At 62.2% G+C, this 111,885-nt stretch carries 114 protein-coding genes (2 of these 114 only partly in view); 51 read left to right on the top strand and 63 right to left on the bottom strand.

Features of this window, described 5'->3' with window-relative positions; genetic code table 11:
- On the top strand, positions 1-87 hold the final stretch of the coding sequence (locus AB8B20_RS09330) for a L,D-transpeptidase (RefSeq protein WP_439072354.1). Its footprint begins 1,458 nt before the window's first position; the window shows 87 of its 1,545 coding nt (coding positions 1,459-1,545); its start codon lies off the left edge, out of view; its stop codon occupies positions 85-87.
- Positions 88-231: 144 nt separating this feature from the next.
- Positions 232-2,283: a DUF1217 domain-containing protein gene (locus AB8B20_RS09325; RefSeq protein ID WP_439072353.1), complete on the top strand. Its 2,052-nt coding sequence runs from the start codon at positions 232-234 to the stop codon at positions 2,281-2,283.
- Positions 2,284-2,359: 76 nt separating this feature from the next.
- Here AB8B20_RS09325 and AB8B20_RS09320 read toward each other — a convergent pair whose 3' ends face one another.
- The gene (locus AB8B20_RS09320; RefSeq protein ID WP_439072352.1) at positions 2,360-3,256 is read right to left on the bottom strand and encodes a LysR substrate-binding domain-containing protein; all 897 of its coding nucleotides are present in this window, start codon (positions 3,254-3,256) and stop codon (positions 2,360-2,362) included.
- A 145-nt stretch (positions 3,257-3,401) separates the two neighbouring features.
- Between AB8B20_RS09320 and AB8B20_RS09315 the strand changes: the two genes are divergently transcribed.
- From AB8B20_RS09315 to catC, 4 genes are all read left to right on the top strand, one after another.
- On the top strand, positions 3,402-4,400 hold the full coding sequence (locus AB8B20_RS09315) for a Bug family tripartite tricarboxylate transporter substrate binding protein (RefSeq protein WP_184518396.1): 999 nt from the start codon (positions 3,402-3,404) through the stop codon (positions 4,398-4,400).
- Between the two features lie 93 nt (positions 4,401-4,493).
- On the top strand, positions 4,494-5,699 hold the full coding sequence (locus AB8B20_RS09310) for an ABC transporter substrate-binding protein (RefSeq protein WP_439072351.1): 1,206 nt from the start codon (positions 4,494-4,496) through the stop codon (positions 5,697-5,699).
- A gap of 92 nt (positions 5,700-5,791) precedes the next feature.
- Positions 5,792-6,967, top strand: a complete 1,176-nt coding sequence (locus AB8B20_RS09305) for a muconate/chloromuconate family cycloisomerase (RefSeq protein WP_439072350.1) — start codon at positions 5,792-5,794, stop codon at positions 6,965-6,967.
- A 3-nt stretch (positions 6,968-6,970) separates the two neighbouring features.
- Positions 6,971-7,261, top strand: a complete 291-nt coding sequence (catC, locus tag AB8B20_RS09300) for a muconolactone Delta-isomerase (protein WP_093756482.1) — start codon at positions 6,971-6,973, stop codon at positions 7,259-7,261.
- A 69-nt stretch (positions 7,262-7,330) separates the two neighbouring features.
- Here the strand turns inward: catC and AB8B20_RS09295 are convergent, their stop codons facing one another.
- The 4 genes from AB8B20_RS09295 to AB8B20_RS09280 form a co-directional block, all read right to left on the bottom strand.
- The gene (locus AB8B20_RS09295; protein WP_439072349.1) at positions 7,331-8,527 is read right to left on the bottom strand and encodes a serine hydrolase domain-containing protein; all 1,197 of its coding nucleotides are present in this window, start codon (positions 8,525-8,527) and stop codon (positions 7,331-7,333) included.
- Entirely contained in the window at positions 8,524-9,432 is a 909-nt protein-coding gene (locus AB8B20_RS09290; RefSeq protein ID WP_439072348.1) for a PhzF family phenazine biosynthesis protein, read from the bottom strand. Before AB8B20_RS09290 ends, AB8B20_RS09295 begins: the two co-directional genes overlap by 4 nt.
- A gap of 114 nt (positions 9,433-9,546) precedes the next feature.
- The gene (locus AB8B20_RS09285) at positions 9,547-10,422 is read right to left on the bottom strand and encodes a helix-turn-helix domain-containing protein (protein ID WP_439072347.1); all 876 of its coding nucleotides are present in this window, start codon (positions 10,420-10,422) and stop codon (positions 9,547-9,549) included.
- 68 nt (positions 10,423-10,490) lie between these two features.
- Positions 10,491-10,970, bottom strand: a complete 480-nt coding sequence (locus tag AB8B20_RS09280; RefSeq protein WP_371419948.1) for a PaaI family thioesterase — start codon at positions 10,968-10,970, stop codon at positions 10,491-10,493.
- Positions 10,971-11,192: 222 nt separating this feature from the next.
- On the opposite strand from AB8B20_RS09280, the gene purL reads away from it, so the two are divergent.
- The gene (gene purL / locus AB8B20_RS09275) at positions 11,193-13,400 is read left to right on the top strand and encodes a phosphoribosylformylglycinamidine synthase subunit PurL (RefSeq protein WP_439064376.1); all 2,208 of its coding nucleotides are present in this window, start codon (positions 11,193-11,195) and stop codon (positions 13,398-13,400) included.
- A 175-nt stretch (positions 13,401-13,575) separates the two neighbouring features.
- Here purL and AB8B20_RS09270 read toward each other — a convergent pair whose 3' ends face one another.
- The 3 genes from AB8B20_RS09270 to AB8B20_RS09260 form a co-directional block, all read right to left on the bottom strand.
- On the bottom strand, positions 13,576-14,535 hold the full coding sequence (locus tag AB8B20_RS09270; RefSeq protein WP_439072346.1) for a 2-hydroxyacid dehydrogenase: 960 nt from the start codon (positions 14,533-14,535) through the stop codon (positions 13,576-13,578).
- Positions 14,536-14,595: 60 nt separating this feature from the next.
- On the bottom strand, positions 14,596-15,768 hold the full coding sequence (locus AB8B20_RS09265) for an acyltransferase family protein (protein ID WP_439072345.1): 1,173 nt from the start codon (positions 15,766-15,768) through the stop codon (positions 14,596-14,598).
- 109 nt (positions 15,769-15,877) lie between these two features.
- Positions 15,878-16,240: a DUF427 domain-containing protein gene (locus tag AB8B20_RS09260; RefSeq protein WP_093756475.1), complete on the bottom strand. Its 363-nt coding sequence runs from the start codon at positions 16,238-16,240 to the stop codon at positions 15,878-15,880.
- Between the two features lie 181 nt (positions 16,241-16,421).
- Here AB8B20_RS09260 and AB8B20_RS09255 point away from each other — a divergent pair, with 181 nt between their 5' ends.
- On the top strand, positions 16,422-16,658 hold the full coding sequence (locus AB8B20_RS09255; RefSeq protein ID WP_068735968.1) for a BolA family protein: 237 nt from the start codon (positions 16,422-16,424) through the stop codon (positions 16,656-16,658).
- A 64-nt stretch (positions 16,659-16,722) separates the two neighbouring features.
- Positions 16,723-17,082 carry an endonuclease domain-containing protein gene (locus AB8B20_RS09250; RefSeq protein ID WP_439072344.1) on the top strand — a complete coding sequence of 120 codons (360 nt, stop codon included), beginning with the start codon at positions 16,723-16,725 and terminating at the stop codon, positions 17,080-17,082.
- A 113-nt stretch (positions 17,083-17,195) separates the two neighbouring features.
- Here AB8B20_RS09250 and egtD read toward each other — a convergent pair whose 3' ends face one another.
- Together egtD and egtB are read right to left on the bottom strand one after the other, a co-directional pair.
- On the bottom strand, positions 17,196-18,161 hold the full coding sequence (egtD, locus tag AB8B20_RS09245) for an L-histidine N(alpha)-methyltransferase (protein ID WP_089265017.1): 966 nt from the start codon (positions 18,159-18,161) through the stop codon (positions 17,196-17,198).
- Between the two features lie 43 nt (positions 18,162-18,204).
- Positions 18,205-19,440 carry an ergothioneine biosynthesis protein EgtB gene (gene egtB, locus AB8B20_RS09240; RefSeq protein ID WP_439073053.1) on the bottom strand — a complete coding sequence of 412 codons (1,236 nt, stop codon included), beginning with the start codon at positions 19,438-19,440 and terminating at the stop codon, positions 18,205-18,207.
- Between the two features lie 359 nt (positions 19,441-19,799).
- Between egtB and grxD the strand changes: the two genes are divergently transcribed.
- The 4 genes from grxD to AB8B20_RS09220 are packed head-to-tail and all read left to right on the top strand — an operon-like array spanning position 19,800 to position 23,283.
- Positions 19,800-20,135: a Grx4 family monothiol glutaredoxin gene (grxD, locus tag AB8B20_RS09235; protein ID WP_068736311.1), complete on the top strand. Its 336-nt coding sequence runs from the start codon at positions 19,800-19,802 to the stop codon at positions 20,133-20,135.
- A complete protein-coding gene (locus tag AB8B20_RS09230) occupies positions 20,135-20,677 on the top strand; it encodes an O-acetyl-ADP-ribose deacetylase (RefSeq protein ID WP_439073052.1) in 543 nt (180 codons plus the stop codon). Before grxD ends, AB8B20_RS09230 begins: the two co-directional genes overlap by 1 nt.
- Before the next feature lie 46 nt (positions 20,678-20,723).
- Entirely contained in the window at positions 20,724-22,022 is a 1,299-nt protein-coding gene (locus tag AB8B20_RS09225) for a serine hydrolase domain-containing protein (protein WP_439072343.1), read from the top strand.
- A complete protein-coding gene (locus AB8B20_RS09220) occupies positions 22,003-23,283 on the top strand; it encodes a serine hydrolase domain-containing protein (protein ID WP_439072342.1) in 1,281 nt (426 codons plus the stop codon). The genes AB8B20_RS09225 and AB8B20_RS09220 overlap by 20 nt, the downstream gene beginning before the upstream one ends.
- 158 nt (positions 23,284-23,441) lie before the next feature.
- Here AB8B20_RS09220 and AB8B20_RS09215 read toward each other — a convergent pair whose 3' ends face one another.
- The 5 genes from AB8B20_RS09215 to murI all read right to left on the bottom strand — a co-directional run bounded on the left by AB8B20_RS09215 (position 23,442) and on the right by murI (position 27,725).
- Positions 23,442-24,509, bottom strand: a complete 1,068-nt coding sequence (locus AB8B20_RS09215; RefSeq protein ID WP_439072341.1) for a threonine aldolase family protein — start codon at positions 24,507-24,509, stop codon at positions 23,442-23,444.
- A 247-nt stretch (positions 24,510-24,756) separates the two neighbouring features.
- Positions 24,757-25,374: a 30S ribosomal protein S4 gene (rpsD, locus tag AB8B20_RS09210; protein ID WP_089265666.1), complete on the bottom strand. Its 618-nt coding sequence runs from the start codon at positions 25,372-25,374 to the stop codon at positions 24,757-24,759.
- 284 nt (positions 25,375-25,658) lie between these two features.
- Positions 25,659-26,429 carry an HpcH/HpaI aldolase family protein gene (locus AB8B20_RS09205; RefSeq protein ID WP_439073051.1) on the bottom strand — a complete coding sequence of 257 codons (771 nt, stop codon included), beginning with the start codon at positions 26,427-26,429 and terminating at the stop codon, positions 25,659-25,661.
- A 17-nt stretch (positions 26,430-26,446) separates the two neighbouring features.
- Positions 26,447-26,854 carry a cupin domain-containing protein gene (locus AB8B20_RS09200; protein ID WP_093756467.1) on the bottom strand — a complete coding sequence of 136 codons (408 nt, stop codon included), beginning with the start codon at positions 26,852-26,854 and terminating at the stop codon, positions 26,447-26,449.
- Between the two features lie 79 nt (positions 26,855-26,933).
- Complete coding sequence (gene murI, locus AB8B20_RS09195) at positions 26,934-27,725, bottom strand: glutamate racemase (RefSeq protein ID WP_092147210.1); 792 nt, start codon at positions 27,723-27,725, stop codon at positions 26,934-26,936.
- Between the two features lie 205 nt (positions 27,726-27,930).
- On the opposite strand from murI, the gene AB8B20_RS09190 reads away from it, so the two are divergent.
- Complete coding sequence (locus AB8B20_RS09190) at positions 27,931-29,103, top strand: IS481 family transposase (RefSeq protein WP_439072339.1); 1,173 nt, start codon at positions 27,931-27,933, stop codon at positions 29,101-29,103.
- Positions 29,104-29,316: 213 nt separating this feature from the next.
- Here the strand turns inward: AB8B20_RS09190 and AB8B20_RS09185 are convergent, their stop codons facing one another.
- On the bottom strand, positions 29,317-29,871 hold the full coding sequence (locus AB8B20_RS09185) for an MOSC domain-containing protein (protein WP_439072338.1): 555 nt from the start codon (positions 29,869-29,871) through the stop codon (positions 29,317-29,319).
- 82 nt (positions 29,872-29,953) lie between these two features.
- Positions 29,954-31,264 (bottom strand): adenylosuccinate lyase, encoded by a 1,311-nt coding sequence (gene purB, locus AB8B20_RS09180; RefSeq protein WP_439072337.1) that lies wholly within the window; start codon positions 31,262-31,264, stop codon positions 29,954-29,956.
- 202 nt (positions 31,265-31,466) lie between these two features.
- Between purB and AB8B20_RS09175 the strand changes: the two genes are divergently transcribed.
- A complete protein-coding gene (locus tag AB8B20_RS09175) occupies positions 31,467-32,342 on the top strand; it encodes a hypothetical protein (protein ID WP_439072336.1) in 876 nt (291 codons plus the stop codon).
- 7 nt (positions 32,343-32,349) lie between these two features.
- Positions 32,350-32,859, top strand: a complete 510-nt coding sequence (locus AB8B20_RS09170; protein ID WP_120292740.1) for a hypothetical protein — start codon at positions 32,350-32,352, stop codon at positions 32,857-32,859.
- Between the two features lie 269 nt (positions 32,860-33,128).
- Here the strand turns inward: AB8B20_RS09170 and AB8B20_RS09165 are convergent, their stop codons facing one another.
- Together AB8B20_RS09165 and rpe are read right to left on the bottom strand one after the other, a co-directional pair.
- Positions 33,129-33,917, bottom strand: a complete 789-nt coding sequence (locus AB8B20_RS09165; protein WP_439072335.1) for a DUF2259 domain-containing protein — start codon at positions 33,915-33,917, stop codon at positions 33,129-33,131.
- A 540-nt stretch (positions 33,918-34,457) separates the two neighbouring features.
- Positions 34,458-35,159: a ribulose-phosphate 3-epimerase gene (rpe, locus tag AB8B20_RS09160; RefSeq protein ID WP_439072334.1), complete on the bottom strand. Its 702-nt coding sequence runs from the start codon at positions 35,157-35,159 to the stop codon at positions 34,458-34,460.
- Positions 35,160-35,413: 254 nt separating this feature from the next.
- On the opposite strand from rpe, the gene AB8B20_RS09155 reads away from it, so the two are divergent.
- A complete protein-coding gene (locus AB8B20_RS09155; protein ID WP_439072333.1) occupies positions 35,414-36,151 on the top strand; it encodes an EF-hand domain-containing protein in 738 nt (245 codons plus the stop codon).
- Here AB8B20_RS09155 and AB8B20_RS09150 read toward each other — a convergent pair.
- A complete protein-coding gene (locus AB8B20_RS09150; protein ID WP_439072332.1) occupies positions 36,116-36,367 on the bottom strand; it encodes a KTSC domain-containing protein in 252 nt (83 codons plus the stop codon). The two genes, AB8B20_RS09155 and AB8B20_RS09150, sit on opposite strands and share 36 nt — an antisense overlap.
- Before the next feature lie 397 nt (positions 36,368-36,764).
- On the opposite strand from AB8B20_RS09150, the gene AB8B20_RS09145 reads away from it, so the two are divergent.
- Positions 36,765-39,158 (top strand): membrane-bound PQQ-dependent dehydrogenase, glucose/quinate/shikimate family, encoded by a 2,394-nt coding sequence (locus AB8B20_RS09145; RefSeq protein ID WP_439072331.1) that lies wholly within the window; start codon positions 36,765-36,767, stop codon positions 39,156-39,158.
- A gap of 135 nt (positions 39,159-39,293) precedes the next feature.
- Here the strand turns inward: AB8B20_RS09145 and AB8B20_RS09140 are convergent, their stop codons facing one another.
- Entirely contained in the window at positions 39,294-40,298 is a 1,005-nt protein-coding gene (locus AB8B20_RS09140) for a P1 family peptidase (protein WP_439072330.1), read from the bottom strand.
- Positions 40,299-40,436: 138 nt separating this feature from the next.
- Between AB8B20_RS09140 and AB8B20_RS09135 the strand changes: the two genes are divergently transcribed.
- Complete coding sequence (locus AB8B20_RS09135) at positions 40,437-41,171, top strand: cytochrome c biogenesis CcdA family protein (protein WP_439072329.1); 735 nt, start codon at positions 40,437-40,439, stop codon at positions 41,169-41,171.
- 264 nt (positions 41,172-41,435) lie between these two features.
- Here AB8B20_RS09135 and AB8B20_RS09130 read toward each other — a convergent pair whose 3' ends face one another.
- The 6 genes from AB8B20_RS09130 to AB8B20_RS09105 all read right to left on the bottom strand — a co-directional run bounded on the left by AB8B20_RS09130 (position 41,436) and on the right by AB8B20_RS09105 (position 47,823).
- Positions 41,436-42,551 (bottom strand): branched-chain amino acid ABC transporter substrate-binding protein, encoded by a 1,116-nt coding sequence (locus tag AB8B20_RS09130; protein WP_439072328.1) that lies wholly within the window; start codon positions 42,549-42,551, stop codon positions 41,436-41,438.
- Positions 42,552-42,762: 211 nt separating this feature from the next.
- On the bottom strand, positions 42,763-43,872 hold the full coding sequence (locus AB8B20_RS09125; protein ID WP_439072327.1) for a branched-chain amino acid ABC transporter substrate-binding protein: 1,110 nt from the start codon (positions 43,870-43,872) through the stop codon (positions 42,763-42,765).
- A 139-nt stretch (positions 43,873-44,011) separates the two neighbouring features.
- Positions 44,012-44,734, bottom strand: a complete 723-nt coding sequence (locus tag AB8B20_RS09120; RefSeq protein ID WP_439073050.1) for an ABC transporter ATP-binding protein — start codon at positions 44,732-44,734, stop codon at positions 44,012-44,014.
- A gap of 11 nt (positions 44,735-44,745) precedes the next feature.
- The gene (locus AB8B20_RS09115) at positions 44,746-45,576 is read right to left on the bottom strand and encodes an ABC transporter ATP-binding protein (protein WP_089264997.1); all 831 of its coding nucleotides are present in this window, start codon (positions 45,574-45,576) and stop codon (positions 44,746-44,748) included.
- The gene (gene livM, locus AB8B20_RS09110; protein WP_439072326.1) at positions 45,573-46,895 is read right to left on the bottom strand and encodes a high-affinity branched-chain amino acid ABC transporter permease LivM; all 1,323 of its coding nucleotides are present in this window, start codon (positions 46,893-46,895) and stop codon (positions 45,573-45,575) included. The genes AB8B20_RS09115 and livM overlap by 4 nt, the downstream gene beginning before the upstream one ends.
- Before the next feature lie 10 nt (positions 46,896-46,905).
- On the bottom strand, positions 46,906-47,823 hold the full coding sequence (locus tag AB8B20_RS09105) for an ABC transporter permease subunit (RefSeq protein WP_089264995.1): 918 nt from the start codon (positions 47,821-47,823) through the stop codon (positions 46,906-46,908).
- Between the two features lie 318 nt (positions 47,824-48,141).
- Between AB8B20_RS09105 and AB8B20_RS09100 the strand changes: the two genes are divergently transcribed.
- Entirely contained in the window at positions 48,142-48,294 is a 153-nt protein-coding gene (locus AB8B20_RS09100) for a hypothetical protein (protein WP_170849538.1), read from the top strand.
- Positions 48,295-48,531: 237 nt separating this feature from the next.
- Complete coding sequence (locus AB8B20_RS09095) at positions 48,532-49,143, top strand: hypothetical protein (protein ID WP_439072325.1); 612 nt, start codon at positions 48,532-48,534, stop codon at positions 49,141-49,143.
- A 12-nt stretch (positions 49,144-49,155) separates the two neighbouring features.
- Here the strand turns inward: AB8B20_RS09095 and AB8B20_RS09090 are convergent, their stop codons facing one another.
- The 3 genes from AB8B20_RS09090 to AB8B20_RS09080 are packed head-to-tail and all read right to left on the bottom strand — an operon-like array spanning position 49,156 to position 51,710.
- A complete protein-coding gene (locus AB8B20_RS09090; RefSeq protein WP_439072324.1) occupies positions 49,156-49,545 on the bottom strand; it encodes a carboxymuconolactone decarboxylase family protein in 390 nt (129 codons plus the stop codon).
- Positions 49,546-49,558: 13 nt separating this feature from the next.
- Positions 49,559-50,338, bottom strand: a complete 780-nt coding sequence (pcaD, locus tag AB8B20_RS09085) for a 3-oxoadipate enol-lactonase (protein ID WP_231080065.1) — start codon at positions 50,336-50,338, stop codon at positions 49,559-49,561.
- A gap of 22 nt (positions 50,339-50,360) precedes the next feature.
- Positions 50,361-51,710 carry a 3-carboxy-cis,cis-muconate cycloisomerase gene (locus tag AB8B20_RS09080; RefSeq protein WP_439072323.1) on the bottom strand — a complete coding sequence of 450 codons (1,350 nt, stop codon included), beginning with the start codon at positions 51,708-51,710 and terminating at the stop codon, positions 50,361-50,363.
- A gap of 209 nt (positions 51,711-51,919) precedes the next feature.
- Here AB8B20_RS09080 and AB8B20_RS09075 point away from each other — a divergent pair, with 209 nt between their 5' ends.
- The 10 genes from AB8B20_RS09075 to AB8B20_RS09030 all read left to right on the top strand — a co-directional run bounded on the left by AB8B20_RS09075 (position 51,920) and on the right by AB8B20_RS09030 (position 60,693).
- Positions 51,920-52,366, top strand: coding sequence for an SRPBCC family protein (locus AB8B20_RS09075; protein WP_089264991.1), 447 nt, complete (start codon positions 51,920-51,922; stop codon positions 52,364-52,366).
- Positions 52,367-52,537: 171 nt separating this feature from the next.
- Positions 52,538-53,023 (top strand): (2Fe-2S)-binding protein, encoded by a 486-nt coding sequence (locus tag AB8B20_RS09070; RefSeq protein ID WP_089264990.1) that lies wholly within the window; start codon positions 52,538-52,540, stop codon positions 53,021-53,023.
- 46 nt (positions 53,024-53,069) lie between these two features.
- Positions 53,070-53,876 (top strand): FAD binding domain-containing protein, encoded by an 807-nt coding sequence (locus AB8B20_RS09065; RefSeq protein WP_089264989.1) that lies wholly within the window; start codon positions 53,070-53,072, stop codon positions 53,874-53,876.
- Positions 53,877-53,914: 38 nt separating this feature from the next.
- Positions 53,915-54,823 (top strand): AAA family ATPase, encoded by a 909-nt coding sequence (locus AB8B20_RS09060; protein WP_320444863.1) that lies wholly within the window; start codon positions 53,915-53,917, stop codon positions 54,821-54,823.
- Positions 54,824-55,013: 190 nt separating this feature from the next.
- The gene (locus tag AB8B20_RS09055; protein WP_439073049.1) at positions 55,014-56,180 is read left to right on the top strand and encodes a vWA domain-containing protein; all 1,167 of its coding nucleotides are present in this window, start codon (positions 55,014-55,016) and stop codon (positions 56,178-56,180) included.
- A gap of 11 nt (positions 56,181-56,191) precedes the next feature.
- Positions 56,192-56,521, top strand: a complete 330-nt coding sequence (locus AB8B20_RS09050) for an XdhC family protein (RefSeq protein WP_068736040.1) — start codon at positions 56,192-56,194, stop codon at positions 56,519-56,521.
- Complete coding sequence (locus AB8B20_RS09045; RefSeq protein WP_439072321.1) at positions 56,518-57,234, top strand: XdhC family protein; 717 nt, start codon at positions 56,518-56,520, stop codon at positions 57,232-57,234. Before AB8B20_RS09050 ends, AB8B20_RS09045 begins: the two co-directional genes overlap by 4 nt.
- A complete protein-coding gene (locus AB8B20_RS09040) occupies positions 57,231-58,835 on the top strand; it encodes an NTP transferase domain-containing protein (RefSeq protein WP_439072320.1) in 1,605 nt (534 codons plus the stop codon). The genes AB8B20_RS09045 and AB8B20_RS09040 overlap by 4 nt, the downstream gene beginning before the upstream one ends.
- Before the next feature lie 101 nt (positions 58,836-58,936).
- Positions 58,937-59,317, top strand: a complete 381-nt coding sequence (locus AB8B20_RS09035; protein WP_439072319.1) for a DUF4189 domain-containing protein — start codon at positions 58,937-58,939, stop codon at positions 59,315-59,317.
- A 53-nt stretch (positions 59,318-59,370) separates the two neighbouring features.
- Positions 59,371-60,693 carry an adenylate/guanylate cyclase domain-containing protein gene (locus tag AB8B20_RS09030; protein WP_439072318.1) on the top strand — a complete coding sequence of 441 codons (1,323 nt, stop codon included), beginning with the start codon at positions 59,371-59,373 and terminating at the stop codon, positions 60,691-60,693.
- Between the two features lie 8 nt (positions 60,694-60,701).
- Here the strand turns inward: AB8B20_RS09030 and bcsS are convergent, their stop codons facing one another.
- Both bcsS and AB8B20_RS09020 read right to left on the bottom strand, forming a co-directional pair.
- Positions 60,702-61,484, bottom strand: a complete 783-nt coding sequence (bcsS, locus tag AB8B20_RS09025) for a cellulose biosynthesis protein BcsS (protein ID WP_439072317.1) — start codon at positions 61,482-61,484, stop codon at positions 60,702-60,704.
- Positions 61,485-61,676: 192 nt separating this feature from the next.
- Positions 61,677-62,141: a DUF488 domain-containing protein gene (locus AB8B20_RS09020; RefSeq protein ID WP_439064349.1), complete on the bottom strand. Its 465-nt coding sequence runs from the start codon at positions 62,139-62,141 to the stop codon at positions 61,677-61,679.
- Between the two features lie 144 nt (positions 62,142-62,285).
- Here AB8B20_RS09020 and AB8B20_RS09015 point away from each other — a divergent pair, with 144 nt between their 5' ends.
- Positions 62,286-63,248 carry a Bug family tripartite tricarboxylate transporter substrate binding protein gene (locus AB8B20_RS09015; RefSeq protein ID WP_439072316.1) on the top strand — a complete coding sequence of 321 codons (963 nt, stop codon included), beginning with the start codon at positions 62,286-62,288 and terminating at the stop codon, positions 63,246-63,248.
- A 16-nt stretch (positions 63,249-63,264) separates the two neighbouring features.
- Here the strand turns inward: AB8B20_RS09015 and AB8B20_RS09010 are convergent, their stop codons facing one another.
- Positions 63,265-64,068 carry a DUF72 domain-containing protein gene (locus AB8B20_RS09010; RefSeq protein WP_439072315.1) on the bottom strand — a complete coding sequence of 268 codons (804 nt, stop codon included), beginning with the start codon at positions 64,066-64,068 and terminating at the stop codon, positions 63,265-63,267.
- A 35-nt stretch (positions 64,069-64,103) separates the two neighbouring features.
- Positions 64,104-65,411 (bottom strand): M20/M25/M40 family metallo-hydrolase, encoded by a 1,308-nt coding sequence (locus AB8B20_RS09005; RefSeq protein WP_439072314.1) that lies wholly within the window; start codon positions 65,409-65,411, stop codon positions 64,104-64,106.
- 457 nt (positions 65,412-65,868) lie between these two features.
- Here AB8B20_RS09005 and AB8B20_RS09000 point away from each other — a divergent pair, with 457 nt between their 5' ends.
- Positions 65,869-67,002, top strand: a complete 1,134-nt coding sequence (locus tag AB8B20_RS09000; protein ID WP_439072313.1) for a glycosyltransferase — start codon at positions 65,869-65,871, stop codon at positions 67,000-67,002.
- A gap of 7 nt (positions 67,003-67,009) precedes the next feature.
- Entirely contained in the window at positions 67,010-68,518 is a 1,509-nt protein-coding gene (locus AB8B20_RS08995) for a glycosyltransferase family 39 protein (protein WP_439072312.1), read from the top strand.
- Between the two features lie 51 nt (positions 68,519-68,569).
- Here AB8B20_RS08995 and AB8B20_RS08990 read toward each other — a convergent pair whose 3' ends face one another.
- The gene (locus AB8B20_RS08990) at positions 68,570-69,946 is read right to left on the bottom strand and encodes an outer membrane protein (RefSeq protein WP_439072311.1); all 1,377 of its coding nucleotides are present in this window, start codon (positions 69,944-69,946) and stop codon (positions 68,570-68,572) included.
- 370 nt (positions 69,947-70,316) lie between these two features.
- On the opposite strand from AB8B20_RS08990, the gene AB8B20_RS08985 reads away from it, so the two are divergent.
- Positions 70,317-70,766 (top strand): helix-turn-helix transcriptional regulator, encoded by a 450-nt coding sequence (locus AB8B20_RS08985; protein ID WP_068736063.1) that lies wholly within the window; start codon positions 70,317-70,319, stop codon positions 70,764-70,766.
- Here AB8B20_RS08985 and phhA read toward each other — a convergent pair.
- Entirely contained in the window at positions 70,752-71,639 is an 888-nt protein-coding gene (phhA, locus tag AB8B20_RS08980) for a phenylalanine 4-monooxygenase (RefSeq protein WP_439072309.1), read from the bottom strand. The two genes, AB8B20_RS08985 and phhA, sit on opposite strands and share 15 nt — an antisense overlap.
- 294 nt (positions 71,640-71,933) lie before the next feature.
- Between phhA and AB8B20_RS08975 the strand changes: the two genes are divergently transcribed.
- Positions 71,934-72,908: a Bug family tripartite tricarboxylate transporter substrate binding protein gene (locus AB8B20_RS08975; RefSeq protein WP_439072308.1), complete on the top strand. Its 975-nt coding sequence runs from the start codon at positions 71,934-71,936 to the stop codon at positions 72,906-72,908.
- Positions 72,909-73,035: 127 nt separating this feature from the next.
- On the opposite strand, the gene AB8B20_RS08970 is transcribed toward AB8B20_RS08975, so the two are convergent.
- Together AB8B20_RS08970 and AB8B20_RS08965 are read right to left on the bottom strand one after the other, a co-directional pair.
- Positions 73,036-73,500, bottom strand: a complete 465-nt coding sequence (locus tag AB8B20_RS08970; protein ID WP_149531031.1) for a carboxymuconolactone decarboxylase family protein — start codon at positions 73,498-73,500, stop codon at positions 73,036-73,038.
- A 31-nt stretch (positions 73,501-73,531) separates the two neighbouring features.
- On the bottom strand, positions 73,532-74,035 hold the full coding sequence (locus tag AB8B20_RS08965) for an RrF2 family transcriptional regulator (protein ID WP_089264972.1): 504 nt from the start codon (positions 74,033-74,035) through the stop codon (positions 73,532-73,534).
- 181 nt (positions 74,036-74,216) lie between these two features.
- Here AB8B20_RS08965 and AB8B20_RS08960 point away from each other — a divergent pair, with 181 nt between their 5' ends.
- Positions 74,217-76,766, top strand: a complete 2,550-nt coding sequence (locus AB8B20_RS08960) for a diguanylate cyclase (RefSeq protein WP_439072307.1) — start codon at positions 74,217-74,219, stop codon at positions 76,764-76,766.
- A gap of 167 nt (positions 76,767-76,933) precedes the next feature.
- On the opposite strand, the gene AB8B20_RS08955 is transcribed toward AB8B20_RS08960, so the two are convergent.
- Positions 76,934-77,455: a DUF6886 family protein gene (locus AB8B20_RS08955; protein ID WP_231081097.1), complete on the bottom strand. Its 522-nt coding sequence runs from the start codon at positions 77,453-77,455 to the stop codon at positions 76,934-76,936.
- Between the two features lie 166 nt (positions 77,456-77,621).
- Between AB8B20_RS08955 and AB8B20_RS08950 the strand changes: the two genes are divergently transcribed.
- On the top strand, positions 77,622-78,323 hold the full coding sequence (locus tag AB8B20_RS08950) for a DUF899 family protein (RefSeq protein ID WP_439072306.1): 702 nt from the start codon (positions 77,622-77,624) through the stop codon (positions 78,321-78,323).
- A 478-nt stretch (positions 78,324-78,801) separates the two neighbouring features.
- On the top strand, positions 78,802-79,938 hold the full coding sequence (locus tag AB8B20_RS08945) for a tlde1 domain-containing protein (RefSeq protein WP_439072305.1): 1,137 nt from the start codon (positions 78,802-78,804) through the stop codon (positions 79,936-79,938).
- Between the two features lie 47 nt (positions 79,939-79,985).
- Here the strand turns inward: AB8B20_RS08945 and AB8B20_RS08940 are convergent, their stop codons facing one another.
- The 4 genes from AB8B20_RS08940 to AB8B20_RS08925 form a co-directional block, all read right to left on the bottom strand.
- Entirely contained in the window at positions 79,986-80,900 is a 915-nt protein-coding gene (locus tag AB8B20_RS08940) for a tetratricopeptide repeat protein (RefSeq protein ID WP_439072304.1), read from the bottom strand.
- A gap of 69 nt (positions 80,901-80,969) precedes the next feature.
- Entirely contained in the window at positions 80,970-81,245 is a 276-nt protein-coding gene (locus AB8B20_RS08935; protein WP_089264967.1) for a DUF1488 domain-containing protein, read from the bottom strand.
- Positions 81,246-81,502: 257 nt separating this feature from the next.
- A complete protein-coding gene (locus AB8B20_RS08930) occupies positions 81,503-81,799 on the bottom strand; it encodes a hypothetical protein (RefSeq protein WP_068736086.1) in 297 nt (98 codons plus the stop codon).
- Complete coding sequence (locus AB8B20_RS08925) at positions 81,796-82,059, bottom strand: hypothetical protein (protein ID WP_439072303.1); 264 nt, start codon at positions 82,057-82,059, stop codon at positions 81,796-81,798. The genes AB8B20_RS08930 and AB8B20_RS08925 overlap by 4 nt, the downstream gene beginning before the upstream one ends.
- A gap of 277 nt (positions 82,060-82,336) precedes the next feature.
- Here AB8B20_RS08925 and AB8B20_RS08920 point away from each other — a divergent pair, with 277 nt between their 5' ends.
- Both AB8B20_RS08920 and AB8B20_RS08915 read left to right on the top strand, forming a co-directional pair.
- A complete protein-coding gene (locus AB8B20_RS08920; RefSeq protein WP_120292670.1) occupies positions 82,337-83,164 on the top strand; it encodes a transglutaminase domain-containing protein in 828 nt (275 codons plus the stop codon).
- A gap of 127 nt (positions 83,165-83,291) precedes the next feature.
- The gene (locus AB8B20_RS08915) at positions 83,292-83,642 is read left to right on the top strand and encodes a hypothetical protein (protein ID WP_093756425.1); all 351 of its coding nucleotides are present in this window, start codon (positions 83,292-83,294) and stop codon (positions 83,640-83,642) included.
- A gap of 96 nt (positions 83,643-83,738) precedes the next feature.
- Here AB8B20_RS08915 and AB8B20_RS08910 read toward each other — a convergent pair whose 3' ends face one another.
- Entirely contained in the window at positions 83,739-84,491 is a 753-nt protein-coding gene (locus AB8B20_RS08910; protein WP_439072302.1) for an SDR family NAD(P)-dependent oxidoreductase, read from the bottom strand.
- A gap of 83 nt (positions 84,492-84,574) precedes the next feature.
- On the opposite strand from AB8B20_RS08910, the gene AB8B20_RS08905 reads away from it, so the two are divergent.
- Positions 84,575-84,910, top strand: a complete 336-nt coding sequence (locus AB8B20_RS08905) for an ArsR/SmtB family transcription factor (protein WP_089264963.1) — start codon at positions 84,575-84,577, stop codon at positions 84,908-84,910.
- A 291-nt stretch (positions 84,911-85,201) separates the two neighbouring features.
- On the opposite strand, the gene AB8B20_RS08900 is transcribed toward AB8B20_RS08905, so the two are convergent.
- The 3 genes from AB8B20_RS08900 to AB8B20_RS08890 form a co-directional block, all read right to left on the bottom strand.
- Complete coding sequence (locus tag AB8B20_RS08900) at positions 85,202-85,693, bottom strand: hypothetical protein (RefSeq protein WP_439064334.1); 492 nt, start codon at positions 85,691-85,693, stop codon at positions 85,202-85,204.
- A gap of 152 nt (positions 85,694-85,845) precedes the next feature.
- Positions 85,846-87,489, bottom strand: a complete 1,644-nt coding sequence (gene groL / locus AB8B20_RS08895) for a chaperonin GroEL (protein WP_093756421.1) — start codon at positions 87,487-87,489, stop codon at positions 85,846-85,848.
- A 40-nt stretch (positions 87,490-87,529) separates the two neighbouring features.
- Positions 87,530-87,847 carry a co-chaperone GroES gene (locus AB8B20_RS08890; RefSeq protein ID WP_089264960.1) on the bottom strand — a complete coding sequence of 106 codons (318 nt, stop codon included), beginning with the start codon at positions 87,845-87,847 and terminating at the stop codon, positions 87,530-87,532.
- 419 nt (positions 87,848-88,266) lie between these two features.
- Here AB8B20_RS08890 and AB8B20_RS08885 point away from each other — a divergent pair, with 419 nt between their 5' ends.
- The 3 genes from AB8B20_RS08885 (at position 88,267) to AB8B20_RS08875 (ending at position 90,370) form a co-directional block, all read left to right on the top strand.
- Positions 88,267-88,551 carry an usg protein gene (locus tag AB8B20_RS08885; protein ID WP_089265658.1) on the top strand — a complete coding sequence of 95 codons (285 nt, stop codon included), beginning with the start codon at positions 88,267-88,269 and terminating at the stop codon, positions 88,549-88,551.
- A 107-nt stretch (positions 88,552-88,658) separates the two neighbouring features.
- The gene (locus AB8B20_RS08880) at positions 88,659-89,207 is read left to right on the top strand and encodes a cupin domain-containing protein (protein WP_231080088.1); all 549 of its coding nucleotides are present in this window, start codon (positions 88,659-88,661) and stop codon (positions 89,205-89,207) included.
- Positions 89,208-89,308: 101 nt separating this feature from the next.
- Positions 89,309-90,370: a dipeptidase gene (locus AB8B20_RS08875; protein ID WP_439072301.1), complete on the top strand. Its 1,062-nt coding sequence runs from the start codon at positions 89,309-89,311 to the stop codon at positions 90,368-90,370.
- 19 nt (positions 90,371-90,389) lie between these two features.
- On the opposite strand, the gene AB8B20_RS08870 is transcribed toward AB8B20_RS08875, so the two are convergent.
- From AB8B20_RS08870 to AB8B20_RS08840, 7 genes are all read right to left on the bottom strand, one after another.
- On the bottom strand, positions 90,390-91,640 hold the full coding sequence (locus tag AB8B20_RS08870; protein WP_439072300.1) for a NupC/NupG family nucleoside CNT transporter: 1,251 nt from the start codon (positions 91,638-91,640) through the stop codon (positions 90,390-90,392).
- Positions 91,641-91,720: 80 nt separating this feature from the next.
- The gene (locus AB8B20_RS08865) at positions 91,721-92,479 is read right to left on the bottom strand and encodes an SDR family oxidoreductase (protein WP_092146865.1); all 759 of its coding nucleotides are present in this window, start codon (positions 92,477-92,479) and stop codon (positions 91,721-91,723) included.
- A gap of 22 nt (positions 92,480-92,501) precedes the next feature.
- The gene (locus AB8B20_RS08860; RefSeq protein ID WP_439072299.1) at positions 92,502-93,035 is read right to left on the bottom strand and encodes a GNAT family N-acetyltransferase; all 534 of its coding nucleotides are present in this window, start codon (positions 93,033-93,035) and stop codon (positions 92,502-92,504) included.
- Complete coding sequence (locus AB8B20_RS08855) at positions 93,032-93,778, bottom strand: proteasome-type protease (RefSeq protein WP_093756417.1); 747 nt, start codon at positions 93,776-93,778, stop codon at positions 93,032-93,034. The genes AB8B20_RS08860 and AB8B20_RS08855 overlap by 4 nt, the downstream gene beginning before the upstream one ends.
- A 78-nt stretch (positions 93,779-93,856) precedes the next feature.
- Complete coding sequence (locus tag AB8B20_RS08850; RefSeq protein ID WP_093756416.1) at positions 93,857-94,699, bottom strand: transglutaminase family protein; 843 nt, start codon at positions 94,697-94,699, stop codon at positions 93,857-93,859.
- Positions 94,700-94,739: 40 nt separating this feature from the next.
- The gene (locus tag AB8B20_RS08845) at positions 94,740-95,684 is read right to left on the bottom strand and encodes an alpha-E domain-containing protein (RefSeq protein ID WP_068736110.1); all 945 of its coding nucleotides are present in this window, start codon (positions 95,682-95,684) and stop codon (positions 94,740-94,742) included.
- Between the two features lie 62 nt (positions 95,685-95,746).
- Positions 95,747-97,165 carry a circularly permuted type 2 ATP-grasp protein gene (locus tag AB8B20_RS08840; protein WP_093756415.1) on the bottom strand — a complete coding sequence of 473 codons (1,419 nt, stop codon included), beginning with the start codon at positions 97,163-97,165 and terminating at the stop codon, positions 95,747-95,749.
- Positions 97,166-97,386: 221 nt separating this feature from the next.
- Between AB8B20_RS08840 and AB8B20_RS08835 the strand changes: the two genes are divergently transcribed.
- The 3 genes from AB8B20_RS08835 to AB8B20_RS08825 all read left to right on the top strand — a co-directional run bounded on the left by AB8B20_RS08835 (position 97,387) and on the right by AB8B20_RS08825 (position 99,360).
- On the top strand, positions 97,387-98,121 hold the full coding sequence (locus AB8B20_RS08835) for a competence/damage-inducible protein A (protein ID WP_439072298.1): 735 nt from the start codon (positions 97,387-97,389) through the stop codon (positions 98,119-98,121).
- 73 nt (positions 98,122-98,194) lie between these two features.
- Positions 98,195-98,719 carry a xanthine phosphoribosyltransferase gene (gene gpt, locus AB8B20_RS08830; RefSeq protein ID WP_068736116.1) on the top strand — a complete coding sequence of 175 codons (525 nt, stop codon included), beginning with the start codon at positions 98,195-98,197 and terminating at the stop codon, positions 98,717-98,719.
- 23 nt (positions 98,720-98,742) lie between these two features.
- Entirely contained in the window at positions 98,743-99,360 is a 618-nt protein-coding gene (locus tag AB8B20_RS08825; protein WP_439072297.1) for a hypothetical protein, read from the top strand.
- A gap of 150 nt (positions 99,361-99,510) precedes the next feature.
- On the opposite strand, the gene AB8B20_RS08820 is transcribed toward AB8B20_RS08825, so the two are convergent.
- Positions 99,511-100,533, bottom strand: a complete 1,023-nt coding sequence (locus tag AB8B20_RS08820) for a methionine synthase (RefSeq protein WP_439072296.1) — start codon at positions 100,531-100,533, stop codon at positions 99,511-99,513.
- A 124-nt stretch (positions 100,534-100,657) separates the two neighbouring features.
- Between AB8B20_RS08820 and AB8B20_RS08815 the strand changes: the two genes are divergently transcribed.
- The 3 genes from AB8B20_RS08815 to AB8B20_RS08805 all read left to right on the top strand — a co-directional run bounded on the left by AB8B20_RS08815 (position 100,658) and on the right by AB8B20_RS08805 (position 103,108).
- Positions 100,658-101,365, top strand: a complete 708-nt coding sequence (locus AB8B20_RS08815; protein WP_439072295.1) for a glutathione S-transferase N-terminal domain-containing protein — start codon at positions 100,658-100,660, stop codon at positions 101,363-101,365.
- A gap of 136 nt (positions 101,366-101,501) precedes the next feature.
- On the top strand, positions 101,502-102,131 hold the full coding sequence (locus AB8B20_RS08810; protein WP_439072294.1) for a 2-hydroxychromene-2-carboxylate isomerase: 630 nt from the start codon (positions 101,502-101,504) through the stop codon (positions 102,129-102,131).
- Positions 102,131-103,108 carry an NADPH:quinone oxidoreductase family protein gene (locus AB8B20_RS08805; protein ID WP_439072292.1) on the top strand — a complete coding sequence of 326 codons (978 nt, stop codon included), beginning with the start codon at positions 102,131-102,133 and terminating at the stop codon, positions 103,106-103,108. The genes AB8B20_RS08810 and AB8B20_RS08805 overlap by 1 nt, the downstream gene beginning before the upstream one ends.
- Before the next feature lie 4 nt (positions 103,109-103,112).
- Here the strand turns inward: AB8B20_RS08805 and AB8B20_RS08800 are convergent, their stop codons facing one another.
- The 8 genes from AB8B20_RS08800 to AB8B20_RS08765 all read right to left on the bottom strand — a co-directional run.
- Positions 103,113-103,784: an alpha/beta fold hydrolase gene (locus AB8B20_RS08800; RefSeq protein ID WP_093756408.1), complete on the bottom strand. Its 672-nt coding sequence runs from the start codon at positions 103,782-103,784 to the stop codon at positions 103,113-103,115.
- 8 nt (positions 103,785-103,792) lie between these two features.
- Positions 103,793-104,683 carry a crotonase/enoyl-CoA hydratase family protein gene (locus AB8B20_RS08795; protein ID WP_439073048.1) on the bottom strand — a complete coding sequence of 297 codons (891 nt, stop codon included), beginning with the start codon at positions 104,681-104,683 and terminating at the stop codon, positions 103,793-103,795.
- Positions 104,684-104,952: 269 nt separating this feature from the next.
- Positions 104,953-106,113 carry a M20 aminoacylase family protein gene (locus tag AB8B20_RS08790; RefSeq protein WP_439072290.1) on the bottom strand — a complete coding sequence of 387 codons (1,161 nt, stop codon included), beginning with the start codon at positions 106,111-106,113 and terminating at the stop codon, positions 104,953-104,955.
- Positions 106,114-106,125: 12 nt separating this feature from the next.
- Complete coding sequence (locus AB8B20_RS08785) at positions 106,126-107,649, bottom strand: M81 family metallopeptidase (protein ID WP_439072289.1); 1,524 nt, start codon at positions 107,647-107,649, stop codon at positions 106,126-106,128.
- A gap of 30 nt (positions 107,650-107,679) precedes the next feature.
- Entirely contained in the window at positions 107,680-109,365 is a 1,686-nt protein-coding gene (locus tag AB8B20_RS08780; protein WP_374725734.1) for an ABC transporter ATP-binding protein, read from the bottom strand.
- Complete coding sequence (locus AB8B20_RS08775) at positions 109,362-110,246, bottom strand: ABC transporter permease (protein ID WP_093756404.1); 885 nt, start codon at positions 110,244-110,246, stop codon at positions 109,362-109,364. The genes AB8B20_RS08780 and AB8B20_RS08775 overlap by 4 nt, the downstream gene beginning before the upstream one ends.
- 13 nt (positions 110,247-110,259) lie before the next feature.
- The gene (locus tag AB8B20_RS08770) at positions 110,260-111,201 is read right to left on the bottom strand and encodes an ABC transporter permease (RefSeq protein WP_093756403.1); all 942 of its coding nucleotides are present in this window, start codon (positions 111,199-111,201) and stop codon (positions 110,260-110,262) included.
- Positions 111,202-111,447: 246 nt separating this feature from the next.
- Positions 111,448-111,885, bottom strand: the 3' end of a protein-coding gene (locus tag AB8B20_RS08765) for a M20/M25/M40 family metallo-hydrolase (RefSeq protein ID WP_439072288.1). 696 nt of this gene lie beyond the right edge of the window; the window shows 438 of its 1,134 coding nt (coding positions 697-1,134); the start codon falls outside the window, past its right edge; it ends in the stop codon at positions 111,448-111,450.

The following is a 111,885-nucleotide window of genomic DNA, read 5'->3' as shown; positions in this document are numbered from 1 at the left end:
CAGCGCTGGAATGCGGACCCCGCGCCCGTGCAGGCTCGCCGCAGGGTCGCGCCGTATCAGCGCCAGCCGCAAACCGGCTGGTGGTAGGTCGCGCCAGGGCACGGACCTCCTTGCGCTGACAGTCAGTCCGCGAGCGTTTGCGTCCGGTCCGGCTACCAACGAGGGCGAAGCCGGCCAGCTTCAGACAACCCAGGGGCGGTATCGTGGTGTAAACCAGCGATAGGTGTTTCCATGGTGTCGACATATCTCGGCTACACGTCCGTCCAGCGCAATGTCAGGCAGTCCCTGACCATGATCTCCCAGCAGGCGGGCGTGACGCGCGAAGCCGCTTATTACCGGGATAATATCGGCAAGGTGAAGACCGTCGACGATCTGATGAAAGACTATCGTCTCTATCAGTATGCGACGAAGGCCTATGGGCTGGAAGATATGGCCTATGCCAAGGCCTTCATGCGCAAGGTGCTCGAGAGCAATCTGTCCGATGCCAACAGCTTCGCCAACCGGCTGAACGACAAGCGCTACCGCGAATTTGCCGCGGCGTTTTCCTTCAATGGCACCGGGACCTATGTTGCACAATCGGCCAGTCAGACCGACGAGATGGTCGGCCTGTATTCGGCCGCGGTGAAAAAACAGGTCGACGCGATCGACGACCAGACCGGCTATTACAACAGCAAGATCGGCAGCATTCGCAGCGCCGACGAATTGCTGAATGACGACCGCCTGCGCACTTATGTGTTTTCGGCCTTCGGGATCAGTGACTCGCAATGGTCGCGTGACACGATCCGGCAAGTCCTGAGCAGTGACGTGGCGGACCCGAACAGCTATGTGAACACTGTCTGGGTGCCGCAGGTCACTGTCCTCAATGACAAGGTCACCAAGGCCAATACCGAGATCGCCGACGCCAATCTGAAGATCGCCGACTACATGACGCAACTGGCGCAGCCCGGTGCCAATCTCAACGATCTCCGGTCAAAGATCGTGATGGAACAGCGCAGGGTTCTGAAAAATAGTGGCGATATCATCAGCGCCAATGACGGCCTCACCATGATCGGGCGTTATCTCGATATCGCGCGGGCCTTCGAGTTCTCGCCTGACGGGACGCTGCCGGCCGGTGTCGACGCGCAGACCACGGCCGATCGTGACAGTACGAACGCGTTTTTCGTCAACAGTCAGGGCGCAGCCTATCTTGCGGCGGATGATGAGAATTCGGCTCTGATGGCCAGGCTGTTCCGCGCGAATGTTGCGAATGTGCGGTCGGTCGACGTGTTCGTGAAAACGCCGAACTTGTATAACTATGCGCTGAAGGCAGTCGGGCTCGACCCCGACAAAGTCTCGCAAGCCACCATCAAGGCGGTTCTCAAGAGCGATCCGACCGATCCCAAGAGTTACGCCAATATGACCAAGGACGATCGCTATATCGCGCTCGCGCGCGCGTTCAATTTCGACAGCAAGGGCAATCTGACGACGTCGCTGGTGGCCCAGGACACCACCAATGTGAGGCAGATCGCGAAGGACTACATCATCGCGCAAACGCGATTTGCTGGTGAGACCGAACTGGCCGGGCTCCGCGCCAAGGCCGAGAAGGATGCGGTCTATTACCAGAACACGATCCCGGACATCGAGAGCGTGTCCGATCTGCTCGCCAATCGGAAGATGATCGATATCGTCCTGACCTCAAAAGGCCTGCAACCCGAGAAGGTCAGCACCGATTTTCTCAAGCAGATCTTCAATTCCGACCTGTCGGATCCACGCAGTTTCGCCAGCAAGCAAAGCGATCCCCGCTTTGCGGAAATCGCGGCGTCGTTCAATTTCGACAAGAACGGCAACATCGCACGCCTGGCTCCGGTCGGCCCGCAGACACGCGGTCAGCTCCTGAAGACGCAGAACAATTATCTGCAGCAGAACCTGGAAACCCAACAAGGCGAGGTCAATCCGGGTGTGCGTCTGGCGCTCTATTTCCAGCGCAAGGCGCCGAGCATCACGTCAGTCTACGACCTCCTGGCCGACAAGGCGCTGGGTGAAGTGTTCCGGACCACGTTCAACCTGCCGGACTCGGTGGGCGCCATGGATGTCGACCAGCAGGCCAAGGTGGTGGAGAAGTATCTCAAACTGAGCGATCTCAAGGATCCGGCCAAGCTGACAAAGCTGCTCGGCCGCTTCTCTGCGATGTATGACCTGAAGAACGGCACCACGGAGACGTCACCAGCGCTTTCTCTGCTGCAGGGCTCCGGCGTTGGGATCGGTGAATCCACGTTCCAGGCTATTGCTCGCCTGGGACGCTGAGCGGCCTGATCGCATCGACGCGCGCGGTGCCATCAGCCAGCGCTCCTCGCGCCATGCCGATGTCCACGATTGTTCGCTATGACGCGCGAATGGTCTGTGCGCTTTTGGTCGTCTTGCGGGCGATCGCCATGAAAGCGCGCGCGGCCGCTGTCTGGTAGCGATGGGCATCCCACAGCAAGGCTCCGGAACGGCGTATCCACGGAGGCCCGATCGGAATGATCGCGAGGTCCTTTCGGGCGTTCAGGCTTCGGTCGGCAAGAACCGTCGGCAGCCCTCCCGATTTCGCGAGTTCGATCAAGGCCTCGACCGAGTTCATCTCGACGCGCACGTCGAGCTGTATATCGGGCGGCAGTGACTGGTCGAGAATGCGGCGGGTCGCAAAGGCGGGGGTCAAAAGTGCCAACGGGCGGCGGGCGAGTTCAGGCAGCGTGATCGACTGTTGCCGTGATTGACTTTGTGACTTCGCAAGCACCAGGACGAGCCGTTCCTCGAACAACAGGTCGACGCCCAATTCCGCGTGCTGCGGCGGCGCGAAAGCAATCGCGAGATCGAGATCTCCGGACAGGATGCGTCGCTCGACATCGTTTGCGGAGCCGACCTCTACGCTGAGCCGAACCTCAGGATATTTCTCGCCGAAGCTGCCGATGATCTTCGGCAGGAATGTCGTGCTGTAGGTGTAGATGACGCCGACACGCAGCGTGCCGGCCATGCCGCCCTCCAGCTCGGCTATCGCCGTGCGCGCCGCTTCGGTCTGAACCATCAGACGTTGTGCATGCTCGCGCAGTGCATGCCCTGTCTCGGTCAGTTGCATGCCCTGGGGCGTCCGGTTGAACAGAACGGTGCCGAGATCCTGTTCGAGGGCACGTATCTGCTGCGACAGCGTTGGCTGGGCGACGCCGAGGGCTTCCGCAGCCTTCGCCATGCGCTTGTGGGTCGCGATTGCCAGAAAATAGCCGAGACGTCTGGGATCCATAGCCGATTACAATCTTCTATCGCATCTATAGTTTTGACTGTGTTGGCCTATCACGCGTCCCGTGCCAGTGTTTGTCAATATCGGACCTGGCCGGCACGCTTTTGTGCGGCCGTCGAAACATAAGAACCGACTGGGAGGCTCTTTCATGCTGTCACGACGCACCTTACTTGCCCGGGCGACCCACGCCGCGGTGGCGGCTTGCTGTATCGCCCTGGGCGCAAACCGTGCGACGGCGCAGGACTATCCAACCAAGCCGGTCCAGTTGATCGTTCCCTTCGCCGCCGGCGGTGCCGCCGACATCATCGGCCGCACGATTGCGGAAAAGTTGAGCCAGACCTGGGGCCAGCAAGTCGTCGTCGAAAACAGGGGCGGGGCCGGATCGAATATCGGCATCAATGCGGCCGCCAAGAGTGCCCCCGATGGCTACACGCTGGTGCTCGCGTCGATCGCCGTGGCCGTTAATCCGTGGCTTTTCAAGTCGATGCCTTACGATCCCGTGAAGGATCTGACACCGCTGACGCTGGCGCTCGAGACGCCGAACGTGGTGCTTGTGCCGCCCTCATCGCCGATCAAGAACATCAAGGATCTGATCGCCTTTGCGAAAGAAAAGGCGACATCGGGCGGCGCCACCTATGGCTCTGCCGGCGTGGGTTCTTCCCTGCATCTGGCGGCGGAAGTGTTCCGGCAGCAGGCCAAGGTCGAGATGACCCACGTTCCCTATCGCGGCTCGTCGCCGGCCCTGACGGATCTGATGGCCGGCCGGATCGACCTGATGTTCGACAACGCCTCGACGGCGCTTCCGCAGGTGCAGGGTGGCAGCCTTCGCGCCATTGCCGTCACCACCAAGGAGCGCATCGCCGCACTGCCTGACGTGCCGACGATCAGCGAATCCGGTCTGCCGGGCTTCGAACTTGCCAACTGGTGGGCCATTTTTGGTCCGGGCCAGATGCCGCCGGCGCTGGCGGAGCGCATCAGCGGCGATATCCGCAAGGTCCTGGCAGATCCCGACGTGCAGAAGCGTTTCGCCGATGTCAGCGGGCGCGTCATCGCGTCGTCGCCCCAGGAACTTGCTGCGCATCTGGCGCAGGAGAGCGCCAAATGGAAGCAGATCGTCGAGACCGCAGGCATTCGCGGCAGCCAGTGACGACAGACGTCCGACGCCCATAGGGCGAGCGACTACCAACGAATATCAAGCGATAGACGAGCGCTCGGGGTGAGAGCGCTCATGGAGAATGATGTGAAGAAGCTACTTTCAGGCCTGACGGCATCGGTCATGCTCGTCACCACTTCGGCTGCCATGGCACAGAGCAACGGGCCGCTGAAACTGGGGGCCGTCCTCGATATGTCCGGCCTGTTTGCCGACATTACCGGGCCAGGCAGCGAGACTGCAGCCAAGATGGCCGTTGAGGATTTCGGCGGCGAGGTTCTCGGGCGCAAGGTCCAGATCGTGGTCGCCGACCATCTCAACAAGTCCGATCTGGCCGCGAATTTCACCCGCGAGATGATCGACAACCAGAATGTCGAGGCGATCGTCGATGTGGCTGGCTCTGCCACGGCGCTGGCTGCGGCGGAAATGGCCAGAACGCGCGGCAAGATTATCATGTTCAATGGTCCCGGCGCGGTCAGGCTGACCAATGAGGCGTGCGGTCCCTACATCGTTCACTACACCTATGACACCTACGCACTGGCCAGCGTCACCGGCCTTGCCACGGTGAAGCGCGGCCTCAATAGCTGGTTCTTCCTCACGGCCGACTACGCATTCGGCCAGGAACTGGAGCGCGACACCTCGAACATCGTCACCAAGGCGGGCGGCAAGGTGGTCGGCAGCGTGAAGCACCCGATCAACACCTCGGATTTTTCGTCGTTCCTGCTCCAGGCGCAGAGCACCAAGGCAAGCGTGATCGGTCTGGCCAATGCAGGTGGCGACACCATCAACGCGATCAAGCAGGCCGCCGAGTTCGGCCTGACCCAGTCCGGACAGAAGCTGTCGCCCTTGCTGGCCTTCATTTCCGACATCGACAGCGTCGGACTTGAGACCGCGCAGGGCCTGTTGCTGGCGGAGGCGTTCTATTGGGATCTCAACGATGAAACGCGCGCATTCGCGAAGCGTTTCATGGAGCGGACCAAGCGCGCGCCGACGTCGGCGCAGGCGGGTGTCTATTCCTCCGTCACGACCTATCTGAACGCGGTGAAGAAGGCGGGCACCACCGATTCAGCGGCCGTGATGAAGGTCATGAAGGACACGCCGATCAACGACATGTTTGCGAAGAACGGCCGGATCCGCGAGGACGGCCGCATGGTGCACGACATGTACCTGTTCGAAGTGAAGAAGCCGTCGGAATCGAAGGCGCGCTGGGACGACTACAAGCTGCTGGCGACTGTCTCCGGCGACGACGCGTTCCAGCCGCTATCGGCTTCGCGCTGCCCGCTGATCAAGAAGTAGCGCGCACAGAAGACGGCAAAGCGACGGGTCGCCGGGAAGCTGACGGCGATCCGTTCAAGGCCCCATCCATGGACAACAGGAAGATGCCCCTCATGAGCTCCAGCGTGGCAGTCCGCGTCGACGAGGTCGAGACCATCCTGGTCGATGTGCCGACGATCCGCCCCCATCGATTGTCGATGCATACGATGAACAGCCAGACCCTGGTTCTGGTCCTCATCCGCTGCTCCGACGGAACGGTCGGAATCGGCGAGGGGACGACCATTGGCGGCCTTAGCTACGGCGAGGAGAGCCCCGAGGGCATCAAGCTGACGGTCGACACCTACATCGCTCCGGCCATCATCGGCATGGATGCGTCACGCGTTGCCGCGCTCATGGCCGACGTGAAGCGACGGGTCAAAGGCAACCGCTTCGCCAAATGCGCGGTGGAGACGGCGCTGCTGGACGCACTCGGCAAGCGCCTGGGCCTGCCAGTGTCGGAGCTGCTGGGCGGGCGCCAGCACGACACGTTGCCGGTGGCCTGGACACTGGCCAGCGGCGATACCAGCCGCGACATCGAGGAAGCCGAGCGGATGCTCGACGCGCGCCGCCACAATATCTTCAAGCTCAAGATCGGCCTCCGCTCGGTAGACGACGACGTAGCGCATGTGGCGGCCATCAAGCGCGCCCTCGGAGATCGCGCCAGCGTGCGGGTCGACGTCAACCAGGCCTGGAGCGAGCCCGAGGCACGGCGCGGCATTCCCGCCTTGGAGGCGGCCGGCGTGGATCTCATCGAGCAGCCTTTGTCGCGCGACAATCGCGGGGCGCAGGCCCGTATCAGCGGTCGCTATGCCGTACCCATCATGGCGGATGAGGCGCTGCATGGCACGACGGATGCCTTCGACATCGCGGCGCGCGGTGCCGCGGACGTGTTCGCCCTGAAGATCAATCAGGCTGGCGGCCTGTACGATGCCGTGAAGATGGCTGCGATCGGCGATGCCGCGGGTCTCGGCCTGTATGGCGGCACGATGCTGGAAGGCGGTGTCGGCACCGCGGCGTCGGCCCAGGTTTTTTCCGTGCTGCCGAAACTCGCATGGGGCACCGAACTGTTCGGCCCGCTGCTTCTGACCGAGGAAATTCTCGCGACGCCGCTGCGTTATGGCGACTTCGTGTTGCAGGTGCCGACGGCGCCCGGCATCGGCGTCGAACTGGATATGGACCGCGTCGCATTCTTCCGCCGCGATGGTTACGCGCCGCGCATTCAGCCGGCCGGCGCAACAACAGGAGTTTGATCGATGCTTTTTCAGGTGGAGATGGACGTTCAGATCCCGCCCGGTCTCGCCCCCGAGGTGGTTGAGCAACTGAAAAAGACCGAGCGTGAACGCGCGCAGGAGCTGCAAAAGACGGGCGAGTGGCGCCATCTCTGGCGGGTCGCCGGACGTTACGCCAATGTCAGTATTTTCGATGTGGCGAGCAATGAGGCGCTGCACGACATTCTGTCGACATTGCCGCTCTTCCCCTTCATGCGCGTCAGCGTGACACCCTTGTGCCGGCATCCGTCGTCCGTTCGCTCGGACGACAGCTAGGCGCGGATCCGACTCCGCCAACGACAAATCGCAACATTGCGGCGACGGACGGCTCACGCGGCAGCTTCATCAGCACAATCTCGCGAGCGCATCGAACAGCGCGAGGTTGAGGCGCTTTAGATCGTTGTTCACCGGCTCCGGTTGGGATGAGAATTTCGCGACGACCATTTCGGCGCGCGGATTCACGTAGAGATATTGCCCGTGAATGCCGAGCGCGAAGAACGCGCCGCTCGCATCGCCCGTCTGGTACCATTTGTTGCGATAGCGGCCTTCCGGCAGCCAGTCGACGAACTTGCCCGCGCGCCAGGCTTCGGCGGAGCCGTTCGTGATCGTATCCGACACCCAGTCCTGTGCGACGATCCGGCGGCCGTTGGCGATGCCGCCCAGTCGCATCATCTCGCCGATGCGCGCGAGGTCGCGCGGGGTCATGCAGAAGCCACCGCCGGTCCGGGCGCTGCCGATCGCATCGACCGTAATATAGGCATCCTGCCCCGCGCCGAGCGGCTCCCACAAACGCGCAGCGGCAAAGTCGGCGAAACGCTGGCCCGAGGTGCGTTCGATCACCAGACCCAGCACGTCCGAATTCGGCGAGCAGTAGTGAAAGGGACCTCCGTGATCGCCGGTGCCCTTTTGCAGCGTAGCGAGGAAGGCGATCAGTGAGTCCGGAGTATCTCCCGGCACCGACGGCTCGAGCAGGCCGGCGCGGCGGTACCGCGCGAAATCGCCGCGGGGATCCTGATAGGTTTCCTCGAAATCCAGGCTCACCCGCATGTCAAGGACATCGCGTATCTGCGCATCTGCAAAAGCGGAGGATTTGAGTTCGGGAACGTAGTGCGCGACGGTCTCGTCGAAATCGATCAGGCCGTCGCTGTATAAAATTCCCGCGACGATTGATGTCACCGACTTGCTCGCGGAGAACAGAATGTGCCGCGATTGCGCCGTGAAATTCGGCGCATGGTAATCTGCAACGACACGGCCGGATTTCATCACGATGAGGGCATCGGTCGAAGTGCTGCGCAGAACGTCTTCGATCGTCGCGGTTTCTCCATCGGTGGAAAAAGCCTGCTTGATGAGATCTCCGGCGTCGACGGACGGATCCTCGATCAGTCCCGGCGTCGCTGCGATGCGTGCCGTCGGAATGAGTTCGGACACGTGACGGAATGCCCAGACATTCCAGGGCGCCTGCCGCCAGTTATCGAGACGAACGTCGCTTCGCGCAAAGCCATAGTCGGCTTCGAACGCCGAGGGCTGTCCTTTGCCCGTCATGACGCAATCTTCTCGCATTCGGTCGGCTGAACGGCGCCGCCGAGCCAGCAGCCGTTGAGATCGCCGTCATCGAAGCTGAAGCGCACCTTGATGGCGGAGGGGCGATTCATGGCGCGTCCCTGGCGAATGGTGATCTGGCGTTCCGACGCGTCCACGATCCGGTTCGCGAGGAGACCGAATGACAAAGCGGAGGCTGCGATGCCCGTCGCGGCGTCTTCCGGATATCCCGACGAGCTCGGGAATTGGCGGGCGTCGACGATCTGGTTGTCCTGATCGGACACGGCATAGGGATAGAGACCAGTGGAGTCGATGCCATTGCACAGGCGCTCCATCCGCGAGAAGTCAGGCTTCAGGCCATCGAGGATGGATACACTCTTCAAAGGAATGAGGGTCTTGATCCGGCTGGTGCGTGCATTCTGGATCGGGAACGGCGCGAGGCAGTCGGCACCGATCCCGAGGACGTCGAGAATGTCATCGACGCTTCGGGGCGTATCGGGAAGCGGCTCGATGACACCCGCAGGCTGTGAGACCTCGACCGAAATATTCTGTTCGTCTGATTGGCCGATCCGCGCATGGACGCGGCCGCTCTTTGTCAGGATCGTAATCCGATCGCGCTGCAGCCGGCCGAGCCGTTGAAGCAGCCATGTCGCGCCGACGGTGGCGTGGCCGCACATGGACATCTCATGATTGGGCACCCAGAAGCGAAATTCGAAATCGCAGTCGGAGCCTGGCGGAGGCGGCAATACAAATCCGCTCTCGTGACCGTAGGTACGCGCGACCTGCTGCATCTCTGCATCACTCATCCCTGCAGCATCGACGACGATAGGTGCGGGATTGCCGCCCTGCGGGCCTGCCGCAAAGACACTGACAAATCGAACCTGCGGTTCGGGAGATGTCGTCATCATGTTTGCACCCTCTAGCAGCCTCGCGCGTTCGCACTGCACGTCAGCCAGCGCTGCACGGAATTCACCGGTGCCAAGCTACGGGGGATATTCCTGCGGCGCGCGTTCCAGCGGGCCCTAGATTTTGATCGGCCGGGCCATGCGCTTGCGGATTTCGCTTGGCGATTGGCCGTCTGCCCGGCGCATCGCATGGGCCAGCGCCGCACCGCTGTCGAAGCCGACGCGGAGCGCGATCTCGCCGATCGGGAGATCGGTTGCCTTCAACAGCTCGCTTGCATTGTCGAGGCGGACACGTTGCTGGAATTCGCCGATCGACGCGCCGGTCCCCGCGCGGAACAGTCGGGTGATGTGACGCCGCGAAACGCCGAACCGTTCTTCCAGGGCGTCGAGCGGAACATCCCGGTCGGCATGAAGGGTGAGATAGTCCCTCAGCTCCGCGACCAATGTCATGCCGTGTTCGCGATGTGAGGCACTGGATACGGCATCGCCGGTCAAAGCCTCGGCGATGCACTGAACGAGCAGGGCGGAGGACAGTTCGTGTCGGACATGGGCATTGCCATAGGCATGCCTGCCATCCCCGACCAGCAGCGCCTGCAGGGCGCGCAGTCTGTCTGACCGGCGAAACAGCCGGGTCGTTGATGTCCTGCGGCGGAATTCGCTCAGCGAGCCGTTCTCTCTTTCGAGGCGCTTCAGGACCGAGCCGGTTGCGTAGATCGCGACATGGCTATGCGCGCCGATACCCGCGCGCGTCTCATGCGCCTGGTTCGGCGGAACGATCGCGAACCGGTCCTGCGACAGCCAGCTACCTTCGCGCCCGGCTTCGTGCTTGAGCTCGATCGTTCCGCGGCTCGGCAGGATGAACATCAGGCAGTCATGCCAGTGCCACGGCATGGCGTAATCGCCGCGGCCGGCGACAGCCGCATGCTCGTCGTCCGCGGCGATCAGGAGATCTGCGTTTGCCGGATGACGTAGCCGTTCGAATGAACTCAGCATGTTCGGGCCCACATGTGTTGTCGACGAACCTAGCAGGGTGCGCCAATGCCCGCCAATCGACGCCCGGCTTACTCCGCCGCGATGGCCGCGGGCTTCGGGCGCTTCTTCACGCGCTTGATGGTGCCCGAGAAGGTCAGCAGCGAACGCTCACCGGCTTTCAGGATTCCGCGCAGGAAGATCAATGAGCCGCCGATCCGGGTCATTTCGCCGTGGCATTCGACCAGCTCGCCTTCGCGGGCCGCATCGAGGAATTCGCAGCCGAACGAGACGGTGATGCCGGGGCCCTGCAGCTCGCGGGAGGCCAGCGCGAACAGGCAATAATCGGCGAAGGTCATGAAGCAGCCGCCATGGACGTTTTTCATGCCGTTGAGGTGCTTTTTCTCGACCCGGAAGGCGCAGCGGACGGAGCCGTCGGCCTCGACCTTGTGCCAGAACGGGCCGGAGACCGATTCGAAAGAATCCCGCTTCCAGGTGGTCCAGCCCGCAAATTCCCCCTCCGTCGCGGTATAGGCGTCGGCATGGAACGGGATGGTGGCATCGGCGGGCACATTCACGGTCTGAACTCCTTGGATTGGCTGCGAAAAGTGTTAAATCCGATCCATCCGGCGGGCGCAATCCGGCGCCGGCGCAGGGCCTTATGCAGGCTGTTTTTCGAGCAGTTCGGGCGTTGCCCGGGCAAAGCTTGGGACATGCGGGGAACGGGCCGGAATAGGCCTTTTCCGCATGCTCCGATCTCCCTATGAAGAAGCCTTACAGAGCCAAGAGACCCCATGACCGAGCCAAAGATCACTCCCGAACTCGTCGCTTCCCACGGCCTCAAGCCCGACGAGTATGAGCGCATTCTCAAGCTGATCGGGCGGGAGCCGACTTTCACCGAGCTCGGCATCTTCTCGGCGATGTGGAACGAGCATTGCTCGTACAAATCCTCGCGTATCCATTTGAAGGGGCTGCCGACCAAGGCGCCGTGGGTGCTGCAGGGGCCGGGCGAGAATGCCGGCGTGATCGATATCGGTGACAATCAGGCCATCGTGTTCAAGATGGAGAGCCACAACCACCCGAGCTATATCGAGCCCTATCAGGGCGCGACCACAGGTGTCGGCGGCATCCTGCGCGACGTCTTCACCATGGGCGCGCGTCCGATCGCCTGTTTGAACGCGCTGTCGTTCGGTGCGCCGGAACATCCGAAGACCCGCCATCTCGTGTCGGGCGTCGTCGCCGGTGTCGGCGGCTACGGCAATTCGTTCGGCGTGCCCACCGTCGGTGGGCAGACGCGTTTCCACACCCGCTATGACGGCAACAACCTCGTCAACGCGATGGCCGTCGGTCTCGCCGATGCCGACAAGATCTTCCTCGCTGCGGCATCCGGCGTGAACATGCCGATCGTCTATCTCGGCTCCAAAACGGGCCGCGACGGCATTCACGGCGCGTCGATGGCCTCTGCCGAGTTCGACGAGGATTCCGAGGAGAAGCGCCCGACTGTGCAGGTCGGCGATCCCTTCGCCGAGAAGCTGCTGCTGGAAGCCTGTCTCGAAATCATGGCCGCCGATTGCGTCATCGCGATCCAGGACATGGGCGCTGCAGGTCTGACGTGCTCTGCCGTCGAGATGGGCGCCAAGGGCGACCTCGGCGTTGAGCTCAATCTCGACGCGGTGCCGACGCGCGAAGAGGGTATGACCGCTTACGAGATGATGCTCTCGGAGAGCCAGGAGCGCATGCTCATGGTGCTGAAGCCCGAGAAGGAAAAGCAGGCCGAGGATATCTTCCGGAAGTGGGGACTCGACTTCGCCATCGTCGGCTACACCACGCCAACGCTGCGCTTCGTCGTGAAGCATGGCGGCAAGGTGATGGCTGATCTGCCGATCAAGGAACTCGGCGACGAAGCGCCGCTCTACGATCGTCCGCATGTGCCGTCGCCGGCACTGCCGGTGGTCCATGCGCGCGACATCGCCGCGCCGTCGTCGATCCCGGATGCACTGGAGAAGCTGATCGGTACGCCCGAACTATGCTCGAAGCGCTGGGTGTGGGAGCAGTATGACCACGTCATTCTCGGCAACACCGTGCAGCGCCCCGGTGGCGACGCCGCGGTGGTGCGCATCGAGGACGGCCCCAAGGGTCTGGCGATGTCCGTCGATGTCACGCCGCGCTATTGCGAGGCCGATCCGGTCGAGGGCGGCAAGCAGGCCGTCGCCGAAGCCTGGCGCAACATCACGGCTGTGGGCGGCAAGCCGCTGGCAGTCACCGACAACCTCAACTTCGGCAATCCGGAGCGGCCGGAAATCATGGGCCAGCTCGTCGGCTGCCTGAAGGGCATCGCCGAAGCCTGCATCACGCTGGATTTCCCGATCGTCTCCGGCAATGTCTCGCTTTACAACGAGACCAACGGCCGCGGCATCCTGCCGACCCCGTCGATCGGCGGCGTCGGCGTGCTCGACGATTTCACCAAGTCCGCGACGCTGGCGTTCAAGGCGCCGGGCGAAGCGATCCTGCTGATCGGCGAAACCAAGGGCTGGCTCGGCCAGTCGGTCTATCTGCGCGACATCTGCGGCAAGGAAGAGGGCGCTCCGCCGCCGGTCGATCTTGCCACCGAAAAGCGCAACGGCGACGTGGTCCGCGGCATGATTCATGCGGGCACCGCCACCGCCGTGCATGACATCGCCGATGGCGGTCTCTTGGTGGCACTCACCGAAATGGCGATGGCTTCCGGTATCGGCGCCAAGCTCGATGCCGCGCCGTCATCGACGGTGCCGCATGCCTGGTGGTTCGGTGAGGATCAGGCGCGCTACATCGTGACTGTCGCGGAAGATCAGTTGCTGACCGTGCTGTCGAAACTGAAGAATGTCGGCGTGCCCTGCGTACAGATCGGCAAGACCGGCGGCCATGCGGTGGCCATTGCCGGTGAACGCGCCGTCGATATCAAGGCGCTTGTGCATGCGCATGAAAGCTGGCTGCCGAACTATATGAGCGGCAAGGCGTCGTAACAGGCGCGCTGATCTTTTCCCTCCCCCTTGCGGGGAGGGTGGCCGGCCGAAGGCCGGACGGGTGGGGGTGCCACAAGCGACGGCGTTTGCGGAGACCCCACCCCGGCCTATCGGCCGACCCTCCCCACTGCGCTTCGCTTGGGGGAGGGAGGCCATGAGCGTTCGTGCAATCGTCTCAGTAGCTCAGCGTCCGGTCGACCAAATTCATCAGTGGTGTGCCGCTTTCCGCGCGCGCGATATTGTCGGCGATGTTTTCGGCGGCCGAGGCAACACGTGTTGCCGCTGCGATGTGGGGCGAGATCGTCACCCCCGGATGCGACCAGAACCGATGGCCTGATGGTACGGGCTCGGTGCGGAAGACATCCAGCGTGGCCTGGGCCACCTGTCCGCTGTCGAGCGCTGCGATGAGGGCGTCATCGTCGATCAGCGTGCCGCGTCCGGCATTCAGGATGAAACTTCCCTTGGGCAGAAGCGCGAGCCGTTCGGCATTCAGGAGGTCGATGGTCTCCGGCGTCTGGGGCAGAAGCCCCACGAGGATTTCCGCCGCGGCCAGCGCTTGCGGCAGCTTCTCCATCCCTGCGAGGCAGCGGACACCCGGCACCTCGCGCAGGCTCCGACTCCAGCCGGTGACGCGAAAGCCGAGTTGCACAAGTGCTGTTGCTGCAGCCGATCCCAATTCGCCGAGACCCAGCACTGTCACCGATCGGTCCGTGGCAAGCGGCGGAACATGCTGCGACCATGTCAGAGGTTTTTCACAGACGTAGCGGTCCATCCCGAGATGCAAGCGCAGGGTATGACCGACGACCCATTCGACCATGCCCTGCCGTAGGCCGTCATCGACCATGCGGCACAGCGGCTGCGTCAGCGTCGCGTTGCCGACGATCTTCTCGACACCGGCCCAAAGGCTCAATACGGCGCGCGCATTGCTGAAAGGGGCGAAATCACTGATGGGACCACCGGTCGCGTGGATGATGTAGTCCACGTCATGATGCGCAATGTCACCCAGGAGACTGGCCCGCGCGTCGATGCTCCGGCGCCGGAGGGCATCCATAATGGGTTCGCGATAGTCCTCGAACAGCGCCGGCGTGACGTTGAAAAGAAGATTGATCGCCTTGTCGCCGTTGCGCGCGCGCATGCTGGTCTCCTGCAGATCACTGTCAATGTCGGTTGTCGGAAAAGGGCGGCGTGAAATGGATTACAATATCCGTTTTACGCCCGGGATAGCGCGGAGCGCCCTTGTCGCTGCCCAGCTCGCCGCCAGCGTGCCCGCGAAGGCGATCAGTGCTTTCGATCCGGCGCCGAGGGGCGCGTTCAGCAGCGCATATTGCAGCCACAGCATCGGGATGTAGTGCAGCACGAAGATGCCATAGGCATCGCCGCGCAGCGGATCGAAGATGCTCTTCTCGCGTTGGCCGAAGCGCAGGAACAGCGCCAGCACCGCGAGGCAGATCAGCGTGCAGGCGACCGCGTAGATCACGCCATAGCTCGACTGCCACCAGAACGGCGGCGCGCCGGTGAGATTGGCGAGCTTCATGCGGCGGAAATTGACGAGAAAAGCGAGCGAGCCAAAGGAGGCGGCAGCGGCAATGGTCCACCACAGCCATTGCCGCGCCAGTGCGCCGGTGCGGGCCAGCAGGCCCTGATCGATATTGGCGGCGCCGATGCCTATGCCGGCGAAGAAGAACACGCCATAGATCGCCATGCGGCTGAACTGGACCTGGAGCGGCCCCCAGCTGAACCAGCGGACAGCGCCGACCGTAAACAGGAAGGGCACATAGGAGATCACGGCGATGACGGCGAGCACGGCGGCGAACAACCACGGTCGTTCGAAGGCACGGATCGACAGTCGGTTGATGCCGTCCACCAGTCGCGGTGCGAACAGGAACACCGGGATCGCGACGAGATCGAGAAACAACAGATACCAGATGAACCAGCCGGGGCCGGCGAACCATTGGCCTTGTTTGAAATTGTTGACGTAGAATTCGAAAAAGCCGGTCTTGTGCGTCGACAGGCTGAACGACGCATAATAGGCGATCGGCATCAGCACGAAGATCATGGCCAGGAAGGGCAGTCCGAGGCGCAGCGCGCGGTCGCGCAGGAAGTCGGCGATGCCCTTGCGCTTCAGGCTCGGCCACACGAACAGGCCCGACAGCATGAACATCAGACACATGAAGAAGGTGTCGTTGAACAGCGTCAGGATATTGAAGCCGATCCAGCGCTGGCTGTCGACGATCGGCGCCGTCGACCACAAATAGTGGTTCGGGTAATAGCGGCCGAAGGCGGTGTAAGCGACCGCGGCGTGGTTCGCCAGCACGAGCAGCGTGACAAAGGTGCGGGCGCGATCGAGCGCAGCGTTACGGTCCGACATGTGAACGGCGAGCCCCCTCGCTTCCGCGCGCAACAGGCGTCGCCGGGCGCATCAGTGATGCGCGCCGTCATGATAAATGTCGAAAGCCGCTTCGGCAATCAGCCGAGGATCACGCAGGTACTTCCTCGATTTTCACCTTGTCTGGATAAAATGCGAGATAATCCTTGATCTCGGCCATCGCCGGAAACGGCGTCTCATAGGTCCAGATCGCGTTGTCGAGAACCTTCTCGCCGGTCTTGATGCTGTAATAATTCGCGTCGCCCTTGTACGGGCAATGCGTCACACGGTCGGTGCGCGCTACCGCGTCCATATTGGCGTCCGCGCGGGGGATATACAGCACTGCGGGGTAGCTGGCCTCCTTGAGGCTCAGGGCATTGGTCGTGTCGGCGATCACGACGCCCCCGGCAGAAACACGGATGTGTTTGCCGGCGGGCGCAATGGTGATCGGGTGGTCCGGGCCGGGAAGCTTCATGGTTAAACCCTTGTGACGGTCATATTTCACTTCTTCAGATGTGCGATCCCTCCGGCCTTTAAAAGGGGCATGCGAGGGATTATCGTTAGAAAGCCGTGACGTCATGCGGCAGCCGCGATAGGCTCGCAATCCGAGGCGGCACCGACTGGCCGCGATTCGAACCTTTCTGGAGACCCGATTAATGCCGATGGACGCCCGCGATATCGAGACCATGATCAAGGCCGCGATTCCCGACGCGCAGGTGACGATCCGTGATCTGGCCGGTGACGGCGACCATTACGCGGCAACCGTGATTTCGGAATCCTTCCGCGGCAAATCCCGCGTCGCCCAGCACCAGATTGTCTATCAGTCGCTGAAAGGCCAGATGGGCGGTGTCCTGCACGCGCTGGCGCTGCAGACGGGTGTGCCGGAGGCGTAGTTTTCCCTCGCCCCGCTCTTGCGGGGAGAGGGTGGCTTCGCGCAGCGAAGACGGGTGAGGGGCGATGCGAGGTCGTGTTCGTAGCACTCAGATCTCGCGAAAACTTCGCGCTAACCAGACCGATGCCGAGACCAAGCTCTGGCATCGCATACGCAACCGGCAAGTCGGCGGTTTTAAATTTGCCCGGCTGGAAGCGATAGGCCCCTATATCTGCGACTTCGTTTGTCGGGAACAGCGCCTCGTGATCGAGGTCGACGGCGGCCAACACCTAGAATCCAAACGAGATGAAATTCGCGACACGTATCTGCGGGCGGAAGGCTATGGCGTGGTGCGTTTCTGGAATAACGACGTCTTGTCCAATATCGACGGCGTGCTGATGCTGCTCGACCAGGCGTTACGTGCAGATGGCCAAACAGCGGATTAGAGCCGACCCGACCCGAGAACATGCCTTCGTTGGAATTGTGTGCCCGGCCCCTCACCCGGATCGCAAGGGCGATCCGACCTCTCCCCGTAAAGGACGGGGAGAGGTTAAGAAGGCTACTCCACCGCCATCAGCGCGTGCACCGAGAAATGCTTGTCCGCATCTGTCCATGACGCCTTCGGCTCCCAGCCCGAACCGCGGGCCAGCGTCGCAAAACGCTCGATGCTGTATTTGTAGCTGCTCTCGGTGTGGATGCTCTCGCCGGCACGGAACGCGAAGCTGCGACCGAGCACATGCACGGTCTGCGGCTTCCTGGCGATCAGGTGCATCTCGATGCGGTGGCGTTCCTTGTTGTAGATCGCGCGATGCGTGAAGGCGGAGAGATCGAAATCGCCGCCGAGTTCGCGGTTGATACGCACCAGCACATTCATGTTGAACTTGCCGGTGACCCCTGCCGCGTCGTTATAGGCCGCGTGCAGCAGCTTCTCGTCTTTCTCCAGATCGATGCCGATCAGCATCAAGGCGTCCTTGCCGAGAATGGCGCGGGCCGAGCGCAGAAAGGCGCAGGCCTCGTGCGGCTCGAAATTGCCGAGGGTCGAGCCCGGGAAGAAGCCGACCTTCGGCATCATCCGGATATCTGCCGGAAGGTCGAACGGTGCGGTGAAATCGGCATTCACCGGCAGCACCTTCAGGCCCGGGAAATCCTTGCGCAGCTCGGCTGCCTGCGCCTGCAGGAAGTCGCCTGAGATATCGACCGGCGCATAGGCGCCGACGTCGCATTCATCCAGCAGCAGCCGCACCTTGGTGGTGGCGCCGGCGCCGAATTCGATCAAGGCGGCATTCTTCGGAATGATCGCGTTGATGTCCTTGCCACGCGAGCGGAGGATGCCGAGCTCGGTGCGGGTCGGGTAATATTCCGGCAATTTGGTGATCTGTTCGAACAGCTCCGAGCCGGCTTCGTCATAGAAGTATTTCGGCGACAGCTTTTTCGGGTGCTGCGACAGGGCTTCGGCGACATCCGCGGCAAATGCGGAGGCCGAGGCATTCAGCAGCGACAGTGCCAACGGGGCATGAACGTTCATGTCAGTCTCCTCAACGCTTTCGAAGCGCCGTGATGTCAGGAAGTCAGTTGCCGTAATCGGCCAGCCGCAGGCCCGTGAATTGCCAGCGATGGTGGGGATAGAAGAAATTGCGGTAGGTGACGCGGCTGTGATCGTCCGGGGTCGCCAGCGATGAGCCCCGCAGCACCAGCTGATTGATCATGAACTTGCCGTTGTATTCACCGAGCGCGCCTTCGATGGCGCGGTAGCCCGGATAGGCAGCGTAAGCGGAGCGCGTCCATTGCCAGACGATGCCGAAGGCGTCGTTGAGCTGACCGGCCCGCGCTGCGACTTCCCATTCCATTTCGGTGGGCAGATGCTTGCCGCTCCAGCGCGCAAAGGCGTCACATTCGTAATAGCTGACGTGGCACACCGGCGCGTCGAGATCTATCGGCTGCAAGCCGGCGAGGGTCATGATCTGCCACTCGCCGTTGACCTTGCGCCAGTGACCGGGCGCCTGCCATTCCTCGCGGGCCACAGTGGCGAAGCCATCCATCAGCCACAGCGTCGCTTCGTCGTAACCGCCGGCCTCCATGAAGGCGAGCCATTCGCGGTTGGTGACGAGATTGCGTGCGAGCTTCACGGGGCCGACAAGCGCGCGATGCGCAGGCTTCTCGTTGTCGAAGTGGAAGCTCTCGCTCTGATGACCGATAGTGTGGATGCCTTCGGTGAGCGTGGTCCACGCATCGCCCGATCTGGTCGAGGCCGGGAAGCGCCAATCAGAGTCATAGGCCGGCGGGATCGGGTTCTGCGCGAAGGCATGCAGGATGTCGGTGAGCATCAGCTCTTGATGCTGCTGCTCGTGATTGAAGCCGACTTCGAGGAGGGGGATCAGCGAAGTCAGTTTCTCGTCTGACGTCTCGTTGAAGAATTTGATGACGGCCGCATCGACATGTTTGCGATAGGTGGTGACTTCGTCGGCGCCGGGGCGGGTGAGGTGACCGCGCTGGGCGCGGGCGTGGCGCGGGCCGGCGGAGACGTAATAGGAATTGAACAGATAGGCGTAATCGGGGTGGTAGACCGTGTAGCCGGGGGCGTGATCGCCGAGCAGGAATTGCTCCCAGAACCAGGTCACATGGGCGCGGTGCCACTTCGCCGGGCTGGCGTCGGGCATCGACTGCACCAACTGGTCTTCCGGGGACAGCGGCGCGGCGCGGCGTTCGGTTTCGTTGCGGACCGTCAGGAAGGCGTCACCCAGTCTTTGGGCTAGTGCGCCTGCGGGGGCGGATTCGGAGGCGGGGGACGCGGTGCCTGAACTCATGCCTGAACTCTTGGCGAAAGCTGGATTCGTCACGAAAGTCTCCGATTTTGGAGAGAACGTTGCTCTTGGTGATGGGTTCCCGAGCAGCCTGTCCTAAATAGGTCATCCGATGGGTTATAAAAGGCCTGTCGTCATATGATCTTTGGCCGGACCGGACTTGGCAAAAACTGCGGAAAAGTGACCGTGGCGGGCCGGCAATAAGCCCCAATGCCTGTGATTTCAGGCTCTTGATCACGTCCATAAGACTTGGGGTGCGGAACGGATTCGGCTACATATATGACAAGTCTGACCGGGCGAGCGCCCGATGGCTGGGCCGCCAACTCCAGACCTTGAATCTGGACCTTGAACAGGGACGTGACATGAGCATTGAGCAATTCATCGAGAACGAAGTGAAGACCAACGACGTGGTGCTGTTCATGAAGGGCACGCCGCAATTTCCGCAGTGCGGTTTCTCGGGCCAGGTGGTCCAGATCCTCGATCACGTGGGTGTCGGCTACAAGGGCCTCAACGTTCTCGAATCCGCTGATCTGCGCGACGGCATCAAGACGTATTCGAACTGGCCGACCATTCCGCAGCTCTATGTGAAGGGCGAATTCGTCGGCGGCTGCGACATCATCCGCGAGATGTTCCAGGCTGGCGAGTTGCAGAGCCTGCTGGCCGAAAAGGGCGTGATCGCCGCCCCGGCTTCGGCCTGATTTCAAGTCGACAAATAGGCGCGGCGACGCTCGACGTCGTCGTGGCCGACATCACGACTCTCCGCGTTGACGCGATCGTCAACGCGGCCAATTCGTCGCTTCTCGGAGGCGGCGGTGTGGACGGCGCCATCCATCGGGCTGCCGGCCCCGACTTGCTCGCTGAATGCCGCACCCTCAGGGGTTGCGAGACCGGCGACGCCAAAATCACCAAAGGTTATAAATTACCGGCCACGCATGTGATCCACGCGGTCGGTCCCGTCTGGCATGGTGGCCGGAGCGGCGAGGATGAGGCGCTGGCGTCCTGCTACCGGCGGGCGCTGATGTTGTGTCAGGCGCATGGCCTGGCCTCCGTTGCGTTTCCGGCCATCTCCACCGGTGTCTATGGCTTTCCGGCCGCGCGTGCGGCTCCCATCGCCGTGGGCTCGGTCATCCAGATGCTGAAAGACGCACCGGTGGTCACGGCCGTCACCTTCTGCTGCTTTTCGGAGCCATCTGCGGACCTGCATCGCCTCGCGCTCGCACGCGCACTTCCCCTTGTCTGAGAGCGCCCCGCCGTTACACTCCTTTGATCAGGTAAAAGGAGCGGCGATGACTATGCGGCACAGACTACGCGCGCTGCTCTGCGGAGCGCTGTTGCTCGCCGGATCGCCCGTCCTCGCCCAGGATCGCTTTGCTGCCGAAGGCACCTTCGACATTCCCGCCGGCGCAAAATTCTCGCAGGAGAAGCTGGCCAAGATCGGCGAATTCTTCCGCAAGCAGATCGCCGACGGCAAGATCCCTGGTGCCATCGTCCTGATCCAGCAGCATGGCAAGCCGGTCTACAAGGAATTCTTCGGCGTCCGCGATCCCGACACCAAGCAGCCGATGACGGATGATACGATCTTCCGGCTGCATTCCATGTCGAAGCCGATCACGTCCTTCGCAGCGATGATGCTGATCGATCAGGGCAAGCTGAAGCTCGACGATCCCGTCTCGCACTACATTCCGTCTTTCGCCAAGGCCAAGGTCGGCGTCGAGAAGAAGCTGGAGAATGGCGAGAAGGTGCTGGACATCGTCGCGCCCGATCGCCCGGTGACGATCCGCGACCTGCTGCTGCACACGTCCGGCATCACCTACGGTTTCTATGGCGAGAGCCTGGTGCGCCGCGCCTATGGCAATGCCGATATCTACAGCGGCGATTTCGACAACAAGGAATTCGCCGACCGCATCGCGCAACTGCCGCTCGAGCACCAGCCGGGCACCATGTGGGACTACGGCCACTCCACCGACATTCTCGGCCGCGTGGTCGAAGTCGTCACCGGCAAGTCGCTGCTCGGTTACGAGGAGCAGGCTTTTCTCGGACCGCTGGGCATGAAGGACACCGGCTTCTTCGTGAAGGAGAAGTCGAAGGAGGTCATGCTCGCCAAGCCGATGGCCTGGGATCGCGATTTCCGCACCGGACGACAGGGCCGTCCCGACACCTATCAGAAATGGGAATCCGGCAGCGGCGGCATGGTGTCGACGCTGGCGGATTACACCAAGTTCGCGCAGATGCTGCTGAACGGCGGCGAATATGATGGCAAGCGCTTCATGAGCGCGGCCACGTTCAAGGATATGACCACCGATCATATCGGCAAGGATTCCGGGGTCGGTCGTGACTATCTGTATTTCCCCGGGGACGGTTTCGGTTTCGGTTACGGCTTTGCCGTGCGCACCGATCCCGGCAATGCCAAGCCGCCGCCGCCGGGATCGCTCGGCGAACTGAAATGGGACGGCGCCAGCGGTTGCTATTTCATCATCGATCCCAAACAGGATTTCTTCTTCATCCTGCTCGAGCAGACGCCGTCGGAACGACAGCGCATTCAAAGGTCTTTGAAGCTGTTGGTCTATGAAGCGCTGGAGAAATAGGCGCGCCGTACTCCTGCTGCTGACGCTCTGCTGCGTCGGCACCGTTATCGTGCCTTCGCCGCCGGCCCGGGCCGAAAAGCCGCAATCCGTTGCGCGCGAACTCTCCGCCGAAAAACTGCTGGCGCTCGATCGCTACTTTCTCGACATGGTCGCGGAGCGAAAGATTCCGGGCGCGGTGGTGCTGGTGCAACAGCACGGCAAGCCGGTTTATTTCGATACGTTCGGCAATCTCGACAGCGGGCATCCGATGACCAGGGATGCGATCTTCCGGCTATATTCGATGTCGAAACCGATCACCTCGGTGGCCGCGATGATGCTGGTCGAGGATGGCAAGCTGCGCCTCGACGATCCCGTTGCGAAATATATTCCGACCTTCGCGAAGGCGAAGGTGGGCGTTGACGTCAAAGGCGGCGACGAACACGCCACATTCGGCCTCGTGCCGCTGCAGCGGCCGATCACCATCGCCGATTTGCTCACGCACACATCGGGCATCACCTACGGTTTCTATGGCGACGATCCCGCGCGGAAACGTTATGCGCAGCTCGATATCTTCGGCCGCGACTGGGACAACGCCTCCTGGGCCGACCGCATCGCACAGCTTCCGCTCGCCGAGCAGCCCGGCACGCTGTGGGACTATGGCCATTCCACCGACATTCTCGGCCGCGTCATCGAAGTCGTATCCGGCCAGTCGCTCTATCATTTCCTGGAGGAACGGCTGTTCGGTCCATTGGGGATGCGGGACACCTCGTTCTACATCACCGATGGCGAACGGCGCTCGCGTGTCGCCGAGCCGTTCCCGGGAGACCGCATGGTCGGGCCGGTGGTCGGTATGCACGATCCCGCCGAGGTCATGCAATGGGAGGCGGGGGGCTCCGGCCTGGTCGGCACAGCGGCGGATTACGCGCGCTTCCTGCAGATGCTGCTCAACGGCGGCACGCTGGACGGCAAGCGCTATCTCAAACCGGAAACAGTGGCAGAGATGACGCGCGATCACGTCGGTCCGCAGAGCGGCGTGAAGCGCGATTACTATTATTTCCCGGGCGCTGGCAGCGGCTTCGGCCTCGGCTTCGCGGTGCGGACGAAAGAGCTCGCGAGCGAGCCCGGCCCGGTCGGCGAATATCGCTGGGACGGTGTTGGCGGCACGTTCTTCTGGGTCGATCCGAAGAACGACATGTTCGTGCTGGTGATGGCGCAATCGCCGTCGCAGCGGGTGCGGATGGAGGTGGACGTGCGGAAGATCATCGCCGAGGCGCTGGAGTAACGAGCACTGTAGCTCCCTCGCCCCGCTTGCGGGGAGAGGGTGGCGCGGACGTAGTCCGCGACGGGTGAGGGGGAGCCAGTGTTTTACTCGCTGGCTCCCCCTCACCCGGATTGCTCGCTTCGCTCGCAACCCGACCTCTCCCCGCGAGCGGGGAGAGGTTAAATCCCGCGCACCACGTCCCTGATCAACCCCAGCGTTTCCCCGATCATGTCCGCACTGACATCCAGATGCGTGCAGGCGCGGATGCGGCCGTCCATGGTGGCGAGCAGCACGCCTTTCGCGCGCAAGGCTTTCACCATGTTTGCACCGCTAATGCCTGCGCCCGCGGGATCGAAGAAGACGAGATTGGTCTCCGGCTGCTGCACGGCGATCCCGTCGATCTGGGCCAGTCCGCGCGCCAGCGCGTGCGCATTGGCGTGATCGTCAGCGAGGCGCTCGACGTGATGGTCCAGCGCGTGGATGCAGGCGGCGGCAACGATGCCGGCCTGGCGCATCGAGCCGCCCAATCCCTGCTTCCAGCGCCACACTGCATCAATGTAGTCGCGCGTGCCGGCGAGCACGGCTCCGATCGGCGCGCCGAGCCCCTTACTGAAATCGATCCACACCGAGTCCCAGCCGTCGGACATCCTGCTCGCACCGATACCGGTGGCGACGCAGGCATTCATCAGTCGCGCGCCATCCATATGCGTAGCAAGGCCGCGGTCACGCGCGATGGTGACGATCGCTTCGAGATCGGATTTCGACCAGATGGTGCCGCCGCCGATATTGGCAGTCTGTTCGACGCTGACCACGGTCTGCGCTGCCTCGTAGCGCGTGCGCGGATGCAATGCGGCGCGCAGTGCGTCGGGTGTGAATTTGCCGTCGGCGCCGTCGAGCCCGGTAATCTGGAAGCCGCCAAGAGCGGCATGGGTGCCGCCCTCGCGCGAGAGGATATGCGCGGTGCGATGCGCGAGGATCTCGTCGCCGGGCCGGCAATGCGCCAGCAGGCCGGCGACATTGCACATGGTACCCGATGGCATGAACACGGCGGCTTCCTTGCCGAGCAGTTCGGCGACGCGGTCGCAGAGCGCGTTGACGGTGGGATCGTCGCCGACCTGCTCATCGCCGACATCTGCCGCAGCCATCGCCGCGCGCATCGCGGGCGTGGGCTTCGTCTGTGTGTCGGACAGAAGGTTGATGCGAACCGGCGGCTGTGACGGATCGGGGCGAGCAGGGGTGAAGGGCATTGGGAATTCCACGTTATTACACACCACAAGCTACCCCGTCATTGCGAGCCCGCAAAATCGTCTTGCGATTTTGCTGAGCGAAGCAATCCAGAGTGAACGAGCGAAGGCTGGATTGCTTCGTCGCTACGCTAAGGGGAAAGTTGCATGCAACTTTCCTTGACCTCGCAATGACGGCTGATGGGACAGAGGCCAAACAAAAAAGGCCCCGGAAAATCCGGGGCCTTGATCTTGTCTGCGCTGTTAGAAATTAGCGCGAATAGAATTCGACGATCAGATGCGGTTCCATCTGCACGGCGAAAGGAACGTCCGACAGCTGCGGAATGCGGATGAACTTGGCGGTCATCTTGCTGTGGTCGGTTTCGACGTAATCTGGGGTGTCGCGTTCGCCGAGCTGGCTGGCTTCCAGAACGAAAGCGAGCTGCTTGGAGGATTCCTTGATCTCGATGACGTCGCCAACCTTCACGAGATAGCTCGCGATGTTGACGCGCTTGCCGTTCACCTTGATGTGGCCGTGGTTGATGAACTGACGGGCCGCAAACATGGTGGCGACGAACTTGGCGCGATACACGACGGTGTCGAGGCGGCGCTCGAGCAGGCCGATCAGGTTTTCACCGGTGTCGCCCTTGAGACGTCCGGCTTCCACATAGATGGAGTGGAACTGGCGCTCGGAGATGTTGGCGTAATAGCCCTTCAGCTTCTGCTTGGCGCGCAGCTGCGTGCCGAAGTCGGAGAGCTTGCCCTTGCGGCGCTGGCCGTGCTGGCCGGGGCCGTATTCACGCTTGTTGACCGGAGACTTGGGACGACCCCAAATGTTCTGGCCCATACGGCGGTCGATTTTATATTTAGCTTCACTACGCTTTGTCATCGCGTCCTCGATGTTCAATGGTCAATGTGAGGAGACGCGCCCTCCTGTGTACCGTGATCAGTCCAGAGTCTGGAAAATCTCGGCACCGACAGGTTCATTCCCAAAGCTGGGTGGAGAACCACGGGTGCGAAACGCTTCGCGGGCCGAAAACGGCCCGCGAGCAAGGCGGTTTCTAGGGTGAAGGCCCGGTTATGTCAATTGAAAGACGGGCTTTTTGCCGTTTTGCGGGCTTACAGCGCCAATCCGGCCAGTTTTGGCGCAAAATCGGCCTCGAAATGGCAGTTTCACCGCCTGATGCCTTCGAATCCGGCGGCGATTCCGCGCTGGAACAATGACCAGTCGAATCCCAGCGCCAGCGCCACATAGCCCCGCTCGATCATGGCGTTGCCCATATCGGCATTCAGCGCCGCGCCGCCCAGCGGCACGCCTGACTTGAGGATTCCCGCTTCGGCCTTTGCCACCAGCGCCTGCACCTCGGGATCGCCGGGCTGGCCGCGTTTGCCGATGGATGTGGCGAGGTCGCCGACGCCGATCACGGCGATGTCGATGCCCGGTGTGGCCATGATCTCGCCGATCCGGTTCACCGCATCGATATGCTCGATGGTGATCATGCAGATCATGCTGTCGTCGGCACGCGCCATATAGTCGGGCATGCCCACGTTCCAGCGGAACGGCGCGTGGAACGGTCCCCATAGCCGCTCGCCCTGGGTCGGATAGCGCAGGCTGCGCGCGGCCTTGTAGGCATCGTCGGCGCTGTTGATCATCGGGAAGTTGATGCCCATCGCGCCGAAATCCATCGGCGCTTTCGCCAGCCATGGCTCATTGGCGGCGATCCGCACCAGCGGCGTGCAGGGCGTGCCCGCGGTGGCCATGATCATCCCATGCGCCGTGTTGAGATCGATCGGGCCGTGTTCGAGGTCGACGATGATCCAGTCCAGCGTCTGCGCCATGATGCGCACGGTCTGGATCGACGGGATGGTAGCAATGGCCCCGAAAGTGGGGCGGCCCTCGCGCCATTTCTGCTTGAGATCGTGAAATGGCGCGGGGGTCGTCATCGTCACATGGGATCCTGTTATTTCGGCGCGGGCGTCGCCACTGGCTTGCCGTCTTCCACGACATAGACTGCCATGATCTTCAGGCCCTTGTCGCCGGTCTTCACGTCATGCGGAATCCCGGCCGGGACGGCATAGGAATCGCCGGCCTTGAGTGCCTGGTCCGGCTGGCCCTCGACGATCAGCGTCGCGTCGCCATCGAGAACGTAACCGGTATCGACACCCGGATGGGTATGGCGGCCGGCGAGCTGGTTCGGGCCGAGCTCAGCCACGACCGTCACGATGCGATGGCCGGCGGGATATTTGACGTCCTGCAGCGGCGTGCGCTTGATGCCTTGTGCACTGGCAGCACCGGCGCAGGCCGTGATCGCCGCGCCAACGAGCAGTGTCTTGAGAAGGCCATTCTTCAGAAAATTCGTATCGAGCATGCTGGTCTCCCTTTGCCGTTCTCTTTTCGGAACGGCGCGCCGCAAGGCTAGCAGCGCGCAAGGGAAAGTCGAGCGCTCGCTATGCCGCGACCTGTCCGCCGAAGAACGGCGCCAGTGCCTCCGGCCAGGCGTGGCGCTTGCCGGAGGTGTAGAGCAGCACGGCATCGCCGGGCGGCACGCCGGGCTGATGATCGCCGATCAGGCCGACCACGCGCCGTGCGATGGCGGGAGCCGGATCGATCCATGCCACCGGCCACGGCGCGATACGATTGAGATGGTCCAGCAACAGCGGGTAATGCGTACAGGCGAGCACGATCGTGTCGGTGCGGGCACCGGCGGCGTCCTGCACGAAGCAGGGCGCGATCTCGCGAAACAGATCGGCGTCGTCGATGCCTTGGCCGCCGAGTGCGCCTTCCGCCAGTGCGGCGAGTTCGGCGGAGCCGACCAGCGTGACGATGCAGCCGCCGCCGAATTCGCGGATCAGCGTCTGGGTATATTCGCGCTTCACGGTGCCTGACGTGCCGAGCACGGAGACGCGCTTGCTGACCGAGCGCGCGCAGGCCGGCTTGATCGCCGGCACGGTGCCGACAAAGGGCACGGCATAGGCGGCGCGCAGATGGCTGAGCACCAGCGTCGAGGCCGTGTTGCAGGCGATGACGACGAGGTCGGGCCGATGCGCAGCAATCAGCTCGCCCATCAGCGGCACCACGCGGCCGATCAGCGCCTCCTCGGTGTGCTGGCCGTAGGGAAAGAACGCGTCATCCGCCACATAGACATAGCGGGCATCCGGACGCGCCTTCGCGATCTCGCGCTGGACGGTGAGGCCGCCGAGACCGGAGTCGAACACAAGGATGGTGGGACGCGTGGGCATCATGAGAGCCTAGGGGAGGATGGTTACTGCGGAGTTGCTGCGGGTCTGGCAATCAAGACAGGGGCATTCGGGCTTTTTCGGGAAGGGCGGCGGTTCTTAACCTCTCCCCGTCCTTTTGTTCAGTCCGGACAGATCGCTGACAGGTGTTCGGAGACATAGTTGACACATTCAGATTGGCTGGAGTCCTCCTTTTCAGGAGGTTTCCATGCCATGGCGCGAGGTGTCGGCAATGGATCAACGGCGGGAGTTTGCCCTTTTGGCAATGCAGGAGGGCGTCAATCGGCGAGAACTGTGTCGGCGGTTCGGGATCAGCCCGCAGACCGGCTACAAATGGCTGGCGCGGGTCGAGGCCGGCGATGCGGAACTGGCCGATCGGTCGCGGCGACCGCTTGTCAGCCCACGACGCAGCAATATGGCAATCGAGACGCTGGTGCTTGCGGTGCGCGATGCCCATCCGGCCTGGGGCGCGCGCAAGATTGCGTACTGCCTGCAGCGTGACGGGATGACACCGCCGGCGATCTCCACCGTGCATGAGATCCTGCACCGCAACGGCCGCATTATCCTGCCGCCGGGCGGCGCAACACAGCCGCTGCAGCGCTTCGAGAAGGAGGCGCCCAACCAGCTATGGCAGATGGATTTCAAAGGGCGCATGCCGCTGGCCAACAACGCAGCATGCCATCCGCTCACCGTAATCGACGACCACTCGCGCTATGCACTTTGCATCCAGGCCTGCGCAAACGAACAGAGTGCAACCGTGCAGCAGCGGCTGATACAGACTTTCCGGCGCTATGGTCTGCCGGACGCGTTCTTCGTCGACAACGGCTCGCCTTGGGGCGACAGCGGCGGCTCGCGCTGGACTGCCCTGCGGGTCTGGTTGCTCAAGCTTGGCGTCGACACGATCTATGCAAGGCCGTTCCACCCGCAAAGCCGCGGCAAGAACGAACGCTTCCACCGTTCCCTCAAGGCCGAAGTATTCGCGGCACGCCGGTTCCGCGACTTTGCCGAACTACAGCGCGCTTTCGATACATGGCGCACCGTCTACAATCTGCAACGCCCCCACGAAGCACTCGGCATGGACGTTCCCGCTACCCGTTACAAACCCAGCACGCGGCCGATGCCCGACAAAATCGTCGAGGTCGAATATGCCAGCAATGACATCGTGCGCCGCGTCTCAGTCAATCCGCGCATCGACTTCAAGGGCCGGCGATGGCGCGTACCAAAAGCCTTTCGCGGCGAACGGCTGGCAATCCGCCCCTTGGACAGCGACGGCCACTACGGGATTTTCTTCGGCAGCCGGAAAGTCGCAGAAATCGACTTGACTGGCACAAAAAGTGTCAGTGATGTCTCCGAACAGGTGTCAACCATGTCTCCCGACTGAACACCTTTACGGGGAGAGGTCGCCCGGCGTAGCGCAGCGAAGCCGGGCGGGTGAGGGGCAAGGCACGCGGTCACCGCTTGTTGCGCTCTCTCGGATCGGAATCTTCGATCCGAAAACGATACGCTTAGGACAGGCCAATGCCTCGCCCCTCACCCCACCCCTCTCCCCGCGCAAGATGCGGGGAGAGGGAGCGCTCTCACGCATCTCGACCTGTTACACCGGCGCTAGCGGCTGCCGCGCTCCGGCCGGTAACTCGACCTCTATCGCGTCGCCCGCTGCCACTTCGCCATCGGCAACGACAACCGCCATCACCCCGGCCTTGCAGAGGACATTGCCATTCGCATCGCGATCCTGCGTCGCTGTCTTCAATCCTTGCTGAAAGCGGTCCATCAACACACAGGGTTCGCGCAATCCGGTAAGTTCGATCACGGCGGACTCGCCGAGATGCAGCCGCGTGCCGGTCGGTAGTGCTGCAAGGTCGATCCCCGATGTGGTGACATTCTCGCCGAGATCGCCGGGCTGGATCGTGAAACCCTTGGCGCTCAATTCGTCGAACAGTTCGGACGGGATCAGATGCACCTGGCGCAGGTTCGGCCTGGCAGGATCGCGGCGGCGATCGTAGCGATGCTGCACCAATGAGCCCATATGGCCGTCGCCTTCGACGCCGAGGCCGCTGAGCAGGCGGATGCTCAGGCTTGGCGTCTTGCTGAAGCGATGACCGCGCCGCAGACATACGGCGACGATGTAGCCAGTGGAATCCGTCCTCATGGTGAGGAGGCGCCGCTTCGGCGCCGTCTCGAACCATGGCGTGTGGCGCTCATCCTTCGAGACGCGACGAAGACGTCGCTCCTCAGGATGAGGTACCGAACACGCGCTTGAAGATCGTGTCCACATGCTTGAGGTGATAGCCGAGGTCGAACTTCTCGGAAATCTCGTCGTCGGTGAGATATTTCTTCACCTCGGGATCGTTCTTCAGCAGTGTCTGGAAGTCGCCTTCGCCGCGCCAGACCGGCATGGCGTTGCGCTGCACCAGCTTGTAGCTGTCTTCGCGCGACGCGCCCTTCTGCGTGAGTGCGATCAGCACGCGCTGTGAATGCACGAGGCCGCCGAGGCGGTCGAGATTCTTCTGCATGTTTTCCGGATAGACCAGCAGCTTCTCGATCACGCCGGCCATGCGGTTGAGCGCGAAGTCGAGCGTCACCGTGGCGTCAGGCCCGAACATGCGCTCGGCGGAGGAGTGCGAGATATCGCGCTCGTGCCACAGCACGACGTTTTCCAGCGCCGGTGTCACATAGGCGCGCACCATGCGGGCGAGGCCGGTGATGTTCTCGGTCAGCACCGGGTTGCGCTTGTGCGGCATCGCCGACGAGCCCTTCTGGCCCTCGGAGAAAAACTCCTCGGCTTCCAGCACCTCGGTGCGCTGCATGTGGCGGATTTCCACAGCCAAGCGCTCCATCGACGAGGCGATGACGCCGAGCGTCGCGAAGAACATCGCATGGCGGTCGCGCGGGATCACCTGGGTCGAGATCGGCTCCGGCACGAGACCCATCGCTTTCGCGACATGTTCTTCGACGCGCGGATCGATCTGCGCGAAGGTGCCGACAGCGCCGGAGATCGCGCAGGTGGCGACTTCCTTGCGCGCGGCGACGAGGCGCTCGCGGTTACGGGTGAATTCGGCATAGGCATAAGCGAGCTTGAGACCGAAAGTGACCGGCTCGGCATGGATGCCATGGGATCGGCCGATGGTCGGCGTCATCTTGTGCTCGAAGGCGCGGGTCTTCAGCGCGGCGAGCAGGCGGTCGATATCGGCGATCAGGATGTCGGCGCAGCGGGTGAGCTGCACGTTGAGGCAGGTGTCGAGGACATCCGATGACGTCATGCCCTGATGCACGAAGCGCGCCTCGGGGCCGACGATTTCGGCCAGATGGGTCAGGAAGGCGATGACGTCATGCTTGGTCTCGCGCTCGATCTCGTCGATGCGCTCCACATTGAAGGTGGCATCCTTGGCCTTGGCCCAGATCGTCTTCGCTGCGTCCTTCGGAATGGTGCCCAGTTCCGCCAGCGCATCGGCGGCATGCGCCTCGATCTCGAACCAGATCTTGAAGCGGGTCTGCGGCTCCCAAATGGAGGCCATTTCCGGACGGGTATAGCGAGGGATCATTGCGCACTCTGACGTTTGGGGGATTACGCCGCGCTTTAGCAGATCGGGGCGGGGGAGGCCACCTCGGAGAAGGGGGCTTGGCGCGAAACCGCCGACGATACCGCAAACATCCGGCATGGCACCCGGGCGGCGCAGTGTGGCTGGACACTAGGTTTACAATCCTGTATGATTATAGTCATAGGAAAGAAGGGTGGAGGTTGCAATGGAAATAATGCAGGAACTGGACGAGATCGATGGAACCCTAGCCCGCCTGAGGTACGAATTGTGCGGGCTCAAATTGGAATTGAAGTTTCGAAGGTTGATCAATCGGAAAGCTGGATTCGACCCCGGTCAGCCGCGGGACGCCCTTGGCATGAGGACCGATGGTAGTGGAGGTGCGTCAGTCGACGAGACGGGCGAAAATCAGGTATCTGCAACATTCGCAGATCTGGCAAGCGTTCCGCGGTTCGAGGAATTGCTCGGCGGAAATGGCAGTAATACGACTGAAGACTTCCTTCAAAATATAGCGGCCACGATTACGCAGGATACCGCACGAACGGGAATCCCGACTATCGACGAAACAACCGAGAAGCTATCGGCCGATTTAATCCGAGTTATGGATGGACTAGAATTTATCCCCGATCAAACGCCGCAAGCATACGGGATTGCGGTGCATGTGGCGTTTGCCACAAGGGTCAGGGCCGCCGACTATCCCGGGATTGGCGAGGACGGAGTTGAACAAAGCTTCCTTTTCAAGGAGGTCGTCGAATATGGCATTGCCGGCAGTATACGAACCGACGTAGCTTTGAGGGATGTAGGCGGTGACGTGATCGCGATCTACGACTTAAAGACCGGAGGCGCGGTACTGAGCGCATCAAGGGCCGATGAACTGAGAGCGCATACGGGGGCGTTGCCAAATACACCGGTTATTGAATTGAACTTTTTTCGTGGATCACGGCTAAAGCATGAGCAGATCGCGGAAAATTTTCGAGTTGATCCAGCCCCGCGCAACGGGGACGGTTGTGTGCGGGAATTATCTGATTATCAAGCCGAGCGTCTACGTCGCTCGCGGCTTTTTTCTCGACACCACGCCGCATAAGAATCAGATGAAGCTCTTCCGGGTGGTTATGCCATTGTATCGCCCGGGAGAATATTTCTCGCTCAATTATAGTAATACGATTTCTGGCGAACACGCCGGGTTATTTCTTGTCGACAGAAAAGCCTACGCTGAGTCTGCGTCAATCGTGCTCGATAAAATCAACCCGCATATCGAACCCCTAAGGAATCTTCACGGCCCCCGAGAGTTTCTTGGTTACATCTCCTGGATGGCGAGCAACCGCATGATGCCCGTTCGTCTCGATTTCGGGTTGACGCATTATTTGCTCGGCAACTTGCAGCAAGCGACCGACATCTTTCGCGGCATGGAACGGGATCTCGCCGACTACAAGCCGCAAAGACAGGACAGGTATCGGTCGGTGATTACGCAGGTTTTGGATCTGCTGGAAAACGACCCCGCAGCATTGCAACCACTGCTCGACACCTGGCGTGATGAGCAAATCGAGAAACTTGGACTGTCAGCAAGCGTAGTGCCGCCGCGGCTCCGACTGGTGCCTTGATCGGTCCGCGGCATTCTTTGCGCGATCCGCAGCGTCGGGAACCATCCTGGTCGTTCTGTCCGGGACCGAGTCATTCCGGAAAGTTGTTTCTCTCAGTCAGAATACAAGTGCCGACCTTTCATCCGTCATTCCGGGGCGCTCTTGCGCGGGCCCGGAATCCATAGACACGATGTCAGTTGCTGAGTGGGGCGTCTGGCCGTCGGCGCGATCGCCAACCAATAGGAATGCTCGCGTAGCATCTGAAACAAGGCGATCCCAAAGCAGGAATGCTATTTCAGCAGCAACTTCGTCGTCACCGCCATGAACCGTCGGTTCGGCCCGGCGTGAAACTGGTCGGCGTCCACGGTCTCGACCAGCACAGCCAGCGTCTGCGTGCCGTCCTTGGCCTGGTGATGATAGACATCGGCAATCCCGTAGGCCGTCACACAGCGGCGGCGCCTTGGCAGTTGCTTGTCCTGTTGCAGGGTGACGGGCGCGGCGCCGTCGATGCTCAGTTGCAGTGTCATGCCGGTGACGATGACGCTGCCATAGGTGCCGCGGCCGCCGGCGCCATAACATGACGCTTTGCCGAGCGCCTGATCGGAGAGCGTCAGAAGCAACTTGCGGCCGTCCGGCAAAGTGATGGCCTGCGTGGTGGCGAGCGGCTTCGGGTCCATCTGATAGATGCCGATCTCGTCGAGATCCATCGATGGCTTGCCGGCGAAACGCGTGCCGGGCTCGGTGATACCAAGCTTGCCCAGCAGCGGTTTGGCCTTGGCCATCAGCTCGGCGCGCACGGCATCCACTTCGCGCTCGTCATCGTCTTTGGTGCGAAGGGAGAAGGGCGTACCCTTCGCAAAGTCGTCGGTGCGCGTGTCGATCACCTGGATCTCGGCGACGATCTCGGTCGCATCATAGAGCTGCGTATAGTGCTCGAAGGCGAAATGCGCGCCGTCCGGCGAGAAGCCGATCACTTTGCGGGCGGCAGCGTCGCCGGCCTGCGCCGTGCCGAGCAAGGCGAGCGAGAGCAGGGGAACGAGCAGGAGGCGGTGAAAGCCGGCGATTGAATGCTGTGTCATCCCGGTTGGTCGCGCGACACGGAGCAAAGTTCATGCGCATATTGGTCTTCGCAGGTGTTGACAACATTCCTTTAAGGATTATTATCCGAATTGTCCGGTTCGCGAGGGGCACTTCTAGAGGCGTCTTGAGGTGGAACAGGGATGCGGCGCCTGCGGGCGGGAGGAAGACGTTTCCTCACGCACTCGGGAGGCCTTGGGTCACCGTCCGGCCCCACTACGGGGGTCTGCCACTCATGCTGGCTGGACGTGGCATTGGTGAACGGCGGGAAACCGTCGGGATCAGCGGAGTGCGGAGCTCTGCGCCTTTGCCCGGAAGAACGGTCCCGGGGACAGAAATCGCCGCGGTGGCGCGCCGTGAGGCGTTGCGCGGTTGCAGCTTGCCGGCGTTCCGGCGGAGCGGATCGCGACAGAAACCACCCCTTGCGCCTCACGGCGCGCTGCCACCCCTCATCGTTGAGGGGGACTGCTCACACCTCGGACGCGCAAGCGCCGCGAGAATGCGAGAGCGTGGCTGTTTGATATTTGGATCGGGAGAAGCGACTACACCATCTCGCCGCGGGCATTCGCTGCCGCCGCGCGGATGCCGTCGATATTCGCCTTGTAGCTTTCCACGGTGCCGCCCTTGAATACGGCCGAGCCGGCGACGAAGGCATTGGCACCTGCTGCGGCGAGTTGCCCGGCGACTGCAGCGGACACGCCGCCATCGACTTCAATGTCGATCGGACGGCCCGCGGTCATCGCGCGCAGGTCCGAGATCTTGCCGAGCGCGGACGGAATGAACGCCTGGCCGCCGAAGCCGGGATTGACCGACATCACCAGCACGAGATCGACGAGATCGATCACATATTCGATGGCCGAGAGCGGCGTGCCGGGATTGAGCGAGACGCCGGCCTTCTTGCCGAGCGCGCGGATCGCCTGCAGCGAGCGATGCAGATGCGGGCCCGCCTCGGCGTGGACGGTGATGTGATCGCAGCCGGCCTTGGCGAAGGCTTCGAGATAGGGATCGCATGGTGCGATCATCAGATGCGCGTCGAAGATCTTTGTCGTGTGCGGGCGCATCGCCTTGATGACGTCGGGGCCGTAGGAAATGTTCGGCACGAAATGGCCGTCCATGACGTCGAGATGCATCCAGTCGGCGCCGGCGGTATCCACGGCGCGGACCTCTTCGCCAAGCCTCGCGAAATCAGCCGCCAGGATGGACGGGGCGATCACCAGCGGGCGGGGCGTGAAGCTCTGGGACATCGGGGTTTCCTGGGGTTTCCTGAACATTTTTGGGCGGCGGCGAATGGACCGCCTCGCGTAACATGGGGCCGGGGGACGGGCAACGCTCGCGGCAAATCGGCAAGTTCTGCCGCGGCGGCATGATTTGCCGGGACATGTGCGCGCGGCCGTCGCTACGGGCCATTGTTTTCTCGACGTTTTTTCGCTGGCACGCGGCTTGCTGAAATCCTTGCAAGGAATTGCGCCGCGGATGCGGCATGAGCAGGAGACACGCGATGTTGCAGGCCCTCGGTCTTGCCTCGTCCGCACTGGATGCGCTTCAGGCGCTGACGTCGAAGAAGACCGCTGCGTCGAAGCCGACCACCGGCCTCACGCAGCAATCGGCGGCGAGCGTTTTCAACGTTGCCGGCAGCGCCTCGCAGACCAGTTCATCGACATCCTCCACATCGAGCGCCAGCTCGTCATCCTCGACATCGATCTCGGCGAGCACGATGAGCGCGCTGCTGGATGCGCAGAGCCAGTCGGTGTCGTCGTCTTCGAAGAGCCGGTCGGACGCGCTGAAGAGCCTGTTTGCGCAGCTCGACGGCGACGGCAGCGGCGGCATCAGCAAGGCGGAATTCGAGGACAAGCTCGGCGCCGGTGGCACCAATGTGGAGAATGCCGACAAGGTGTTTGCCAAGCTCGACAAGGATGGCGACGGGTCGGTCAGCCAGGACGAACTGGGTTCGGCGTTGAAAGGCTCCGGCAAGGGACATCACGCCGGTGGCGGTGGTGGATCTGGTAGTGGCTCCGACACTGCCGGCTCGACCACAACGACCACGGTGAATGCCGATGGCAGCACTACGACGTCTATCGCCTATGCGGACGGATCGACGGTGAGTTCGACCACAGCCGTCCCGGCGTCGTCCACGTCATCAACCGCAAGCTCGTCCTATAACGCGATCGAAAAGATGATCGCGCGTCAGGCGCAGCAGATCTCAAACGCGAAGTCGACGCTGGCGATCAGCGCCTGATCTGCGCTCTGACCCCGAACGCGCCAGTTCGCGATAGGCGAAGCGATCACGAATACGGTGATTGAAGAACGCGCCGCGTGACGCGGCGCTGCTGAAGGCCGCGTGCACTTCCGGCGGCACCTGCGCATAAGCATACCGGCGGCCGCTGGTGAAGGTGACACGCAATTCGCGGCTCACCGGATCATAAGTGACATGTCGAATCGCAGTCGACGGCATCGCAATCCTCCGAATGTCTCCCGGATAGAAACGATTACCGGAGCGATTGGTTGCGCAGCGAGGACCTAGTTCCGGTCGCGAAACGCCGGAAGCGCCGGACAACGGCGCGAGCTGTCGCGTCATACACTCGATGCGCGAGGGCGCGGGTGATGACGTGACCGGCCGACATGATCGGCATATCAACGTCACACGCGGAAGATGTCGATCGAGCCAGATGCTTATCCTGATTTTGATATGCCACCCCTTCTGAAACGAGGGGGCTCAACACCTATCAAATTGGTTTCCGATGTGATCCACAGCGTGCAGGAGGAAAACGGTGTGCGACGTGCGCAATCGAAAAAATAACAACAGTCGATAGCGCGCGTTTTGGAAACGTTACAGGTTTGGAGCTGGACGAGTGAAGGAAGTGAATGGTGGCTGGAGGAGCAAGGTATTGCTCGTCTTGCTTGGGGTGCTGTTTGCCGTGGCTGGCATTGCGTTTATCTGGGGTGGCGCAGTTCTCATCTCGCGTAGTGGAAGTTGGTATTATCTGATCGCCGGTCTCGCGCTTTGCGGCGTCGGGGCTGGTTTGATTCTCGGCAGGCTTTTTGTTCTGCCTTTATATGCAGTGCTATTCGTCGCGTCCGCGATCTGGGCTGTCTGGGAGAGCGGATTCGAATTCTGGCCGCTTTTCGCGCGTCTCTTCATCTTCCTCGCCGCGGCGTTCGCCCTCGCGCTCGTGACGCCGCTCCTGCGCGGGCGCGCTGGTTTGCCACGCGCGATTGGCAAGAGCTTCACCGTTGCGGGCGGCCTGCTGGTGCTGATCATCGCCTCGGTCGCCGGCATGTTCGTCGATCGCACCGAAACCTTCGCGTCTGCAGAGACGGGCAAGGTCGCTGTCACGGCGGACAGTGAGCAGAAGAACTGGGACAACTGGGGCAACAATCCCGGAGGCGAGCGTTTTGCCGCGCTGGACCAGATCAATCGCAGCAACGTCAACAAGCTGAAGGTCGCCTGGACGTTCCGCACCGGCGACATCGCAGACAATGACGCTTCAGGCCTCGGCTCGGAAGACCAGCAAACGCCGATGCAGATCGGCAGCTCGGTCTATCTCTGCACGCCGCACAACAACGTCATCGCGCTCGACGCCGATACAGGCAAAGAGAAATGGCGCACCGTCATCAATGCGCGCCACACCCGCTGGATGCGTTGCCGTGGCCTGGCCTATATCGACCTGAGCGGCAAGGACTCCAATCGCGGTCAGTCGGCGAGCCTGACCCAGACAGGCGACGCTTCCGGCACCGTCTGCACGCGACGCCTCTTCACCAACACGATCACGGGTCAGCTTATTGCCATCGATGCAGATACGGGCGCGTTTTGCCCCGGCTTCGGCGATAACGGCCGGGTCAATCTGCTGGATGGTCTGGGTAAGGCACCGACGGGCGTCTACAAGGTTACCTCGGCGCCGACGCTTGCGGGCGATGTCCTCGTGCTCGGCGGCTTCGTCACCGACAACCTGGCGATCGACGTGCCATCGGGCGTCATCCGCGCCTACGACGTGGCGACCGGCAAGCAGCGCTGGGCGTTCGATGCCGGCAATCCCGCGGTCAAGGGCGCACCGACGGCGGATCAGGCCTATACGCGCGGCTCGCCCAATTCCTGGGCCCCGATGTCCTATGACCCGAAGCTCAATCTGGTCTTCGTGCCGATGGGCAACGCAGCTCCCGACCTGTGGGGCGGCAACCGCACGCCGGAGATGGAGAAATATGCCTCTTCGGTCGTTGCACTCGACGCAGCCACGGGTGAAGTCCGCTGGTCGTTCCAGAGCGTCCATCACGACCTCTGGGACTTCGACGTCCCGATGCAGCCGACGCTGACAGACTTCCCGAATGCCAGTGGTGCGGCGACGCCGGCCGTCGTCTTTGGCACCAAGCATGGCCAGATATTCGTGCTGGACCGTGCCACGGGCAAGCCGCTGACCAAGGTCGAGGAAGTGCCGGCTCCGGCGGGCAACCTGAAGGGCGAGCGCTATTCGCCCACGCAGCCGCTGTCCACCGGCATGCCGGAGATCGGCAGGTCCACATTGACCGAAGCCGACATGTGGGGCGTGACGCCGTTCGATCAGCTACTGTGCCGTATTGAGTTCAAGGGCTACAAGCATATCGGCCTGTTCGATCCGCCGTCTGCAGAGCAGTGGCAGTTGCAGTATCCCGGCTCGCTGGGTGGCCTGAACTGGGGCAGCATCTCGGTCGATCCGACCAGCAATACACTGTTCCTGAACGACATGCGGCTCGGTCTGTGGCAGCGCGCCTTCGAGCGCAAGGAAGGTGAGAAGATTCTGCCAGGTGCCGTGCCGATGACCGGTGCGCCGTACTGGATCATGAAGGACCGCTTCCTCTCGGCCCTCAAAGTGCCGTGTCAGAAGCCGCCTTTCGGCACCATGACGGCGGTGGATCTGAAGACGCAGAAGATCGCGTGGCAGAAGCCGATCGGCACCGTGCAAGACACCGGCCCGCTCGGCCTGAAGATGGGCCTCCCGGTGCCGATCGGGATGCCGACCATCGGCGGCTCGATGGCAACCCAGGGCGGCTTGGTCTTCTTCGCCGCCACGCTCGACTACTATCTGCGCGCCATCGACAGCGCGACCGGCAAGGAGCTCTGGAAGGGCCGCTTGCCGGTCGGCAGCCAGGCGACGCCGATCAGCTACAAGTCACCGGCGACGGGCAAGCAATATGTGCTCATCACCGCCGGCGGCGCGCGCCAGTCCATCGAGCGGGGCGACCACGTGGTAGCTTACACCTTGGCTGACTGACCACTGAAGATGCGAATTGGGAGGCCGGGCGCGATGCCCGGCCTTTTTCTTTGAGCCGAACTGTGGCCGGCTAGAAGCTTTGCGATGACCGGTCGATGTCTCGCGGCCCTAAACAGGCATGCGCGTTGGTGCCGATTATGTCGCGCGCTGAAAACGGTCGCGCCATGCGGGGAGGGCGCCGGTGAAAGACAGCGCCGTCGCTTCATACACACCACGCGCGATGGCGCGGGCGATCACATTACCCGCGATCATGCCGAGCTCCGTCAAACCCACCAGCGGATCGATCGGCTTCTCGCCCGTCGCGGCCGCAAACACGATGTCGCCATCGAGCGGCGCATGCACCGGATAGATCGCGCGCGCAAATCCGGTCTGTGCCATCATGGCGAGACGCCGTGCCTGCGCCTTGGTCAGGATCGCATCAGTGACGACGACGGCAAGTGTCGTGTTCTCGATCGAGGTTGCCGCCGGTCCGCCCTTGATACGCATCGCCAGCATCTCGGGTTTCAACTTGTTCGGCATGCCGTGTCCGCCGAACTCGTTGCCGACTTCGAATGGCGCCGCCCAGAAGTGTGGGCCATCGCCGATCGTGATACTGCCGACCGCATTGACTGCAGCGAGTGCGGCGACGCGCACGCCCGATGGCGTGACGGCGGAGGCCGAGCCGATGCCGCCTTTGTAGTTGACTGTCGTGGCCCCGAGCCCTGCGCCGACGCTGCCGAGCTTGAAGCCATCGCTGGCGGCCGCCGCGGCGGCGTAGCCGAGATCGCGATAGGGCGGGAAGCGGCCCCAGGCCTTGTCGCCGCCATTGAGCAGGTCGAACAGGATCGCGCCGGGCACGATGGGGATGACGGCATTGCCGATCTGGTAGCCGCGGCCCTGTTCGGCGAGCCAGGCCTGTACGCCGCCGCCGGCTTCGAGGCCGAAGGCCGAGCCGCCGGCCAGCGCGAGGCCGTGGATCGCGTCCACAGTGTTCACAGGATCGAGCAGGGCGCTTTCGCGCGTGCCCGGTCCGCCGCCGCGTATGTCCACGGAGGCCACGGCCGGTTCGTCGAACAGGATGGCGGTGACGCCGGAGGCCAGTTGGGCGTCGTCGGCATGGCCGACGCGAACGCCGGCGATATCGGTGAGCAGGTTCTTCATGGCGGTTCCCTCTTGGTCCGACCAGACCGCAGCAAGGCTGCCCGGTCAACCGATCACGCGTGATCACAACAGCCGGAAGTGGCGGGCATTTGATCCATCCCGCTTGCATCCCGTCATGTCAGCAGTGCATCTAGCCGCATGATCTCCGATGTCACGATCCCCGCCGCATTGATTGCCGGCATTGTCTCATTCCTGTCGCCCTGCGTGCTGCCGCTGGTGCCGCCCTATCTCATCTATCTCACCGGCGCGACCATCGAGCACGTCGCCAATGACGAGCAGGAAGCGGCCTCTAGGCGCGCGGTGATGATCTCGGCTGGCATGTTTGTGCTGGGCTTCTCCACGGTGTTTGTGGCGCTCGGCGCCAGCGCCAGCCTGGTCGGCAGCGTGGTCCGCTCCTATGCGGCGGAGCTGTCAATCGTTGCCGGCATCCTGATCATCCTGATGGGCCTGCATTTCCTCGGCCTCACGCGCATCGGGCTGCTGATGCGCGAGGGACGCCTGAGCATGCCCAGGCCCGTGGGGCTGTGGGGCGCCTATGTGATGGGTCTGGCTTTTGCGTTTGGCTGGACGCCGTGCATCGGACCTATCCTTGCGGCGATCCTGTCGGTGGCGGCGGCAGAAGCAACGGTGACCAAGGGCGCAGGGCTGCTCGCGGTTTATTCCCTCGGCCTCGGCATCCCGTTCCTGATCGCGGCCTTCATGGTGGAGCAATTCTCCAGCGTGTTTGCGCGCATGAAGAAGCATCTCGTCTACGTCGAGCGCGCGATGGGCGTGTTGATGGTGATCACCGGCATCGCGTTTCTCACCGGCGCCGTGTCGAATGCCAGCATCTGGCTGCTTGAGACGTTTCCCGCGCTGCAGAATTTCGGGTGAGGGGGTCCCTCGTAACCTCGCCCCGCACTTGCGGGGAGAGGTCGGCGCGCAGCGCCGGGTGAGGGGCCTCACGCTGGAGAAGACACAACCGATATCTATCGGGTCGGCAGATCAACAAAGTTAGCAACCCGCCCGGACAATATTCGATCCGATAGTCCGAGATGGGGCAGGTGCATACCATGCCCCTCACCCGGTCAGCTTCGCCGCCCGACCTCTCCCCGCAAAGAGCGGGGAGAGGTTAAGGGAAGCGCTCGCGGCGTCGCCTCAGGTTCCCTTCGCGTCGATCTGGGTGTAGTTGCCCTTGGCGTCCCACTTATAGACGACGTAGTCGATCGCCTTGATGTCGCCCTTGGCGTCAAACGCCATCTTGCCGAGCACGGTGTCCCATTCGCCGGCCTTGATCACATCCATCACCTTCTTGGTGTCGGTGGAGCCGGCCTTGGCAACGGCCTGCGACCAGACCTGGAACGCTGCATAGGTGTAGAGCGTGTAGCCTTCGGGATCGATGTTCTTAGCCTTGAACTTCTCGACGATCGCCTTCGCGGTCGGCTTGTTGCGCGGATCGGGGCCGAAGGTGAACAGCGTGCCTTCTGCCGCGGGGCCGGTGATGGAGGCGAATTCCTTGTCGTTCATGGCGTCGCCGGCCATCAATATGGTCTTGAGGCCCTGGTCGCGCATCTGGCGCAGGATCAGACCGGCTTCCTGGTGATAGCCGCCGACATAAACCAGATCGATATTGTCGCGCTTCAGGCGCGAGACGATCGAGTTGAAGTCCTTGTCGCCCTTGTTGTAGCTCTCGAACATCTTTTCGGTGAAGCCGGTCTTGTTGAGCGCCTTCTTGGTCTCGTCGGCGAGACCCTTGCCGTAAGTGGTCTTGTCGTTGAGGATCGCGACGTTCTTGCCCTTGAAGTTCTTGGCAATGTAGTCGGCGGCAACGAGGCCCTGCTGGTCGTCACGGCCGCAGACGCGCAGCACATTGGCGAGCTTGCGTTCGGTGAACAGCGGATTGGTCGAAGCCGGCGTGATCTGTAGCACATTGCCATCGGCATAGGCTTCGGACGCCGGGATCGACGATGACGAGCAGAAGTGGCCGGCGACGAACGGCACCTTGGAGCTTGCGAACTTCTCGGCGATCGAGCGGGCCTGTTTGGGATCGCAGGAATCGTCACCGACCTGCAGCGCCAGCTTCTTGCCGAGCACGCCGCCAGCGGCGTTGAGATCGGCCACAGCCTGGTCGGCGCCGTTCTTCATCTGGCGGCCGAAGGCCGATTCGCCGCCTGTCATCGGGCCGGCGACCGCGACGTTGATGTCCTGTGCAAAAGCTGCGGTTGAGAGCAGCGACGCGGCAAAGGCTAGGCCGATTACATTCAATGGTTTCATGGGGATGATCCTCGCAAAGAGTTTTCGGCCACAAACGCAATCCGGCCGCCCGAACGATAGGATCATTCTCAACTTATTTTGATGCCGAGTCATCGGCAATTTTCGGCCGCAGACAGCCTGCCTGTGACTCCGACTGCGGCAGGTCGTCGCAAGCGCTTTCGCAAGCCGAGCCGCACCTCTGGCTGTGCGCAGAGAGGTGCGGCCTGCAGGCTTATTGCTTCAGTTCGGCGTAGTCGCCCTTGGCGTCCCACTTGTAGACGACATAGTCGATCGCCTTGATGTCGCCTTTGGCGTCGAAGGCCAGCTTGCCGAGTACAGTGTCCCATTCGCCGGCCTTGATCACGTCCATCACCTTTTTGGTGTCGGTGGTGCCGGCCTTGGCGACGGCCTGCGACCAGACCTGGAACGCCGCATAGGTGTAGAGCGTGTAGCCCTCGGGATCGATGTTCTTGGCCTTGAAGCGGTCGACGATCGCCTTGGCGGTCGGCTTGTTGCGCGGGTCGGGGCCGAAGGTGAACAGCGTGCCTTCAGCAGCCGGGCCGGTGATCGAGGCGAACTCCTTGTCGTTGATGGCGTCGCCCGCCATCAGCACCGTCTTGAGGCCCTGGTCGCGCATCTGGCGCACGATGAGGCCGGCTTCCTGATGGTAGCCGCCCACGTAAACCAGATCGATATTGTCGCGCTTCAGGCGCGAGACGATCGCATTAAAATCCTTGTCGCCCTTGTTATAGCTCTCGAACATCTTCTCGGTAACGCCGGCCTTGTTCAGCGCCTTCCTGGTCTCGTCGGCGAGGCCTTTTCCGTAGGTCGTCTTGTCATTCAGGATCGCGATATTCTTGCCCTTGTAATTCTTGGCAATGTACTCGCCGGCGACAAAACCCTGCTGGTCGTCGCGGCCGCAGACGCGCAGCACATTGGCGAGCTTGCGTTCGGTGAACAGCGGATTGGTCGAGCCCGGTGAGATCTGCAGCACATTGCCGTCGGCATAGGCCTCCGATGCCGGGATCGACGACGACGAACAATAGTGACCGGCGACGAACGGAATGCGCGCACTGGCGAATTTCTCGGCAATCGAGCGTGCCTGCTTGGGATCGCAGGCGTCATCGCCGACCTGTAGCGCCAGCTTCTTGTTCAACAGACCGCCAGCGGCGTTGATATCGGCGACGGCAAGTTCGGCGCCATTCTTGAACTGGCGGCCGAAGGCAGATTCGCTGCCGGTCATCGAGGATGCGACGGCGACAGGAATATCCTGCGCCAGTGCAACGGACGCCAGCGCAATCGAAGCACCCGCCGTCAGGCCGATGAGTTTGATGAATTTCATAGGAAGTCCCCGTGTTCCGTTCGAATGCAGACAAACGCGACGCCGTGACGGAATCGCGATTGGCGCATCATTCTACCTTCAGAATAGTGTCGATTGTTTGCATCGCGCTGCGCGTCATTTGATGAAGGATATCGATCCGTCAGCCGTGCCGGCCGCCTTCGAGATAGGCGGAACGGATCTCCGGGGCCTTCAGCAATTCGGCGCCGGTGCCCGAGAGGGTGATCAATCCATTGACCATGACATAGCCGCGATGGGCCAGACGCAGCGCGTGATTGGCGTTTTGCTCGACAATCAGCACCGTCAATCCGTCCTGCATGTTGAGCACGCGGATTGCATCGAAAATCTGCTTGGCGATCAGCGGTGCCAGACCCAGCGAGGGTTCATCGAGCAGCAGCAGGCGTGGGCGGCTCATCAGCGCACGGCCGATGGCCAGCATCTGCTGCTCGCCGCCGGACAGCGTGCCGCCACGCTGGGTCATGCGCTCCTTGAGGCGCGGAAACAGCGTCAACACCTTGTCGAGGCTGACGGCGCGCTCGGCAGGATTGCTCTCATTGACGTCGGCGCCCATCTGCAGATTTTCCGCCACGCTCATACGCGGGAAAATCCGGCGGCCTTCGGGTGATTGCGCGATGCGCATGCGCGCGATCTCGTGGGTCGGTAGGTCGGTGATGTCCGTCCCGTCATAGGTGATCACGCCCGAGCGCGCCCGCGGCTTGCCGAAGATCGTCATCATCAGTGTCGACTTGCCGGCGCCGTTGGCACCGATCAGTGCGACGATCTCGCCGCGCTTGATGTCGAGATCGACGCCTTTCAGCGCTTCGATCTTGCCATAGGATGCGTGCAGGCCAGTGACGGCGAGCATGGGGGTGGCGCTCACGTCTCGCCCTCCATCACCGCAATGGCTTCCTCTTCATCCGCGCCGAGATAGGCGGCGATGACTTTGGGATTGTCGCGAATTTGCTGCGGCGTGCCGTCGGCGATCTTCACGCCGTAATCGAGCACGTTGATATGGTCGGAGATCTGCATCACGACGGACATGTCATGCTCGATGAGCAGGATCGATGTGCCATGTTCGGCGCGGATCTTGAGCAATAGCTCGTTGAGCGCGGCGCTCTCCCGCGCATTGAGGCCGGCAGCGGGTTCGTCGAGGCAGAGCAGTGCGGGTTCGGTACACATTGCGCGCGCGATTTCGAGGCGACGCTGGTCGCCGTAAGGCAGGTTGCCGGCGGCATCGTCAGCGCGCTCCAGCAGGCCGATCTGATCGAGCCAGTAGCGCGCGAGGTCGATCGCAGCCTTCTCGGCGGCGCGATAGCTGGGCACGCCGAACAGGCCGAGAAGAGTGAAGCCAGAAGCGCGCATCAGCGTGTTGTGCTGCGCCACCATCAGGTTTTCCAGTGCGGTCATCCCGGGGAACAACCGGATATTCTGGAAGGTGCGCGCAACCTTGGCGATCTTGGAGATGCGAAAATCGTTCAGTCGCTCCAGCCGCCATTCACCGTCGCTGTGGCGCAGCTTGATGGTGCCGGATGTCGGCTTGTAGAAGCCGGTGATGCAATTGAAGACGGTAGTCTTGCCGGCGCCGTTGGGACCGATCAGCGCAGTGATCTTGCCGCGCTCGGCCGTGAAGGAGAGATCGTTGACGGCCACGATGCCGCCGAAGCGCATCGTCAGATTTTCAACGCTGAGGATGTCGTTGATGTTCATCCGTGTCCCTCTTTGACGAGGTCGGACGAGATTGCCGTATTGCGTTCGAGAAAGACGGTGGGAGCGCGGTGGCCGATCAGGCCGCGCGGGCGCCAGATCATCAGCAGCACCATGGCGCCGCCGAATACCAACATGCGGAATTGCTCGAGCCCGCGGAACAGTTCGAAACCGCCGATCATCGCCAGCGCTGCGAGCGCTACGCCGAGCTGTGAACCCATGCCGCCGAGCACGACGATGGCCAGCACCAGCGCCGACTCATGGAAGGTGAAGGATTCCGGGCTGATGAAGCCCTGACGGGTCGCGAAGAACGCCCCGGCGAAGCCGCCGAACATGGCGCCGGTGGCAAAGGCGGTGAGCTTCGTCGTCGTTGTGTTGATACCGAGCGCGCGGCAGGCAACTTCGTCTTCGCGCAGCGCTTCCCAGGCGCGGCCGATCGGTAGGCGGCGCAGGCGGATGGTGACCCAGTTGGTGAGCAGTGCGAGGGCGAGGATCAGATAGAACAGGAAGACGATGCGGTGGGTCGGCGAGAACTCGATGCGAAGGAGGACAGCGAGGCCGTCATCGCCGGGCGTCAGCGGAATGCCGAACATGGTTGGGCGCGGAATGCCGGAGATGCCGTTGGGACCGCCGGTCAGCGTCTGCCAGTTGATGATGACGAGGCGGATGATCTCGCCAAAGGCCAGGGTAACGATCGCGAGGTAGTCGCCGCGCAGCCGCAGGACTGGAAAGCCGAGCAGCACGCCGAAGAACGCGGCGAGGATTCCGGCGAGCGGCAGGCAGATCCAGAACGACAGGCCGAAATTGGTGGCCAGCAGCGCGTAGGAATAGGCGCCGACGGCATAGAAGGCGACATAGCCGAGATCGAGCAGGCCGGCGAGGCCGACAACCACATTGAGGCCCCAGCCGAGCATCACGTAGGTCAGCACGAGAATGCCGAGATCGAGGATGTAGCGCTCGTCGTAAAAGATCACGGGGACGAGGAAGGTGAAGATCAACAGCGCCGGCACCAGCGCACGGCCGGCGAAGGAGAATGCCTTGGTCGCCGAAGGCGGCATCACGCGCGCAGTACCCACCGGCCCCCACCAGCGGCGCAGCAGCTCCATGACGATACTGCCGCCGAACACCACGGCGACCATCGCGGCGAGATCGCCGAAGCGGGTCCACCAGGTCAGCTGTCCGTCGGAGCCGGCTTCGGTTCGGATGCCGATCATCAGCGAGAACAGCACCAGCGCCACCAGCGCGGAGATCACAGCCTTCTTGAGGATGAATGCGGCGTCCGGGCCGCGGGCAGTCTTTGCTTGTGATGCGGTTGCTGCCACTTGGATCCCGTCAGACTTTTTCGACTTCGGGGCGGCCGAGCAGGCCGGTCGGCAGGAAGATCAGCACCACGATCAGAATCGAAAAGGCGGCGACATCTTTGTATTCGGTGGAGAAGTAGGCGGCCCACAATGTCTCGATCAGGCCGATCAGCAAGCCGCCGAGCATCGCGCCAGGTAGCGAGCCGATGCCGCCGAGCACGGCGGCCGTGAAGGCCTTGATGCCGGCGACGAAGCCCATGAAGAAATCCACGAGGCCGTAATAGAGCAGGTACATCATGCCCGCGACCGCAGCCAAGGCTGCGCCGATCACGAAGGTCATGGAGATGGTGCGGTCGACATCGACGCCGAGCAGTGAGGCCATGGTCTGGTCCTGCTCGCAGGCGCGCATGTCGCGGCCGAGGCGCGTGCGCGCAACCAGCCAGGTGAACAGTGCCAGCAGCACGATGGTGGTGATGACGACGATGATCTGGATGTTGGACAAGCGTACGGCGAAACCGTCGGCACCTTCGTGCAGCGTGTAGCCGCCGGTGATGATCGGCGGCACCGGCTTGACGCGGGCGCCCTGTGCGACCTGCGAGAAATTGGTCAGCACGAAAGACATGCCGATCGCCGACAGCATCGGCGCGAGGCGGAAGGAGTGGCGCAGGGGACGATAGGCGATGCGCTCGATGGTCCAGCCATAGAGCGAGGTGATTGCCATCGAGACCAGAAGCACCAGCAGCAAGATCACCGGCACCGCGGTAAGGCCGATCGACACCAGGATGAGAAAAGTGATCAGCGCGATGAAGCCGCCGATCATGAAGATGTCGCCATGGGCGAAATTGATCATGCCGACGATGCCGTAGACCATCGTGTAGCCGATCGCGATCAGGCCATAGATGGAGCCGAGCACGAGTCCGTTGATCAGTTGCTGGGCGAAATAATCCATGCGCTGCCGAATTCGAGTGAGGCGCCACCATGATCCGGCAGCCGGATCATGGCGTCGTTGTATCGTTTTCTAACAGCGGCCATTGGAGGCGGCAACAGGGGCTGGTGCGGCTAAAGTAGCCTGTACATGCTGTTTTTCGCGGCGATTGGCGTCCGTTCGCTTGCGCCGCAGCGCACACAAATCCGCGCCTTATTTGCGGCTGTTCCGGTGTCACAGTTGCGCCGCGCAACGGCCTTGCAATCATCACGCGGGAACCGAAACGAAGATCGGGGCTGCACGTTGTCGGGCGTTGAATGGTTCAACACAGGAGATTGAAGAATGTCCAATCAGAACCAGCAAAAGCCCGGTCAGCAGAAGCCAGGCCAGCAGAGCCAGAACCCCGGGCAGCAGGGCCAGAAGCCCGGTCAGCAGCAGGGCGGTGGAATGAAGCCCGACCACGAGCAGGACCCGGGCCGGCAGGGCCAGAGATAGGCCGTCAGGCAGACATCAATCGAGATTTGGGTCGTTCTCAGCGACCCATGTGGAAGGCCCCGCCGAAAGGCGGGGCTTTTCGTTTGGCAAGTCCCGATCGTATTCCCCCGCCGTTATCCCGGCAATTTTCGAATTAAGGTTACCAATTGGTTTACGTTGTCCGTCTGATTGAACGGGCGTTACGTCGGCGCAGGCGTGCGACTCCTGCGAGTCGCCGGCAGAGCGATGGACGACGTGATGGATCAGAGCAGCGCAGACCAGACCGGAGCCCATCAGGGTGGAACTCTGCAGGCTGGCACGTTTCAGACCGGTACGTTTCAGACTTGGCGGATCAGCACGTTCACGGGCGCGCTGATCGCCTGCTATTTCATCCCGACCTGGACCATCTTTGCATTCCGCATCATGGTCTCGCCAATCCAGGGCTTCTATGAGCGCCCCAATATTTCACTGGCGCTGTTTCTCAGCGACTACATGCAATTTTCCAGCATGGGCACGGTGCGCTATGCGTGGCTGCTCGCCGTCGGCAAGCTGACGGTGGTCGCTTTCTTCACGGTATTCCTGGTCTTCATCACACGGCCGAAAATCCGCAAGACGGGCGGCTGCGACGAGGCGTTGATGATGGCGCTTGGTATCGGCGGCGTGATCTCGTTCGCCAGTATGATGATGGCATCGAAGGTCGGCGAGATCACCGCGATGCGGCTGCACATTACAGAATTACTGTTGATGCTCGGCGCTGCAGTGCTGCTGGCGATCGAGCCGCCGCTACGCCGCGCGGCGGCGCAGGAGCTTGATCCCGGGCAGCCGGGCAAGGCAGCCAACGACGCGGAGCTTTTACAGAAGGTTGCCTAAATAAAAGGTCGCCTAAATGGCCGGCCCGAGCTCTTTGATGATCGCTCCGGCTTCCTTGGTAGCGTGATTGGCCGCCGGCACGCCGCAATAGATTGCCTGTTGCAGCAGGATTTCCTTGATGTCGTCCGGTGTGAAGCCGCCTTCGGTGAGGGCGGCGCGCACATGCATGCGGAATTCGTCCCACTGGCCGAGTGCGAGCATGGTGCCGATCACCAATACGCGGCGCGTGCGGTCGTCGAAATGCGGCCGCGTCCAGATCTCGCCCCAGGCGTAGCGGCTGATCAGGTCGAGAAAATCCGCATTGAATGCGTTCTTCCCGGCGGCCGATTTGTCGACCCAGGCATTGCCGAGAACCTTGCGGCGTTTTGCGGTGCCTTCGGCGGCGCGCTGTTGCTCGTCCATCTTAGGTCTCCGTTCAGCGCTGCGTCAGGAAGCCAACGACGGCGTCAGTGAAAGCGTAGGGCTGTTCGACGTTCGAGATGTGTGCGGCGTCCAACAGAGTCATGCTCGCGCCGGGGATGTTGCTGCGGATCAGTTCACCAGCCGCAACCGGTGTTGCGTTGTCCTGACGGCCGGCGATTACCAGCGTTGGGCTTTTGATCTTGGGCAGCAGCGCGCGCTGATCGAGCGTGCTCAGTGCCTCGCAGGCGGCGAGATAACCTTCGACCGGCGAGGCGATCAGCATCGCCTTCATCTTCGCGGTGGTCTCTGGCTCGCGCTCGCGGAAGTCGGCGGTGAGCCAGCCGCCGATGACGGCATCGGCCACCGCTTTGAGGCCACCCTCGCGCACCGCCTTGATGCGGTTATGCCAGTTGGTCGGATCCGGATAGTAGCAGCTAGTATTGGCCAGGATGATCTTGTTGAAACGCTCAGGCGCGTTGGCGCCTAACCACTGGCCGACCATGCCGCCCATCGATAACCCGCACCAGTGCACCTTGTCGATGTTGAGGTCGTCGAGGATCGCCAGCACATCCTTGCCGTAGCGTTCCATCGAGGTCGGGCCGTTCATGCCGGACTTGCCGTGGCCGCGGCGATCGTAGCGGATCACGCGAAACAGCTTTGTCAGCGCCGGCATCTGCGGCTCCCACATCGCCATGGTGCAGCCAAGCGAGTTCGACATCATCAGCGTCGGCCCGCTGTCGCGGCCCTCCACGGAGACATTCAGCAGGCAGCCGTCGGCGTCGATCATGGGCATGGTGTGTCTCCCGAGTTTCTTCTTAACTGAGTGAGGCGAGCTGGCGGTCGATCAGGGCTTGCGAGATGCCCTGATAATCCATCGGCTCGAACAGTTTGGCGATCGCGGCAGCGCTAAGCTGCGCGCTGACCTTGGGATCGGCCGTGAGCACATCGCGCAGATGTTTCTTCTCAGCAACGGCGCGCTTGGTGGCGGCCTCGACCAGGTGATGGGCGTCGCTCTTGCCGAGCTTTTCGGCGAGTGCAAAGGTCACGGCTTCCGCCATGATAAGCCCGTGCGTCGTATCGAGATTGAGACGCATCCGCTCGGTGTCGACCTCCAGCCCCTCGGCGATATCGACAATGGCGGCAAGGGCGCCTGACGTGACCAGCAACAGCGTCGGCAGGGTCGGCCATTCCGCGTGCCACGGTCCGGCACTGCGTTCGTGATCCTGGATCTGAGCGGCAAAGATCGTTGCGGCGAGATTCGGCGCCATGGTCGCGGCGCCAAGCGCGGAGGCTGATGCCACGGGATTGCGTTTGTGCGGCATGGTGGAGGAGCCGCCGCGGCCTTCGCCGGAGGGCTCGAACGCTTCGCCGACATCGGTCTGCATCATCAGCGAGACGTCGCGAGCGATCTTGCCGCAGGAGCCGGACAGGATCGCCAGCACGGAAGCCACTTCGGCGATACGGTCGCGATGGGTGTGCCATGGCGCATCGGGGAGGGGCAGCTGCAATTCCTTGGCGAGTTGCTCTGCAACGACGAGGCCCTTGTTGCCGAGCGCAGCAAGCGTGCCGGCTGCGCCGCCGAATTGCAGTGCGAGACCTTCGGCGCGCAATCGTTTCAGCCGCAAGCGCGAACGGTGCAGCGCCGAAGCATATTCGGCGAGCTTCAGCCCGAATGGCATCGGCAGCGCGTGCTGCAGCCAGGTGCGGGCGACCACAGCGGTGTTGCGGTGCTTGATCGCCAAGGCTGCAAAGCCGGCGATGGCGCGGTCGAGATCCGCGAGCAGAGCGTCAATGGCGGCGCGCAGGCCGAGCATGGTGGCGCTGTCGATGACGTCCTGACTGGTGGCGCCCCAATGCACGTAGCGCGCGGCCTCGGCATCGGCTTTCGCCACTTTGGCGGTGAGCGTCTTGACCAGCGGGATGGCGAGATTGCCGGAACGCGTGGCTGCATCGGCGAGTGCCGCGAGATCGAACTGATCAGCTTTGCAGGCGGCTTCGATGGCCGCCGCCGCGCTGGCGGGAATCACCCCGACCGTAGCCTCGGCGCGCGCCAGTGCGGCTTCGAAGTCCAGCATATGCTGCAAATAAGCGGTATCATCGCAAACCGCACGCATCGCGGGGCTCGACAACAAGGGTGCCAGCAGAGGGGACAGGGATGTGCTCATCTGTGCGGGACCTAACCATTCCGGCGAGAGTCTGCCAATCCCCCGCAATCTTCTTGTCGCCGTCGCTTGTTGCACTGCGAATAGGCATCGCCCCCATCTCGCCGGACGGTCTTTCCTTTGCGCCGCCTGTGCATTACTTGGGATTGGGGGCAATCCCTTGGGGATGACAGCCTCAATTCCGGACGGCGACAAATTCAGGAGACAGACCCATGGCCATGACGATGAGCGGTGAAGTCCAGCTTGCCGCGCCCCGCGAAGTGGTATGGGGAAAGCTCAACGACCCCGCAGTGCTGAAGGCCTGCATCCCGGGCTGCGAAGAGCTCGAGACCACGGAGGAAGGCGGCTTTCGTGCCACCGCCAAGATCAAGGTCGGCCCGGTCTCCGCGCGTTTCAAGGGCAAGGTCACGCTGAGTGATCTCGATCCGCCCAACGGCTACAAGATCACCGGTGAAGGCGAGGGCGGCGTGGCCGGCTTTGCCAAGGGCGGCGCTGTCGTCGGCCTGACCGACAAGGACGGCGGCACGCTCCTGACCTACAATGTGGAGGCCCAGATCGGCGGCAAGCTGGCCCAGCTCGGTCAGCGCCTGATCAACGGTTCAGCCAAGAAGATCGCCGACGAGTTCTTCGCAAACTTCGCCAAAGCCGTTCAAGGCTAAGGTTCGGAGCGTCTGATAGCGGCGATCAAGTGTGCTTGATACCGCGGAAAAACACACCAGAGACCGTCCCGACTTGAGGTTGCTCATTGCCGGGATGGGCCATATTATGCATTTGGAATGATTTTAATGACCGTGTCGCCACGCAATGGGACGCGGACCAAGAGAGTGCATATGGCCAAAATCTCGATGATCGTGAACGGCAATCCCGTCACCGGCAATATCGATCCGCGCACATTGCTGGTGCAGTTTCTGCGTGAGAATCTGCGGCTGACCGGCACCCATGTGGGTTGCGACACGTCGCAATGCGGCGCCTGCGTTGTGCATCTCGACGGCAAGGCCGTGAAGTCGTGCACCACGCTCGCTGTCATGGCCGACGGTCACGAGGTGAAGACCATCGAAGGCCTCGCAGCCGATGGCGCGCCGCTGCATCCGATGCAGGAGGCGTTTCGCGAGCATCACGGTCTGCAGTGCGGCTTCTGCACTCCCGGCATGATCATGACCGCGGTGGACCTCGTGCATCGCAAGGGACATGATCTCAGTGATCATCTGATCCGCGAAGAACTCGAAGGCAATCTCTGTCGCTGCACCGGTTATCAGAACATCGTGGCGTCGATCGCAGCCGGCGCCAAGGCGATGGCGAAGTCCGATCTCGCATAACGACGCACAACGATAATCGCGCACCGCGAATCAGGGATCCCAACCCATGTACGAATTCAAATATCATCGTCCGTCGACCGTGCGGCAGGCCGCCAATCTCCTCATCAAGAACGAAGACGCCAAGCTGATTGCCGGTGGTCATACGCTGGTGCCGGTCATGAAGCAGCGTTTGGCGGCACCGCCGCATATCATCGATCTCTCGCATATCGAGGGTGTCGACGGCATCGAGATGAAGGGGCGTTCGCTGGTGATCGGCGCGCTCGCCAAGCATGCCGCTGTCGCGGCGTCGCCGATCGTTGGCGAAGCCATTCCGGCGCTGGCCGAACTCGCCGGCCTGATCGGCGATCCCGCTGTGCGCCACAAGGGCACCATCGGTGGTTCGCTCGCCAATAACGATCCCACGGCGGACTATCCCGCAGCCGTGATGGCCCTCGGTGCCACGATCACCACCAACAAGCGCAAGCTGAAGCCGGAAGAGTTCTTCCAGGGCCTGTTCACCACCGCGCTGGAAGCGGACGAGATCATCACCAAGGTCTCGTTCCCGGTGCCGAAGAAGGCGGCCTATATCAAGTTCCGCAACCAGGCCTCGCGCTATGCACTTGTTGGGGTGTTCGTGGCGCGTCTGCCCTCGGGTGTGCGGGTCACGGTCACCGGTGCGGGCTCGGATGGTGTGTTCCGCGTCGAGGAGTTCGAGGCTGCATTGCAGAAGCGGTTCTCGCCAAAGGCGCTGGACGGGCTTACGGTGCCTGCCGAAGGCCTCAACAGCGATCTCCATGGCAGCGCCGAGTATCGCGCGCATCTGATTGGCGTGCTGGCCAAGCGCGCGGTCGAAGCCGCCAACAACCGGGCCTGATATTTGTCAGGTCCGCACTTTCCCGGATTGGTTCTCTCATGACTAAGCCATCGGCGCTCCCCACTTCCGTCGATGGCATGCTGGAATTGCTGACATCGCGCGGCTATCTCGCCGAGCGTTCGCTGGCAACAGTCACCTATCTCTCGCTGAAAATGGGCCGGCCGCTGTTTCTCGAAGGCGAGGCCGGAGTCGGCAAGACCGAGATCGCCAAGGTGCTGTCGGCAGCATTGGGCCGCAAGCTGATCCGGCTGCAGTGCTACGAAGGCCTCGACGTGTCCTCCGCAGTCTATGAGTGGAACAGCGCCTCTCAAATGATCGCGATCCGTCTGGCGGAAGCTGCCGGCGATACCGACCGCGATCAACTGGCCAGCGACATCTTCGCCGAGCGCTACCTGATCAAGCGTCCGCTTCTGCAGGCGCTTGAGCCGGACGTCAACGGCGCACCGGTGCTCTTGATCGACGAGCTCGATCGCGCGGACGAGGCGTTTGAAGCCTATCTTCTCGAGATCCTCAGCGACTTCCAGGTGACCATCCCCGAGCTCGGCACGGTCAAGGCGCCGGCGCCGCCCATCGTCATCGTCACATCGAACCGCACCCGCGAGATTCACGACGCGCTGAAGCGGCGCTGTCTGTATCACTGGGTCGACTATCCCAACGCCGAGCGCGAACTCGCCATCGTCAAGTCGCGGGTGCCGGGCATCTCCGCAAAGCTCTCGCAGCAGGTAGTGAGATTCGTGCAGGCACTGCGCGATCAGGATTTCTACAAGTCGCCGGGCGTTGCCGAGACTCTGGACTGGGCGACCGCATTGACTGAACTGGATGCCCGCTCGCTGACGCCGCAGGTGGTGGGCGATACGCTGGGCGCGCTATTGAAGTATCAGGACGATATCCAGCGCATGCAGGGCGATGCGCTGGCGAAGGTGATCAAGGAAGCGACGAGCGATTAACACTCGTCATTCCGGGGCGCGGGCGGCGATAGCCGAACGCGAACCCGGAATCCCGAAGCAGTTGAACACATCGAGGTTCCCCACCACTCCAATTGGAGTGGCTGAGGTTCGGTCGCGCAAGTGGCGCGCCCGCCCCGGAACGACGGAGTTAGGTTTGCCCATCGACCATCTCAATCCACCGACCGGCCAGATGGCAGACAATGTCATCGGCTTTGCGCGTGCGCTCCGCGCCGCCGGGCTGCCGGTCGGACCGGGGGCGGTGATCGATGCGCTGAATGCCCTGCAGATAATCGAGATCGGCAAGCGCGCTGACGTGTTCACGACGCTGGAAGCGATCTTCGTTAAGCGCCACGAGCACGCGCTGGTGTTCGCCCAGGCCTTCGATTTGTTCTTCCGTGCGGCCGACGAATGGAAGCAGATGCTGGATTCGGTGCCGCTGCCCGACGATGCCAAGCGCAAGCCGCCGCCGGCCTCGCGCCGCGTACAGGAGGCGATGGCGCAACCGGCGCAGGGCCAAGAGCGCGAGGCGCCGCAGGAGCAGGAAATCAGGCTGTCGGTCTCCGACCGCGAGGTTTTGCAGAAGAAGGATTTTGCACAGATGAGCGCAGCGGAGATCGCCGAGGTCACGCGCGCTATCGCCAATATGCGGCTGCCGCAAGCTGAATTGCGCACGCGCCGCACCCAGCCGGACAAGCACGGCGCGCGGCTCGATCTGCGGCGCACGCTGCGCGGCAGCCTCCGCACGGGCGGTGACATCATCGATATCCGCAGGCTCGGCCTGATCGATAAGCCGGCGCCGATTGTCGCGCTGCTCGATATCTCCGGCTCGATGAGTGAATATACCCGGCTATTCCTGCACTTCCTTCATGCCATTACGGACGCCCGCAAGCGCGTCTCGGTTTTTCTGTTTGGCACCCGGCTGACCAATGTGACGCGGGCGCTGCGGTCGCGTGATCCCGACGAGGCGCTGGCCTCATGCTCGGCCTCGGTGGAAGACTGGGCCGGCGGCACGCGCATTTCCGCGTCGCTGCACAACTTCAACAAGCTGTGGGGGCGCCGCGTGCTCGGCCAAGGGGCCATCGTGCTGCTAATTTCCGACGGTTTGGAGCGGGAGGCGGATTCGCAACTGGCCTTCGAGATGGACCGGCTGCATCGCTCCTGCCGGCGGCTGATCTGGCTCAACCCGCTATTGCGCTTCGACGGCTTCGAGCCGAAAGCGCAGGGTATCAAAATGATGCTCCCGCACGTTGACGAATTCCGCCCGGTGCATAATTTGAGTTCGATCGACGGACTGATCAAGGCGCTGTCATCGGCGCCCCCGGTCCATCACCGCAGCCTGATCCGGCCCGCAGCTTAAGAGAGGCTTCCATGCTCAATCGCGATGAAGACATCCTGCAGGCTGCCGAGGCGTGGCAGAAGGCCGGGCACGGCGTGGCGCTGGCCACCGTGGTTGAGACCTGGGGGTCGGCGCCGCGCCCCGCAGGCTCGAATCTCGTCATCAATGATGACGGCACCTTCCTGGGTTCGGTTTCCGGCGGTTGCGTCGAAGGCGCCGTGGTCACCGAGGCGCTCGATGTGATTGCGAGTGGCGAGCCCAAATTGCTCGAATTCGGCGTGGCTGACGAGACCGCGTGGAATGTCGGCCTGTCCTGTGGCGGCACCATCCGCGTGTTCGTCGAGAAGGTGGGGCAGTCGTGAAAGCCGAGACGCTCGCCACCCTGAACGCGGAACGCGCCGCTCGGCGCCCCGTTATTTTGATCACCGATATATCCGATGGAACACAACGCCTGGTGAAGGCCGCCGATTTCGGCGCCGATCCGCTGCATGCCGAGCTCGAGAAGCAGCTCCGCATGGGCAAGAGCGCGATGGTCGAGGCTGACGGCACGAAGCTGTTCTTCAACGTCTACGCGCCGACCGCGCGGCTCGTGATCATCGGCGCCGTCCATATCAGCCAGGCTTTGGCGCCGCTGGCGCGGTCGCTGGATTACGATGTGACGGTGGTCGATCCGCGCACAGCCTTTGCCAGCCCCGAGCGTTTCCCGGACGTGAAGCTGATCGCCGAATGGCCGGATGAGGCGCTGCCGGGCCTCAACATCGATCACTACACAGCCTTCGTCGCCGTGACCCATGATCCGAAGATCGACGATCCCGCGCTGCTGCACGCGTTCGAGAAGAACTGCTTCTATATCGGCGCGCTGGGCTCGCGAAAAACCCACGCCAAGCGCGGCGACCGGCTGAAGGCGCAGGGCGTCAGCGAGGCTGACTTCGCGCGGATCAAGGCGCCGATCGGTCTCAATATCGGTGCTGTTTCGCCATCGGAGATCGCGGTCTCGATCATGGCCGAGATCACCGCCGAACTACGGATGCCCAAGACGATACCCGCGGAATTGTCCAAAGTGAGCAACCCATGAAGTTCGGTCCCGCCAGTCCGGCGGATGCACTTGGCGGCGTGACCGTCCACACACTGCGTCAGGGCTCGCTTGTTCTCAAGAAGGGAACCACTATCGGTCCCGATGAAGTCGCCGCGCTGACCGGCGCGGGCGTCAAGGACGTGGTCGTCGTACGTCTCGAAGAGGGCGACGTGTCCGAGGACGTCGCAGCCGCCAGCATCGCGCAGGCAGTGGCGGGCGAGGGCGTCAATGTTGAGCGCGCCTTCACGGGCCGCGCCAATCTGTTTGCGGGGGCGCCGGGCGTGCTGGTCGTCGATCGCGCCATCGTCGATCGCATCAATGCGGTCGATGAAGCGATCACCTTTGCAACGCTGGCGGCCTACAAGCCGGTGGTCGAAGGCGAGATGATCGCGACCGTCAAGCTGATCCCGTTCGGCGTCGCCGGTACGCTGCGCGACGCGGCCGTCCAGGTTGCCTCGGGCGGCGCAATGAGAATCGCGCCTTACACGGTCAAGAAAGTCGGCATCGTCTCGACGCTGTTGCCGGGGCTGTCGCCGAAGGTGATCGACAAGACACTGCGTGTGACCGAAGAGCGCCTTGCGCCTGCTGGTGCGAAGATCATCGCCGAGCGCCGCGTGCCGCACGACGAGAAAGTGCTGGCGAAAACAATCAAGGAACTGCTCGGGCTCGGCGCCGAGCTGGTGATTGTGTTCGGCGCCTCGGCCATTGCCGACCGCCGTGATGTCATCCCGTCGGCGATCGAGCAAATCGGCGGCGCCATCGAACATTTCGGCATGCCGGTCGACCCCGGCAATCTGCTTCTGATCGGCAGGGCCGGCAACGTGCCGGTGCTGGGTGCGCCAGGCTGCGCGCGGTCGCCGGTGGAGAACGGCTTCGACTGGGTGCTGATGCGGCTGCTGGCCGGTCTCAAGGTGACCCGCACCGATCTCACCGGCATGGGCGTCGGCGGTTTGCTGATGGAAATCGTCACCCGGCCACAGCCGCGCGTGCCCGTCGGCAGCGATGGCAACAGCAACGTCGCCGCCGTTATTCTGGCCGCCGGCCGTTCGACCCGGATGGGGGGGCCGAACAAGTTGCTCGCCGAACTCAACGGCAAGGCATTGGTCCGGATAGTCGCCGAACAGGCGATCGCATCGAAAGCATCGAGCGTAACGGTGGTGACAGGTCATCAGGCGCCCGAGGTCGAGAAGGCGCTGGCCGGACTCAAAGTCACGTTCGTCTACAACCCTGATTTTGCCGATGGCTTGGCCAGTTCGGTGAAAGCTGGCATTGCGGTCGTCCCTGCGGCTGCGAACGGCGCGGTGGTTTGCCTCGGCGACATGCCGCTGATCGATGCCCAGTTGATCGACCGGTTGATCGAATCCTTCGCGCCGGATCGCGGCAACCTCATCGTCGTCCCTGTAAGCGATGGCCGGCGCGGTAATCCCGTGTTGTGGTCTCGGCGCTTCTTCAATGAGTTGATGACGCTGGACGGCGATATCGGTGCCCGGCACCTGATCATGAAGCACGCAGAAGCCGTTGCCGATGTGGCCGTGGAAGGCCACGGCGCCTTCCTCGATATCGATACACCGCAGGCGCTGGAAGACGCGCGGAGCGGCTAACGCATGGCGCATGCGACGGGCCGCCGCATTGCACTTTCGTTCACCAAGTTGAAACGCCCTTCCTTTAGCGTCTGCCTCGATCGACCTCGGGGGAGGGGAAATTGTCACTGTTTGTTGCCGCGCGTCGTCGCGCGATTGTCGCCGTTGTCTTGTTGATGAGCGTCGGTGCCATGGATGTGGCTTCGGCCGCTGGTGCCCTCGCCGTGGGCAAGTGCGGCGCCTATGGCCAGGCCTTCGACTATCCGGCGCAGGGGGCGGCGCTGGCGGCCGCTAAGAAGCAGTGCAAGGGCGAATGCACGACCGTCACGATGAACCGCGCCTGTGCAGCCTTCGCCGTGGATATGAAGAATCCCTGCGGCGCACACGGCTATGCCGTGGCGCCCCGTATTTCGAGTTCGCTGAATCAGGCGACCAAGAAATGCTATGACTACGGCGGTAAGGAATGCGTCATCCGCGCATGGGCCTGCGACGCCAAGGGCTAGAGCTCCCCGACAAATATCTCGTTCAATGCGCCTGCGGCAGCTAGACTGCTGCAATGATTCAATTTTTCCGGACACTTCTGAAGTCTGCCGCCGACGCCGATCCGTCCGTTCGCGAATTTCGCAAGGCGCTGAGCCGCGAGATGCTGTTGACCGAACGGTTGCGGGTCAAGACGGTCATTGGCACCGTGGTGATCGTGACGCTGTCGCTGTCCATCGCCTATCTGCTGGCGCCGTCGAGCTTCGCGCGCATATCCAATGGCCAGTTCGATCTTAAATCGTCTTTTATGATCACGGGCCCGCTGCTGCTGTTCGAATTCTTCGTTCTTTACAAGGTCAATCAGCGCATCGCTGCAGGGCAGGATATTGCGCAGGGGCGGCGCTATCTGAGCGCACTCATCGAGACCAGCATTCCGACGGCCGCACTGCATCTCCATATGGGCTGGATGGGGCCGGCGGCGGCGTTGGCATTTGCGGCGCCTTTGTCCTATTTCATCTTCATCATTCTATCCACGCTTCGGCTCGATTTCTGGCTGTCGACATTTACGGGCTTTGTCGCGGCCGCCCAGATGCTCGCGCTGGCCATGCTGTATCATCCGGTGCAATTCGCCTCGGAACCGGCACCGGATTTTGCGTTTCAGCTTATCCGCAGCGCCATGGTCCTGCTCTGCGGTATTCTTGCAGGCGCGGTCGGCTTGCAACTCCGTCGCCAGTTCGAGGCGAGCATCGCGGCAACTTCGGCGCGCGATCGTGTCACCAATCTGTTCGGTCAGCATGTCTCGCCGCAGGTTGTGGAGCAGTTGCTGGCGTCGGGAACGAGCTCTACGACCGAGATGCGTCAGGTCGCGGTGATGTTCGTCGATATCCGTAACTTTACCGCAGCGACCCGTGTGCATTCGCCCCGCGAGGTGGTGGATCGGCTCGACGAGACCTTTGCTCTATTGGTCGAGGTGCTGGATCGACATTCCGGGATCGTGAACAAGTTTCTCGGGGACGGATTTCTCGCGCTGTTCGGAGCGCCCATTGAGGATCCGAATGCGGCGCATTGCGCCGTACAAGCGGCACGCGAGATGCTCATAGCTGTCGACAAAAGCAATCGGGACAGTGAATGGCCTCTGCGCATCGGCATCGGGCTTCATATTGGGGCCGTGATTGCCGGCAACGTTGGCTCCCCGCGCCGCAAGGAATACACCGTCATCGGCGATACCGTGAACTTCGCGGCCCGGCTTGAGGCGCTCAACAAACAGTTCGGCTCGCAACTGCTGATCTCTGCTTCCATACGCGATGCCTTGGGCGACACTTGCAGCGACGCGGAACTGCTCGGCGATGTGCCGATCCGCGGCTATGACCTGCCGCAGGCTATCTGGCGCTTGGGCTGAGTGCTGCGTCAGTTCTCGAAGAATGGCGCGCGGGGCGGTCGCATGACCATGCCGAAGCGCGCATAGACGCCCTGGCGCTCGAAATTGTCCCGCACATGTCCCGCGGCGAATGACCATTCGTAAGGACCGGTGCGCAAGCCAGTAAGATGCCCGCCGATCCGGGTCTGTTGGCTGAAATAGTCGTTCGACAGTGCTGCCTCCGGGCCGATCCAGAACAAATCGAACAGGCGCCAGCCGGCTGCAATGCGCGTGGTATAGCCAGTATCGATGGTCGTGCCTGAGATGGCATATTGCAGCATCAGCTCGCGTGTCGGCTCCCACCAGACATCCATCGTGCCCCGCGCGCCGAGCATCGCGCGAAGCCGGGAGCGGCGCTGATCGTGGTAAAAATAGTCGGCTTCCATATCGAGGCCAGCCAATAGCTGAACTTCCAGATTGCCGTTTCGGATGAGGTAGCCCGGCAGGATCGCCGCGCGGCTGATCTGGGTGTAGTCGGAGCGCGTGCCTGTCGTGTAGCGTTCGAGGTTTTCCGACAGAAAGAAACGCAGAATGAAACCGTCCTTGTTCAGGCCGGCGGGGGCCCATTGCAGGCCGCCATAGGCGCCGAGGCTCCAATGCGACGCATCGACACCGCCGAAATACATCAGGCGGTCCGGCATGCCTCCGGAGAGAAAATCGAAGGCGCGCCGTTTTTTGATACGCGTGTCGAACAGGGATGACCAGAAGCTCGATGAGCCGGATGCCGGTTCGATCGTGGCGTCGATCTCACCGATATCCTGAGCCGAGGCCATGCCGCAGGAATATGCGGCCGCCGCAACGCATAAGGCGCGTAACGCCAGTCCCCAACGCATCGAGCCCCCACCCAACGCAACAGAAACACAACAAAATAATACAACTTAAGGTAGATTATCTTGGGGATAAGCCTACGTCCAGTGTGGATAAGTAATAATCTGAAAAAACTGCTGTGAGATCGTCGCGCGGCTTCAAAGCTGCGACGGCAGCAGGTTCTGGACCTTGGCACCTTCGCGCTCCTCGATGATCTCGGCGATCCAGCGCCGATGACAGTGCTCGTGGTCGCGCTCGTAGCAGAGGATGCAGACCGGTCCGGACTTCGTCACCAGCGCCGCCAGCTCATCCATCGCCTCGCGTGCCTGCGGTGTCTTGAGATGAGCCATATAGATCTTCTCGAGCGCTGCGAGCTTGCCGCTACGTGCGGCTTCGCGGCCGTCCTTGGGCGTGCCCAGTCCGCGTAGATGGATGTAGCCGATGCCGCGCTCGTCGAGGCCGGCAGCGAGCTGATTCTTGGAGAAGCCCGGTCGCCGCGATGCGGCGACGGCACGCACATCGACCAGCAGCTTGACGCCGGCATTTTGCAGTTCATCGAGCACGGCTTTCGCTGGCGTCTGCTCGTAACCGACGGTGAAGAGGCGAGGTATCTTGCGGGCCATGTGAGCACCCCGTGATCGACAGATGATTGGCACAATGTCGCGGCCAGCCGCGAGGCGTTGCTCCCATTTGCAACATGGCACATAGTCAACTCAACAAACTCCGCCAGTTCAATGGCCGATATCACCGGGGGAATGATGGCTCGCATGGTTGGTGCGTTAGGCGTAATCGCGCTCGCGCTTGTGTCGTTTCAGTCCACATCTCTGGCGCAAGGCGCATATCCGGATCGTCCGGTCAGAATTATCGTGCCGATCGCGCCCGGCGGCAGCTACGATCTGGTCGGGCGGCATCTCGCCGATGCGCTGGCGAAGCGAACGGGGCAGGCGTTCTTTGTCGAGAACAAGCCAGGAGCGGGCACCGTCGTGGGCACGCAGGCTGCGGCCCAGAGCGAGGCCGACGGCTATACGCTGATGGTCGGCGGCCTTTCCAACATGGCCTTCAACTCCGCGCTTTACGCCAAGCTTGCCTATGACCCGCTGAAGGATTTCGTGCCGGTCGCGCTGGTCTACAAGTTTGGCTACATCATGGTCGGCCGCAAGGATCTGCCGCAGCAGACGCCGAAGGAGATCGTTGCTGCTGCATTGGACAAGCCGGGGTCGATCACCGTGGCGACCGCGGGTGTCGGGACCGGACAGCAATTGGTGGCCGCTGCCTTCATGAGGTCCGCCGGCGTCAAGCTGCAGGAGGTGCCTTACAGAGGATCTCCGCCGGCCTTCGCCGATCTGCTGGCAGGCCGCATCGACCTGTTCTTCGACTCGATCGCCGCCGGGCTGCCTTATGTGCAGACGGGGCAGGTGCGGGGTATCGCGGTGCTGTCGTCGAAGCGGAGCCCGCTGGCGCCTGACGTTCCGACCATGGCGGATGCGGGCGTGCCCGGCCTCGATGTCGATTCATGGCTTGGCATCTTCGTGCCGGCCAAAACGCCGCCGGCGGTGATCGCAAAACTCCGTCAGGATATTCGGGCGGTGTTGCCCGATCTGAAGGAGCGCTTCGAGAAGAGCGGCGGCGAGCCCTGGGATATGCCGGACGACAAGCTCGACGGCTTCATCGCATCAGAACACGCCACCTGGACAAAACTGATCCGCGAGGCTGGCATCAAGCTCGATTGAGTAATGCTGGCGGGCGCTACGTCACCCGCTCGATCAACGCCATGGCACCGTGCGGTGCGCGTACCTTGGCCTCGTGGATGACATAGGCGAACACGTCGCGTGGCTGTTTCTTGATCTTGGCATCATCGACGCGCGGCAGGTCGGTCGGCTCGCCGCCGCCGGCCCAGGTCTCGAAGCGTTTGGCCCAGGCATCCAGTGCCTTTGGTGGATAAGCGGTCTTGATGCTGTCCTCGCCCTTCTGCAAACGCAGATAGACGAAATCGCCGGTGACATCGGCTATGGCCGGGTAGGTGGCGTGTTCGGAGAAAACTACGGGGATCTTGAACTGCCGTAGCAGCGCAATGAAGGCCGGCACGCAGAAACTGTCGTGGCGGACCTCGACCACATGGCGCAGCTTGCGCCCACCGAGCTCGGTCGGCAGCAATTCGAGAAACTTCCCGAAATCGGCTTCGTCGAATTTCTTGGTCGGCGCGAATTGCCACAGAACGGGTCCGAGCTTGTCACCGAGTTCGAGCACGCCGGAATCGTAGAACCGGTTCACGCTCTCGCCGGCTTCGGCGAGCACCCGGCGATTGGTTGCGAAGCGGGGGCCCTTGAGCGAGAACACGAAATCCTCCGGCACCTCGTGCGCCCATTTGCGAAAGCTCTCCGGCTTCTGCGAGCCGTAGAAGGTCCCGTTGATCTCGATGGAGGTCAGCTTGGACGCGGCATAGCTGAGCTCCTTCGCTTGCGTGAGTTTCTCCGGATAGAACACCCCGCGCCACGGCGCGAAAGTCCAACCGCCGATGCCGATACGGATTTGTCCGGATTTCGCAATCATTGTGAGGCCGATCCTTTCAGTATTCGCCGTGTTACTCAGTGCCGCGCCGGCAGCACCGGCTTGGTTACGCCCTCCACGCCGGTCAGCACCAGCATCGTCAGCAGTGCATTTTGCGGCCCGATATAAGCGTCGACGGGCTTGTACCATTCATTGCGCGAATGCCAGTTGCCGCCCTGGCCGCCGCCGCCGATGGTCACCGCGGGGATGCCGAGCGACATCGCGAGATTGGAGTCCGTGCTGGAGCCGGCAAAGGTGACATGGGGCGCGCGGGTCAGCGCGGTCACGGCACGCGCGGTCGCCTGCACGAGGGGAGAGTCTTCCGCGACAACGCCCGCCGGACGGTCGCCAATCAGTTTGATCTCGACAGTGATCTTGTCCGATCCCCAGCGTTTGTTTTCTTCACCAACCGCGTCCTTCACCTGATCGAGAAGCCTCGCTTCGAGTTTCAACAGTTCTTCGGTCGAATTCGATCGCATGTCGATCGTCATGCGGGCTTCCGCTGCGATGGCGTTGACGGATGTGCCGCCACTTACCGTTCCGACCGTGAAGGTGGTTTTCGGATCTGCGGGTGTCTGCAGCTCCGAGATTTTCGCGACCGCGCGACCCAGCGCGTGGGTCGCGCTCGGCAGGCCGAATTCCTGAAAACTGTGACCGCCCGGACCCTTGAAGATCATCTCGTAGCGGTGGCTTCCCGTTCCCTGGTTGACGATCCGCGTGACGCCGAGTCCGTCGATCGAGATGAAGCCGTCGATGTCCTTGTTGTCGCGAAACAGGGCTTTGACGCCGCGCAGATTGCCCAGCTCTTCTTCGCCGACGCTGGCGACGAACATGACGTCCCCGACCGTCGCGATCTGCTGGGTGTTGAGGGTCTGCATCAAAGACAGCAAGGCCGCGAGCCCACGGGCATCGTCACCGATCCCCGGCGCCAGATAGACGCCGTCCTTTTCCTTCACCGTGACGTCGGTCCCCTCGGGAAAGACAGTGTCCTGATGTGCGGAGATGACCAGCTTCGGCGTTCCGGCGGTGCCCTTGCGCCGGGCGGTCACATTGCCCTCGGCGTCGATCACGGCGTCCTTGAAGCCCAGTTCCTGAAACCGTGACAGAATGTAGTTGCCGCGCAGGTTCTCCTTGAACGGAGGCGCGGGAATTTCGGTGATCCGGATCTGCTCTTTCAGGGTGCGGGCATCGTCGGCCTTGATGGCATCGAGCGCAGCCGTGACGCGCGAATCGGACAGCAGCGTCGTCGTGACGGTATCAATTGTCTGCGCGACGACATGGCTGGTGCCGAAGGATGCCAGCGTCAGCGATGCAGCGAATAGGCATGGTCCGAGCGAGCGTCGCATGGCATCTCCGATTATCACGCGGAGACGATTGTGGTCGCGGTTCAGGCGGGGCTTCCGCCTCGAGAAAACCGCGCGAACGCGCCGCTGTTGACTGGGGCAAGGTAGCGGGCACCCGCAGGACTGGCTATAGCTCGCCAGCAACAGAATGGTGCCAGGGTGCGGTGTTTACGGCCGGAATGTGGCGTTGAACGCAGTCCCGGGACACCCCTTGCGGAATGTCTCCAGCGTCCCTATTTTGTTTCCAACGGCGACGATGATGCTTCATAGCTCCGGCGCTGGAACGACCTTGAATAGCTCGGTGCGCCGGATGTACGTGCGCCTGTTGTTCGGGGTCGTTGGCATTTTTGGGCCACTTTTGGCCATTCCCCCTCTGATGGCTTGTTCCGGCACCAGTTAAGGCCTCGCCGTTCCCTGTCCGCCTTGGCATGGTCCGGCGCGGCAGATATATGCTGGCGCCATGAACGAAGCCATCAGACCGGGGCCCGGACAGATATTGCAGGCGGGCGCGCCGCTGCAGCTGTCCGTCGTCGTCCCCACTTTCAACGAACGCGGCAATGTCGCCACCCTGGTGCAGCGGCTGGACGCGGCGCTGGTCGGCATTTCCTGGGAAGTCATTTTCGTCGACGACAATTCGCCGGACGGCACCGCCGACGCGGTACGCGAACTGGCGCGCGCCGACTCGCGCGTGCGCTGTATCCGGCGCATCGGCCGGCGCGGCCTGTCCGGCGCCTGCATCGAGGGCATGCTGGCCTCCAGCGCGCCCTGCGCAGCGGTGATCGACGGAGACTTGCAGCACGATGAGACCCAGCTCGGCAAGATGCTCGGTCTGATCGAAAGCGGCGCCGCCGAACTGGTGATCGGCAGCCGCTATATCGAGGGCGGCAGTGCCGACAGTTTCAACCAGCAGCGACTTGGCGCCAGCAAATTCGCGACCGCTGTGGCGCAGCGGGTGCTGAAGGTTGAGATCGCCGATCCGATGAGCGGCTTCTTCATGATCCGCCGCGATCGCTTCGAACAACTGGCACCGAGACTGTCCACTCAGGGCTTCAAAATTCTGCTCGATGTCGTGGCGACAGCCGGGGGTGACCTGCGCGTCGTCGAAGTGCCCTACACCTTCGGCTCACGCCTGCATGGCGAGAGCAAGCTCGACTCCATGGTGGCGCTGGATTTTCTGGGCCTCGTGCTGGCGAAGCTGACCAACGATACCGTGTCGCTGCGCTTCCTGCTGTTCGCACTGGTCGGCTCGATCGGCCTGTTCGTGCATTTCGCCGTGCTATTCGTCACGCTGGAAGTGTTCGATCCACCGTTCGCCGAGGCGCAGGCGATCGCGGCGCTTTGCGCCATGACCAGCAATTTCCTGCTCAACAATTTCCTGACCTATCGCGACCAGCGTTTGAAAGGTTTCGGCATCCTGCGTGGTCTGGCGATCTTCTACGTGGTCTGCAGCGTGGGTCTGCTCGCCAATGTCGGCGTGGCTTGGTCGGTCTTCGACCAGGAGCCGATCTGGTGGCTGGCGGGTGCTTCCGGCGCGCTGATGGGCGTGGTCTGGAACTACGCGATGTCGGGCCTCTTCGTGTGGCGGAAACGGTGATCGCTGGATGACCACGCAGGAACTGCGGCTGGTTCGCGGCACCGCGGCCGTGGTCGTCGGTCTGGTGCTACTGCGGCTGGCGGCGGCCGCATGGACGCCGCTGACCTTCGATGAAGCCTATTACTGGATGTGGTCGAAACATCTGGCTGGTGGCTATTACGACCACCCGCCGATGGTCGCAGTCGTGATCCGGCTCGGCACGATGATCGCGGGCGATACCGCCTTAGGTGTCAGGCTTGTCTCGGTGCTGCTGGCACTGCCGATGAGCTGGGCGGTGTATCGCACGGCCGAACTGCTGTTCGGCGGTCGACGGACCGCGTCAACGGCGGTGATCCTGCTCAACGCGACGATGATCACGTCGGTCGGGTTGATGATCGTCACGCCGGACGCGCCGGTGCTGGTCGCCTCGAGTTTCGTGTTGTTGGCACTGGCCCAGGTGCTGGCCACCGGGCAGGGCGCGTGGTGGCTCGCGGTGGGCTTGGCTGTCGGCGTAGCGCTACTATCGAAATATACCGCGCTGTTTTTCGGGCCGGCGATCCTGATCTGGCTCATTGCCGTACCGAAGATGCGGCGCTGGCTGATCTCGCCATGGCCCTATCTCGGCGGTCTGGTAGCGCTCGCGGTGTTCTCGCCGGTGCTGTTCTGGAATGCCGAACATGGCTGGGTGTCCTTTATCAAGCAGCTCGGACGCGCCCGGATCGATCACTTCAATCCGGCCTTTATCGCTGAACTGATTCCGACGCAATTCGCCTTCGCGACACCGCTGGTATTCATTCTCGGCGTGATGGGTCTCTATGCCCTGGCGGTCCGTAGGCCCGGAGCGTGGCCGGCGCGGGCGCTGCTGAATGCGATGTTTTGGGTCATCGTGCTGTATTTCGGCTGGCATGCGCTGCACAGCCGCGTCGAAGCCAACTGGTTCGCGCCAGTCTATCCGACGCTGGCCATCATTGCTGCCGTCGCGGCAACCATCGTGCAATGGAAGCCGCGCGAGCAGCGCACGGTGGATTTTTGCCTGCGCTGGGCGGGGCCGACCGGCGTCGTCATGTTCACGGCACTGGTGGTGCAGGCCAATACGGGTCTGCTATCCGGCTATAAGCGTGACGCGACAGTACGCAGCATCGGCGTGGGTTTCGTTGAACTGGCGGCCGAGGTCGAGGCGGTTCGCGCCCGTGTCGGGGCCACATGCGTGGTGGCGCCCGATTACGGCACCACGGGATGGCTAACCTTCTATCTGCCGAAGGGGACCTGTGTCTTCCAGCGCACCCAGCGGATTCGCTGGGTGAATATGCCGGAGCCGAGTGCAGAGCAGCTGTCCGGCAAGCTTTTGCTGGTGGGTGAGCAAAATGCTGCGGCCAATCCGGAATGGCGGGCGGCTTTTGCGAATATCGAGAAAGTGGCTGAGCTCAAACGCAAACGTGGCCCGCTGGTCGTGGAGAATGTCGAGCTGAATCTGCTGGAAGGCGCGAAAGGCGATGTACTGGACCGTTCGCCGCCACCCGAGATGTTACCGCGCTAGGAGGCGCGACCACCATGCGCTTGATAGCGCGATGGTGGTCGGCTGTCGCGTTTATGGCGCAAAGTGATAGTTCACGCCGATGTTGCCGAGCTGCATGGTCTGGGCAATATCAGCATTCAGATAATAAGGGCCGACCATCGGAGGGGCATTGATCACGCCTTCGAGGCTCGCATTGTCATGGCCAAAGCCGATGTAGTTGTACTCCGCCTTGACGGACCAGTTTGGTGCGAAGGCGTATTCCACGCCGGCACCGACCACGTAACCGGTGTGAAGGCGGGATCCGTCGAGATTTGCGTATTGTGGACCCGACGACAGTGATATGGCGTGATGATCCCCGGCGAGGGCGACGCCGCCCTTGAGATAGGTCAGCCAGCGCTCGTTGGTCACCATGCCGATACGTGCGGTGGCCATTGCGAGCCATTCGGTGCGCGAGCGCATATCGAGATTGTTATCAAAATTGGTGCGAGTACCGCCGCCGATATTGCCGCCGACCAGTTCACCTTCAACACCCATGACGATCACCCCGAGCTGCACATTGGCGCCGATCTGGCCGCCGCCAAAGCCTCCGGTCATCGAGAACTTCCCATCGGGCGCGTAGTCGCGCCAGTCGCCGTGTCCCGATCCGTAGCCTGCCTGCGCACCGAGATAGAGCCCGGTCCAATTGAATCCTGACTGTGCGTATTGCAGCGGCGGGATCGGTTTGGCGGCATCGGGAGCGCCGAACTGGTAATTCGCGCCGAGCTTGATGAGATGCAGCGTCTGCTTGGTCGAAGCCGTGGAGGCGATCGGCCCGGTGGAGGCCCGCGTGCCGCTGAAATCGAACTCGTGGTCGGGGAAGCCGATGAAATTATACTCGCCGCGCAGCGACCAGTTGTTGGCAAGCGCATATTCCATGCCGGCGCCGACGATCCAACCCCGCCGTGTCTCGCTGCCAGACAGTGTAAGCCGGTCCGGCCCCGGCACCGAAACCTGAACGTCGTAGCCGTGATCTTCATTGGCCCAGGCGAAGCCGCCCTTGGCGTAAGTGAGCCAGCGGCCATTGGCGAAGCCAACGCGTCCGGTCACGGTCGACAGCCAGTTGATTTGCGACGTCTGGGACAGGGTGGCCTGGTTCAGAATGCTCACCGTGCGATTGCCCTTGATGCCGCTAAAGCTGATGTCGGCCTCGATGCCGAGCAGCAGATTGCCGATCTGTTGATTGTAGCCGGCCTGAATGCCGCCCAGCGCGCCGTCGGTCCGGATATTCAGGATCTGCCATTCGGTCCCGCCGAGACCGTAACCGGCATGAACGCCGGCATAAAAGCCGGTCCAGTTATAGGCGGGATCGCTGGCGGAGGCCTTGGTATAGGCGCGGGCCGGCACGTCTGCGGCGATGGCGGCATTGCCGAGGCTGAGGATGCCGATGGTGCCGAGGAGAAGCTTTTTCATGTCGTTTCCTTGCAGGTGCGCTGGCAGCCCTCGAGGAATCGGAGCTGCTTCGCGCGTCATTTCGGCAGCGACCATGTATAAAAATACCGCTCTCGTCGTGGTCGTAAGCGCGTGACTTGTGCTGGATCGCGCTCTTGGCGTCGCATTGTGAGCGGCTGTCGCCGCTCGGTCTCACCTGGAAGTACTACTGGGGAACGCGATCTTGGGACCACACGACGACCACCGGCCAACGACTTATGGGTCACCATCGGGGCGCAGTGCGCCGCTATGGTTTCGAAAGACGATAAATTATCGTCGTCGGCGTTGAACCAAAGTCAGGGGTCCGGACGACCTATCTCCGCACACATTGAAATGGGCGGTGATTGGGAACATGGAAAACACAAATCTCGCATTCAGCAGCCACTCCGACTTTGGATCCGACCGTGCCAAGGTGCACAGCATCGAAAAGCCGGACCCCGTGAACCTCACCGAGGTCGGCGGCCTGCGCGGAGCGCGGATCGCCAGCGTGATCAACCAGATCAATGAGAGCTTTGCCGACCAGCAGTTCTCGACCCGGGTGGTCGCCGAGAAGCTCGGCCTGTCCGTCCGCTACGTTCAGGATTTGCTGCAGGGTTCCGGCCTCAGCATCACCGATCGGATCATGGAGCTGAGGCTTGAAAAGGCCCGCAGCATGCTGACCGGCGATCGGCAGTGCAGCCTGAAGATCAGTGAAGTCGCGGCCGCCTGCGGCTTCAACGAACTATCCTATTTCCACCGCAGCTTCCGTCGTCGCTTCGGCGCGTCGCCGGCTAAATTCCGCATCCAGTCAATGAATGGCTGACGCGCGCTTGCGCTTGAAATAGTCCAGCGTCCCGCAGCTGATGACGTGATCCTCAGGGGTCACGTCGTCGGCCGCGATGTCGTCTGCTTTGGCCAGGCGGGTATAGAGTGCGCCAAAATCCTGATAGCTGTCCTGCAGCAGTTTCTCAAAGCTCTCAATGACGAAATAGCTCTGCTGGAAATCGTCGATGATGTAGTTCGTCCGCATCACGCGTTCGAGGTCGAACGTGATCCGGTTCGGCGAGGCGTCTTCCAGGGCGAAGACCGACTCTGTTGCTGACGACAGAATGCCGGCGCCGAAGATGCGCAATCCGTCCGCGCTCTTCATCAGGCCGAACTCCACCGTGTACCAGTACAGACGCGCCAGGTTCTTCAACTGGCCGAGCGCCATCGCGCGCTGGCCGCCTTTTCCATAGGCCTCCATGAAGTCGGCATAGACCGGGTTCGCCAATAGCGGAACGTGCCCGAAGACGTCGTGGAAGATGTCCGGTTCCTGCAGATAGTCCATTTCGTGTTCGGGGCGGATGAAGGCGCCGGCCGGGAAGCGGCGATTGGCAAGATGATCGAAGAAGATCTCATCGGGCACCAGTTCGGCGACCGGCACAACCTGCCAACCGGTCAACGGCGTTAGACGGGCACTCAGTTTCTCCAGATCAGGAATGCCGGATTCGGACAGCTGTAGCGTGTTCAGCGCAGCGAGGAATTCGTTGCAAGCCCGGCCTTTAAGGATGGTCTGTGCGCGGGCGAACAGGCGGTCCCAGCGATCGTGCTCGGCGGCGGAGTAGGAGCCCCAGTCCTGATCCAGTGTGAAGTCAGGGCGTTTCAGGGCGCTGAGGTAGCGGCTCTTCTCGGTCGACTGGTTCAGCTCGGTCATGACGCTCTCCGACTCCGACGGTCCGATCAGAGCATAAGGTTCCGCTGCCGAATAGTTCCGTCAAAAGAAGCAACTTCTCGCATCCGCCCGTCCGACGATAGCAATCCACCATCGTCCAGATCTTATTTGCAAAGGCGTTTCCTTGTCGAACACCCGTCTCGATGACATTTTCAGTGGTAACAAACGTGCTCCCATATCGCTGAAATGATTGCGAAATCTCGGCGAAACCTCGCGGGAGCCACGGGCAGAACACTCCCATCATCGATCATAAGGAATACGACCGTGCGGTCCGTCATGTCTTCTCGCTTCCTCTCAGGCGCTTTCGCGGCAGTGTTGCTGGTTTCCGGCGCCACAGGGGCTTTCGCTGACAGCTGGCCGAGCCGGACGATCAAGCTGATCGTTCCATTCCCGCCGGGCGGCGCTGCTGACATCACGGCGCGGGTCTATGCCGACAAGCTCGGCGAGGCGCTGAAGCAGACAGTCGTGGTCGAGAACAAGGCCGGTGCCGGTACGGCTATTGCTGCCGACGCGGTCGCCAAGGCCGATCCGGATGGCTACACGCTGTCGCTGGCGCCTGCTGGACAGCTCACGATCCTGCCGCATATCAACAAGACCATCTCTTACGACCCCTTCAAGAGCTTCACGCCGGTGGCCATGCTGACGTCGGTGCCTTACGTGCTCGCGGCCAGCCCCGATACGCCGGTATCGAGCGTGAAGGAGCTCGTCGCTGCCGCGAAGCGCGAGCCCGGCAAATTCACGTATTCGTCGTGCGGACCCGGCACGCTCTGCCATCTGAGCGGCGAGCTGTTCAAGAGCCTGACCGAGACGGATCTGCTGCATGTGCCGTTCAAGGGCAGCGCTCCCGCCGTCAATGCACTGCTCGGAAATCAGGTGAACCTGTCCTTCGACACCCTGACGGTGCTGGCGCCGCAGATCCGCGACGGCAAGGTCAAGGGTCTCGTGATCACCAGCCGCGAGCGCTCGTCGCAGCTGCCCGATGTGCCGACGCCGGCGGAAGCAGGCGTGGCTGACTTTGTCGTCGACTCCTGGTTCGGCCTCGTCGTGCCTGCAGGGACGCCCGATGCCATTGTCGATCGCCTGAACGCCGAAGTGGTGCGCATCGGCGCGCTGCCGGATGTTCGCGAGCGTCTCGAAAAGCAGGGCCTCAGCATCACGACCTCGACGCCTCAGGCCTTCGCCAAGACGATCAAGGACGATTACGCCCGCTGGGGACGCGTCGTCGATGCGTCTGGCGCGAAGCTTTTCTGACTACTAGCCATATTGCCTGACACATCGGTCGGGCCAAGCTGAAACCAAGAAAGGCCGGAACCAAGAAAGGCCGGGTTGAATTTTCAACCCGGCCTTTCGCTTATCGATTATCTGCTGAAGCCTGTGTTCAGGCAGCAGCCTTCGGCTTCTCGATCGGATGCGGAACGCGGAAGCCGACGGCAAGACGGTTCCAGACATTGATGGCGCCGATCGCCACCGTGATCTTGAGGCATTCCTCTTCCGAGAAATGCGCGCGCAGGGCCTCATAATCGGCATCGGGTGCGCGAGTCTGCGCGATCAGCGTGACTGCATCGACCCAGCCGAGGAGAGCGCGCTCGCGCGGCGTATAGACCGTCGATTCGTGCCAGACCGACATCATGTTGATCCACTGTTCGCTGAGGCCGTCGTGACGGGATTCCTTCACATGCATGTCGACGCAGAAGGCGCAGCCATTGATGATCGACGAGCGGAGCTTGATGAGGTGGACGATCGCAGGCTCGAGGCCGCTTTCCTTGACGACATATTGATCGAGCGCGGCGACGGCCTTGTAGGCGTCGGGGGCGGCCTTGGCGATGTTGAGGCGGGCTTGCATGGTCTTTCTCCTTGGTGTGCGGTTTCAGGTTTCAGTTGGCGTTACGGCGTCGTTCGTTGAGCTCCAGAAAGGCGCAGCCGCGGGCGGCAATGGCGCCGTCTGTGTCCTTGGCGCGGAGATCGCCGAGCACGTCGGCGATGCTCACCTTGGCCAGCTCATCGCGATAGACGCGCTCGGCACGCAACATCGCGGCATTGATGCCGCAGGGCGCCGTGGGTTTGCCGGGCAGGGGATTGGGGCCGCGCTGGCGGATTTCGCTGCAGCGGAAGGCAGGCGCATCGCCCTCAACGGCAAGGACGACATCGAGCAGGGTGATCTGGTCTGGCGTTCGGGCAAGGCGATAGCCGCCGGTCGGGCCAGGCTGTGCGATGAGCAGGCCGGCGCCCGAAAGCGCCTGCAGGTGTTTCAGGAGATAGCTGGTGGATACGCCATGAAATTCGGCGAGGGCGCCGGCGGACAACACGCCGTTCGATTGCAGGCCTGCGAGCATCGCCACGCTGTGGATCGCCTGCTCAACCCCGTCGCTCATCTTCATGGCTCTATTTCACCTCTATCGTGGATAATTATTATCCGTGATTAAGGATGTCGTCAAGTGTCCGGTCCTGAGGTGGTCCGCAGGTGGGCAGCGCAACAGAATCTAAATCCCGATGCCGGTATCACCCGACCTAGGTACTGTGATCCGAAGCCGGGGGCCGGGTCAGTTCAGGGAACTCGACATGGCATTGCGTGACTTGCTGGCGCCGCAGGCGCGGCGGACGACTTTCGTTGCAGCAGCCATTCTCGGAGCCGGCCTTGCCGCGACATTCGCCATTCGCGAATTCTCGCAGCGTCTGATTGCGGCCGATATGCAGCGTCGCTTCGCAGTCGACGCGGTTGATATTTCCAATGCGATCAGCGAACGGCTGCGCACCCACGCCGAAGTACTGGTCAGCATGCAGGGATTGTACGCCTCGATCGGCCGTGTCGATCGCGCCCAGTTCCGACGCTACATCGATGTGCTCGATCTCGGCCGCCGCTATCCCGGCTTCCAGGCCTTGCAGTCGCTGCGTCACGTGACGCCGGATCATCTCGATGCCTTCGTTGCGGAAGTTCGTGCCGACAAGAGCATCGAGCATTCCGGACAGCCGGATTTCGCCGTGCGCCCGCCGGGGCCACGATCAATCTACAACGTGGTCGAATTCGTCGAGCCTATGCGTGGCAACGAAAGCGCGCTGGGCTTCGATGCCGGTGCCAATCCTGCGCAACTGGACTCGCTGCGGCGTTCCGCGGAGACCGGCCGGATTGTCGCGACGCCGCCGGTTAAACTGGTGCAGGACACCTCGGGTGGCCTCGGTTTCATCATCCGCGCGCCGATCTACCGGGCCGGCGAGCCCACGCAGACCGTCTCGCAGCGAAACGCAGCGCTCCACGGTTTCGTTGCATCGGTCTATCGCACCAATGACCTGATGCGCGGCATCCTCGACCCGCGGACGCTGCAGCAGATGCATATCCAGGTGGTTGATCGCGGTTATGCCAAGCCGACGCAGGAAGGCGTCATGATTGGCGAGCCGGAAGATACGACCGTCACTCCGACCCTCATGTATGACAGTCTTGAGCCCAATCTCGGTCTCGTCACGCAGATGGTGATGTCGGCGGGAATCTCGGCGGATCGTTCGCTGGTTGTCGGCGAGCGCGTCTGGCGCGTCCTGTTCACCGCCAATCCCGGCTCGATCTACGAGGTCAGCCATACAGTGCCGAACGTCGTTCTCGCTAGCGGCAGCGCCATCAGCCTCCTGATGATGCTGCTCGCCGCGATCACGATGAGGTCGCGCCGGTTGTCCGGCAATCTCAGCACGCTCGATGCCGAGCAGCGCGCGCTGGTCGACAATCCGCTGGCAGGCATCCTGTTTACGTCCGGCCATCGCATCCTGCGCGGCAATCGCCGGATCGCCGAACTCTGCGGTCGCAGCTCCGCTACGCTTCCCGGCAACACGATCGACGAGCTGGTTGCGACGAAGGTGGACGGGGAGGCGTTCGATGCCGCGCTGGATCGCATTCGTGACAGCGCCATGGCGACGGAAGTCGAACTGCATCTGCGCCGCAGCGATGGCTCCACGCTGCTGGTCGACGCCTATGGCAAGCCGCTGGCGACTGGCGATATTCTCTGGGTGATCCAGGACAAGACCGACGCGCTCGCTGTCGAGGCGGAGCGGCGCGCGCATGCGCACGCTATGGAGGAGGCCAACGAACGGCTGACGACCTCGCTGCAACTGTCGGAAATTCGCGCCAAGGAAATCGTTCTGCTCACTGAACTCTCGGGCGTGCTGCAGTCGTGTCAGTCGCGCGAAGAGATTTTCGCGGCGGTTCAGACCTATGCAGGCTACCTGTTCACGGAAGAGGCAGGAGCGCTGTACTATCTGAATAACGCACGCAACGCAGTTCAGCGCGGCGCCCATTGGGGCGCACTACAGGCCGATGCGGTGTCGTTTCCGATCGATGACTGCTGGGCGCTGCGTCGTGGCACGACATTCCCGATTTCAGAGGCGAGTCAGGGACTGGTCTGCAATCATGCCGGTCCGTGCGGTGTCACCGGTACGGGGTTCGTTTGTCAGCCGCTGATCGCGCAGAACAACCTGCTTGGTCTGCTGTATCGCGAGCATACTTCTGTGTTCGGTGAGGGAGCGGATCAATTGGCGACGATGCTGGCCGAACAAGTGTCGCTGGCGATGGCCAATCTCGAACTCCGCGAGTTGCTGCGTCAGCAGGCGGTGCGCGATCCGCTGACGGATCTTCACAACCGCCGCTACCTCGAAGATGCCCTGGTGCGCGAGACCACGCGTAGCCAGCAGGACGGCAAGCCGCTCGCGCTGGCGATGCTCGACATCGATCACTTCAAGGGCATCAATGATAGCCACGGCCATGAGGCCGGTGATGCCGTGCTGCGCGGCCTCGGCAGGATATTGCGCGAGACGACGCGCGCCTCGGATATCATCGGCCGGTTCGGCGGCGAGGAGTTCCTGATGCTGATGCCGGGCGTCACGGTCGAGGTTGCCGCGCAGCGGGCCCAGCAGGTGCTCGATGCCGTGCATCGCATGCAGGTGACGCTGCCATCGGCCATGCTCGACGGCGTCACGCTGTCGATCGGTCTGGCAGTGATGCCGGTGCACGTCGCCAAGGGCGATGATCTACTCGCGGCTGCCGACGCCGCGCTTTATGAGGCCAAACGCGAGGGCCGCAACCGCGTCGTGATCAGTCATCGCCGTGCGAAGGCCGACACCGCGGCCTGAGCTCGTGGGTCATTACAGGATGGGTAGAACGTAGGCGCATCGCGCCGAAGCGATACCCCTCACACATCGTGACAACGAGCGATGAATGTTGCGAGGATGCTACGATCCTACGGCCCTTGAACATCCAGGCATGCTTTGTCGGTTTAAGGCAGCGCGATCGGTCCGTCCTATGCATTGCGGAGGCGAATGCCGCTGACATGCAGCGATGTCTCCCACAAGGGCGCCAGCGTCTTCAGGGACGGCAGGACGCGCAATTCGACGCCGGCGGCTTCCAGTGCCTTTTCGATGTTGTCGATCCGCTCCATGTTCAGCGGCATGGACGGCGTGCGCGAAATCCACATACCCGCATCGTCCAGCGATTCAAACCCGTCCGGCGAAAGCTCGTAGCGATAGATGGTGGTGTGGGAGAGCCGGTCCAGCCAGGCAAGCTCTATATGCGCGACCATGCGGCAGGTGGTCATCTTCTTGTAGGCGGTGAGGTATTCCGGCGTCGTGCTCGCTGTCGGCCAGACAAAAATACGCGGGCAGTCGCGCGGGAACAGATACATCGGCGCATGCCAGTCATCGATCGCCCAGACCAAGGGGCCGTTGAGCCACTCCTGTCCCTGGGCGCGAGGCGTCGCAACCTCCACCTGCCGCGGCATGAAGACTTCGATGTTGTTCTCTTCGCTGAAATGAAACAGGCGCATGGCGCACTCATGTGCGTCCATGCTCGGCGCGTCAATGACCGTCATGCGTGTTTGGCCGTTCACGAAGCTGCGCGTGATGAATTTGTGGATCGTCATGTCGGATCGGCCGCTCCCGGAACGTCTTTCAGACGGAACACGTTGAAATTCACCAAGGGAGGATCATGTCATGACCGGTTCCAGCCTGACGCCTGCGGCCGAACTCGCGAAGAAGGCCAGTTTTCGCTATCCCAATGAGAGCCATGAATACCGCGATGCGCGTAATGCGTTGCTTGTCGAGGAGATCGAACTGCGGCGTCAGATCGAACGTGTCGCGGAGCTGCGTCGTGCGCTGCCAGATGGCGGCGTGGTGATCAGGGACTACGACTTCATCGGCGAGAAGGGCCCCGTGAGTTTCGCGGGCCTGTTCGGCGACAAGCAGACGCTCGTCGTCTATTCCTACATGTACGGGCCGCAGCGCGAGAAGCCGTGCCCGATGTGTACATCGTTGCTGTCGGCCTGGGACGGCGAGGTGCCTGACATTACTCAGCGCGTGGCGCTGGCCGTTGTGGCGCGCTCGCCGATCGAGCGGCTGGTCGCCTTTAAGAAGCAGCGTGGCTGGCATTACCTGCCGCTGTTTTCGGACACGTCCGGTGCGTTCAGCCGTGACTATCACGGGCTGACCAAGGACGGTGGCGACGACGCTGCCTTCAATGTCTTCACCCGCCGCAGTGACAAGATTCGCCATTTCTGGAGCGGCGAGATGGATGGATCTACGGCCGATCCCGGCCAGGACCCGCGCGGGGCGCCGGATCTGATGCCGCTCTGGACGATTCTGGACGTTACGCCGGAAGGGCGGGGCACCGACTGGTATCCGAAGCTGAACTACTGAGGTCGTGATCATTTGACGCCTTAGCCGGTACAAATTGATCGTTGTGATTACCTAAATACCGCAAAAGGAAATGTGGTTCCCCGCGCACCAGCCTCGCACTAGGCCAATGGCCTAATCACAGCGCGCCAATAGTTCGGGCCGGGCGTGACCCAAAACCCCAGCGCGCCTGAGACCGGCCTGCGAGAGCCTCAGAAAGCTCTCGCAGGTTCCCCGAATTCGTCCTGTCGGTTACTCAAAAAGGCCATGATTGGCAGGCCTTTAGGTAGGCAATCGGTGGGGGACCTCCAATTAATTCGCATTTAACTAAAACTCGCCTTAATGGCGTTTCGCGTCCCTGCGCGGTGCTTTTCGAGACCTGTGTGTCTCGTCAGGCACAACGGGCAGGGAGCTTAGTAAACGTGTGTTGGACGTCAGGCGTATGAGCAGCAGTAAACGTGCGTTGAACCATTCTGCACCCTCACGCCGAGGCCAGCATCAAGTGTCGAAATCCAGTTCACGCATGTTCGTCACCGGCGCTGCTCTTGCCGCCGTCGCATTGACCGGTGGATGGATGCTCGCCGGCAAGCTTTTCCAGAACGGCGTGCAGCCTGCGATGGTCTCCGCCAATCTCGGCAATGATGCAGGCATTGGCCAGTCGTCCTTCGCTGAGCGCTTCGACAGCCGTTTCTCGCGCACCGAACACCGTACTTCCTTCTCAGAGCGTTTCGAGCCGGCCGTTAATGCGCCGCTCGCTGCCGCGCAGACCGAGCCGAAGCGTCAGGTCGCCTGGTTCGACCCGACCTATTCGATGGGCGCCGCGCCCGAGCGCTTCGTCAAGCGCAACGCGGCTTCTGAAGCCGTGATCCCTGCACCAGCCGCGAAGCCGCAGGAAGTCGCACTGATGCAGCCGGCACCGACGGTGCGCCAGCTCGTCGACAGCATTCCGATGCCGGCCGCACGGCCCTCCGATGCCCGTACGCCGTCCGCGCCGCAGCAGGCAACACAAGCGCCGTCGCAGCCGGTCGCACAGGCCAGCGCCGCCAGGGGCGGTGCCTATGGCCACGACTCACTGGTGCAGAAGGCACGGCTGGCGCTGGCCGCACAGCCCAAGTCCGGCAATTTCAACGTCTTTGAAAAACTGTTCGGCGGCAACGCTCCGCAGTCGGGCCCCGTGCTCGCTTATGCAGGCTCCGACGGTGGCGTGCTGAGCAACGGCACCGATGCGGCGGCCAGCAACGAACCCACCCTGAGCGATCGCACCACCGCGGTTTACGACATCTCCGCGCGTAAAGTGTACATGCCCGACGGCACCAAGCTGGAAGCGCATTCCGGCCTCGGCAGCCGTCTCGACAATCCCGCTTATGCCCATGAGAAGATGCGCGGCGTGACGCCGCCGCACATCTATGACCTGAAGCCGCGCGAGGCTCTGTTCCACGGTGTGGCCGCGCTGCGCCTGACGCCGGTCGGCGGCGAGGGCGCGATCCATGGCCGCACGGGTCTGCTCGCGCATACCTACATGCTCGGTCCTAATGGCGATTCCAATGGCTGCGTCTCGTTCCGGGACTACAACAAGTTTCTGCAGGCCTATCGCAACGGCGAAGTGAAGCGCCTCATCGTGGTTGCCAAACTCGACTGATCGATATGACTGACGTGCCGCTCATGAAGGCGATGCGCGTTAAGTGACTATGAGCCGACCTTCGGATCGATCTTCCGTGCGCTGGCGACATCTGCTGCGCCGCCCGTAATGTCGCCCATTTCAAGCCGTGTCATGCCGCGCAGATAGAGCGCCTTGGCGTATTTCGGATTGATGCGCAGCGCCGCATTGAAATCGGCCATGGCGCGGTCGTTGTCGCCCTTGTCGGACCACACGCTGCCACGATTGGTCAGCGCCGCCACATAGGTCGGTGCGATGCGGATCGCCTCGTTGTAGTCGGCGATGGCATGATCGTTGTCCCCCTTCAGGCTGAAGGCGAAGCCGCGGTTGAACACCGGGCAGGGGTCGTTCGGATTGATCCGGATTGCTTCGCCGAAATCGGCGATGGCGCGCGTATGATCGCCCTTCACAAGCCAGGCGCCGCCGCGATTGCTGTAGGCGCCGCCTTCCTGCGGATTGAGACGGATCGCCATGTCGTAGTCGGCAATAGCGCGGTCGTTATCGTCCTTGGCGTACCAGGCGACACCGCGATTGACATAGGCATCGGTATTGTTGGGATCGAGACCGAGCGCCACGCTGAAGTCGCTGATGGCGCGGTCGTTGTCGCCGCGGGCGAGCCAGAGATTGCCGCGCATGAAATAGGCGCGGGCATAGTCCGGGTTCAGGCGGATGGCTTCATCGAAAGCGGCCATGGCAGGGCCGCTCTCGTGCCGCTCGTGATATTCGAAGGCGCGGTTGAAATGCAGCTCAGCAAGCTGGCGGCCGCTGTAATTGCCCGACGCGATGGCGCGGTCGCAGGCCGCGATCGTCAGGACGCCGGAGGCATCGGTACATTGCTGTGCATCGTCGGCGGCAGCTTGCGCGATCGGCATCGCTGCGCTCGCCAGCATGGCAGCGAACAGGACGCGGATGGCGCAACGGTTCAGGCTTGGAAAGTGGCGCATGGCTCGACCTCTCGCGTGTGACAGGCGTTGGTCACACCGCGAGGAGGAAGGGTTCAATGGTGGGAGAGGCTACCGGAAATCGATGCTGCGCAGCACGATACCGGGCGGCTTGCCCTCAAATTCGGCGTTCGCGAATTTGCGCGCTGCGCAGGCCTCGATGCGATCGCGCAGCCGGACGAATTGCTCCTCGCGTTGTTCGGGCTTGGTGCGTTTCGCCTTTTCAAGCTCGTCCATCGCACTGGTGCTGATCGCGCAGGTGACTTCGGTCGCGTCATTCATCATCGAGAACAGGACGACCATGCGATTATATTCGAAGCTCTGGAAAACACCGTGTGTAAGCGCCATCGTCGTCTTCCCGCGTTAGGCCTTGCGCTTCGGCACGACAGGGTTGAGTTCAGCGATCTTGTGCAAGCATTCGGCCTCGGTGGGATGTGGGCCCGTAACAAAGGTTCCGCTGATCTTGGTGCTGTACCAGCCGGACTCGACGCCGAGGCGGAGAGATTCTGCGACTTGAACGTGACGGTGCAAGAGGTTCTGCATGAGGATGCTTTCGGTTGAGCGCTGGCTGCTGCGGGATCGCTGCGACCGGCGTAATGATGGGATCAGTCGTTGGCGGCAAGTCGCGTGAAGTCGTCCAGCACGATCGCGATCAGATCGCGGTGCTGGGTATCCTGTGCGCTGAGCGATGCGCCGTAGAGATTGAGGACGTAGCGCGCCTTCGCTGCAGCCTCAGGCCATGTGGTGGCCGGCGTGGTCAGTAACTGCTCTTCGAGTGCCAGCTGCCGCTCACGCAGTGCTGCGGCATTGGATTCGACTTCGGCGAGACTGCGCCGGATATCGGTGGCTTTCTGTGCCGCCATGCCGCGGCGGCTATCCAGCTCGACGGGAGTGTCGGTCATGGTGCGCTCGCATCGATGCGCTGCACATCTGCCAGCTCCAGCGACCCAATGCAGATCATCTCCATGGAACTCGTATGGGGCGGAGCACCGGGCACGATCATCATGGTCGCCGTGCGCCGATAGCTGGCGAAGGACAGTCCCTCGATCATCTCCTCATCGGTGATGACGTCATACGACCCTGCCGGGATCAAACGACCAAGGCCCTTCAACTGGAAAGGGTGCTTGAAAGTAACGGTCTCACGGCGCGATCTCGTGGTCACGCGCGCATGTCGCTGCTGAGATCCGGCATCTGTTCAGCGTGCGCCTATTCACAGACATTAGCCATCGATTTCTTTGAGCGATCCGGTGTTTCGTCGAATTTCGCTATGATTGTCTTGTTATTGGACGTTTTGTCGCCATTTCGAGGATGTATCTGACATCGATGACATTCTGGCCGACGCTTGCGCTGGGTTTTTCTCGCAAGATCGTCGCACAACGTGCAACGCTTGCGATGTCTCGCTTTTGAAATCAACGATTTGCCGGGATGAGGTGTTTTGCATGAAGATCCGTGTTGGCTACGAGATGATCTATGATTTCCCGCAGCCGACGCCTGTCATGATCGTGATGGGCATGCACTTCACGCGTGCCTCCGACGTGGTGGTGCCGGACTATCTCACGATAAATCCCTCAGTTCCGATCACGCCGTATCGCGATGGCTTCGGCAACTGGTGCAGCCGCATCGTCGCGCCGACGGGCCGCATCACGTTCAAAGCCGACGGGATCGTCAACGATAGCGGCAAGCCGGACATTATCGTGCCGTCAGCCATCCAGCACGCGGTAGAGGATCTGCCGGCCGAGACGATCGTCTATCTGCTCGGTAGCCGTTACTGCGAGACGGATCGGCTGTCGGACGTCGCCTGGCAGTTGTTCGAGAAGACTGTGCCTGGCTGGGCACGCGTGCAGGCAATCTGCGATTTCGTGCATAACCATATCCAGTTCGGTTACGAGCACGCACGCGCGACCAAGACCGCCTGGGACGCTTACAACGAGGGGAAGGGCGTTTGCCGCGACTATGCACATCTGGCCATCACCTTCTGCCGCTGCATGAATATTCCAGCGCGCTACTGCACCGGCTATCTCGGTGACATCGGTATGCCGAAGCCATGGGCCGACGGCGATTTCGCCGGCTGGTTCGAAGCCTATATCGGCGGCCGCTGGTATACGTTTGATGCCCGCAACAATATCCCGCGCATCGGACGCGTGTTGATCGCGCAGGGCCGCGATGCCGCGGATGTGCCGATCACGCAAACTTTTGGGCCGAACACGCTGGTGAGTTTCAAGGTGTGGACCGACGAGATCGACGAAAGCACGCAGGCGGTCAACTGACTCGCTTTGTGGGCTCTGTCGTTACACTCGCTTAAGCCTGCATTTTCAGCAGCATGTGAGCGGCTAGGAAGGAACCGGGCGCGCCACTGAGAATTTCACCTGTCATAACTTCGTAAGGACAGGACCGATGGCAAACACTCTGACAAGCCTGACGACCGCCGTGGCATTGATTGCGGGTTCCAGCGTCGCGGCTTTGGGCAGCGGCACGGAGGCACAGCGCGAAGCCTGCACGCCCGATGCGTTTCGCCTCTGTACATCGGCAATGCCGGATGAGGGGCGGGTAGAAAGTTGCTTGCGCAGCGCAGGACCGCGATTGAGCCGCGCCTGCTATGATGTGTTCTTTCCGCAGATCGAGCACGATCAGGCTCAGATGATGCGTGGGCAAGCTTCGTCACGCGAACGCATGAAGCCATCAGCGGCGGATCGCATGCAGACACCGTCTATGCCGCAGATGCCGGCCGGCGGTGATGATGATTGAGGCAAGGCGAGACTGGCCTCGCGATAACAAGCAAGGGCGGTGCTGATTGCACCGCCCTTGGCTATGTCGGATAGACTGTTGAGCAGAGCGCGTGGGCTACCTGAAGCCGCCGGTGGCGTGCAGTGTTTCGCCCGTCACGTAAGATGCAGCATCAGAAGCGAGGAATGCGACGACGGAAGCTATTTCCTCGACCTTGCCGATGCGGCCCATCGGCGTGGCGGATTCGATCCACTTGCGCATGTCGCCTTCATGGAATCCGGCTGACACCACGCCCTCGGTTGCGATCATGCCAGGATTGACGGCGTTGACGCGGATCTTGCGCGGCGCAAGTTCCTTCGCCAGTACCGACGTGATCGCATCGACCGAGGCCTTGGTCGCGGTGTAGACCGCCGAGCCCGGTGGGGTGATGGTCGAGACGCCCGATGAGATGTTGACGATGCTGCCGCCGGTGGCGTTGAAGTGTCTGGCCGCTTCCTGCGAGACGAGCAGCAGCCCGAGCACGTTCAGATCGAAATGTTTGTGGAAGTGCTCCGGCGTAATGCTGTCGAGAGGGGCGAATTCATAGACGCCCGCATTGTTGACGAGAACGTCGATCGATCCGAACGCCTTGACGGTCTCGGCCACCACCGATTTGGCGCCGTCCGGCTCGGCGAGATTACCGTGCACCGCGATGGCCTTGCCGCCCTTGGCAGTGATCTTCGCGACGACCTCGTCGGCGCCCTTCTTGCTGGATGCGTAATTGACGGCGACGGCGGCGCCCCCGGCGGCGAGCTGAATAGCGATTTCAGCGCCGATGCCCTTTGAGCCGCCGGTCACCAGCGCAACTTTGCCTTCGAATGTCTTGGTCATGGTCGTGATCCCTCTTGGATGCTTCAATAGTTCGGAAGTATGGGACTATTGAACCAGCGCAAGGGGGCGCCTATATCTTTTTTATGGTTCAGTTCGTTCACCCCGCGACCAAGGACATCACGCTGGCCGGCGTGCTCTCGGCGCTGGCTGATCCCATTCGGCTGCAGATCGTCCGGGGCTTGCTGCAGGAGAGCGGTTGCCTGTCCTGCACGGCGGCGTCGCCATGTCCGACCATCGCCAAGTCCACTTTGTCGAACCATTTTCGCGTGTTGCGCGAGGCCGGCCTGATCCAGACCAGCAAAAAGGGCGTCGAGCATCAAAACGCAGTGCGGGCGGCCGATATCGAAGCGCGGTTTCCCGGGCTGTTGATGGCGATCCTGGCGTGCTCCGTCGAGCCGTCCGCGGCGGCAGTTGCCTGACGCAGCCAACAAAAATGCCCGGCATCACTGCCAGGCTTTGAATGCCATGATCGAGCTGAAGTCCTCAGACTGCGGACGGAGATCGCGTCTTAACGGTAGACCCGCGTCTTGGTCACGACGCAGCGGCCCATTGGCCCGTGACGGACAACCGTGCGCATGGTGCAGACAGGTCCACGGCATATGACAGTGCGGCGGGACACATAGCGCTGCGATGAGAAATCGGTGATTGGTGCTACGACTTTTGTCGTCTGCACAGAACACACAGCAAGCGTTGCCCAAGGGATGCGGTCGCTATGGCTTCCATGCGTTAATCACGCGGACATCGGCTGGCCATTCATCCTCGGGAAGACCCATGATCTGGTTGTGCTGCGCCTTGGCGGCGTTGGATCGCGGGCGGTTATCGGGATCGATGATGTAGCTGCACTTCTGCATGAATTGCGCACGGTGCTGCGGCTGAAGCTGAAAATTCAGATTGCGCCGCGATTCACTTTCCGACCATTTTGCGATGACCCCTATGCTCTGCTCCGGCGGAGTCGATGGCACTTCGGCGACGATAAGCTGTCGCACCTTTTCGCTCAGCACCTTGGTCTGCTGTCGGTAGCGGGTAGTCTCGGCGTTGTATTTGCCCGTGTTCGCCGGATCCTGTTTTGCGCATTCACTCAAAAGATTCTGTCGCAAATCCATCACCGCATACACGTGCTTGGCACTCTCAAAGACGCTGCGTGCAGCTGAATGCGCGGCGGTGCTGAGGCCGATGAAAGAAAGAGCGATGAGTATGCGCATGATTATTTCCCTGATGCTTCCACCAAGTAGACGATCCGTAGCCACGCAACCCGCAATGGCTTCCGCGATTGTCTGCGATGACCAGCCCTAAACAAAAACCCCGGCATCGCTGCCGGGGTTCTGCATTCTGATAGTTGCTTGAAGCGTTGGACTTAGAAGTCCATGCCGCCCATGCCGCCGCCCGGAGGCATGCCGCCTGCGCCTGCGCCGCCCTTCTTGGGCAGCTCGGCAACCATGGCTTCCGTGGTGATCAGCAGGCCGGCAACCGAAGCTGCGTTCTGGATCGCTGCACGGACAACCTTGGTCGGATCGATGATGCCCTTCTTGAGCATGTCGCCGTAGGTGCCAGTCTGCGAGTCGAAGCCGTAGCTGTAGGTCGCGGTCTCGAGGACCTTGCCGACGATGACCGAACCGTCTTCGCCTGCGTTGATGGCGATCTGGCGAGCCGGAGCCGACAGGGCCTTGCGGACGATCTCGACGCCGGTCTTCTGGTCGTCGTTTGCGGTCTTGATCTTCTTCAGCTGTTCCGAAGCGCGGAGCAGAGCGACGCCGCCGCCGGGGACGATGCCTTCTTCAACCGCAGCGCGGGTCGCATGCATCGCGTCATCAACGCGATCCTTGCGCTCCTTCACTTCGACTTCGGTCGCGCCGCCGACGCGGATGACGGCAACGCCGCCAGCCAGCTTGGCGAGACGCTCCTGCAGCTTCTCACGGTCGTAGTCCGAAGTGGTCTCTTCGATCTGCGCCTTGATCTGCGCCACGCGTGCTTCGATGTCGGCCTTCTTGCCGGCGCCGTTGACGATGGTGGAGTTTTCCTTGTCGATCATCACCTTCTTGGCGCGACCGAGCATGGCGAGCGTCACGTTCTCGAGCTTGATGCCGAGATCTTCCGAGATCGCCTGGCCGCCGGTCAGGATCGCGATGTCCTGCAGCATGGCCTTGCGGCGATCGCCGAAGCCCGGTGCCTTGACGGCAGCAACCTTGAGGCCGCCACGCAGGCGGTTGACGACGAGGGTGGCGAGAGCTTCGCCTTCGACGTCTTCCGCGACGATGACGAGCGGCTTGCCGGTCTGCACGACGGCTTCGAGCAGCGGCAGCATCTCGTTCAGCGAGGAGAGCTTCTTCTCGTTGATCAGGATGTAGGCGTCGTCGAATTCAACGCGCATCTTGTCGGCGTTGGTGACGAAGTAGGGCGAGATGTAGCCGCGGTCGAACTGCATGCCTTCGACGACGTCGAGTTCGGTTTCGAGCGACTTGGCTTCTTCAACCGTGATGACGCCCTCGTTGCCGACCTTCTTCATGGCGTCGGCGAGGAACTTGCCGATTTCCGCGTCGCCGTTGGCCGAGATGGTGCCGACCTGGGCGATTTCGTCGTTCGAGGTGACCTTCTTGGAGTTCTTGACGAGGTCAGCAACCACGGCTTCCACAGCCAGGTCGATGCCGCGCTTCAGATCCATCGGGTTCATGCCGGCAGCAACCGACTTGGCGCCTTCACGGACGATCGCCTGAGCGAGCACGGTGGCGGTGGTGGTGCCGTCGCCGGCTGCGTCGGCCGACTTCGAGGCCACTTCGCGCACCATCTGGGCGCCCATGTTCTCGAACTTGTCGTCGAGCTCGATTTCCTTGGCGACGGTGACGCCGTCCTTGGTGATGCGGGGCGCGCCGAACGACTTGTCGATGACGACGTTGCGGCCCTTCGGACCGAGCGTCACCTTCACGGCGTTGGCGAGAATGTCGACGCCGCGCAGCATCTTGTCGCGGGCATCAACGCCGAATTTCACTTCTTTAGCTGACATGTTTTGCTTCCTTGAAAATCAGGATGGGTGGGAAAGGCGCTTAAGCGGCCTTCTTCTTGGCGGGAGCGGCACCTTCGAGGACGCCCATGATGTCGCTTTCCTTCATGATCAGCAGGTCCTGACCATCGATCTTGACCTCGGTGCCCGACCACTTGCCGAACAGCACGCGCTCGCCGACCTTCAGATCGATCGGGATCAGCTTGCCGGCTTCGTCGCGGCCGCCCGGGCCGACGGAGACGATCTCGCCCTGGGAGGGCTTCTCTTTGGCGCTATCCGGAATGATGATGCCGCCAGCGGACTTCTCTTCGGCGTCGATACGCTTGACCACAACGCGATCGTGAAGCGGACGGAATTTCATGCAGTCCTCCTAAGTTTCTGTAGATGCTTGAGAAATTTAAATTGGCAGTCTGAGCCAACAAGTGCCAGCGCAGCTGGTCCGGACATAGGCCGAACGTTCCTCACCGGCAAGGGTCTGTATCAAATATTTTGGCACTCAAATATGACGGGTGCCAGAATTGGTTAAGACCCTCCGATACCGGCTCTCGAATCCGTTAGCATCCACGGTAAGTGGCTGCTAACACTCGGCTTTCAATACATTATTAAACTTTTAAGCTTGTGATGAAGACGTTGCTTGCGTCACATTTCATGCATCGTGTTGTCATGGGCGAAGTGGAAGCCGGTTCGCTGCAGTCAGCACGGTCACAGGAGAGCAGAGCGAAGTTCGACGCCAAACCGGAATCCACTTAGCCGAATGCGCTCTGTCCATGGAGGTTGAACATGGTCTCGAGAAATGCAGTTTCTGACGATTTCAGGAAGCAGGTGCTTGGCTACGGACTGACGACGGCGCAGATTCTCTACCGCATGCCGGACCATCCATCGCTGCTGCAGACCTATGTCTGGCAGAACTACGATCTGTTTCCGAAGTTTCCCGCGCTGAAGGATTTTCTGGATTTCTGGCAGGAGAAGCTCGATGGCCCGCTCTTTGCGGTCACCGTCGCGCATTCGAAACTGATCAAGCCGGCCGAGCTTCGTGCCGTGGATGGCGTCTTCCGGTTGCACTAGTCCGCGCCTCTCAACGCGCCGGATGAATTGCCGCTGTGCTGAACTACAGCTAGGTTCCCGGACGCGCTGGCCGTTTGTTAGGCATTGCGCCGGGTGGGAAACACGACATGGCGAAGCTGAAGCGAACGTCAAAGAGCGCGGCGAAAACGGCTGTGACGAAGAAGCCTGCGACACAGGTGGTAGCGAAAGCAGCAAAAAAGCTCGCTGTTGGCAAGCCGGCCAAGGCGAGTACAAAAGCGGTCGCCAAGGCCGCGGCGAAACCCGGCCCGCGCCGCAAGCAGCGCGTCGCGATCAGCCACTATCAGGAAGAAGCATTTCTCGGCGACGGCCTGCGTGCCTACGCGAAGTATCGCGATCTCGGCGTCGCCGCTGCGACCGGCGGTTTGGCGCACGCGCATGTCATCCGGCTGATCGGACCTTGCGATCCGAAAGAGGTCTCCAAGCTTCACTATCACGATGCCGAGTTTCAGCTGGTCTATGTGCTGAACGGCTGGGTGAAGGCCTATATGGAAGGCGAGGGCGAGATGACCATGCGTCAGGGGTCATGCTGGACCCAGCCGCCACGCATCAGGCATCTGATCCGTGATTACTCCGACAATTGCGAATTGCTGGAAGTGATCCTTCCGGCGGAGTTCAAGACGGTGGAAGTCCGGTAGTTCGCGTGCGGAAATGCGACGCGTGCCTTGTTCGCGCGTCGCAGTGGCGTTGAATCAGCTATGCTGAGCCCGTCGCTGCCCTGGCCCTCAACGAGTATCTCATGACTGCATCCGTTCCGGTTTTCGACGGTCACAACGATGTGCTGCTGCGGCTGTACAAATCGCAATCGCACGATCCGGTATCCGACTTCCTGACCGGGGAAGCCGCCGGTCACATCGACCTGCCGAAAGCGAAGGCCGGCGCGTTCGTCGGCGGGCTGTTTGCGCTGTATTCGCCGGCGGCTCAGGCGTCATCGGGATTCATGGCGCAGATGACGGGCGGACGCTACGCCGTGCCGCTCCCCGAGCCGCTGACGATGGACGAGGCGCGCAATTCCGTCGTCGCCGAACTGGCTATCCTGCTGCAGCTCCAACGCGCTTCCGCAGGCGCGGTGGCGATCTGCACCACCACCGCCGAAATCCGGTCCGCTATTGAGCGCAAGGCGCTCGCCGTGGTGGTCCATCTGGAAGGCGCGGAGGCCGTCGACGCCGAGCTCAGATTCCTCGACGTTCTCTATGCGGCGGGGTTGCGGTCGATCGGGCCGGTGTGGAGCCGGACCAACATCTTCGGCCATGGCGTGCCGTTTCACTTCCCGTCCGGGCCCGATCTCGGCGACGGTCTCACCGCGGCCGGCGAGCGGTTGATCGGCGCCTGCAATGACCTGAAGATTTTGGTCGACCTGTCGCACATCACCGAGAAGGGTTTTTGGGATGTGGCGCGGCTGTCGAAGGCGCCGCTGGTGGCGACCCATTCCAATGCCCATGCGCTGTGCCCGTCGCCGCGCAATCTCACCGACAAGCAGCTCGCCGCGATCCGCGACACCGGCGGCATGGTCGGCCTGAATTTCGCGACCTGCTTCCTGCGCCCCGACGGCAGCATGCGGCCCGACACCGGCATCGAGCTGATGGTGCAGCAGATCGACTATCTGCTGGAGAAGCTGGGCGAGGATCACGTCGGGCTGGGATCGGATTTCGACGGCGCGGTGGTGCCCGAGGCCATCGACTCCGCCGCGGGCCTGCAGGTGCTGTTCGTGGCCTTGCGCGCCAAGGGCTATTCCGAGACGCTGCTCGGCAAGCTCGGCGCGGGCAACTGGCTCGATCTGCTGCAGCGGACGATCGGCTGACCGGCGCTGGCGGCGTGTCTCAGGTGAGCATGCCGACGATCGCGCCCATCAGGCAGGTCGTCAGCGTCCCCGAGACGATCGACTTCACGCCGAGCGCGTTGATTTCGTTACGACGTTCCGGCGCCATGGTGCCCAGGCCTCCGATCATAATTCCGAGGCTGGCAAAATTTGCAAATCCGCACAGCGCATAAAGCATGATGAGGCGCGAGCGCGCATCCAGCGCATCGGGACCGAGCTTCGCCAGTTGAACATAGGCGATCAACTCGTTGAGGATCGTCTTGACGCCCATCAGCGAGCCCGCGGTCAGCGCCTGGTCCCACGGCAGGCCCATCAGCCAGCACACCGGTGCCATCACGTAACACAGTAGGCGCTGCACGGACAGCGTGTTGCCTCCCACGGTGGGCATCATCATGAGGATCGCGTTCATGAGATACATCAGCGCCACGAAGACCAGCAGCAGGGCGATGATGTTGACGAGCAGTTCGATGCCTGCACTCGTGCCCTTGACGATCGCATCTATCGTGCTCGTGGCCGATGCGTCCGGATTGGCGAGCAATCCACCTGTGCGACGATCCTCCGTCTCAGGCACCATGATCAGGCTGACAAGGATCGCAGCTGGCGCCGAGAGCACAGAAGCAATCACGAAATGCGCCGATGCATCGGGGATCAGCGGCGCCATGAAAGTGGCATAGAGCACCAGCACGGTACCGGCGATCCCCGCCATGCCGCCCGTCATCACCAGAAACAGTTCGCTGCGCGTGAGCTGCGCGAGGTAAGGGCGAATAAACAACGGGGCCTCGACCATGCCCAGAAAGATGTTCGCGGCTGTTGACAGTCCGACAGCGCCGCCGATGCCGAGCGTGCGTTCAAGCAGCCACGCCATGCCGCGTACGATCGGCGGCAGGATACGCCAGTAGAAGAGCAGGCTGGTCAGCACGCTGATGACCAGCACCACGGGGAGTGCCTGCAGTGCGAGCACGAAATCCGCGCCGGGATTCTTGAGATCGAACGGCAATGCGCCGCCGCCGAGATAACCGAATACGAAGGAGGTGCCGGCGCGGGACGCTGCGGCGATGGTGCTGACAGCATCGTTGATGCTGCTGAAGGCGCGCGTCACGACGGGAAGCTTCAGCAGGATCACGGCAGCGACGATCGTCAATGCGAGACCGATCGCGGCCTGTCTCAGCGACACCCTGCTGCGGTTTTCACCGAGCGCCCAGGCGATCCCCAGAAGCGCGATGACGCCGAACGCCGATTGTAGCTGAAGCATAAATCCCCCGAAACCGCGGCGCGATGATGCCGCGGCTTCCCATGCCATGCAATCGCAATGCCGCTGAGGCGGGTTACGTTTTATCCCCGTCCGACGAACGGCATCTTCGTCGCCATGACCGTCATGGTCAGCACATTGGCGTCGAGCGGCAGGCCAGCCATATAGGCGACAGCGTCGCCGACGGCTTTGGCGTCCATGCGCGGCTCCTGCTTCGAGGTGCCGTCGGGTTGCAGCACGCCGGGGCCGTTGACCATGCGGTCGGTCATGGGGGTGGCGGCATTGCCGATATCGACCTGGCCGACGGCGATGTCATAGGCGCGGCCGTCGAGATTGCTGGCCTTCGTCAAGCCGGTGATGGCGTGTTTGGTCGAGGTATAGGCGGCGGAGAACGGGCGCGGCGCATGCGCCGAGATCGAGCCGTTATTGATGATGCGGCCGCCGCGGGGGGTCTGATCCTTCATGATGCGGAAGGCGTGCTGCGTGCACAGGAACGGCGCGGTGAGATTGGTGTTCACCACGGCCTGCCACTGTTCGAGGCCGAGGTCTTCGAACGGAATCGCGGGCGCGCCCATGCCGGCATTGTTGAACAGCACGTCGAGCCGGCCGAATTCCTGCATGATCCTGGCGAACAGCGCGGCGATCGAGGCCGGGTCTGCCATGTCGGCGCTCACGGGGAGGCTCTTGCCGCCATTGGCCGCGCCGAGCTTTTGGGTCTCTTGCAGCAGTTCGAGCCGGCGACCGGCGAGCACGACGGTGAAACCGGCATTCATCAACGCGAGCGATGCGGCACGGCCGACTCCAGTGCCAGCTCCGGTCACGAGTGCGATCTTGTTGGTCATCTGTTTCGTCCCTGTTTTCTTTTTACGAGAGGTCTTTTTGAGTGAGGTCCCGGACCATGAAACGTGCGTTGTCGCCGTAGCTTTGCAGTTTCTGATCCAATTCGGAATCGCGCATGATCGTGAAATCGTGTCGCTGCCAAAAATGAACTGAATTGTTGACGGCAACAAGCGTCATGTTGGGCAGTTGCATCAGCCTGGCGCGTGCCGCCATCATATCGACGGCCACAGTTGCCGCGCCGGATCTGCGGGTTTCGGGCAGCAATGCGAGATCGTGAATGTAGAAGGTCGACGGCGCAGCGGGCATTGTCAGCAGGCTGTTCAGTGACGGAGGCTCCCTGAATTGCCAGGGATGGCTGACGAGATAACCCTTGATCCCGTCCTGGGCCTCGAGCACGGCGCAACCGTTTGGATCGAGCGCCAGGCGGTTCGCGAACACGACCTCATCTTCGGGAAAATCGGGATGAACGGCATCCGCGATGGCGAGGGCGGACGGCAGGTCTGCCTCCGTCATGATGCGCCATTTCATCGGGCCTGCGGTCATCGCGGCCGCGCTCAATTGTCTTTCTTGTAGGGTGGGCGCGGAATGTTTTGATGTGCCGCGCGCAGTGCTGCCGACCAGCGCGAGCGCAGGTCGTGAAAATAGGGCTCGCCGGCTTCAATACGGTGATTGAGATCGGCGTCGCAGACATCGGTGCGCACCACCAGCACATCGATCGGCAGGCCGACGCCGATATTCGAGCGCATGGTCGAGTCCATCGAGATCAGGCCGGTCTTGAGCGCCTCGTACAATTCGACGTCGTAATGCATTGCGCGGTCGAGCACCGGCTTGCCGTATTTGTGCTCTCCGATCTGCAGATAGGGCGTGTCCACCGTGCATTCGATGAAATTGCCGGCCGGGTAGATCATGAACAGCCGCATCTTGGCGCCCTTGATCTGGCCGCCGAACAGGAACGAGACGTCGAAATTGATATCCTCGGCCTCCAGCGCCTTGCCCTCGGTGGCGTTGACGTGCCGGATGGCGCGGCCGATGCGCTGCGCAGCCTGAAACATCGTAGGTGCGTTCAGCAGGGTCTCCAGCTCACCGGTGGTCGGGTTCTCCAGCCCCTCGCTCAGGGTGGAGAGCACCGACTGGCTGATGGCCAGATTGCCCGCGGAGGCCACCGCCATGATGCGGTCGCCGGGCTGGTTGAAGATGTGCAGCTTGCGGAAGGTCGAGATGTTGTCGAGCCCGGCATTGGTGCGCGTGTCCGCGATCATCACCAGGCCGTCCTTGACGAGAATTCCGCAGCAATAGGTCATCGTCGGTCCCTTGGTCAGGGAAGCGTCTTACGCGGTGGGTATCGACCCGGCAACCTCGGAAAACCAGTTTGAGGTTGTTCAGGACTGGCTCTGCGATTGGGACTGGCCGCGGCCATTGGCCTGATCGACCTTGACGGCGACGGTCAGAGTTTCCGTGCCGCCGCCATAGCGGGTGCCGCGGACGGGGGCTGCGCCGAGGTAATCCAGGCCGATGGCAACGCGGGCATGGGCGTCGGTGGTGCAGATGGCATTGGCAGGGTCGAAGCCGACCCAGCCGAGATCCGGCACATAGGCCTCAGCCCAGGCATGGCCGGCCTGCTGGTTGGTCTCGCCGTCGGCACGCCAGAAATGGCCGGAGACGAAGCGGGCAGGGACGCCGGCCGAGCGGGCACAGGCGATGAAGATATGCGCGTAATCCTGGCAGACGCCACGCTTGCCGATGAAGGCCTCGCTCGCCGAAGTACCGGTGCTGGTTGGATCGACGTCGAAGGTCATGTGCTCGTTGATGGCCATCATCAACGCGTGCAGGAAGCCAAGTACGTCGGTCTCCGCGCTTGGTGACAGATCCTTGGCAAAGGTCTGCATCGCTGCGCTGAGGTCGGTGAGATCGGTCTGACGCAGGAAGAAGCTCGGCGGAAAGCGCTCGTCGGTGCCCTTGAGCACGCCACCGGTATCCTGGGTGTCGATCAGGCCTTCGACGGTGACCGTGAGGTCCGCGATGGGCCCATGGGTCAGCACATGGGTGACGTTTCCGAACGCGTCCTCATGCAAATCCAGGCGCGAATCCGTGGAGACATCGATCTGCCACTCGGCGACATACTGGCCGTCATGGCTGCCCGGCGTCATCCGCAAAATCTGGATCACGCCCGAAGCCGGCGGTTCGTAGCGATAGGTGGTTGAATGGGCGATACGCAGGCGCATGGCAACGTGTCCGAATCTGCAGATGAGCCGGGACGCTAGCTCAAATCAGGTATTGTTTGGCAATGATGTCGCCCAGACGGCTGTTATCTGCAATGAATTCCTGGATGAATTCATGCAACCCATGCTGGAAAATATCCTGCATGTTGCTGTGTTCGAGCCGGTTTCGGACGCCGCGAGCGTGGCGCTGCGCGGCGCCCTGACGGCCATAGGACACGCCGATCTGGTCGAGGTTGCGCACCAGATTGCCGTAGCAGCTCGCCAGCGAGCGCGGCAGCGTGTCGTTGAGGATCAACAGGTCGGCTATCAGCCAGGGCTTCAGCGTCTCGCGATAGACCCAGTGATAGGCTGTCAGCGCGGAGACCGAGCGTAGGATCGAAGTCCACTGATAGTAGTCGAGCGGGCCGCCGACATGTTCGTCCTCGGGCAGCAGCAGATGATATTTCACATCGAGAATGCGCGCGGTGTTGTCGGCGCGTTCCAGATGCAGGCCGAGCCGCGAGAACCAGTAGGCGTCGTTGCGCAGCATGGTGCGGTAGGCTGACCCGTCGAAGCGCAGCGATGTTTCCTGCACAAAGCGCAAGAAATTCGCCAGCTGCTCGCGTGTCTTGGCACCGCCGCTCCAGGCGGATTGCAATTCCAGCCACGCGCTGTTGATCGTGTCCCACATCTCGCCGGTGAGTGCGGTGCGGACCGAGCGCGAATTCAGCCGCGCGGCCTCGATGCAGTTGCGGATCGAGGAGGGATTGGCCGTCGAGAACGAGAGATATTCGACGACATTGGTCTCGTTGGCTTCCTCGTAGATCTCGTAGAAGGCTGCGCTGACGCCTGCGGTCAGTAGCGCCGAATCCCATTCGTTGGTCTGGCCGATATAGGTATTCGGCAGCGCGGTGACGCGCAGTGTCGCCTCGATCGTGCGCGCGAGATATTCGGCGCGTTCGACATAGCGGGCTAGCCAGTAAAGGTTCTCGGCGGTGCGCGACAGCATGCGGGGATGTTACTCTTTGAAAAATGGGTCGTCGGTCGAAGTCCGGTTGCCTATATCGAGAGTTATTCGTCCAGTATCCACGTGTCCTTGGTGCCGCCGCCCTGGCTGGAATTCACCACCAGCGAGCCTTCCTTTAGCGCCACGCGGGTCAGGCCGCCTGCCACGATGGAGACGTTCTTGCTGCCGGTGAGCACGAAGGGGCGAAGATCGACATGCCGCGGCGCGAGGCCTGACTCCGTGCAGGTCGGGCAGGTCGACAGCGCCAGCGTCGGCTGCGCAATGAAGCCTTCCGGCTCGCGCTTCAGCTTGTCGCGGAACGCTTCGATGGTGGCCTTGGTGGCGGCAGGCCCGATCAGCATGCCGTAACCGCCGGAGCCGTGGACTTCCTTGACGACGAGTTCGCTTAAGTGATCGAGCACATAAGCGAGATCGCCCGCTTCGCGACAGCGCCAGGTCGGCACATTCTTCAGGATCGGCTCTTCGCCGAGATAGAACTTCACCACTTCCGGCATGTAGCTGTAGATCGCCTTGTCATCGGCGATGCCGGTGCCGACCGCATTGGCCAGCGTGACGTTGCCGGCCATATAGGCGGACATCAGGCCGGGGACGCCGAGTGCTGAATCCGGGCGGAAGGTAAGGGGATCGAGGAAATCGTCATCGACGCGGCGATAGATCACGTCGACGCGTTTGAGGCCTTCGGTGGTGCGCATGAAGACTTCATCGTTCTTGACGATGAGGTCGCGGCCCTCGACCAGTTCGACGCCGAGCTTGTCGGCCAGGAACGAGTGTTCGTAATAGGCCGAGTTGTAGACGCCGGGTGTCATCAGTGCGACGGTCGGTTCCGTCGAGGCCGAGCGCGGTGCGACGGAGCGCAGGCAGGACAGCAGCTCGTCTGGATATTTCTCGACCGGCGCGACGCGATGTCGCGCGAACAGGTCGGGGAAAAGCCGCATCATGATCTCGCGGTTCTCCAGCATGTAGGAGACACCGGAAGGCGTGCGGGCATTGTCCTCGAGAACGAAGAATTCATCCGGATTGGTGCGGACGATATCGATGCCGGCGATGTGGACATAGACGTCGTGCGGGACGTCCTGACCGTTCATCTCCGGACGGAACACCGGGTTCTGGAAGATCAGGTCATCGGGGATCAGGCCGGCGCGGAGAATTTCGCGGCCGTGATAGATGTCCTTCAGGAACATGTTAATGGCGCGGGTGCGCTGCTTCAGGCCCTTTTCCAGCAGGGTCCATTCCTTGCCGGAAATGATCCGCGGAATGACGTCAAAGGGGATCAGCCGTTCGGTGGATTCGGAGTCGCCGTAGACCGCGAAGGTGATGCCGATCCGGCGGAACAGCAGCTCCGCTTCCTGGCGGCGATGTTCCAAAGCGTCCGGAGGCGTCTCCTTGAGCCAGCGGGAGAGTTCTTCATAGGCCGGGCGGAGTTCGCCTTGGGGCCCGTTCATTTCGTCGAACGCGACTGCCATGTACCCTGACTGTTGTTTCGAGGCCGTACGGAGATTGCACGACTGAAAGGGATGGTAGCAAGGGGCGGGCCAGCACGATATGCATTCAACAAGAGCAATTCGTATGAGATGCGTGTAAAGCTGCCTGAAAAAACGGCTGGACGCTGCTCGTTTCGGCAGCAAAACCCCGTGACATCAGGACTTTGCCTGCGCATGGTCCCGGGAATGGTGAGGAACGACAAATGACCGAGATTGTGACCGCGGGCGTCCTGGTGATCGGCGACGAGATTCTGTCAGGTCGGACCAAGGACAAGAACATCGGATTCATTGCCGAGTACCTCACCAATATCGGCATCGATCTCAAGGAAGTCCGCGTCGTGTCCGACGATGAGCCGGACATCATCGCTGCGCTCGATGCGCTGCGTAAACGCTACACCTACGTTTTTACCACTGGCGGCATCGGCCCCACCCACGATGACATCACCGCGGATGCGGTCGCCAAGGCGTTCGGCGTCAAGATTGATCATCATCCCGAGGTGGTCGCGCGTTTCCAGGAGCGCTTCGGCGCCGACCTGAACGAAGCTCGGCTGCGGATGGCCCGCATCCCTGACGGCGCCGACCTGATCCAAAGCGCGACCATTCTGGCGCCCGGCTTCAAGATCGACAATGTGATCGTGATGGCCGGCGTGCCAACGATCATGCAGGCAATGATGGACATCGTGTCGCCGAAGCTGAAATCTGGTTTGCGGATGCTATCCGATACGGTGAAGGCCAATGCGCGGGAGGGGGACGTCGGTGGTCCGCTGCGCGATATCGCGAAGGCGCATCCGGATACGATCATCGGCAGCTATCCGTTCATGGACGAACAGGGCAAGCCGAACACCAATTTGGTGGTGCGTTCGCGCGATCAGGATAAGCTCAATGCGGCAATGGAGGCCGTCAAGGCGATGTTGGCGACAATCAACGCGCCCAAGTGAAATCAAGAGTGAACTAACGAGTGGATCAACATAAGTCCGGCCGCCTGAGGGCGACCGATGTGAGGAGACGAACATGGCCGATCATCCGGAATTGAGTGCTGAGGAGCGCGCCGGGAAGGCATTCCCGGTGTCCTGGGATCAATTCCATCGCGACTGCCGCGCGCTGACCTGGCGGCTGAACAGCGCCGGTCCATTTCACGCGATCATCGCCATTACCCGCGGCGGGCTTGTGCCGGCAGCGATCGTGGCGCGCGAACTCGGCGTCCGCGTCATCGATACGGTGTGCATCGCCAGCTATGAGCACAACAAGCGCGGCGAGTTGCAGGTACTGAAGGGGCTGTCGGCGGATGCGTTGAAACTCGGTGGCGGCGACGGCAAGGGCCTCCTGATCATCGACGACCTCGTCGATACCGGCAAGACGGCGCGTATCGTTCGCGACATGCTGCCGAAAGCGCACTTTGCGACTGTCTATGCCAAGCCCATGGGCCGGCCGCTGGTGGATACGTACATCACCGAAGTGTCGCAGGACACTTGGATCTTCTTTCCGTGGGATCTCGGTCTGTCGTTCCAGCCGCCGATGCGCGAAGGCGCAGGCTAGGCGCTCGTTGCGAGGAGACGCGATTGCCGCTGCAAAATCGTGTCACGCCGACAGGCGACATCGTCGCGACACCGGAGCGCGGGACGTTCACCGGCAATCGTGGCATCATCCATGATCCTTCGACTAAAACGCTCCTGAACAGGCGCTGGTCGAATCCGGCCTGGATCACTTGCGTCTGCGAGTTTCGCGGGCGTCGCCGCGATGTCATGGCGACACGTAGCTGGACCGAGCTGTTCTTCCTCGACGAGGCCACATCCTTCGCCGCCGGTCACCGCCCGTGCTTCTATTGCCGCCGCGACGATGCCAACCGCTTTCGCGCGGCGTGGGAGGAGGGCAACGGCGTCACGCGTGTGCGGGCGACGGAGATCGATGGAGTGCTGCATCGTGAGCGGCTGGATAACAGGAAGAAGCGATTGCATCCGCTGGATGGGACGATTGCCGCACTGCCGGACGGAGCGATGGTGCAGGCGGGTGGTGAGAGCTATCTGATCGCGCAGGGGCGGGCGTTGCGATGGTCGTTCGCCGGCTATAGCGCGGCGGATGGCGAGCTCGTCGACGCGCATTTCCTGACGCCACCTTCGACGCTGAATGCATTTCGCGCCGGCTATCGTCCGGTGCTGCATGTGAGTGCTGGTCTGTAATTAAAGCTCGTCATTCCGGGATGCACGTAAGTCGGCGTAGCCGGCTGAAGTGCAGACCCGGAAGCTCGGCATGATAGAGCCGCTCGGGATTCCGGGTTCGCGCGCAAAGATGTGCGCGCCCCGGAATGACAGTGTGGGCGGCGAAGTACCTTACCCCAGCTTTTGCCTTGCGAGCTTCGCACCCGCACCCAGCGCCCGCAGCTTCGCTTCCGCGATATCGCGCTGCATCGGCGCCATGCCGCAATTGGTCGTCGGCACGATCTTGTCCTTCGGCACGTGCTTCATCACGGCCTCGATGGTGGCGACAACATCCTCCGGCGTCTCGACAGTGTCACTCGCGACATCGATCACGCCGGCCTGGACGATCTTGTTTTTTAGCAGTCCCAGCAATTCCAGCGGCACGCGCGAGTTGCGGCATTCGATGGCGACCTGCTGGATCGGGCTGGCATCGATGGCGGGGAAGATCTGCTCATATTGCCGCCACTCATTGCCGAGCGTTTCTTTCCAGTCGGTATTGGCCTTGATGCCGTAGCCGTAGCAGATGTGAACGGCTGTCGCGCAAGTGAGGCCCTGCGCGGCACGCTCGAGCGTCTTGACGCCCCAGTCGGCGGCTTCGTCCATGAAGACGTTGAAGGCCGGCTCGTCGAACTGGATCATGTCGACGCCGTCGGCCTGCAGCGCGAGCGCTTCCTGGTTCAGCAGTTCGGCGAAAGCAAAGGCCATCTTGACGCGGTCGCCGTAATAGCTGTCCGACAGGGTGTCGATAATGGTCATCGGGCCGGGCAGCGTGAACTTGAACTTGTTCTTTGTGTGCGCGCGGGCAGCCTGCGCCTCGAAGGCGTGAACGCGGCCCTTGAGCTGCAGCGGCGCGGTCACTTGCGGCACCATGGCTTTGTAGCGATCCTTGCGGATGCCCATCTCGACCTTGTGGGCGAAGTCGATGCCGTCGACCTTTTCCAGAAAGCCATGGACGAAATGCTGCCGCGCCTGTTCGCCTTCGGTGACGATGTCGACGCCGGCATCTTCCTGCACTTTCACCGCCAGCAGTGTCGCGTCGCGCTTGGCGCGTACCAGTTCGTCGCCGGACGAGCGCCAGGTCGGCCACAGCTTGTTCGGCTCTGCGAGCCATTCGGGCTTCGGCAGTGAGCCGGCGATGGTGGTTGGAAACAGCATTTGTTCGCTCCCCGGAAATTGTGTTTTGCGGAGGCCTATCTGCCACGTTCCTGACCCTCCGTATATGGGATTGGCGCACCCAAAAGGGAGGGCTAGGATCGACCAAAACGCCTCGAGGGACACCATGATCGACCTGCATTACGCACCGACGCCGAACGGCTGGAAAATCTCGATCATGCTGGAGGAATGCGGGCTGCCTTATACGGTCGTCCCCATGCAGCTCGGCCGCGGCGACCAGCACAAGCCGGATTTCCTCAAGCTCAGCCCCAATGGCCGGATGCCGGCCATTGTCGATCATGCGCCCGCTGATGGCGGCGATCCGGTGTCGATCTTCGAGAGCGGCGCGATCTTGATCTATCTCGCGGAGAAGTCCGGCCGGTTCATGCCGACCGAGATGCGCAAGCGTTTCGACGTCATGCAATGGCTGATGTGGCAGATGGGCGGGCTCGGCCCCATGCTCGGCCAGAACGGGCATTTCCTGCTCTATGCGCCCGAGAAGATTCCCTATGCGATGGATCGCTATACCCGCGAAGCCAAGCGCCTGTACGGCGTACTCGATGCGCATCTCGGGGAAGGCCGCGATTATATCGCCGGCGACTACTCCATCGCCGATATGGCGTGCTTTCCGTGGATCATGACCCATAAGGCGCAGGGCCTGACGCTGGATGATTTCCCGAACGTGAAGCGCTGGTTTGCGCTGGTCCGCGCGCGGCCGCAGGTGCAGGCGGGGCTTGCCGTCGGCAAGCAAGAGAAGAAGCCGATGGATGAGCAGGCGAGGAAGATCATGTTCGGTGTCGATGCGCCGGCGCATGCGCAGGCACAGCAGCAGTAATATTAACTCCACTGTCGTCACCCGGCTTGACCGGGTGACCCAGTAGACACCGGCAGTAGTGTTTACTGGATCACCCGCTTTCGCGGGTGATGACAAAAGGAGCGAAACAACAAAGAAACAAAACGAGGAAACACCCATGATCGAATTCTTCTTCGACTGTTCCAGCCCCTGGACCTATCTCGCCTTCCACAACATCCAGCCGCTGGCGAAGGAGTTCGGCGAGGAAATCTCGTGGCGGCCCATTCTGGTCGGCGGCATCTTCAATTCGATCAATCCTAGCGTCTATGCCTCGCGAGAAACCCCGGTGCCGGCGAAGGCGCGCTACATGAAGAAGGACCTTGGCGACTGGGCGCGCTCGGCGGGCCTGGCGATCAAGATGCCGCCGACGGTGTTTCCGGTGAACAGCGTCAAGGCGATGCGCGCCTGCATCTGGCTCGGTAACGACGCCATGGTACCGTTCGCGCGCGCGGTGTTCGAAGCCTATTGGGGCGACGACAAGGATATCTCGAAAGATGATGTTCTCACCGAGATCTGTACGCGCACCGGCATCGATCCCGCGAAATTCTTCGCGGGCATCGGCGATCAGGCGATCAAGGACCAGCTCAAGGTCAATACGGATGACGTGATCGCACGGGGCGGCTTCGGCTCGCCGACCATCTATCTCGACAAGACCGACATGTATTTCGGCAATGACCGCCTGCCGCTGATCCGCGAGGCGCTGCAGCGTCGCCACGTTGGCGCTGGAAGCGCCGAGAGCGCCGCCTGATGCCGAAAGCAATCGTTTGCCGTGAGCTCGGAGCGCCGGAAGGCCTGCGCCTCGAACAATTCGAGTCAAAGGCGCTAAAGCCGGGACAGCTCCGCGTTGCCGTGCGCGCCGCCGGAATCAATTTTCCGGATATCCTGATGGCGGCCGGTGAGTATCAACTCAAGCCCGAACTGCCGTTCACGCCGGGCATGGAAGCGGCCGGCGACGTCAGCGAAGTCGCCAGCGATGTGCCCGGCATCGCGGTCGGGGATCGCGTCATCGTCAAGCTGCGTCATGGCGGCTATGCGGACGAAGTTGTGGTGACGCCGGCACAACTCACTCCATTGCCGTCGACATTCGACTATGCGGAGGGGGCGACGTTTCTTGCCGCCCACGGCACCGCGCATCACGCGCTGGTCGATCGCGGCCAGATCGGGGTGGGCGAAGTGCTGCTGGTGCATGGTGCCGGCGGCGGCGTGGGGTTGGCAGCGGTGGAGATCGGGAAGCTGCTGGGCGCCACGGTAATCGCGGCTGCATCATCGGAGGAGAAGCTTGCAGTCGCCAAGGCGCGCGGTGCGGATCACGGCGTGCTATATGGCGCCGGACCGTTCAGGGATGCCGTCAAACGTCTCACGGACGGCAAGGGTGCCGATGTGGTGTTCGACCCTGTGGGTGGCGAAATCTTCGAACAGAGCCTGCGCTGCATCAATTGGGGCGCCCGCCTGCTGGTGATCGGCTTCACCGGCGGCATCGGCGTGGCGAAAACCAATCTCGTGCTCATCAAAGGCGCCAGCGTGCTCGGCGTGCGCGCCGGCGAGGCGGCGCGGCGCGATCCGAAGATCGGCGAAGCACGCGTCGCGCAGCTCCTGTCATGGGCGGAGGCCGGCAAGATCCGGCCGAATGTCTCGCACCGCCTGCCGCTTGAAGATGTGGCCATGGCGATGCGGTTGCTCACCGAGCGCAAGGCGATCGGCCGTGTGGCGCTGACCATGGGCTAAGTGCTCAGCGCCGAAACTGGCCGTCCTTCAGGAAGGCGATGGTCTGCATGATTGCTTCCCGATTCCGGATCATCATCGCATGTGACGCATGGATGATGAGGTGGTCGGTCATGCCTTCAAGTTTCGTACGCGCGACGGTGACACGACCATCATTCGGGCCACGCAACATCAAGCGCGAAGCGATCGGATCGAGCGTGCGATCGCCGGCGATGATGCCGACCGGATAGTCAACTGGAGGAAGCATCGCCTCAGTTACGTCATCCCGCATCGTAACGAGTTGTTGCCCCGCCGGACCGAAATACTGGCGATAGGGCAGCCAGTTCTTGAACAGATCGGCGATTTCGCTGCCGCCATTCGGCGTGCCCAGCATCACCACGCGGCCCAGACGTGATGGACGGTGGCGCGCCAGATAGACACGCGCCAGGAGACCCCCCATCGAATGGCAGACGAAATGCGTGCAGCCTTCGTTGGCTTCAGCAAACGGCGCGATGGCGGGGTGGATGTCATCGGCCAGTGCAGACAGCGTCTTGCGCCGGCTGGGATAGCCGATGTTCCGCGTGGCGAAGCCTGCGGCTTCGACCGCCTGCTGCATCTTGATGAAAGATCGGAACGACCGGCTGATGCCGTGCAGGAAAATGACGCCCTCGAGTGGACGACCAGAGGGCGTCGGATTCATTCGTCGTCCTATTTGTAGTCGCGCTCGTCCCACCACGGGAAATAGCTCGGCATATCCGTGCTGACCTTGTTCTTGAATGCTGCCGGGCGCTTCTCGAGAAAGGCAACGACGCCTTCCTTGACGTCCTCGGAGCGACCGCGCGCATAGATGCCGCGGCTGTCGATTTTGTGCGCTTCCATCGGATCGTCGGCGCCCATCATGCGCCACATCATCTGGCGGATCAGCGCGACAGACACCGGCGCCGTCTTGTCGATGAAGGTCTTGGCCAGCGCGCGTGCGGTCGGCAGTAGCTCCTCGGGCGGCACGACCTTGCTGACAAGTCGGCCGGCGAGGGCCTCCTGCGCCGGGAACACGCGGCCGGAGTAGCACCATTCCAGCGCCTGCGAGATGCCGACGAGGCGCGGCAGGAACCAGCTCGACGCGGCTTCCGGCACGATGCCGCGCTGGGAGAACACGAAGCCGAAGCGTGCAGCTTCCGAGGCGATGCGGATGTCCATCGCGAGCTGCATGGTGGCGCCGATGCCAACGGCCGGGCCGTTCACCGCGGCGATGACCGGCTTGAGGCATTTGAAGATCCGCAGGGTCACCTGACCGCCGCCGTCGCGCACCATCGGATCGCTGTAATCGACGTCGCCGCTGGCGAGACGCTTCACCGGGCCGCGCCGCGCATCGCGATCAAAGGTGTCGGCGCCCGAAGAGAGATCCGCACCCGCGCAGAAACCACGTCCGGCACCGGTCACGATGATCGCGCGCACATTGTCGTCCGCATCGGCTTTGTCGAAGGCATCGATCAGCTCGGCCTGCATGCTGGCGTTATAGGCATTGAGCTTTTCAGGGCGGTTCAGCGTGATGGTGAGGATCTGGTCTTCGACGCTGTAGAGGATGGTCTCATAGGCCATGATGGTTTCTTCCCTGTTTTTATTTTGGTTCACTGGTCATTCCGGGGCGCGCCACTTGGCGCGAACCCCGGAATCCCGACGTGTTTTCATTACTACTGGATTCCGGGGTCGCGCGCGAAGACGCGCGGGCCCCGGAATGACGTGCTAGGTACAGGATTGTAGGATGGGTAGGGCCCTTGCGAAACCCATCCTTCGCACACAAGCGTGACGGGTTTCGCTGCTCTCAACCCATCCTGCGGAATTATGCCGACAGCGTTGGCTGCCGCTTCTTACGCCGGCAGCCGGGTTTCGACGATGCGGGCGAACATGCTGGCGCCGATGGGCAGGATTTTATCGTCGAGATAATAGCCGGGATTGTGCACCGGCACCGAGCCTTCCTGGCCGACCCAGAAATAGGCGCCCGGCACGGCATGCAGCATGTCGGCAAAATCTTCGGAGCCCATTTTCGGCTTCGCGCGGGTGATCACATTGGCGTCGCCAACGATCGTGCGGGCGACGTCCTCGACGGCCTTGGAATGTTCTTCCTGATTGACCAGCACGCTGAAGCCGTCGCGGATATCGACCTTGATCTCGCAATCGAATGCCGTCGCCATGCCGGCGGCCAACGCGTGCATCCGCTCGCGGATCTGCATCCGGACCTTCTCGGAGAAACAGCGCACGGTGCCGCAGAGCTTGGCGTCATCCGGGATGACGTTATAGGCCGAGCCCGAATGGATCTGGGTGATCGACAGCACCGCGGATTCGAACGGATTGACGTTGCGGCTCACGATCGACTGCATCGCCTGACCGAGCGACATCGCGATCACGACAGGATCCTTCGAGCGCTCCGGCATCGCGCCGTGCGCGCCGTAGCCCTTGATGGTGATGTCGAAGAAATCAGCGGCGGCCATTGCAGGGCCCGGGAAGATGCCGACTTCGCCGTGATTCATGTCCGGTGCATTGTGCAGACCGTAGATTTCATCGCAGGGAAACTGCTTGAAGAGACCGTCCTTGATCATCGCGCGCGCGCCGCCGAGGCCTTCTTCGGCGGGCTGGAAGATGAAATGCACGGTGCCGTCGAAATTGCGGGTCTCGGCCAGATAGCGCGCGGTGCCGAGCAGCATGGTGGTGTGGCCATCATGGCCGCAGCCGTGAAAACGGCCGGGAATGGTGGAGCGCCAGGCGAGGTTGGTGTTCTCTTCCATCGGCAGCGCGTCCATGTCGGCGCGCAGGCCGATGCGCCTGGTGCCCGAGCCTTTGCCCTTCAGCACGCCGACGACGCCGGTACCCCCTAAGCCGCGATGCACTTCGACACCCCAGGAGGTCAGCTTGTCGGCGACGATGCCGGAGGTGCGGACTTCCTCGAAGCCGATTTCCGGATGCGCGTGCAGGTCGCGGCGGATGGCGGTGAGTTCGTCGGCGAAGGCGTCGATACGTTCGAGTGTGGGCATGGGTCTATCCGTTCACGGCACGAGGGCAGGTGATGAGGTCTGGGGCGTAAATGGTTCGCCGTTTGGCTTCAGCCGGATGCCCGGACGCAAATGCTTCCAGGGCAGCACCGACGTATCAGCCGGCATCGCGCCGGGCGCGGCGCAGATCAGCAGCTTGCCGGCGATCGGCTCGAAGTCGGCGCGGAAATGCACCGAGCTCTTGTTGACGAGAATGTTCTGCTCGGTCGGCTCGATGCCGACATAGCGATACATCGACTGGTCGGCGAGCTGGGCCTTGTGCGAGCTGATGACAACGCGAACGTCGTCGATACGCAGACAGGCCGAGAGGCCCATATCCATGTCGCGACCGCCATAGTAGGGACCATTGGCGACGAACTTGCCGTCAGAGAGCTTCTCGATCACGAACGTGTTCTCGTAAGGCGCATCGCCGCGAATGCCCGACTTGCCGCCGATGGAGAGTTTGACCGTGGCGCCTTCGCCAGCCTCATGCGCGGCCTTCGCGGCGGCGGGATCGTAGATCACGCCATGGGCCGCCTTGATCGCCTTGTTCTTCACCAGCGCGCGCAGCATGCCGGTGGTGTCGCTGTCGCCGCCGGCGCCGGGATTGTCCTGGGTGTCGGCGATGACGACCGGCTTGGTGAGGGTCTTCGCCAATTCCATGGCATGCAACACGCCTTCATCCGGCCTGTAGATCTTGCCGTCGAAATCGTCTTCGTGGCCCATCACCAGCTTCACGATGGTGTCCGCTGCGGCGTCGGCATCGGCCTGCGTCACGCCATAGGCGAACACGCTCGGGCAGCAATGCGGGAAATCGGCGGCAGGAAAGCCCGGGCAGAACGACAGCGTGGGGATCTGGTCATGTTCGAGCGCGGCCAGCTTCAGATAGATGCTCTTCGTCGGCTCGTCATTGGTGCATTGCCAGCTGATCGGAATCAGGAACGGCAACTGGCGGAATGCCTTGGCGAAGCGATTGCCGGCCAGCAGCAAGTCCATGTGGCGTGCGCAGGCGCGGCCGGTGTCGGCCATGTCCACATGGGGATAGGTGCGATAGGCGATCAGCGCGTCGGTATATTCGACCGTTTCCGGCGAGATATTGCCGTGCAGATCGAGGCTGACCACGAACGGAATATCCGGCCCGATCACCTCGCGTACGCGCCGCGCGATTTCGCCTTCGCCGTCGTCGAGATGTTCGGTGACCATGGCGCCGTGCAAATCGAGATAGACGGCGTCCAGCGGTAGCGCCGCTTTGATGCCGTCGATCATCTCGCCAACGATGCGCTCGAACGCGTCCCTGGTGACATGCGCCGAAGGGCTCGCGCCGCAGGCGATGGTCGGGATCAGTTTCCAGCCGCGTGTCTCGGCTTCCTCGATAAAGCCGGCGAGGCCGACATTGATACCACGCATCACCTTGAGGACGTCGGCGCCATGCGTCATCGACGGCCAGCCGCCGCCATGTACAAAGGCCTCATAGGTCGCCTTGGTCGGCGCAAACGTGTTCGTCTCGTGCAGAAAGCCGCCGACAGCGATACGGGTCATTCAGAATCCAGGGTCAGTTTCGGTATAGGCTCAGGCCGCCGGCACGGTGGTGCTGCCATCGACCGCGCGGAAGTTGGCGAAATCCCATCCTCGTCCGGGCGCCGCGTCAAGCAGCTGGCGCGTATAGGGCTGTTGCGGATTTGCGAGGACTTCCGCTGCCGGGCCCTGTTCCACCACCCGGCCATGCTGCATCACGGCAACGTCATCGCAAATCTGGGCGGCGACGCGCAGATCGTGGGTGATGAACAGGATGGCGATGCCGAGGCGGGTCTGGATGTCGTCGAGCAGCCGCAGCACCTGCGCCTGCACCGAGACGTCGAGCGCCGAGACGGCTTCGTCGGCCACCAGCACTTCCGGATCGAGGGCAAGCGCGCGCGCAATGGCGATGCGCTGGCGCTGGCCGCCGGAGAACTGGTGCGGATAGCGCGACACTGCGTCAGGTGGAAGACCGACCAGTTCGAGCAGTTCACGCGCCCTGGCCATGGCCACCGAATGTTTGGTGCCGAAATTGATCGGACCTTCGCAAATGGACTCGCCGATGGTGATGCGCGGATTGAGCGAACGATAGGGGTCCTGGAAGACGATCTGTATCTTCTTGCGGTGCGGCTGCAACGCATGACGTGACAGGTCGGAGATTTCGCGTCCGGCGAGACGGATGCCGCCCGAGGTTGGATCGATCAGTCGGACGATACAGCGCGCCACGGTCGATTTGCCGGAGCCGCTTTCGCCGACGATGCCGAGCGTGCGGCCCTTGCGCAGTGTCAGCGTGACGTCCTGGGCTGCGTGGACTTCGCGTGGTTTCCCGAACATGGAACGCTCGCGATAGACCTTGCCGAGCTCATTGGCTTCGAGCACGACCGGATTGAAGCCCACTTCCTCGCGGGCCGCGCGGGGAATGAGGCTCGGCACCGACGACAGCAGGTTACGAGTATAGTCCTGCGTGGGCGCGCTCAGAATATCCTTCAATGCTCCGGTTTCCACCAGCCGTCCATGACGCATCACGGCGACGCGATCGGCGATGTCGGCCACCACGCCCATGTCGTGAGTGATGAACAGCACGGCGGTGCCGTGATCCTTCTGAAGGTCGCGCATCAGCTTGAGAATCTGCGCCTGGGTGGTGACGTCGAGCGCTGTCGTTGGCTCATCGGCGATCAGCAGTTTCGGCTCCAGCACGAGCGCCATGGCGATCATGATGCGCTGGCGCTGGCCGCCCGACAGGCGGTGCGGATAGGACGCGAAGATGCGCTTCACATCGGGAAGCCGCACTTGCTCCATCATGTCGAGAATGCGCGCACGGCGGGCGCTGGCGCCGAGACTGGTGTGGGTGCGTAGTACTTCGTCGATCTGCTTGCCAACGGGGACGACTGGATTGAGCGCCGTCATCGGCTCCTGGAAGATCATCGCCATGGTGGTGGCGCGGAGCTCGCGCAGCCGCCGGTCGCTGGCCTGCAGCACATCTTCGCCAACCAACTTAATGCTGCCGCCGATGGCTTTGAGTGAATCTCGCGGCAGCAGGCCCATGGTGGAGAGCGAGGTCACCGACTTGCCGGAACCACTTTCGCCGACCACGCAGAGCGTTTCGCCCTGGCGCACCTGGAGAGAAATGCCGTCGATTATCTTCTTGCCGGTACCGCTCTTGCCGACGCCGACGACGAGGTTTTCGATTTCCAGTGCGATGGGGCGGGTATTCACGGTGGGGTTCACGAGTTCACTCACTTGCCGGCCTCACGCTGTTTCATGCGGGGATCGAGCGCATCGCGGGCAGCGTCGCCGATCAGATTGACGGAGAGGATGGCAATCGAGAGCAGTAGTCCCGGCCAGAAGATCAGCGATGGCTTGACCTGGAAGAAGGCGCGACCCTCGGCCATGATATTCCCCCAGGTCGGGGTTTCCGGGCTGATGCCGGCGCCGAGGAACGACAGGATCGCCTCGGTGAGAATGGCGGATGCGGCGATGAAGGTGCCCTGGACGATCAGCGGCGCCACCGTGTTGGGCATCAGATGCTTCCACATGATCTTCGGCATGCTGGAGCCGAGCGAGATCGCCGCCTCCACATAGGGCTCCTCACGCGCCGACAGCACCACGGAACGTACCAGTCGCGCGACACGGGGGATTTCCGGAATAGTGATCGCAATCAGCACCGTCGTCAGGGTGGCGCCTGACAGCGACACGACGGCGATGGCCAGCAGCACGCCGGGCATCGCCATCAGGCCGTCCATGACGCGCATCATCACAGCGTCGGCCAATTTGAAAAAGCCCGAGAACAGGCCGATGAACAGGCCGATGACAATACTGGTGACGGCGGCGCCGAGGCCGATCAGCAGCGAGATGCGACCGCCATAGAGGATGCGCGCCAGCACGTCGCGGCCGTAAGCGTCGGTGCCGAGCAGATATTCCGAACTGGCCGGCTTCAGCCGCAAGGCGGGTGCCAGCAATTGCGGATCGTGCGACGTCAGCCACGGTGCGAAGATCGCCGACAGGATCACCAGCGTCAGGCAAATCGTCGCCAAGGCGATAATCGGCGTCGCGGTGAGAAAACCGAGCGACGGACCGCTGCGGGAGGGGAGGGCCGGGTTGGGAAGGGATTCGATCGCCATCAGATACAGATTCCTAGTAACGAATTCTGGGATCGAGCAGTGCGTAGGCAAGGTCGATAAGCAAATTGACCCCGACATAAACGCCCGAGGTCAAAAGGATCATGGCCTGGATCACGGGAAAATCCCGCGCCAGCACGGCGTCGACCGTCAAGCGACCGATGCCGGGCAGGTTGAACACGCTTTCGGTGACGACGACGCCGGAGATCAGCAGTGCGAAGCCGGTACCGATCACCGTGATGACCGGCACGGCGGCGTTACGCAGCGCGTGGCGGAACAGCACACCGCTCTCGTTGATGCCCTTGGCGCGCGCGGTGCGGACATAGTCTTCGCCGAGCACTCCGAGCATCGCCGCGCGGGTCATGCGCGCGATCAGCGCGACATAAACAAAGGACAGCGCGATGGTCGGCAGCGTAATGCGCTCAAAGAACGGCCCGAAGCCACGCGAGATGCTGCGGAAACCCTGCACCGGAAACCAGCGCAGTTCGATCGCGAACACCTGGACCAGCACGTAACCGATCACGAACACCGGCACGGAGAAGCCGATCACTGACAGCGCCATCACGAAACGGTCGATCCATGTGCCGTGTTTCCATGCGGCGATGACGCCGAGCGGGATCGCAACAAGGATCGAAACCAGCATCACGCTTAATGCAATGCTCAAAGAGGGCTCGATGCGCTGGTTGACCATCTGCAGCACAGGCACGTTGGAGATCAGCGAGGTGCCGAAGTCACCGTGCAGCAGCCGCCAGACCCAGCTGAAAAACTGCGTGTAGAGCGGTTCGTTGAGGCCGAGCTGCGTCCGGATGCGGTCGAGCTGCTCGGCCGTCGCGTTATCGCCGGCGATGATCGCGGCAGGATCGCCGGGCGTCAGCCGAAGCAGCAGGAAGACAAACAGGGCCACCACACCCATAACGGGTATGGCCGCAAGAATCCGGCGAATGAGGTATCCGAGCATGGCGCTTTCCTAGTGGTGGTGTTGATCGAACGTAACTGGACCGCGTCGGTCAACCGGAAACGTCACGGGCTCGCTGCTCTTGGTCGTCATGGTCCGCGAGAAACACAGATTTTTCGAGAAACAATGATTCACCGTCGCAACTTGCCTCAACCCGAAGTTCGCTAAACTTAAACGTAAAGGTAGCAAGTCCTGTGCCACCGCCCGATTTGCGCCATGCGATGCATGTGCAAACCGGGCGACGTTGCATCAATCGAGGGTTGCCAGCAATCCCGCCATCAGGCGGCCACGATCAACAAGGCTCTGCGCGACGATATATTCGTTGAGCGTGTGCATATCGGCGCCATGAACGCCGAGCCCGTCGAGGGTCGGGATGCCCATTGCGCCGGTAAAATTACCATCCGAACCGCCACCCTTGCTGCCATGGGTCAGTTCGGGCAGGCCGAGGCGACCGTTGATGGCCTTGGCTTTCTCGAACAGCGCCATGGTCGCTGCGTTCGGTTCCCACACCGGGCGGGTGACGCCGCGGGTGACGTTGAAGGTCACGTCATTCTCGGTGCCTGAGAGAGCGAGCATGCGCTGGACGCCGGCATCGAGATCCTCCTGGCGCTTGGCCATGCTCAGCGCTTCGCCGGTGCATGACGAGGCAACGCAGTTGACCCATTGTCCGCCATGCACGATGCCGAC

This window comes from Tardiphaga sp. 866_E4_N1_4 (assembly GCF_052076075.1).
GTDB classification, from domain to species: Bacteria; Pseudomonadota; Alphaproteobacteria; order Rhizobiales; family Xanthobacteraceae; genus Tardiphaga; species Tardiphaga robiniae.
The sequence above is the reverse complement of the archived record's forward strand: the minus strand, read 5'-3'. Positions and strand labels throughout refer to the sequence as shown.

Coding starts and splice junctions, on each gene's coding strand:
- AB8B20_RS09175 (WP_439072336.1), top strand. CDS start 31,467: ATGGAAATAATGCAGGAACTGGACGAGATCGATGGAACCCTAGCCCGC.
- AB8B20_RS08795 (WP_439073048.1), bottom strand. CDS start 104,683: ATGGCCTATGAGACCATCCTCTACAGCGTCGAAGACCAGATCCTCACC.
- AB8B20_RS09010 (WP_439072315.1), bottom strand. CDS start 64,068: ATGATTGCGAAATCCGGACAAATCCGTATCGGCATCGGCGGTTGGACT.
- purB (WP_439072337.1), bottom strand. CDS start 31,264: ATGATCCCTCGCTATACCCGTCCGGAAATGGCCTCCATTTGGGAGCCG.
- AB8B20_RS09130 (WP_439072328.1), bottom strand. CDS start 42,551: ATGAAACCATTGAATGTAATCGGCCTAGCCTTTGCCGCGTCGCTGCTC.
- egtB (WP_439073053.1), bottom strand. CDS start 19,440: ATGAGTTCAGGCACCGCGTCCCCCGCCTCCGAATCCGCCCCCGCAGGC.
- groL (WP_093756421.1), bottom strand. CDS start 87,489: ATGTCAGCTAAAGAAGTGAAATTCGGCGTTGATGCCCGCGACAAGATG.
- bcsS (WP_439072317.1), bottom strand. CDS start 61,484: ATGGCCTCGGCTCAGGATATCGGTGAGATCGACGCCACGATCGAACCG.
- AB8B20_RS09125 (WP_439072327.1), bottom strand. CDS start 43,872: ATGAAATTCATCAAACTCATCGGCCTGACGGCGGGTGCTTCGATTGCG.
- AB8B20_RS08805 (WP_439072292.1), top strand. CDS start 102,131: ATGCCGAAAGCAATCGTTTGCCGTGAGCTCGGAGCGCCGGAAGGCCTG.
- AB8B20_RS09200 (WP_093756467.1), bottom strand. CDS start 26,854: ATGCTCGATACGAATTTTCTGAAGAATGGCCTTCTCAAGACACTGCTC.
- AB8B20_RS09225 (WP_439072343.1), top strand. CDS start 20,724: ATGACTATGCGGCACAGACTACGCGCGCTGCTCTGCGGAGCGCTGTTG.
- AB8B20_RS09205 (WP_439073051.1), bottom strand. CDS start 26,429: ATGACGACCCCCGCGCCATTTCACGATCTCAAGCAGAAATGGCGCGAG.
- AB8B20_RS08840 (WP_093756415.1), bottom strand. CDS start 97,165: ATGGCAGTCGCGTTCGACGAAATGAACGGGCCCCAAGGCGAACTCCGC.
- AB8B20_RS08960 (WP_439072307.1), top strand. CDS start 74,217: ATGGCATTGCGTGACTTGCTGGCGCCGCAGGCGCGGCGGACGACTTTC.
- catC (WP_093756482.1), top strand. CDS start 6,971: ATGCTTTTTCAGGTGGAGATGGACGTTCAGATCCCGCCCGGTCTCGCC.
- egtD (WP_089265017.1), bottom strand. CDS start 18,161: ATGAACGTTCATGCCCCGTTGGCACTGTCGCTGCTGAATGCCTCGGCC.
- AB8B20_RS08940 (WP_439072304.1), bottom strand. CDS start 80,900: ATGCGCCACTTTCCAAGCCTGAACCGTTGCGCCATCCGCGTCCTGTTC.
- AB8B20_RS09250 (WP_439072344.1), top strand. CDS start 16,723: ATGCGAGGTCGTGTTCGTAGCACTCAGATCTCGCGAAAACTTCGCGCT.
- AB8B20_RS09325 (WP_439072353.1), top strand. CDS start 232: ATGGTGTCGACATATCTCGGCTACACGTCCGTCCAGCGCAATGTCAGG.
- AB8B20_RS08905 (WP_089264963.1), top strand. CDS start 84,575: ATGGTTCAGTTCGTTCACCCCGCGACCAAGGACATCACGCTGGCCGGC.
- AB8B20_RS08815 (WP_439072295.1), top strand. CDS start 100,658: ATGATCGACCTGCATTACGCACCGACGCCGAACGGCTGGAAAATCTCG.
- AB8B20_RS08770 (WP_093756403.1), bottom strand. CDS start 111,201: ATGCTCGGATACCTCATTCGCCGGATTCTTGCGGCCATACCCGTTATG.
- AB8B20_RS08850 (WP_093756416.1), bottom strand. CDS start 94,699: ATGCGCCTGCGTATCGCCCATTCAACCACCTATCGCTACGAACCGCCG.
- AB8B20_RS08935 (WP_089264967.1), bottom strand. CDS start 81,245: ATGGCGCTTACACACGGTGTTTTCCAGAGCTTCGAATATAATCGCATG.
- AB8B20_RS09135 (WP_439072329.1), top strand. CDS start 40,437: ATGATCTCCGATGTCACGATCCCCGCCGCATTGATTGCCGGCATTGTC.
- AB8B20_RS09100 (WP_170849538.1), top strand. CDS start 48,142: ATGTCCAATCAGAACCAGCAAAAGCCCGGTCAGCAGAAGCCAGGCCAG.
- AB8B20_RS08995 (WP_439072312.1), top strand. CDS start 67,010: ATGACCACGCAGGAACTGCGGCTGGTTCGCGGCACCGCGGCCGTGGTC.
- rpe (WP_439072334.1), bottom strand. CDS start 35,159: ATGTCCCAGAGCTTCACGCCCCGCCCGCTGGTGATCGCCCCGTCCATC.
- AB8B20_RS09285 (WP_439072347.1), bottom strand. CDS start 10,422: ATGCTGAGTTCATTCGAACGGCTACGTCATCCGGCAAACGCAGATCTC.
- AB8B20_RS08800 (WP_093756408.1), bottom strand. CDS start 103,784: ATGAATCCGACGCCCTCTGGTCGTCCACTCGAGGGCGTCATTTTCCTG.
- grxD (WP_068736311.1), top strand. CDS start 19,800: ATGAGCATTGAGCAATTCATCGAGAACGAAGTGAAGACCAACGACGTG.
- AB8B20_RS09290 (WP_439072348.1), bottom strand. CDS start 9,432: ATGATGACGACATCTCCCGAACCGCAGGTTCGATTTGTCAGTGTCTTT.
- AB8B20_RS09220 (WP_439072342.1), top strand. CDS start 22,003: ATGAAGCGCTGGAGAAATAGGCGCGCCGTACTCCTGCTGCTGACGCTC.
- AB8B20_RS08775 (WP_093756404.1), bottom strand. CDS start 110,246: ATGGCGATCGAATCCCTTCCCAACCCGGCCCTCCCCTCCCGCAGCGGT.
- AB8B20_RS09075 (WP_089264991.1), top strand. CDS start 51,920: ATGGCCATGACGATGAGCGGTGAAGTCCAGCTTGCCGCGCCCCGCGAA.
- AB8B20_RS09295 (WP_439072349.1), bottom strand. CDS start 8,527: ATGACGGGCAAAGGACAGCCCTCGGCGTTCGAAGCCGACTATGGCTTT.
- AB8B20_RS09305 (WP_439072350.1), top strand. CDS start 5,792: ATGAGCTCCAGCGTGGCAGTCCGCGTCGACGAGGTCGAGACCATCCTG.
- AB8B20_RS08890 (WP_089264960.1), bottom strand. CDS start 87,847: ATGAAATTCCGTCCGCTTCACGATCGCGTTGTGGTCAAGCGTATCGAC.
- AB8B20_RS09055 (WP_439073049.1), top strand. CDS start 55,014: ATGGCAGACAATGTCATCGGCTTTGCGCGTGCGCTCCGCGCCGCCGGG.
- AB8B20_RS08875 (WP_439072301.1), top strand. CDS start 89,309: ATGACTGCATCCGTTCCGGTTTTCGACGGTCACAACGATGTGCTGCTG.
- AB8B20_RS09115 (WP_089264997.1), bottom strand. CDS start 45,576: ATGAACATCAACGACATCCTCAGCGTTGAAAATCTGACGATGCGCTTC.
- AB8B20_RS09000 (WP_439072313.1), top strand. CDS start 65,869: ATGAACGAAGCCATCAGACCGGGGCCCGGACAGATATTGCAGGCGGGC.
- AB8B20_RS09185 (WP_439072338.1), bottom strand. CDS start 29,871: ATGAGGACGGATTCCACTGGCTACATCGTCGCCGTATGTCTGCGGCGC.
- AB8B20_RS08855 (WP_093756417.1), bottom strand. CDS start 93,778: ATGACCTATTGCTGCGGAATTCTCGTCAAGGACGGCCTGGTGATGATC.
- AB8B20_RS08970 (WP_149531031.1), bottom strand. CDS start 73,500: ATGCAAGCCCGCCTCAACATCGCCAAGGCCGCCCCCGACGCCTACAAG.
- AB8B20_RS08880 (WP_231080088.1), top strand. CDS start 88,659: ATGGCGAAGCTGAAGCGAACGTCAAAGAGCGCGGCGAAAACGGCTGTG.
- AB8B20_RS09070 (WP_089264990.1), top strand. CDS start 52,538: ATGGCCAAAATCTCGATGATCGTGAACGGCAATCCCGTCACCGGCAAT.
- AB8B20_RS08785 (WP_439072289.1), bottom strand. CDS start 107,649: ATGACCCGTATCGCTGTCGGCGGCTTTCTGCACGAGACGAACACGTTT.
- AB8B20_RS08900 (WP_439064334.1), bottom strand. CDS start 85,693: ATGCGCATACTCATCGCTCTTTCTTTCATCGGCCTCAGCACCGCCGCG.
- rpsD (WP_089265666.1), bottom strand. CDS start 25,374: ATGACAAAGCGTAGTGAAGCTAAATATAAAATCGACCGCCGTATGGGC.
- AB8B20_RS08965 (WP_089264972.1), bottom strand. CDS start 74,035: ATGAAGATGAGCGACGGGGTTGAGCAGGCGATCCACAGCGTGGCGATG.
- AB8B20_RS09040 (WP_439072320.1), top strand. CDS start 57,231: ATGAAGTTCGGTCCCGCCAGTCCGGCGGATGCACTTGGCGGCGTGACC.
- AB8B20_RS09320 (WP_439072352.1), bottom strand. CDS start 3,256: ATGGATCCCAGACGTCTCGGCTATTTTCTGGCAATCGCGACCCACAAG.
- AB8B20_RS08985 (WP_068736063.1), top strand. CDS start 70,317: ATGGAAAACACAAATCTCGCATTCAGCAGCCACTCCGACTTTGGATCC.
- AB8B20_RS09315 (WP_184518396.1), top strand. CDS start 3,402: ATGCTGTCACGACGCACCTTACTTGCCCGGGCGACCCACGCCGCGGTG.
- AB8B20_RS09190 (WP_439072339.1), top strand. CDS start 27,931: ATGCCATGGCGCGAGGTGTCGGCAATGGATCAACGGCGGGAGTTTGCC.
- AB8B20_RS08820 (WP_439072296.1), bottom strand. CDS start 100,533: ATGCTGTTTCCAACCACCATCGCCGGCTCACTGCCGAAGCCCGAATGG.
- AB8B20_RS09215 (WP_439072341.1), bottom strand. CDS start 24,509: ATGCCCTTCACCCCTGCTCGCCCCGATCCGTCACAGCCGCCGGTTCGC.
- AB8B20_RS09155 (WP_439072333.1), top strand. CDS start 35,414: ATGTTGCAGGCCCTCGGTCTTGCCTCGTCCGCACTGGATGCGCTTCAG.
- AB8B20_RS09105 (WP_089264995.1), bottom strand. CDS start 47,823: ATGGATTATTTCGCCCAGCAACTGATCAACGGACTCGTGCTCGGCTCC.
- AB8B20_RS08910 (WP_439072302.1), bottom strand. CDS start 84,491: ATGACCAAGACATTCGAAGGCAAAGTTGCGCTGGTGACCGGCGGCTCA.
- purL (WP_439064376.1), top strand. CDS start 11,193: ATGACCGAGCCAAAGATCACTCCCGAACTCGTCGCTTCCCACGGCCTC.
- AB8B20_RS09265 (WP_439072345.1), bottom strand. CDS start 15,768: ATGTCGGACCGTAACGCTGCGCTCGATCGCGCCCGCACCTTTGTCACG.
- AB8B20_RS08920 (WP_120292670.1), top strand. CDS start 82,337: ATGAAGATCCGTGTTGGCTACGAGATGATCTATGATTTCCCGCAGCCG.
- AB8B20_RS08845 (WP_068736110.1), bottom strand. CDS start 95,684: ATGCTGTCGCGCACCGCCGAGAACCTTTACTGGCTAGCCCGCTATGTC.
- phhA (WP_439072309.1), bottom strand. CDS start 71,639: ATGACCGAGCTGAACCAGTCGACCGAGAAGAGCCGCTACCTCAGCGCC.
- AB8B20_RS08865 (WP_092146865.1), bottom strand. CDS start 92,479: ATGACCAACAAGATCGCACTCGTGACCGGAGCTGGCACTGGAGTCGGC.
- AB8B20_RS08950 (WP_439072306.1), top strand. CDS start 77,622: ATGACCGGTTCCAGCCTGACGCCTGCGGCCGAACTCGCGAAGAAGGCC.
- AB8B20_RS08870 (WP_439072300.1), bottom strand. CDS start 91,640: ATGCTTCAGCTACAATCGGCGTTCGGCGTCATCGCGCTTCTGGGGATC.
- AB8B20_RS09270 (WP_439072346.1), bottom strand. CDS start 14,535: ATGCGCGCGCGCAACGGCGACAAGGCGATCAATCTTCTTTTCAACGTC.
- AB8B20_RS09140 (WP_439072330.1), bottom strand. CDS start 40,298: ATGAAGAACCTGCTCACCGATATCGCCGGCGTTCGCGTCGGCCATGCC.
- AB8B20_RS08810 (WP_439072294.1), top strand. CDS start 101,502: ATGATCGAATTCTTCTTCGACTGTTCCAGCCCCTGGACCTATCTCGCC.
- AB8B20_RS09090 (WP_439072324.1), bottom strand. CDS start 49,545: ATGGACGAGCAACAGCGCGCCGCCGAAGGCACCGCAAAACGCCGCAAG.
- AB8B20_RS09060 (WP_320444863.1), top strand. CDS start 53,915: ATGACTAAGCCATCGGCGCTCCCCACTTCCGTCGATGGCATGCTGGAA.
- AB8B20_RS09065 (WP_089264989.1), top strand. CDS start 53,070: ATGTACGAATTCAAATATCATCGTCCGTCGACCGTGCGGCAGGCCGCC.
- AB8B20_RS08790 (WP_439072290.1), bottom strand. CDS start 106,113: ATGCCCACACTCGAACGTATCGACGCCTTCGCCGACGAACTCACCGCC.
- AB8B20_RS09150 (WP_439072332.1), bottom strand. CDS start 36,367: ATGCCGTCGACTGCGATTCGACATGTCACTTATGATCCGGTGAGCCGC.
- AB8B20_RS09005 (WP_439072314.1), bottom strand. CDS start 65,411: ATGCGACGCTCGCTCGGACCATGCCTATTCGCTGCATCGCTGACGCTG.
- gpt (WP_068736116.1), top strand. CDS start 98,195: ATGGCCGATCATCCGGAATTGAGTGCTGAGGAGCGCGCCGGGAAGGCA.
- AB8B20_RS09080 (WP_439072323.1), bottom strand. CDS start 51,710: ATGAGCACATCCCTGTCCCCTCTGCTGGCACCCTTGTTGTCGAGCCCC.
- AB8B20_RS09170 (WP_120292740.1), top strand. CDS start 32,350: ATGAAGCTCTTCCGGGTGGTTATGCCATTGTATCGCCCGGGAGAATAT.
- AB8B20_RS09015 (WP_439072316.1), top strand. CDS start 62,286: ATGGTTGGTGCGTTAGGCGTAATCGCGCTCGCGCTTGTGTCGTTTCAG.
- AB8B20_RS08835 (WP_439072298.1), top strand. CDS start 97,387: ATGACCGAGATTGTGACCGCGGGCGTCCTGGTGATCGGCGACGAGATT.
- AB8B20_RS08975 (WP_439072308.1), top strand. CDS start 71,934: ATGTCTTCTCGCTTCCTCTCAGGCGCTTTCGCGGCAGTGTTGCTGGTT.
- AB8B20_RS09030 (WP_439072318.1), top strand. CDS start 59,371: ATGATTCAATTTTTCCGGACACTTCTGAAGTCTGCCGCCGACGCCGAT.
- AB8B20_RS09020 (WP_439064349.1), bottom strand. CDS start 62,141: ATGGCCCGCAAGATACCTCGCCTCTTCACCGTCGGTTACGAGCAGACG.
- AB8B20_RS09165 (WP_439072335.1), bottom strand. CDS start 33,917: ATGACACAGCATTCAATCGCCGGCTTTCACCGCCTCCTGCTCGTTCCC.
- AB8B20_RS08990 (WP_439072311.1), bottom strand. CDS start 69,946: ATGAAAAAGCTTCTCCTCGGCACCATCGGCATCCTCAGCCTCGGCAAT.
- AB8B20_RS08930 (WP_068736086.1), bottom strand. CDS start 81,799: ATGACCGACACTCCCGTCGAGCTGGATAGCCGCCGCGGCATGGCGGCA.
- AB8B20_RS09260 (WP_093756475.1), bottom strand. CDS start 16,240: ATGAAGCTTCCCGGCCCGGACCACCCGATCACCATTGCGCCCGCCGGC.
- pcaD (WP_231080065.1), bottom strand. CDS start 50,338: ATGCCCATGATCGACGCCGACGGCTGCCTGCTGAATGTCTCCGTGGAG.
- AB8B20_RS08955 (WP_231081097.1), bottom strand. CDS start 77,455: ATGCGCCTGTTTCATTTCAGCGAAGAGAACAACATCGAAGTCTTCATG.
- AB8B20_RS08915 (WP_093756425.1), top strand. CDS start 83,292: ATGGCAAACACTCTGACAAGCCTGACGACCGCCGTGGCATTGATTGCG.
- AB8B20_RS09050 (WP_068736040.1), top strand. CDS start 56,192: ATGCTCAATCGCGATGAAGACATCCTGCAGGCTGCCGAGGCGTGGCAG.
- AB8B20_RS09095 (WP_439072325.1), top strand. CDS start 48,532: ATGGATCAGAGCAGCGCAGACCAGACCGGAGCCCATCAGGGTGGAACT.
- murI (WP_092147210.1), bottom strand. CDS start 27,725: ATGCCCACGCGTCCCACCATCCTTGTGTTCGACTCCGGTCTCGGCGGC.
- AB8B20_RS08885 (WP_089265658.1), top strand. CDS start 88,267: ATGGTCTCGAGAAATGCAGTTTCTGACGATTTCAGGAAGCAGGTGCTT.
- AB8B20_RS09120 (WP_439073050.1), bottom strand. CDS start 44,734: ATGCTCGCCGTCACTGGCCTGCACGCATCCTATGGCAAGATCGAAGCG.
- AB8B20_RS09255 (WP_068735968.1), top strand. CDS start 16,422: ATGCCGATGGACGCCCGCGATATCGAGACCATGATCAAGGCCGCGATT.